The sequence below is a fragment of the Lactococcus formosensis genome, assembly GCF_037892375.1.
Taxonomy (GTDB): domain Bacteria; phylum Bacillota; class Bacilli; order Lactobacillales; family Streptococcaceae; genus Lactococcus; species Lactococcus formosensis.
Window position 1 is genome coordinate 1153430 of record NZ_CP141721.1, and the last position, 115343, is coordinate 1268772.

The following is a 115343-nucleotide window of genomic DNA, read 5'->3' on the forward strand; positions in this document are numbered from 1 at the left end:
GATAAGCTATGGCATTAAAGATGCCTTACTTCAAGAGCATAATAATGGTCAACTTTTCAGATACGGAGGCGATGAATTCTTTGTACTCTTTAGAAACCAGTCGGGTGATTCGGTCAAAGCAATAATGGATGATATCCAAAAAAATATTTCGGATAAGGATTTCATCTATAATGATACCTTATTAAATGTTTCTATATCTGTGGGTGTTTCAGAAATAAGAGATGAAAAAAATATGAAGGATATTATTGACAAAGTCGACAAAAATTTATATGTCGCAAAAGCAAACGGGAAAAATCAAGTCTTCTATATGTAAAGAAGAGTAGAAATGGAGTAGATATGAAAAAAATAATGCTCGTTTTTGGTACACGACCAGAAGCAATTAAAATGGCCCCCTTAGTCAAAGCTATCGAGAAAGATGAACGTTTTGAAGCTGTAACTGTGGTCACAGCGCAACACAGAGAAATGCTGGATCAAGTTCTCGATATTTTTCAAATCCAGCCTGATTACGATTTAGATATCATGGGGAAAAATCAGACCCTTAGTCAAATTACCACACGTGTTATTGACGCCATTGAACAAGTACTAGTAGAAGAAGCACCCGATATAATGCTTGTTCATGGGGATACCTCGACAACTTTTGCAGCATCTATCGCTGCTTTCTATCATAAGGTAACACTGGGGCACGTAGAAGCAGGGTTGAGAACATGGGACAAATATTTACCATTCCCAGAAGAAATGAACCGTCAAGTCACAGATGTGCTCTCTGATATTTACTTTGCGCCAACTGAAGAAAGCAGACAAAATTTATTAAAAGAAAATCATATGGATCAGAATATCTATGTGACAGGTAATACCGCTATTGATGCTTTACGTTACACTGTACCAGCGCATCTTCAAAAGGATCGACGTCAGATTCTGGTGACGATGCACCGTCGTGAGAATCTTGGTACTCCGATGGAAAATGTCTTTCGTGCAATCAAAAAGATTTCTGAAGAATATGTAGATTTTGAGGTGGTTTATCCGCTTCATAAAAATCCAAAAGTGAGAGAAATAGCTTATCGTATCCTAGGCGACTTGCCTAATGTTCGATTGATTGAACCACTAAATGTGGTTGATTTTCATCGTATGGAAAACGAAAGCTATCTTATCCTGACGGATTCAGGTGGTGTGCAAGAAGAAGCGCCGTCTTTTGGTGTGCCTGTCCTTGTCTTACGTGATACAACAGAAAGACCCGAAGGCGTGGAAGCAGGTGCTTTAAAATTAGTCGGTACAGATGAATCTGATGTTTATCAAGCCATCCGGGAACTTCTTGATAACGAAGAAGCCTATAATAAAATGAGCCACTCTAAAAATCCTTATGGTGATGGACATGCCAGTGAAAAGATCCTTGATGCTATTGACCAATATTTTAAATACTGAACGTCATGAAAATTGTAATAAGATACTCTGACCACTCATAAGTCAGAGTATTTTATTACGAGAAATTATTCGTACTATATGTGCTATAAAAAAATCAGATATATAAAAGTTTTTTTCTCGCGTTTTTGAGGGAAACTGATATAATGATTCTAAGAAACTGAGACACTATTATTTTTTCTTCTCGTAAAGTTTCTGGAGAAGTATATACTTCTACCTTTTATAAAAATGAAAGAGGTTTTTGTATGAGTTACGCGAATGAAAAGTCGTTTAACAAAGCTACTTCAGCGGGCTTTATAATCGCGCTTGGAGTGGTATATGGAGACATTGGGACAAGCCCTTTGTATACCATGCAGTCTATTGTCACAGGGCAAGGAGGCTTGCAAAATATTTCAACGGACTTTATTCTTGGTGCGGTTTCCTTAGTTATCTGGACGCTAACCTTGATTACAACAGTTAAATATGTGTTAATTGCTCTTAAGGCCGATAACCACCAAGAAGGTGGGATATTTTCTCTTTTCACTTTGGTAAGACGGATGGCAAAATGGCTGATTATACCAGCAATGATAGGAGGAGCCACCCTACTTGCAGATGGGGCTTTGACTCCAGCAGTTACAGTTACCTCCGCTGTTGAGGGCTTAAAAGGGGTTCCTGGTTTAGGAGAAATCTACGCCAACCAATCATGGGTTATTGTTACCACGCTCATCATTCTGGCTATACTCTTCCTTATTCAGCGTTTTGGGACAGGTCTTGTTGGTAAACTTTTTGGACCTATAATGCTGATCTGGTTTAGCTTTTTAGCTATTACAGGACTTTTAAATTCCTTTGCGAATCTTGAAATTTTTAAAGCAATCAATCCTTACTACGCTGTCCATCTCTTGTTAAGTCCAGAAAATAAGGCAGGACTCTTTATTTTAGGTTCGGTATTCTTGGCGACTACCGGAGCAGAAGCCCTTTATTCTGATCTTGGACATGTGGGCAGGGGCAATATCTATGTCAGCTGGCCTTTTGTAAAACTCGCAATTGTTTTATCTTATTGTGGACAAGGGGCTTGGATTTTAGCGCATAGAGGTGGTGATTTGGGAGGTATGAACCCCTTCTTCGCCGTAATCCCTACAGACATGATGATTTATGCCGTTATTTTAGCGACTTTAGCTTCTATTATCGCTTCACAATCTCTGATTTCGGGATCATTTACTTTAGTTTCCGAAGCGATTCGCTTGAAGTTGTTACCGATGATGCGTATTTACTATCCAGGGAAAACTTTAGGACAACTTTATATTCCAGCAGTCAACTTGATTTTATGGCTTACGACAAGTGCGATTGTGCTGTATTTTAGAAGTGCGGAACATATGGAGGCAGCTTACGGCTTAGCCATTACTGTAACAATGCTTATGACGACGGTCCTTCTGGCATATTATCTCGTTTATCGAGGGTTGAAGAAACCTCTTGCTTACCTGATCGCTGCTTTCTTTGCTAGTATTGAGTTGATTTTCTTTATTGCCTCAGCAGCTAAGTTTGTTCATGGGGGATACGTTGTGGTTATTATGGCTGCCATGATTATCTTTGTGATGTTTGTTTGGTTCCAATCAAGTAAAAGTGTGAATAAACACATTAAGTCACTGGATCTCAATGATTTCAAAGGGCAACTAAAAGAACTCAAAGAAGACAAGGAGATGGATCTTTATCAAACTAATCTCGTTTATCTGAGTAATAAAATGGAAGGTGATTTTATTGACCGTTCTATCCTATACTCTATTCTCGATAAACGCCCTAAAAAGGCTGAAGTTTACTGGTTTGTTAATGTAAAAGTTACTGATGAGCCATGGACTTCCGAGTATGAAGTCGATATGATGGGGACGGATTATATCGTTAAAGTACATTTGTATCTAGGGTTTCGCATGAAACAAGAAGTGCCTCGTTATCTTCGGACGATTGTTAAGGATTTAATAAAATCAGGACGATTACCTAAACAAGAGCAAAAATATACCACAATGCCTGGACGAGATGTTGGGGATTTCCGATTTGTTGTTATTGAAGAACGAGTGACGAATGCACAGAAACTTCCAGCTTTTGACCGATTCGTCTTGAAAGCAAAAGCCCGAATCAAGCGTTATACAGCAACACCAGATCGCTGGTTTGGCTTACAATTTTCGGAAGTGTCACTTGAGCGGGTGCCATTAATATTATCAGATGTATATAATTTGAGCATCAAAGAACGTCCAAAACTAGAAGATGAAGGTGAAGAAGACATAAGCTATTAGTATAGATACAATTAACCAGAACAACTGGATTTTTCCAGTTGTTTTTTTGTCATGTCACTTGTTGAAGAGTTACTACAAAGTATCTAAGGCACCTCGGAGTACCTACTATACAAATAGTAAATCTTGCTATATAATGAGTGCTATAGAAACCTGTAATTCATAAGGAGGAAAATATGAAGGCAATAGAAGTATCTGAATTTGGTAACAGTAACGTTCTTAAGTATAAAGAGCTTAAAGACCCGGTTATGAAAGATGACGAGATTTATGTCAGCCTCAAAGCTGCAGCGGTCAACCCTGTTGAAACCTATGTACGCCAAGGAACATACGCGCAACTGCCTTCGCTCCCTTATATCCCAGGAAAAGATGGAGCTGGGATTGTCAAAGCTGTAGGTGCACAAGTGAAAAACTTTAAGGTAGGTGATCGTGTCTTTGTGACTGTAGAGAGTGATGCTCAGTTTGGAACATATGCGCAAGCAATAACATGCAAGGCCAAAGAAGCGACCTTACTCCCAGAAATTATGACTTATAGTCAAGGAGCAGCACTAGGATCGAGCGGCTTAACCGCCCTTTATGCCCTTAATCAAAAAGCGGGCCTTAAGTCTGGAGAATATATACTTATACATGGTGCAACTGGAGGAGTGGGGACACTTGTCCTTCAATTTGCCAAGCTGTATGGTGCCAAGGTTATTGCAACAGCAGGGTCTGAAAAGGGCCTTGAGATATTGAAAAAGCTTGGTGCAGACTATGTCTTTAACCATCATGCTGAAGGATATATCGAGAGAATACAGGACTTGACAAAGGACCATGGTCTTGATGTGATTATCGAAATGCTTGCAAATGTTAATTTGCAGAAAGACTTAGCTGCTATTGGCAACAACGGGCGAATTGTTATTATTGGTAATCGAGGTGAAGTAACCATTAATCCTCGTGTCTTGATGATGAAAGGGGCACATATCACAGGTCTAATGTTGGCAAATATCACACCAGAAGAAGTGGAGGAAAACACACGCTTGTTACTGCAAGGTTTAAGTGAGGGTGTTAAACCTGTCGTTGATAAAGTATTCCCACTCGAGCAAGCTGCGACAGCGCAAGATTATATCATGGAAAACAAAGGAAGTTTGGGTAAAATCATTCTTGATACGGCAGCTGAATAATCTGAATAGATGAAAAATAAAAAGGCAGGTTTTAATCTGCCTTTTTATTTTAGAAAAGCCTTGACTTTAGTGCGGAATCGTACTATAATAGAATGGTGCGATTTCGCACTAAAAAGGAGCGGTTAAATGAAATATCGGGAAATAATGACACAATTTAGCACAGCGCTTGGCAAACTTGATATGGCTTACGCGCTTGTGGCGCATGAATATAATCTGACTTTTAATGGACTAATGACGCTCTATATTATCGATGAAAGTGATACTGTCACCCAAAAAGAAATAAGTGAAATCTTATTTTTGCCGAAATCAACAGTACATAGCTTACTTTTAAAGTTGCAAAAACAAGATATTCTGCAACTCACTAAAGGAAAAAATGAAAAGGAAAAATTTATCGTTTTCACTCCAAATGGAAGAAAAGTTTTTGAGGAGATTCAGGAGCAAACAGATATCTTTGAAACACAAGTTATAGAAGAATTCGGCTTGAAGAACACACAAGTATTTTTGGAGCATACGAAAACTTTTACCGAAAGCTTGCTCGAAAAAGCACAGGGTATTATGGGGGATAAAAAAGATGAAAATTGAAATAAGAGCATTTGATCCAAAGGATTATCAAAAAGCAATTCAGTTTGCTGTTAAAGGGATGAGTTTTGATAGGTACAGTAATAATAAAACCATCATCAATATGTATGCCAAAAATTTTCTATATTTTGAGCTGTCAAAAGCTACGCAAGCTATTGCTGCCTATGTTGATGGTGAAATGGTGGGCTTATTGCTCGCAGAGATATATGGAGAACCTAAACTGAAACAAACGTTTGGCCAAAAAGCTTACATGAAGACTTTTAACTTTTTGCGGACCTTTTCTAAAAACAAAGGCTTAGACACTTATGAAGCTACGAATAAAGAATTATTACGGTCGTATAAAAGTGAAGCATCACCTGAGGGCGAAATTTTGTATTTGGCTGCTGATCCCGAGAAAAAAATCAAAGGTGTAGGTACCGCTTTAATCAATGAACTCACGGCGCGGGAAGCAGGGAAGGAAATATTTCTCTTCACAGACACAGGTTGTACTTATCAATTTTATGAATATAAAGGTTTTCAAATGACAGGTGCACGAGATATTCAACTTGATTTTGGACAAAATAAAATTGACTTAACCGCAATGCTTTTTAGTAAAAAGTTAGCGCAGCAATAAACAATAAAAAACCGTAGTTTTGAGCTTACGGTTTTTTATTGTTTATTGATGAAGAAGGAAAATACAATTGGTATAATTTTTCTTTTTGGATAATATTAGTAGTATCAATAAAATAATCGCATTGCCATTTTTGGGCAGCCTGCGCAGTTTTGTTGAGTGAAGTTTCCCAGGATGGGTAAAAACGCAAAGCCATTTTTCCAGTAATTCCCTTGTGTTTTAAAATCTTTTTTTCTCGAAGAACGCTCTTGGGAATGATAAACTGGCCACTCAAGGGTCCATCAATGACTGAAATGACAAGTTTATCGGGAAAAGCTTCAAAACTAAAGGGGGTATTTTTGTTGTTGGCGTCCTTTTCCCAAAATGCTACAAAATACCCCTGTTTTTTAGGAGTTTTTTTAGCAAGGCGACTTCGAAAAGATAGACCATCTGCTTGAAAACAAAAACCTTCGTATTCAGAATTATAAGTATCTTTTGTAGGTATACTTGGAGATAAGCCTAAATCATTCAAAAGGGTCGTTATATAGGTCAGCGAATTATACATGGTTTAAGTTTACCACAAGTAAGAGAGAAAAAATCAAAGCTACTTATTTTGACACAGCAGCAATCAAAATAGTTTACAAAAAAATAGGAATGTAGTATCATTGACTAGTCAATGATTGACCGGTCAATTTAAAAAGGGGGACAAATGAACCTTAGACAAATGAGTCAGCTCTTTTACAAGCTAAAACTAGCGAATCAAGAGATGACAACGAAGTTTGAAAAAGAAACTGGCTTTAGTATAACCCGTTATGAGCTTATGATGTTTTTGAAGGAAAACGGTCAATGTTCTCAAGGGCAATTACAGAATGAGTTAAAAATAGACAGTGCAGCTATTACAAGGCATCTAAAATTGCTCGAAGCAAAAGGTTATGTTACCCGTGAGAGAAATAAACAAAACAATCGCGAAGTTTTTGTTAAAATCACGGATAGCTCAAAAGAGGCTTTGGAACGTTGTGAAAGAAACTATAATAACTCTTCTGAGAAAAGTTTAGAGCTAGCACTCACAGCTCAAGAAGAAGACGTACTTCTTGAGCTGCTCACAAAGTTATTGGGACATAAAGGAGAATAAAATGTCAACTCGTATTGTAAATAATGATTTTTCAGAAATCACATTTGGAAGAAAATCCGTGCGTGTTTATGATGAAACTTATAAAATTTCACATGAAGAAATGCTTGAAATGATCCAAGAAGCAACAACAGCACCATCATCTGTAAATATGCAACCTTGGCGTTTTGTTGTTGTTGAAAGTGATGAAGAAAAAGAAAAATTAAAACCTTTAATTCGTTTTAATACCCGTCAAAATGAAACTTCTTCGGCTATGGTTCTTATTTTTGGGGATCTTCTCTGTTATGAATTAGGGGAAGAAATTTATAACCAAGCTGTAGAAGAAGGCAAGATGCCAGCAGAAGTACGTGATCAACAGTTAGAAGCGATTATTCCTTACTACCAAAGCTTTAGTAAAGAAGAAATGAATGATGTTGTCAAAATTGATTCAAGCTTAGCTGCAATGCAATTTATGCTCATCGCACGCGCTCATGGTTACGAAACAAATCCTATCGGCGGATTCGAGGCAGACCAATTGGCAGAAGCTTTTGGTTTGGACGAAAACCGTTACGTGCCAGTAATGATTTTATCTGTCGGCAAAGCCAAAGAAGCAGGATATGAATCTGTAAGATTAGCGGCTGAAAAAATCACAGAATTTAAATAACAAAAAGATGCTAGATTATCTAGCACTTTTTTATTATTATTTATCTTTCTTTCTTACTTATTGTTGATAATTTGAATTTCTCCCTCAACACCAAGAATATCCTTAATTTTAGCCTGTAACTCTTGGATAGCCTCTAGTGCACGTTCTTGTTGAGAAGGGGTTACTGCTTCAATCACCAAGATGGCGTTTGTAGTTTCTTCTGTCAACATGGTACGTTGGGCTTCACGCCAATTCAAAGAGCGACAGATCGCACCATCAAGGTCATAATATATAATTTCTTGCGCAAGAGCTGGCTCACTCTTTTGCGCCCCCAGAGGATAAAAATCTTCACCCCCCTTGGCTAAGCCTAAATGTAAATCGCCGTTGATTTTATCTAAGTCCTCACCGCCACAAGGTACACCATAACGAAGAGAAATACTATTATAGATATCCACAAGTGGGTTGATTGGTTCTAACTCTTTGCCCTGAGCCACTCTTTTTAAAAGAGCTTCAATAGAAGAGCGTGCACCTTTTTTCTTCTTAAACTGTGTAAAAATATCACGCCATTCGGAGATGACAAAGTTTTCTTTAAAATCATCTTCAACTAAAAATTTTTCAGACTCTTTAAATGCCTCCTTTAGAAGCTCTTGGTAGGGGCCTAAATCATGAACATGATTGTCAATATTGTTTACAACTAAGGTATAGAGTTGAGCTTCTGGAAAAAGTTCCCAAAAGTTTTTATCCACAGTAACAGTTTGCATAGTAGTTCTCCTTATTTCTTTTTTCATGATTAAATCTGTTTGCGTTAAAGTCCCTAAATGAAAATGACGTGACCCACATTCCACATAGCCTTGATTTTTATAAAAACCATAAGCAGTAGGATTGTGCTCCCAGACACTGAGCCAGATATATTCCTTGTGTGTGCGCTGTGCTTCTTCGAAAGCAAAATCTAATAAATGTTTTCCTAAGCCTAAGTGCTGGTAAGACTTTCTAACATATAGTCTTTCCACTTCAAGAGCCTCAGCTAAAGTAGAGTGTTCTGGAAGAGTTGCATTTTTCCACTTGATATAACCTGCGAGACAACCATCTTGGAAAATAAAATAGAAACTATTGTTAGAGTCATTGAATTCTTTGGTTAATTGTTGAGGATTAAAAGCCTTTTCTAAATAAAGCTCTAAATCTTCTGGTGGATTTTGTTCTCCAAAAGTTTCAGCGAAGGTTTCTATACTTAAGTCTTGTAAGACCTGTAGATCCTGCATAGTAACGCGGGAAATTCTAATATTCACACCAACTCCTTTTAGTAGATTCGTTTCTTTCCTTTTTTAACATCGATCCAGTTATCCACGATATTTTGACTGATTTTTCCGAGTAAATTCTCTACTTGAGTAATCTCCTGTGCATTAAGACCGGATAAGGCAACTTGAGTAGAATAGTGAAGCTCTCTGTTTAAGATAGGGTAAACTTCTTTGCCATGAGAAGTAACATATAGTAGTTTATTTTTTTTGTTTCCAGTATCTTCAACTTTTTTTATAAGTTTTTTTTCTACCAATTGATTGATAGCACGACTTGCTGTACTCTTATCGACACATAAAAGTTCAGAAATTTGTTGTTGATTAATTCCAGGATTTTCAAAAATACGACTGAGGTAGAGGTATTGTCCTTTTGCAAGTTTCAGCTCCTTGAATTCAATATTACTGATAGAATCTAAGGCGCGTGCTATAGTACCAATATCTCTTAAAATATTATTTTGAATAGTATTTCTCCTTTCATGGAAGAGGATGTATTGATTATAAAATAAAATAGTTGCGTTTGCAACTATTTGGTTATATATAATAAATACCTTAACTTAATAAGCCTAAAATATTATTCAACATATGAAGACAAATAACAAAAATTAAGGAACGATGAGAGCTTAAATAAGCTAAAGCTAAAAGCATTGCTCCAGGTGCATAGAGGACAAAATCCATAGGTTGCTGCATATGCATAACGGTGAATAAACCAGTAGAAACAAGGACTGCAATTAGTGTTCCTGTATAATTTGAGAGTCTATTAAGGAAGATATGGCGAAAGATAATCTCTTCAATGATGGGTCCTAAAACACCAAGAATAAGGATGGTGAAGAATAAAGGGATTTGCTTACTCATTTCAGAGAGAGCAGCTTGATTTTCAGGGTTTAATCCCTTTCCATAAATACCTTGAGCCAGAGATTCCACCAAAAGTATCGCTGCCATCCATAAGGGGAGGCTTAAAATTTTCCATAAGGAATGCTCCTTAAAATAGCCAAAACTTTCTCTTAATTCTTTTCGAAAAAGAATAAGTGCTGTCAGTGCAGAGACTGTTATACCAACTGCGAAGTTTAAAAAATCAGATTCTACCCAATTTGTCTGAGCTAACTCAGATAGAAAGAGTAAGGGGATCATTCCAAGTTGGAAGGGGACAAATAAAATATATATAGTTAATACAATGAATTCTCTTTTATTATCACGTAAAAAATTCAAAAGTATAGACCTCCTTGTTTGAATTGGCGATTCGCCTCAGATATTTTAACATAGCATAAAGTCTATACCAATTAAATTGTTTATATTTTTATAGAGAGAAGTCTTTTTCATTTCTCATTAAGAAACAGCGAAAAGATATTTTCCTTTAGAAAGTGTTGAAACAAGTTTGTAGAGCAAAATTCCCAGGAAATAATTGACAAATGCCGTAGAAAAAATCGTAATTAAAAGAACAGGAAGGCCCATTTTAAAGACGATCATAAGTTCCGAAATGTGAAGGAAAGTTCCCAAAAGATATACAGCAAAAACATACACACAACCGCTTATCAATGTGGCGAGGAAATAGATTACACCTCTTTTAGCTAAAAAGAATTTGGGAGAAATTCTTAGGACTAACTTATATAAGAGCAGGCAGGCCAAGGCAGACAAGGTGCGGTCAAAAGCAGCAGGAAGCTGAAAAATCGGATTACCACCAAGAATTATGGAAGTAAGGATAACAAGACCACTTGCCAAGAAAACTTGTTTGAATGTGGGTTTGATCATTATACAAAGAAATAAAAAGGCCAAAGAGAAGTCTGGGCGAATAATTCCAGCGATACTCGGAGTGATAATGTTCAAAATTTGGCCAAGAATAATGAAAATCGGAGTAAGTGCAATAGTGTTTGATGATTTGTTTTTTTGATTCATAAAGTTCCTCTTTCTAGTTTTTAATGATAAGGCAGAGTACTTTCTATAACACAAAAAAAGCATAGAAACTTCTATGCTTTAATCATCCAATTTGAGCATAGATACAGGTTTTAGAAAGTACACTAAAATTTGTATCTATGGTTTTCTTCAGTTAGAAGCCATACATACACCTGTATCTTTGCCAAAGTTGAGTAGAATAACAGTTGATCATTGGGTGTACAGCTCCTTTCGTTTTTATTAGGAATAATAATATCATTTTCTAAGAAAGCTGTCAATGCTTTGAACTCACAGAGATAAAGTAGGGAGAAAATCGATCGAACCTCGGGTAGCTTACCAATTGGTTCAAGATGAGATACTAGCTGAAGGAAATGCGCGGTTGGACTTAGTCATTTTTGTCAAACATACATGGAATCTGAAGCAGTAAAACTGATGAGTCAAACTCTAGAGAAAAATGTAATAGATAAATCAGAATACCCAAGAACAATCGAAATTGAAAAACGTCGTGTAAATATAATTGCTGACCTTTGGAATGCAAGTGAAAACGAACAGTTTATGGGAACATCAACAATTGGTTCTTCAGAAGCTTGTATGTTGGGTGGAGCGGCAATGAAATTCTCTTGGCGTAAACGAGCAGAAAAGTTAGGCTTGGACATTAAGGCTAAAAAAACAAATCTCGTTAATTCTTCTGGGCATCAAGTTTGTTGGGAAAATTCTGTGTATATTGGGATATTGAAATGCGTGAAGTACCGATGGACAAAAACCATATGTTAATTAATCTAGACAAGGTTATGGATTATGTTGATGGATATACTATTGGTAATGTAGGAGTTATAGGGATCACATATAGAGGCACATCTTAAAGACCATAATAATCCTAAAAATAAAGTATATGGATTTACACATTAAAACTATCTCTTTTTTATAAGCCAAACCTATTTTCGTTGATTAATAACAAGAGTGAATATATAACAAAAAAGACGAGAAAAAGCTCGTCTTTTTTGAGAAGGTTTACATTAAAGCAAAGATAAACTCTGAGTATAGCACAACGATAATAGTAAGTTATTCCGAAAGATATTCTTTCAATCTCTCCATAGCAATCTCAATCACTTCCATTGAAGCTGCATAGGACAAACGGACATAACCTTCACCATATTGACCAAAGGCTGAGCCTGGAATGAATGCTACATGTTTTTTCTTTGCAAAATCATATAAAAATTCAAAAGAATTGCTGTTATATTCTGCTGGAATTTTGGCAAAAATATAGAAAGCCCCGTCTGGCTTGATAATTTCAAAGCCAAGTTCAGTCATTTTCTCAATAATGTAATCCCGCCGTTTGAGGTATTCGACTTTCATTAGCTCAGCATCATTTTTTCCTTTACTCAGAGCTTCAACTGCTGCCCATTGCGATTGTGTTGAGGCAGAAGTAACCAGATATTGGTGTGTTTTTACAAGCTGATCAATCAAGTATTTTTCTGCAAAAATCAGCCCCATTCGCCAACCCGTCATCGCATGTGATTTTGAAAGGCCATTAAGTACAAAAGTTTGATCACGTAAAAAGGTCGAAATAGAAGTATGTACATGTTGGCTATAGTTAATTTCAGAATAAACTTCGTCAGAAAGGACAAAAATTTCATGTTTTTTGATGATTTCAGCAAGTGTTTTAAGTTGGGCATGAGTGTAAGTTATGCCCGTTGGATTTGAAGGATAATTAAGGATGATAGCCTTGATATTCTCGGTTTCGTTCAATACTTGTTCAAGTTTTTCAGGAGTTAAGACAAATTTATCAGTTGTGGTATCAATCTCGACCAATTGACCGCCAGCTAAGCTTACTACAGGCGCATAACCTGGATAAGCAGGTGCTGGGATTAGAACTTTATCGCCAGGTTCAATAATTGAAAGGAGACAAGTAGCAATCGCCTCTGTGACACCAACTGTGGTCAAAATTTCTGTTTCAGCATCGTAATGCAAATTGTATTTTTCAGCTACAAATTGACTGGCTGCATGACGGAGTTCAATCAGGCCACGCATGCCAGTATAATGACTTTCATCGGCATCAATCGCATCAATTGCAGCTTTTTTGATATGTTCAGGTGTCGGAAAATCTGGTTTACCAAGTGTTAATTTCAAAACATTCGGTATTTTGGAGATTTCCTGATCAAATTCACGAATTTTAGAAATTTCAATTTTTCCAAGATTAGTGTTAAATTTATTTGATAAATCCATACATAGCACCTCCGCAGGTCAATAGTTAAAGTTGGCTTCAAGCAAAAACTCCGTATATTCGTCGTTTTAAATTTGTATTATAGCATTTTATTTTAAAAATTCACAAAACAATGTTGCAAAATATTTTGGAGGTTCAGAAGTTCAGAGAAAAAATACACCTTGTAAACCTTGATTTAAAGCAGTTTTAAAGAAAAAAATAAGTCAATACCAAAAATTTGAAAAGTTTTCAATTGACAAACAATACTGAAAATATTATAATTGTGAAAAATAAATTAGAGGTAGCAATGCAAATGAGTACTACACGAGAGGAGGCATCCGACGACCGTGTACGAAAGGTAATCATTGCCGAACGTTAGCAACAGAGGCATCTGGCTAGCGTGGGGGTATAGGAAACACCTATACCACTCGGACTTGAATAAGTCTGGCGCTAAGTGATCGAACCGAATAATATAGAATTCTTTTTTTACTCTATTTTCATGACGACATAAAAGGCGCTTGTACTTACAAGTGCCTTTTGTTTTTATACGATGTGAGTTTGTAGGTTGAAGCGCGACAACGATAGAATAATGTTTTAGCGAGTCAACGAATAAGAAAAACTCTGCTTCTTACATCAAAACTCATTATATCAGTGGTCAAAGGGCACTGGAGACAGAGTTAAAGATTGAGATGGGGAAAAATATCATTTGGTAGACTAAAAGTAAAATCTTCCTTCTTTCAGTTACAATTTTTGACAAGCCTCCATAGCATTGAAACTACCGAAATCTTCAGATAAAGATTTGCATAGCAAGTCCACAGGAGCATGAAATGAAAGTACCATTTATTACTAAAGATCAATTAGATAAAATTACTGCAGAATTTCCGACACCATTTCATTTGTATGACGAGCACGGAATTCGTGAAAAAGCAAGAGCGCTAAACACAGCATTTTCTTGGAATAAAGGTTTCAAAGAATTCTTTGCGGTAAAAGCTACACCAACGCCTGCAATTTTGAAAATTTTGCAAGAAGAAGGTTGTGGAGCTGATTGCGCGAGTTATGTTGAGCTTATACTGGCAAATAAATGTGGTTTTGATAATTCTGAAATAATGTTTTCATCAAATGACACTCCAGCTGAAGAATTTTTATTAGCCAAAAAGCTAGGGGCTACGATTAATATTGATGCATACAACCATATTGAATTTTTATCCACATTGGCAGGATTTGAATTTCCCGAAACAATGAGCTTACGCTATAACCCTGGTGGAGTTTTTACAATGGGTACCAAAATTATGGATAATCCTGAAGAATCAAAATTTGGAATGACAAAAGCCCAACTGATTCAGGGAATTAGAGATTTGCAAAAGTTGGGTGTGAAGAAATTTGGAATGCATAGCTTTTTGGCTTCAAATACTGTGACAAATGAATATTATCCAAAATTAGCACAGCAATTATTTGAATTAGCACTTGAAATTCGTGAAAAAACAGGCGTTTCTCTTGATTTTATAAATCTTTCTGGTGGTATCGGCGTTAATTATCGTCCGGATGAAGCTCCTAACGATATTGCTGTCATTGGCGAAGGAGTACATCGTGTTTATGATGAAGTTCTAACTGCCAATGGCCTAGGAGAAGTCAAAATTTATACGGAACTGGGACGCTTTATGTTGGCGCCTCATGGCTTACTGGTCACACGTGTCTTGCATAGAAAGCAAACCTATCGGACGTATATTGGTGTGGATGCGAGCGCAGTTAATCTGATGAGACCAGCATTTTATGATGCTTATCATCATATTACTGTTATAGGAAAGGAGGAAGATAAAGTGAAAGAAATTGTTGACGTGACTGGTTCATTATGTGAAAACAATGATAAATTTGCCAGGCAGCGCGAACTTCCTGTGATTGATGAGGGAGACCTATTAGTCATTCATGACACAGGTGCGCATGGTTTTTCGATGGGATATCAGTATAATGCAAAATTACGAAGTGCCGAATTATTGCTTCAGCAAGATGGGAGCACGCGTATGATTCGACGGGCAGAGCGACCTGAAGACTATTTTGCAACATTGGATGGCTTTGAGTTTGAAATCTAACCGAAAATTAGCTGGTAAATGCTTGTAACAGCTTTTACTTCTAACCACTGATAAAATCATAAATAATATTTGGATACAAATTAAAGGAGTGGAGTAAGAACAAGGCGAAGAGAAGATGTTTTTCAAGAGAAAGAAAATTATACGATGAGTAGTTTCCTTTTCTTCTATCGCAACACTCGTCAAAGGTTTCTGAAATATATCTACAGGAGAAAATAATGCTTAAAGGTTCAATTGTGGCGCTCATCACGCCCTTTAATGATGATAATTCTATAAATTTTGAAAAATTAGCTGAGCTGATTGAATTTCAGATTAGCCATGGAAGTGCGGCTATTTCTATTTTAGGCACAACAGGAGAAGCACCGACGATTAGCTTTGAGGAGAAAAAAGCAATCGTTGAGTTTGTAGTTAAACAGGTTGCTGGACGTGTTCATATCAATGTTGGAGCAGGAAGTAATAACACAGCACAAGCAGTGGAATTTGCTCAAGCATTTGAAAAGTTAGGTGCGGATAGTTTGCTTGTGATTACCCCTTATTATAATAAAACCAATGAAACAGGGATGTTAAAGCATTTCACTAAGATTGCGGAGTCTGTCGATATTCCGATTATCATGTACAATGCACCAGGTAGAACAGGAGTGAATCTTTCTGTTGAAGCCGTAGAAGTATTGGCGAAACACCCGAATATTACAGGCTTAAAAGAAGCATCAGGCGATATTGCCTATGTGGAAAAAATTAGCCGCTATCTTTCTAATAATTTTGCATTATATAGTGGTAATGACGATATGATAGTTCCATGCCTGAGTTTAGGCGCTTCGGGTGTAATCAGTGTTTGGGCTAACTTCATGCCAGATGTAGTTAAGGAGTTAATCGAAACTTTTGCGACCAACCCAGCTCATTCTTTGAGTCTGCAACAAAAATATTTGAACTTGATTGACAGCTTATTTATAGAAGCAAATCCAATTCCTGTCAAATTTGTGATGAATCAACTCGGTTATAATGTCGGCTCTGTTCGGTTGCCACTTGACGAGCCATCCGAAACGGCAAAAATTCAACTTCTTAAAGAATTGGAGATTTTATAATGAAAGTTTTACAAATTGGAACAGGTACAATGGGCGGGCTGCTTGCGGCAGAGCTAGAAAAAGAGCATGAATTAACAGTCGTATCCTTAACAAAGGATATTCCAGAAGAAAAATTCGATGTGATCATTGATTTTTCACACCCTGAGAATCTCAATAATCTTGCTAAATATCTAGAAAAGCATCCAACAGCCACAGTTATTGCCACAACAGGCTTTGACGACATACAAAAGGTAACAATTGATCACCTTTCTGAAAAAATGCCTGTATTATTTAGTGGCAATTTTAGTATTGGAGTTATCTTGATGAATCGTTTAGTCAAAGAAATGACCTATATTTTATCGGACAGTTTTGATATTGAAATCATTGAAAAACATCATAATAAAAAAATAGATGCACCATCTGGTACGGCAAAGATGTTGCTTGACAGTATCAATGAAACATTGGACTATAAAGTTGTTCATGGACGTTCAGGTATAAAGCCACGTGAGAAGAAAGAGATTGGAGTACATGCTGTTCGAGGGGGGACAATCGTTGGTGAACATGAAGTAATATTTGCAGGAAGGGACGAACTTCTTACGATTAAGCATGAAGCTCTTTCGAAAATGATTTTTGTAAAAGGGGCGATCACAGGGATGAATTGGCTTATTCATCAAGAAAGTGGGATGTATTCAATGGAGGAAGTTCTTTTTGGAAAAGACGGAGTGAATTAAGTCCTATTTTTATAGAAGAGAAACAATAAAATAAATTTTGGATATTCCTTAAAAAACTTAGTTTTTATAGGATTACTCACAAGAAGGAGATTTATGGAAGTACAAAAAATTTCGGCTCAAGAAATTATTCAATATATTGGAAATGCTGAGAAAAAAACAACAGTTAAAGTAACTTTTGAAGGTCAATTGACAGGTCAAATACCAAAAGAAATCATCAAAATCAGCAATACTTTGTTTGGGGATTGGAGTTTGATTCAACCGCTTTTGGCTGACATGACTGAAAATAAAGATTATATTGTGGAGCTTGATAGCCGCAATTCAGCTGTACCCTTGCTTGATATTCGCGATGTCAATGGACGTATCGAGCCAGGCGCAATTATCCGTGAACATGTCGTAATTGGTGATCATGCAGTAATCATGATGGGAGCAATTATTAATATAGGTGCTGAAATTGGGGCTGGTACAATGATTGATATGGGTGCTGTTCTAGGAGGACGTGCAACAGTTGGTAAAAATTCCCATATTGGTGCAGGCGCAGTACTTGCTGGTGTAATTGAACCAGCTTCATCTGTGCCTGTGCGTATTGGGGATAATGTACTTGTGGGTGCAAATGCAGTGGTTATTGAAGGTGTACAAGTCGGTTCAGGTTCAGTTGTTGCGGCCGGTGCTATTGTGACACAAGATGTTCCTGAAAATGTAGTTGTTGCTGGTGTGCCAGCCCGTATTATCAAGAAAATTGATGCCCAAACGCAGCAAAAAACCGCATTAGAAGAAGCATTGAGAAATTTGTAAAATTGCCATAAGGGGAGACTATTTATCAACATATAGGATGCTTCGTACGCTATTAATAAATGGAGTATATCGTCCATGCACTTCAAATAGCGCCAAGTTATTTAACTCTAGAGTGTACGAACTTTTTCTTCGAGTATCTTATATCCAAAGAAGAAAGGATAAAAATGAAAAAATATAATATATGTGTTGTGGGTGCAACTGGACTTGTTGGTCGTACTTTTCTCGATATTTTAGAACAAAGAAATTTTCCAATTAAAAACTTGAAATTATTAGCCTCAAGTCGTTCGGCAGGTTCAGTTTTGCCTTTTGCGGGTCAAGAATACGTAGTTGAAGAATTAACGGCTGATTCATTTAATGGTTATGATCTTGCCCTTTTTAGTGCTGGAGGAGAAACTTCTGAACAATTTGCCCCAATTGCACGAGAAAAAGGGTTGGTTGTCATTGATAACTCATCAGTTTGGCGTGAAAATCCTGAAATTGGCCTGGTTGTTCCAGAAATTAATATCCAAGATACGCAAATGAATAAAATCATTGCCAATCCAAACTGTTCAACGATTCAATCTGTTTTGCCGCTTTATGCTTTGGAAAAAGCCTTTGGCATTTTACAAGTGAACTATACGACTTTCCAAGCAGTAAGCGGAAGCGGACAGAAAGGTCGTGACGATTTACTTCGGACACGTCAAGGCAAGGTACCAGAATTTTATCCATATAATATCTCTGAAACAGCGCTTCCTGAGATTGATGTATTCTTTGAAAATGGATATACCAAAGAAGAGATGAAAATGGTCAATGAAACACGTAAAATCTTACATAAGCCAGAGTTGGCTGTTTCAGCAACTTGTGTACGTGTTCCAGTAATAAACAGTCACGGTGTGAGTATCCAGGTAATATTGGATCAGCCTTTCACGCTTAGCGAAGTTCGTGAGGTTTTTGCAAACCAAGAAGGTATAACTCTTATCGATAACCCTAAAAATCATGAATATCCAGTTTCAACAATCGCAAATGGTAATGATAATGTTTATGTTGGACGTATTCGCGAAGATTTGGCGCAACCAAATAGTTTACTCTTTTACTGCGTAGCTGATAATATCCGTAAAGGCGCAGCATTAAATGCAATTCAAATTGCGGAACATATGATCCAGGAGAATTTAATTTGACATTAACTATTGCAAAATTTGGCGGTTCATCCTTATCTACAGAAAGCCAATTTCAAAAAGTAAAAAATATTGTCAGCCAAGATGAAACGAAAAAAATTGTCGTTGTTTCAGCGATTGGACGTAAAAATCCATCTGATGATAAGGTTACCGACTTGCTCTATCTCATTGCGGCTCATGTGAAACACGGTGTTTCTTACCAAGCACTTTGGGATAATTTAGTCACTCGATTTGTTGCAGTCAAAGAAGAATTGCAGCTTAAATACGACATCTTATCACATTTAGAGAAACTTAAATGTGAGCTGGATTCGGGGCAGTTTACAGAGGATTATCTGGTGAGTCGTGGCGAGTATTTTACAGCTCATCTAATGGCGGAATATCTGGGCTATCAATTTATTGATGCGGCTGAAGTAATTTCCTTTTCAGGTAACGGTCGTATCAATTTGGAAATGTCAAAACGTTTGTTGCAGGAACAATTCTCTGGAATCGAGAGAATTGTTCTCCCAGGATTTTACGGTGCTTTCCAAAATGGAAAAATCAAACTTTTGAGTCGTGGTGGTTCAGATATTTCAGGAGCAATACTGGCAAGCTGTTTAGGTGCTGATAAATATGAAAACTGGACAGATGTATCAGGTGTAATGATGGCAGACCCGCGTATTATTAACGATCCAGCAACGACCAGTGAATTGACTTATGAAGAGTTGAGTGAATTATCTTATATGGGAGCAAGTGTGCTGCATGCTGAGACGATTTATCCGCTTCGTGAACTCAATATTCCTTTGCATATTAAAAATACGAATGCTCCAGATGCCGAAGGCACTTTGATTTTGGCAGAACGTCGTACGCATACGACACAAGTTTCAGGAATTTCAGGCAGGAAAAACTATGTTTCAATTAATATTGTCAAAAATCAAATGGCAACAGAGGTTGGTTTTTTACAACGTACTTTGAAAATTTTTGCTGATTATCATTTGAATATTGAACATCTCCCTACAGGTATCAATCAAATCGGAGTTATCGTCGAAATGGTTGAAGTAGAAGAGATTTTGCTTGATTTACTGGACCGCCTAAAAAAAGCTTTGAAAGCAGATGATGTCACAGTCAAAGAAAATATTTCGCTTTTGACAGTTGTAGGTGAAGAAATTATACGCTCAGCAAAAGTTACGAACAAAATTTTTACGGCACTGGCTAAAGAAGATATTGATATTGAGCTTATTACACAAAGCCCGCGTGGAATCAATATCATTGTTGGTGTTGCCAACAAGCATTATCAAAGGGCTTTAGTCGCCTTATATGAAGAATTGACAAGCTAAAGGACTTAATAAGGAGGTGTAGAGTGCCTTTTACAAATGAAGAATTGCTTCAAATACGCCGGGAATTGCACGAAATTCCTGAGCTTGGTATGGCAGAATTTGAAACTCAGGCTTATCTATTAGATAAAATACAGCAAATGACCCAAACACTTAAGCATGTCAAAATTCGAACTTGGAAGACAGCCGTTCTAGTCAAAATAACAGGATTTGACTCAGACAAAATTATAGGCTGGCGTGCAGATATGGACGGGCTTCCAGTTAATGAAGAAACAAGTTTAGAATTCAGTTCAAAGCATGAAGGAAGAATGCACGCTTGTGGCCATGATATACACATGACTGTAGCACTTGGTTTATTAAAAATTGCTACTGAAACCCCAAGTAAAAATGACCGCCTTTTTCTTTTTCAGCCCGCTGAAGAAAATCTCTCAGGCGCAAAACTTTTATATGAGGCAAACGTTTTTGCGGATTGGTTACCGGATGAGTTTTATGCACTTCATGTTCATCCAGAACTACCTGTCGGACAACTAGCAACAAACAATCACACATTATTTGCAGGAACTTGTGAGGTTAGTATTAAGTTTATTGGAAGGGGAGGTCACGCAGCGTTCCCCCAGAATAGTAATGATATGGTAGTTGCTGTGAGTCATTTTGTAACGCAAGTGCAGACAATCATCTCGCGAAATGTTGGGCCAATGGAAAATGCTGTTGTGACTTTTGGCAAGATGCGTGCTGGAATGACTAATAACGTGATTGCCAAAGAAGCGGAAGTTCACGGAACAATTCGTACCTTGACGAAGGAAATGAACGAACTAACACAAAAACGTATCACACAAATCGCTGAAGGTATTGCGCAATCCTTTGACTGCCAAGCGGAAATTATACTAAAACAAGGAGGTTATCTTCCTGTTATTAATAATAAAAATCTTGCAGACCAACTGATGACTTTTCTGAAAGAAAAGCCAACAGTTAATTTTTCAGAAATTTCCCCCTTGATGACAGGGGAGGATTTTGGATACTTATTAGATAAAGTACCTGGTGTGATGCTCTGGCTCGGTGTTCAATCAGACTATCCCTTACATCACGAAAAGATGTCTCCAAAAGAAGCAGCTATAATGCCTGCAGTGGAAGCGCTCAGTGCCTGGCTAGCTACTCGATAAATTTCTTTACAACTGTTGGTATTAAACTGGCAGTTTTTTGATTGTAGTTTATAGTATCAATGGATTCTTAATACTTTTAGTATTAGGAATGAGTAAAACAGAAATATTGAAGCAGAAGGAGTTTCAAACTTTTATTCGATAAAGGTTTCTACCGCTGGAAACAAAATTTGTGAACTAAAAAATCCAAATACTTCATACAAGGAAATTATTTTAGAATAGCTGGGCCTGTATCGTTACCAGTATTCGATGAATTTATCTGATGAATTTTTAAAAATAAAAGACGAGGAAAAATACAGATAAAAATGATATAATAAGTATGTTTTTTATTCTGCACTTTTCCCAAAAGAAAAGGCAGAAATATAAAAGTTGAAGATATAAAAGTAGGAATTTTATAGTCATAAACTCGATAAATAACTTTCTATCTTTTAAATATTATGGACAAGAAACGGGGCTAGATAAGCAATTCTCTTGCCATTGTATGCGCCACTCTCATATTTCATTATTAGCAGAAATGGGAATAAACCAAAAAGTGGTGATGCAAGAGTTGGTCACGCAACATCCACTATTACCAATAATATATATACCCACGTCATACCTAATATGTCTAAAGAATTAAACCAAAAAATGAATAGAATTAACAAAATTTTTTAAGCAAATTTGGTGGGCAAAAAAGTGGGCAGAAATGAATGAAAAATAGTGATAATTAATGAGATTATTATCGAAAATAATAATATCACTGAAAAATGCTATTAAATAAGGCTTTTAAGCCATTTTTATAAAGGGGAAAGAAAATTGGCACAATTGTACTTCAAATACGGCAGTATGAATTCAGGCAAAAGTATCGAAATCTTGAAAGTTGCCCATAATTATGAAGAACAGGGAAAACCTGTTTTGATTATGACTTCTAGTTTAGATACACGTGCCGGTGTTGGTATAGTCGCCAGTCGTATTGGTATGAGTAGCGAAGCTGTAGCGATCGACGATACCATGAATGTCTATGAATATATCAAAAGCTTGCCGATACGACCTTTTTGTGTGCTGATTGATGAAGCTCAATTTCTCAATAAACAAAATATTTATGACCTGGCACGCGTAGTCGATGATTTAAATGTCCCTGTGATGGCTTTTGGCTTAAAAAATGATTTTAGAAATGAACTTTTTGAAGGCTCAAAATACTTATTGCTTCTGGCTGATAAAATCGAAGAAATTAAAACGATTTGCTGGTATTGCAGTAAAAAAGCAACGATGGTCTTACGTATGGTTGAAGGCGAACCTGTATATGAAGGCGAGCAACTTCAGATTGGTGGTAATGAGAGTTACATTCCAGTGTGCCGTAAGCACTATTTTCACCCTTTGAAAAAGATGGATAGTAATCGTATAAACGAAGAGATATAAAAAAGAAGTAAGGAAAAATAAAAAATGTTTGATCAACTTGAAACGATGGTAGGACGATATGAGGAGCTGGGCGAATTACTCAGTGATCCACAGGTTGTCAATGATACAAAGCGCTTTATGGAACTTTCACGTGAAGAAGCGAATCTGCGAGATACTGTAGCGACTTATAACGAATATAAAAAAGTACTTGAAACTATTTCTGACAGTGAAGAAATGCTTGGTGAAGGTGGCCTTGATGAGGACATGAAAGAAATGCTCAAAGAGGAGCTTTCAGAAGCAAAATCAGCTAAAGAAGAACTGGAAGAAAAGATTAAAATTCTCTTGCTTCCTAAAGACCCAAATGATGATAAAAATATCATCTTAGAAATTCGCGGCGCAGCAGGTGGTGATGAAGCAGCTCTTTTCGCTGGCGATTTGCTAAATATGTACCAACATTATGCAGAGTCACAAGGTTGGAAATTTGAAATCATGGAAGCCAGTGTGACAAGCATTGGGGGTTATAAAGAAGTTTCAGCTCTTGTTTCGGGAACTTCTGTTTACAGCAAACTAAAATATGAATCTGGCGCTTACCGCGTCCAGCGCGTGCCATCAACAGAAACACAAGGTCGTGTACATACTTCAACAGCAACAGTTCTTGTCATGCCTGAAGTTGAAGAATTCGAGATGAAAATTGAGCAAAAAGATCTCCGTGTTGATATCTACCACGCCTCAGGTGCTGGTGGACAAAATGTCAATAAGGTTGCGACAGCTGTACGTATGGTTCACTTGCCTACAGGTATCAAAGTCGAAATGCAAGAAGAACGTACGCAGCAAAAAAACCGTGACAAGGCTATCAAGTTGCTTAACACAAAGGTATTTGATTACTATCAACAAATTGAGTTGGATAAACAAAACGCCGAACGCAAGTCTACTGTCGGAACAGGTGACCGTTCAGAACGTATCCGTACCTATAATTTCCCACAAAACCGTGTGACAGATCACCGTATCGGACTGACTTTACAAAAGTTAGATACGATTCTTTCTGGTAAAATGGATGAAGTCATTGATGCACTCGTGGTTTATGATCAAACCGAAAAATTGGCGGAGCTTAACAAGTAATGACTGTATTTCAATTTGAAGGGTTTACGATTCAGCTACGGTCAGAGGAACAAAGACGTATGGAAACGGCGAAGAGAGCGAAGGACGTTGAGACAAAAGTCCTTGTCTTTGAAGTTAGTAACCAAGAAACGCACTTTGATTTGCTCTATTGCCAAGCAATTAACCAAGATTATTGGATTACCATTGAAAATGTTGAGAGTCCTTCAAAGCATCTTCAGAGGTTGGATAGACGCGTACGGATGAGCATTGACTTTTATAAGGACAATGCTTATTGTCGTCTTTGGCAAGAGCTCAAAGAAGGAGACAATTGGAGCAAACGTAAAAAAGTTCTTTCTCTTACAGAATTTGGCAAATACAGCAGTCAATCAGTGACGGAAATTATGAAAAGCTTTGATGCACTGGCTCTAGGAAGATTGGAAAATATTGTCAATGAGAAAAATAGGACACGGAATGAAAATGGTGTCCTTTTTGAAAAAGATAATCTGAAAATCCCCATCATCATTTATTTATTGGGGCGTGTTTTCCCTCTCCTTTAAAATGAGAGGAAAGTGAGGAAAGAAAAAATGTTATGGATTGAGGCTGTGCGCCAATTATCTCAAGATTTGGAAGAGCCTTTCGCTCTGGAATTCGTCTGGAGAAATTTACACGAGATTACAAAATTACAGTGGTTAAATTTACAAAGAGAAACGATTTCAGATACGGATTTAGCTGTACTTACATCTGTCGCGCAGCGTTTAAAAAATAATGAACCGCCACAATATATTGTGGGATGGGCTGAATTCTGTGATTTAAAACTTGCTGTGGATGAGCGTGTTCTGATTCCACGTCCAGAAACAGAAGAGCTGGTGCAGATGATTCTCGCTGAAAATGAGCAAGATAAACGCGCGGTTTTAGATATTGGTACAGGATCGGGAGCTATTGCTCTAGCGCTCGCTCAGAAAAGAAAACAGTGGGACATTACTGCATCGGATCTTTCAGAAAAAGCACTTGATCTTGCCCAGTTGAATGCAAAAACACATCAACTATATCTTAATTTCATTCTCTCTGATGTCTTTGAAAATATCTCAGGACAATACGACATCATTGTGTCTAATCCTCCCTATATTGCCTTTGATGAAATTTATGAAATGGATCAGTCTGTTATTCGTTTTGAACCAGATAGTGCCCTCTTTGCTGAAAAGCAAGGGCTAGCAATTTATCAGAAAATTGCTGAAGAAGCTCGCCAATTTTTAAAGCCAGAAGGAAAAATATATCTAGAAATTGGGTATAAGCAAGGTTCAGCAGTGAAGGACTTATTTGAGAAAGCTTTTCCTACTAAAAAAGTTCGTGTGCACCGCGATATATTTGAAAAAGACCGTATGATAAGTGTGACATAGATGGAAATAAAACGTATAGAAGTAGAGAAAGATAGATATCTTCCTTTACTTCTTTTAGCAGACGATTATGAGCATATTATGACGTATCTTGCAAAGGGTAAACTTTTTGTATTGATGAATCAGGCCGAAGTTAGGGCAGTGTGTGTGGTCAGCTCAACTCTCGAAATCGAAAATCTAGCTGTAGCTACTGCAGCACAGGGTCAGGGCTATGGCAGAGCACTTTTAGATTACCTTTTTAAAAAGTACAAAGGCCAAGGCGTTATGACCGTTGGAACCGACGAGGAATCTGGAAATGTTCTTTTTTATAAAGCTTGTGGTTTTACATACACCCATAAGATAAAAAATTATTTTATTGACCATTATAGTTTTCCTATTTACGAAAATGGGAAATTACTTAAAGATAAATGCTACTTAAGAAAGGAGCTATAAAATGACAGTTGAAAAAGCAATAGCAGCTTTAAAAGCAGGAGAATTAGCAGTATTACCAACAGAAACAGTATATGGTATTTTTGCGGATGCCACCAACGAGGCAGCAGTCCAAAAACTTTATGCTGTAAAAGGAAGGCCTGTTGAAAAAGCGTTAAATATGAACGTGTCAGACTATGATACAATTTTAAGATTTTCAGTGCATCAGCCTGCTTATCTTGAAAAACTCGTACAAACTTTTCTACCTGGACCATTGACAATTATTTTAGAAGCCAGTCCTGAAGTTCCTGAGTGGATTCATGTTGGGAAAACCACTGTTGGATTCCGTATGCCGTCTATTTCAGCTACGCAAGAAGTAATTAAAGCTTTAGGGGTTTTAGTTGGTCCATCTGCTAATCTTACGGGCTAACCAAGTCCACGTTTCTATGAGGATTTAACATCAGCTATCCTTGATAAAGCAGCTGTTGCACTTCAAGATGATAGCGTTTCTGGCCTAGATACAACGATTCTAGACCTTTCAGGTGAAAAGCCCAAAATTTTACGTCAAGGGGCAATTACAGCTCAACAGCTTCTTGATGCTGTTCCAGAATTATCTGAAATTGTCTAAACAAATAATTTGGTTCGACACTTTGCTTTAGATATAATGGAAGATGTACAAAAGCTACCCACGCAATCAAAAAAAAGCTTGAGGTAAGCATCGTATAAGGCAAAGGAGACACACATGGAAATTTATAATTTTGAAGCGTTTGATCCAGAACTTTGGGCTGCTATACATGCCGAAGAAGTTCGACAACAAGAAACAATTGAGTTAATTGCCTCAGAAAATATCGTATCCCCAGCGGTGCGTGCAGCTCAGGGATCTGTCTTAACAAATAAATACGCAGAAGGTTATCCGGAAAAGCGTTATTACGGCGGGACAGAAGCTGTAGATGTGGTGGAAAACTTGGCCATCGAGCGCGCCAAAGAACTCTTCCATGCAGACTTTGCTAATGTGCAGCCACATTCTGGCTCACAAGCCAATGCAGCAGCTTACATGGCACTGATTGAGCCCGGAGATACTGTACTCGGTATGGACTTGAATTCTGGTGGGCATTTGACTCATGGTTCTCAAGTCAACTTCTCAGGCAAGATGTATAATTTTGTTTCTTACGGTCTTAATCCAGAAACAGAGTTGCTTGATTTTGACGAAATTGCAGAACAAGCTGAAAAGCATCGCCCAGCACTTATTGTTGCTGGAGCATCAGCTTATTCGCGTATTATTGATTTTTCAAAATTCCGTGAGATTGCAGATCGTGTTGGAGCAAAACTAATGGTAGATATGGCTCATATCGCTGGTCTTGTAGCCACAGGCCATCATCCAAGTCCTTTCCCTTATGCAGATGTAGTAACCTCTACAACGCATAAAACATTGCGTGGCCCACGTGGTGGTCTTATTTTGACAAATGATGAAGAGCTAGCTAAAAAAATCAACAGTGCTATTTTCCCAGGGTTACAAGGTGGTCCCTTGGAGCACGTTATTGCTGCTAAAGCAGTTGCTTTTAAAGAAGCTTTGTCACCAGATTTTTCAACTTATATTGACCAAGTAGTGAAAAATACTGCAGCTATGGCTGATGAATTTAGTAGAGCTGGTTTACACGTTATCTCAGATGGCACAGACAATCATTTGTTCCTTGTTAAAGTAACAGAGCTTGGAATCAACGGTAAAGAAGCACAAAATCTACTCGATACAGTTAACATCACACTCAATAAAAACTCTGTTCCTGGTGAGGAGCTTAGTCCTTTTAAAACAAGTGGCGTACGTATCGGTGCAGCAGCAATCACTAGTCGCGGTATGAAAGAAGAAGAAAGCCGTAAGATTGCACAAGCAATTATTAAAGCATTATCGAATAAAGATGACGAATTTGCCCTTCAAGAGGTTCGCCAATTTGCATTAGATTTGACAAAAGGGTTTCCATTAGTCTAGAATATAGGTACGACTTTTTTAACAAAATTTCCACCAACCCGAATAAAAATGATCAGTGATAAGTAAATAAAGGTGGAAATGCTAGAGAAGTTTTTAACATGAGATGGCATAAAATAACAACTGGAATTGAGACACGAGCCGTCGAAAAAATGATTAGGAATAGATAAATGTTGAAAATTTTGAAGCTATTCATCAAGCTTGCGCTACTGGCAGCAGTGGTTGGAGCAGGTTTTTACGTGCACAGAACTTATAAAAACGTAAAAAACGTGATGCAATATGAAAAATCGGTTGATGCAACCCTGAAAGCTCAAGGCTTGGAGGGAGATACAAAACTTGCATTAGCTATTATTTATACAGAGACAAAAGGAAATGCTGCGGATGTTATGCAGTCGAGCGAGAGTTTGAATGGTAATCAAAACAGTATTTCAGATGAAGATAAGAGTATCGAGCAAGGGGTTTCCAATCTTTGTAAAGTTTTAGAGTACGCTGAAGATAAAAATGTTGATATTTGGACAGGGGTTCAAGCATATAACTTTGGTCAAGCATACATAGATTATGTTGCGAAAAATGGTGGAAAAAATAATTTAGAACTGGCTGAAAAATATTCGCGTACAGTTGTAGCACCTAGTTTGGGAAATACGACAAGCGCAACGTACTATCATGTCACTGTTGATTCTTTGATAAATAGCAGAGGAAAACTCTACGTTAATGGTGGAAATATGTACTATGCTGATGAAGTCAAATGGCATCTGATGCTTCTTAATCTTTTTAATTGGTAATAAAAAGACTGTTTCAGACAGTCTTTTTTTATTAATATTTAATATCGAAATTTTTAAAGTCTGGGAATTCGTCCGGATATATTTCGAGATTTGTGACTGAGGCAAAAGGAGTTGGTCCTTTACGAAGTTTATCTTCAAAATCTGATAAAGCTTTCTGGCTATTTGATTGGACATAAAGGCCCACAGTGCCATCGGAATTATTCCAAACGCGACCTTTAAGATTGAGCTGACGTGCGATTTGGACTGTACCATAGCGGAAACCCACACCTTGTACTTGACCATGGGCTACCATTTTAATCTTATACATATATACCTCCTTATAGGAAAATAAAAAATCTTCATATATTCTATGTTATAATTATAGCAAATGGAAATTATTACAGCAAAAGACAATAAAAAAATAAAAGAAGCACGTAAGCTGCTGACAAAGAAAAAATACCGCAAAAATTCTTATCTTATTGAGGGCTTTCATTTGCTAGAAGAAGCTGTCAATTCGGGAGCAAAAATTTTACAAATCTTTGTAGAAGAGAACAAATATCAGCAAGTTGCACATCTGGAAGAAGTTATCGCAGTGAGTTCAGAAGTTCTCAAAAGCCTATCGGATGCTGGAACACCGCAAGGTGTTGTCGCTGAGGTAGCTTTCGAAGAAGTGAAAGTGGAGTTGAAGCACGGTAAGTACTTAGTACTTGAAAATGTCCAAGATCCCGGAAATGTCGGGACGATGATTCGGACAGCTGATGCTGCAGGATTTTCAGCAGTACTTTGTCTGGGAGATACGGCAGATATTTATGCTCCAAAAGTGATGCGAAGTATGCAAGGGAGTAACTTTCACATTCCTATTTTGTCTATGGCAGATTTTACGGAATTGCAAAAAGCCCACATTCCTCTTTATGTTACCACTTTATCTAACCAGTCCATCAGTCATAAAGAACTTGTAGCAGAAAAGGATTTTGCCTTAGTTATGGGGAATGAAGGCGCAGGTGTCTCTGCTCAGGCAGTCGCGATGGCCGATCAACTTGTCCATATAGAGATGCCTGGACGTGCAGAGTCTTTGAATGTCGCCGTTGCGGCGGGAATTTTGATGTTTAGTCTATAAAAAAACTGCTCATGAGCAGTTTTTTCTTTTATTGAACTTTGGCTGCTAAAGTTTCTGCAAAAGCCTCAAGATTTGTAATATCTTCATCCTCAGCATTCAAGTCAACTTTGACAGAGTCTGCCCCTTTTTCAGCTCCAGTAAGTGCAAATTGTTCCTCAAACATGTCGACACAAATACAGAAATCATCATAGAAAGTATCTCCTGAACCACAAACACCGAAAGTTTTTCCAGAAAGATCAACATCTTGCAAGTCTTCATAGAAATCAACGATTTCATCTGGCAATTCCCCATCACCATAAGTATAAGTGGCAACGATACAAAGATCCGCATCTTCAAATTCGTCAGCATCAACTGAAGTACATTCGTCCAAATCTACATCAAGACCTAAATCTTCCAATTTATCAGCGACGATTTCCGCGATTTCTTGCGTATTACCTGTCATACTTGCATAAACTACTTTTGCTAAAGCCATTTTTTGCTCCCTTGTGAAATTTATATAACAGAATTATATCAAGAAATTCCAGAAAAATCAGCTCCCATGCATTTTTCGGGGCTTTCTACCACAGTATTTTTATGATAAAATAGGAGTATCATTACGATTAAAGAAATATTTAGAAGAAGGTAAAAATAGTGATTACATTAAAATCTCAACGTGAAATAGATCAAATGGATCGTGCGGGCTCTTTGTTGGCAAGCATCCATATCGGTTTGCGTGATTTGATAAAACCAGGTATCGACATGTGGGAAATTGAAGAATATGTACGAAAAGTTTGTAAAGAAAATAATACTCTTCCTCTCCAAATCGGTGTGGATGGTTCAATTATGGATTACCCCTATGCAACATGTTGTTCACTGAATGATGAGGTTGCGCACAGTTTCCCTCGTCACATGAAATTAAAAGATGGCGACCTTATCAAAGTAGATATGGTTTTAGGCATGGTTGAAGACGGCTCTATTGACGTTTCAAAACTTGATTTTGATAATGTTCCTGAGATGAAGAAATATACTGAAGGTTTCAGCGGAGCTATTGCAGATAGCTGCTGGGCTTATGCTGTAGGCACACCATCAGAAGAAGTTAAGAACCTTATGGATGTGACACGTGAGTGTCTCTATCTTGGAATTGAGCAAGCTGTCGTTGGTAACCGTATTGGGGATATTGGAGCAGCTATTCAAGAACATGCAGAAAGTCGTGGTTATGGCGTGGTTCGTGACCTTGTCGGTCATGGGATGGGTCCAACTTTCCACGAAGATCCACTTGTACCTCATTACGGAAAAGCTGGACGTGGTTTGCGTTTGCGTGAGGGTATGGTTTTGACCGTTGAACCAATGATTTCGACAGGAACTTGGGAAATTGATACGGATATGGAAACAGGCTGGATGCATAAGACATTGGATGGTGGTTTATCATGTCAATATGAACATCAGTTTGTCATTACCAAAGATGGTCCAGTAATTTTGACAAGCCAAGGAGAAGAAGGCACTTACTAATAAGTTTCTCCTATTTTATTAATACGTAAAAATGAAAGGAGGAGAAGACCAGATGAAAGCTCTTTTTCAACGTGTGTCGTCTTGGCAAACTTTGAAGGACTTTATGAACTTTTATAAAAGTTCAGAGATGTCCTTATCAAGTATTGCTGTGGCTTATTACTTGCTTTTATCAATTTTCCCGCTGCTTTTGATTTTTGCCAACATTCTCCCCTTCTTAAATCTTGATATTGATATGATTTTGGATGTGCTTCATGATCAGATTCCGGATCAGATTTATGATATGAGTGTTGGATTTATCCGAAATGTCTTGGAAAATCCCAATACAGGATTACTTTCTATTTCCGTTTTGGCTGGTTTCTGGACATTTTCCCGTGCACTTGCGACCTTACAGATGGCTATGAATAAAGCTTATGAGGTTTCAGAACATCGAGACTTCATTCTCAGCCGAATTATTGGTTTAGTTGTTGGCTTAGGGCTTATGGTTATGCTCTCTTTAACCATCTTAATTTCAACATTTGGTCAGGTGATTTTGACCTATGTGCATGAGAATCTCTTTGCCTTTGATGATCGACTGTACCGGACTTTGCAAACAGCTACCTTACCCGTTGTCATCATTGTTGTGCTTATTTCTTTGATTTTACTGTACTTTGTCTTACCCAATGTCAAAATACATAAACTCCGCTATATTATGCCGGGGACCATTTTCTCTACCTTGGTCCTTGTGGCACTGCCTCATTTTTTTGGGGCCTATTTAAGTCGAGCTTTAGGGCAAATGCGTGACTTTAAACTGGTTGGTTCCTTGCTTATTTTTGGTTTAATGATTTGGTTTATTTTTATTGCTAAAGTTATTATTATCGGAGCAGTATTCAATGCTACTTATCAGAAAAAGTCCTTTGGTCAAATCGAAACCCGACGTGGTGAGATTGTTGCATTTATTAAAGAAATTAGAAAATAAAAAAACGCTCTGTTTTGGCAGACGTTTTTTTATTATACATTTATACTTTCGCTTTTTTACGGAAAACAATAAATTTAGAATAGAAGTAGTTCAAGACAATATTCAATACTTGGATTGCAAGTGAGAGGGTGAGAACGACTACAGGTTTTTTCAAGTGTAAGAGGTTCATCAAAATTTCCGGATGACTATCGATAAACCACCATTTCAAAACAATGGCTAAAAGCATGAAGAACAAGCGTCCAGCAGCAAAGTTAAGGAAATCACGGAAAATGTGCGTGGACTTATGTTTGAAAACCCAAATCTTATTAGTAAAGAAAGCAAAGATAATACTGATAATTTGTCCAATAGCCTCTGAAATCGCCCCAGCGTTTATTCCAGGGTGATTAAGCAGATAAAAACTCGACTGCATAAAAATGTAATAGACAAGTGTTGTCAAGACACCGAAGACAAGATAAGTAAATGCTTCGGTCTTAGCAAAGTTTTTTATTTTTTCCATAGCACCTCATTTTACCAAAATTGTAGCTTTTTTGCTAGACGATACAGGAGAATAAGATTTGTTTACCTTATATTTTTAACTCCTTAATCTTAGCAACTTTTAGTTTATCTCCGTTTGTGATAAAAGTCCAGCGTTGCTTGAAGGCATCACGTGTCATATTGTTACCCTTAATGATACGCTGTGTATTGAGTTCAACAAGAAAATCAATAGCTACAAACGAAATATCTATTTCAAATTGAGAGCTATTTTTTTGTTTTAACCTGCTTAGACCATCAATCACAATGCTATGTGTATGATTCAGGAGTCCCTTCTGTGCCATTTTAGTTAACATCTTTTGATGTTTAGCATAGAGTGCTTCACTGTAAAGGTGTTCGACAGGTTTTAGATTTTGATGATCCCAAGCATCTTGAATAAGCAAAAAATTTGTTTCGACTTGCTCTGCAAGCGTCTCGTCGACTAGTGTTTTGTCGTGGACATAGCTTTGTCGTCCTATCATTGGTTTCTTTGATTTCAACACTATCCCACCAACTACTAAAACACCAAGGATTAGGCTAAAAGGTGAAAAACCATAAGCAGTCGAGTTGTTATAATAATATCCTGTAGAATGATAATAAGAATTGTTATAAGTATATCTCTGATAACTTGTATGTTCATCAGACCACTGACTGGTGCGACGACCGATAGAGCTACGCGATCCTCTGCTACTGTGAAATCCACCAGCAGTTGCAAAAACATGTGGTGTAAAGGTAAAAAGAGCAAAGGAAGTAAGGATGATGATGAAGGTTTTTTGTTTTGGTTTCATATTTTAAATTTAGTCGGATGTAATGATGATTTAATTAATGAGGCTTATTTTACTGTTTGTAACACGTGTGGCAATTTTTTCACGTAAGATGTCAATCTCATCTTGAGGTTGCGGCACCCAATCGGTCACTTCAGCAATTATTTTTAGTGGTGCAGTAGAACGATAAGAACGAGTTGGATTACCAGGGAATTTTTTATCGGTCACATTGGGATCATTTTCATAAGGGCCTATTGGCTCCACTAGATAGACATGTGGCACTTCATCTTTTCCAGCAGCTATTTGTGCAGCAAAGCCAGCACCATCTTTTAAAGCTGTAAAATAGATGTGATTCATAATAACACGTGAATCATAATTAGAGGCAAAACCTGCCCTTAAATAATCGTCTACTTTGAGTTTGAATTTTGTTCCGTGATAGAAAGGACCTCGATCAATAACTTTTGCCATGGGTAATTTCCTTTCGTAAGTTGGTCTGAAATCTAGTGCGCTGCTATGACAATAATGTATTATACAGTATCTCCAACTTTTTTTCTATCAGGAAGTGAAGGAAAAAAGTAAAGTTATAGAATAAGTTTCGTTTAGCATATTTGACCTCAGTTCTTGTGTATGATATAGTTAATCTATGTTAAAGTCACGATTTTACTCTTTTATACTTGGCACAATCATTGAAGCATGGATTTTTTCTATCGCCTTTTTTCAGGCACAATGGTTTTGGCTTTTTATCGCAAGCTTCCTTTTAGGCCGCAGAATTTACGTCGCTTATAAAGTAGATAAGTTTGTAAAACTCAGCAAGATCAAATAATGGATGTTCTCCATTATTTTTTTATCGCCTATTTATAGGAGTGAGATAAGCCAGCATACTGAGTTATACCTTTAGCTACTGAATTGGAATAAAATATTACGCTCTCTTAGCTAAAGCAAAAAGGATTATTGTTTATATTTTGATATAATAAGTAGAGAAAAAGACGATAGGAGACGGTTATGACAGTCACAGTGCAAGATCTCATCAAAAAAATAAAATTTAATGTTATCTACTCGACAGAAACAGCACTTCAAAAAGAAATTACCACCTCAGATATTTTACGCCCAGGTTTAGAGATGTCTGGTTATTTTGAATACTTTACCCCTGAACGTATACAACTTTTCGGGATGAAGGAATGGTCCTACATGATGAACGAGGTAGGCGATGCGCGTTATGATATTCTTAAAAAAGTAATGACAGAGATAACTCCTGTCGTTATCGTGGCACGCAATCTTGAAATTCCGGAAGAGATGGTAAATGCTGCACGTAAGCATGATATTGTCTTATTGCAATCACGTGAGACAACTAGCCGTCTGAACAGTATTCTGACCTCTTACTTAGATGAAGAGTTGGCAGAGCGTGTCAGTGTACACGGTGTACTGATGGATATTTATGGTGTTGGCGTTTTGATTCAGGGAGCAAGTGGAATCGGGAAATCAGAGACGGCTTTGGACTTGGTAGCGCGTAATCACCGTCTCGTTGCTGATGATCGTGTCGATGTTTTCCAAAGAGATGCTTTTACTTTAGCAGGGGAACCTGCGCCAGTCTTACAAAATTTCTTGGAGCTTCGCGGTGTCGGGATTATTGATGTTATGAGCTTGTACGGTGCGCGTGCAGTCAAGGATCAGACGGATATTGATTTAACAATCTACCTTGAACCTTACGAAGTAGGCGGCGAATTTGACCGGTTGGGTAATGGTGTGAAAAATATTATCCTCGCCGATGTTGAGGTGCCACAAATCAAGATTCCTGTAAAAACAGGGCGGAATGTTTCGACTATCATTGAAGCTGCCGTGATGAACTATCGTGCCAAAGACATGGGCTATGATGCAACTGCGCTTTTTGAAGATCGTTTGACACATTTGATTGAGAACAATAGCTAAGGAGTTAAAGTGAACAATTTTCCATATTTAGCAATGAATAAGATTGCTTTAGAGTTGGGGCCTTTTTCCATTCATTGGTATGCGATTTTCATTGTGACAGGTGCTGCCCTTGGTGTCTGGCTTGCTTGTAAAGAAGCACCTCGGCGAGGATTGACCACAGATGATGTAATTGATTTTATCCTCTGGGCCTTCCCCGTCGGTCTTATCGGTGTGCGGGCATATTACGTTGCTTTCCAATGGGATTATTATAGTCAACATCCAAGTGAAATTATCGCTCTTTGGGACGGCGGTGGTGCCATATATGGGGGACTGATTGCAGGAGCAATTGTCCTGTTTGTCTTTTCTTATTATCGGATGATTAATCCTCTGGATTTACTGGATGTGAGTATTCCGGGTGTACTTATTGGCCAAGCTTTTGGACGTTGGGGAAATTTTGTTAATCAGGAAGCCTATGGCGATGCGGTAAACAACTTAAATTATCTGCCGACCTTTATTCGGGAGCAGATGTTTATTGATGGAGCTTATCGAATACCTACTTTCCTCTATGAAAGTATCGGAACCTTTTCAGGTTTCCTCCTCATTATGATTTTCCGTCATCGTATTCCAGGACTCAAGCGTGGGGAAATCTTTTCTTTCTATCTTATCTGGTATGGGGCAGTACGCTTTATTGTGGAAGGCATGCGGACAGACAGTCTGATGTGGGGAGCATTCCGCGTATCACAGGTCTTCTCAGCTTTAATGATTATTGCCGGGATAGCGTTTGTGCTTATCAGACGTTTGAAAAAAATTGATTAAGAAAAGAATGTAAAAGTGTATCTTTTGTAGCAAGGCAAAAGATACATTTTTTTTATATTACAAAAAAGTAAGTTCAACTTCATACCAGTACGCGTAAAATAGAAGTACTAAGAGGAGAAGAGGAGCGAAAAATGAAACGTACACTTGCACTTGTGACAACTGTTGGGCTCATCACATTTGGTATTTTTAATATACTCCATCAGCAAACGAAGACCGTCCGTACCATTCCCTCGGATACTCTCAGCATCCACAAAACAACTGTCCCACTGAAAAAGACAAATAGAGATACACTTGACATTTATACCCAAAATATAACAAAACGAAGCGTTTCACCATATAAAGATAAAGCGCTTGACGAAAGAGGACAAAAAGAAGCACCTATACAAAAAGGCAAAGATTCCGCAAAATTTTACAGCAAAAGCTACACTTTCATCACTGATCTTGTCAAAGAAGCTGGCAATCTCTCACATAAACTTTTACGATAAAGACGAGTTTTTTCTGAGGAAAAAATAAACAAGGGATAAAGCTAAAAATCCTCCAACACACTGATATGAGTTCCCTAATGACCTAAGGAAAAATTATGTGCCAAATTAGTTTATAAAAAATATTAATTTTGCTATAATAAAGTAAAATTACCGTTTGAATTTAAGCGGTTTCGGAGGTGAAGTATGGGAGAAATTAGTGTACAAAATATAGCCTGGCTGATCATTGCAATTGCTTTTGCAGCTTTAGTTATTTTCTTAATTGTACTTTTAGTTAAAGTTTCAAAAGTTGTTGAGGAGGCCAATCGTACGGTGAAACTCGTTTCTAGTGATGTCGATGTTTTGCTTCACCAAGCGGATGGCTTGATGGCAAAAGCCAATGTTCTTTTAGATGATGTTAATGGAAAAGTTGCAACAATTGACCCTCTCTTCGTTGCAGTAGCAGAGCTTTCAGAGAGCGTTACTGCGGTAAATAAGAGCAGTCGCGACATGGTTGAACGTTTTTCAAGAAAATCGGGAACCGTTGGTCGTTCAGCTTCAACTTTAGTATTGGCTAAAACAGCAAATAAATTTATGAAGAAGAACAAGAAAAAGAAAGTGGAGGATAAATAATATGTCTAAAAAATCAGGATTTTTAGCAGGAGCTTTGATTGGTGCCGCTGCAGCTTTGTTTTTCGCCCCTAAAAAAGGAAGCGAAATGCGTGAAGATGCGAGCAAGATGTACGACGACTTTAAAGATGATCCAGAAGCCGCATTGAACAACTTACGCGATTTTTCGACAGAAAAATTCAATGAAATTAAAGAACGTTTTGATTCAGGTGAAATTTCTGCAGATTCAGCAAAAGATTATTTGACAAGCAAACGTGATTTGATTAAAGAAAAAGTTGACTCAGGTGAACTTTCAAAAGACTCTGTTATTGAATTTTTCAACAGTACGCGCGATGCAATTGTTGATAAAATCAATCAAGCCAAGGAAGACACCGAAGAACTTTTCGATGAAAACGAATCAGAAATTACTGACGAAGTAGTGGAAAAAACTGCTGAGTTTAAAGAAAAGTTGGATGACAGTGCGGATGCAGTCGCGGACAAGGTCGAAGATGTTAAAGAAGATGCTGCAGAAGTAGTGGAAGATAATGTTGACTTTGGTAAAATTTCTGAAGAAGCTGAAGAGCTTGAAAAAAAAGCTAAAGACCTCTCAGGTACAGAGTGGTAAAAGAGATACTGTCTACGGGCAGTTTTTCTTTTTGTAAAAATGTTACAGTGTTTATTTGAGCTTTTGTAAAGAAATTGCGTTATAATAGTTTTATCAAAAATAAAAAATCGGAGGATTTACAATGACTCAAGCTAACTTTGGCGTAGTCGGTATGGCCGTAATGGGTAAAAACTTAGCCCTCAATGTTGAATCACGTGGATATACGGTTGCCTTATTTAATCGTACGACTGCAAAAACAGAAGAAGTTGTAGCTGAACATCCAGATAAAAATTTTGTCTTGACAAAAACAATCGAAGAATTCGTAGCTGCGATTGAAAAACCACGTCGTATCATGCTTATGGTACAAGCTGGTCCAGCAACTGATGCGACAATTCAAGCACTTTTACCACATTTGGATAAAGGGGACATCTTGATTGATGGTGGAAATACACATTTCCCAGATACAATGCGTCGTAATGCAGAGCTTGCAGACTCAGGTATTAACTTTATCGGTACAGGTGTTTCAGGTGGTGAAAAGGGTGCTCTTGAAGGTCCTTCAATCATGCCTGGCGGACAAAAAGAAGCTTATGATTTGATTGCACCAATCTTTGAACAAATCGCAGGTAAAGCACCTCAAGATGGTAAACCATGTGTGGCTTATATGGGTCCTAATGGTGCAGGTCACTATGTGAAAATGGTCCACAATGGTATCGAGTATGGCGATATGCAACTCATTGCGGAATCTTATGATCTTTTGAAACGTGTACTTGGTCTTGATAATGTTGAAATCCAATCGATCTTTGAAGAGTGGAATGAAGGCGAGTTAGACAGCTACCTTATCGAAATCACAAAAGAAGTCCTTAAACGTAAAGATGATCAAGGTACAGACGGTTATATTGTGGATAAAATCCTTGATAAAGCCGGTAATAAAGGTACAGGTAAATGGACGTCACAAAGTTCACTCGACTTGGGTGTTCCATTGCCATTGATTACTGAATCAGTGTTTGCCCGTTTCATCTCAACTTATAAAGACGAACGTGTGAAAGCAAGCTCTATCTTATCAGGTCCAGAAGTGAAATTCTCAGGCGACAAAGCTGAAATTGTCGAAAAAATCCGTCAAGCGCTCTATTTCTCAAAAATTATGAGTTATGCCCAAGGTTTTGCTCAACTTCGTCAAGCTTCTAAGGAATACGATTGGGATCTTCCTTACGGTACAATCGCTCAAATCTGGCGTGCAGGATGTATCATTCGTGCGGAATTCTTGCAAAACATTACAGATGCTTTTGACAAAGATGCTGACCTTGAAAATCTTCTCTTGGATGAATACTTCATCGATATTACAAAACGTTACCAAGCAGCAGTACGTGATGTTGTAAGCCTTGCTGTTCAAGCAGGTATCCCAGTACCAACATTCACAAGTGCAATCAGCTACTATGATAGCTACCGCTCAGCAAACTTGCCAGCGAACCTTATCCAAGCACAACGTGACTACTTCGGTGCGCACACATACGAACGTACAGATATGGATGGAATCTTCCACTATGATTGGTATACAGAAGACTAAGAGGGAAAACCTTGCTGAGCTAAAATTCATGTTTTTACAAGAACGAATCAAAAAACTACCAATGTCTTGGTAGTTTTTTAATATTCTTAAGAAAATGACGATTACTTACCACTCAACCCATCGGTAATATGCTCAATATTCCATTGAAGCATATCGTAGTAGGTATCCCCTTTCTGACCTTCGTCAGCAAGAGAGTCAGTAAAAATTTTTGAGTAGATTTTTACACCAGTTTGTCTAGAGACAGATTCCATCGTTTTTGGTGAAACGCTGGTTTCCACAAAAAGTGCTTTGACATTTTTGTCTTTGACAATCGTGTTAATACGGTTGAGTTGGGCTGGTGTACCTTGGTTATCCGTATTGATTTCCCAGATATATTCAGCTGTCAGGCCATATTGTTTTGAGAAATATTTAAAAGCACCTTCGCTGGTCACTAAGATTCGGTCTTCCTGCGGGATGGTTGCAATCTTAGCTTTTGCTTCTGTGTCAAGCTGTTGCAATTTATCTGTATATGCTTTGAGATTTTTTTGATAAACCTCTTTATGTTGCGGATCTTTCTTTGAAAGCTCTTTTTCGATATTTTGGGCATAGATAATACCATTTTGAATGTCTAGCCAAGCATGCGGGTCTTCTTCACTTTCTTTGCCTTTTTCAGTTAAGTGTATGGGAGTAACACCTTGGCTGACCATAAAGGTCGAATCTTCTTTCCGACTGTTTTTAACGAGTTTATTAAACCAGCCCTTTCCAGTTTCCAGATTGAGCCCATTGTAAAAGACAAGATCGGCTTTTTCGACAGCTTGAGTGTCATTGGGTTTCGGATCGTACTGATGGGGATCAGTACCACGTGGAACCATGCTATAAACATCAACATGGTCTTTCCCGATATTTTCAGCAATATCGGCAATAATGGAATAAGTGGTTACAACCTTAAGGTTATCTGATGCCTTACTTTCTTCTTTTTTTGGCGAGCATGCTGTAAGAAGTAACAAAAGTGAGGCTAAAATGGTAATTAAAGAGAGTTGTTTGCGGTTCATGATTGAGGTCCTTTCTTAGGATAGCGGATAAATCCGTTGCGAGGGCTGAGGAAGAAGGAGAGAGCAAAGGTAAGTGCCCCAACGATTACAATAGTTGCGCTTGTGGGCAAATCATATTGGAAACTGACAATAACGCCCAAAATACCAAAGAGTACACCTAAGATAGAAGACATCGCGATCATATGTGGCAATTTATTCACCCACAGATAAGAAATTGATGCAGGTATAATAAGCATAGCAACTACAAGTACAATCCCGACTTGTGACAAGGCAGAAATTGTGAAAAGCGTCAGTAAAATCATCAATAAATAGTGATAAAAAGTATTGTTTAAACCATAAGCTTTAGACATAGTTGGATCAAAGGAAGTAATAAGCAACTCCTTGAAGAAGAGTTTGACTACCAGAACAACAGCAACTAATAATACGAAAGACTGAATAAGCTCGTGTGGTGTAACGGCAAGGATATTTCCAAAAAGTATATGGTTAAGATCTGCACCACTTTCAGCTTTTGTAATTAATATGATTCCTAGAGCAAAGAAGCTACTTAGGATGATACCAATCGAAGCATCTGTCTTCAAATTACTGTGTTTGATGATAAATTGAATCAGAATTGCGCCTAAAATCCCAGATACTGTTGCGCCAATCAAAACGTTTATCCCTAGCATATAAGAAATAGCAACACCTGGTAAGACAGCATGGGACAAAGCATCACCCATGAGAGAAAGACGTCTTAAAACGATAAAACTCCCTAAAATCCCAGAGATGACCCCGAGTAAAATCGAAGCGATAAAAGCACTCAGCATAGTTACAGTAAGGCCGGTTACATCTGAAAGAAAAAATAAAATATCCACCGTGACTTAGCCCTCGCTTTCCTTGATGATGATCTCGCCTAGGGCTTCACCGTAAGCTTTTTGCAGATTTTCATTTGTGAAACATTGGGCTGTATAGTCAGCGCCAATTAGTTTTTTATTAAGAATAATTAGGTAATCAAAATACGCTTTAACATTATGAAGATTGTGGTAAACGATGATAATCGTTTTACCGTCCCGTCGTAACTCCTCAAGTATATTAATAATGATTTTTTCGCTCATCATATCGATACCAACGAAAGGTTCATCTAAAAAGTAATAGTCAGCTTCTTGCGCCAATGCACGGGCGATGAAAACACGTTGCAACTGCCCACCAGACAAAGCGCTAAGCTGACGATCTTTAAAATCGTCCAACCCAAGTTTATGAAGTGCATGTTCCGCTTTTTGTCTTTCTTTTTTACGGGGCTTTTGAAAGAGTTTTAAGTTGGGATATGTACCTGTCAAAACCGTATCAAAGACCGTGATTGGAAAACTGAGATCAATTTCACTACGTTGTGCAACATAAGCAATCTTTCTCTTAAAATTCTTGAGTGGAGTTTCATTGATGGTGACAGTACCGGATCTAGTCGGGATCATCTCTAAGATGCTTTTCATCAAAGTTGACTTGCCCGCACCATTAGGTCCGATAACTCCTGTACAGGAGCCTTCAGGTATGTGCAGTGATATATTTTCTAAGGCAAGGTTGCCTTTATACTCGACGGATAAATTTGAAATTTTTAACATTATTTCCCTTGTTTTTAAAGTTCACAGTAAGCTACTGTTGGCGCCCAAAATTTAGTTTGGTGTCGATAGCGTTATTTGAGTTTTGAAAATTTGGGTATATAAAAATAAGCTTCATACTGAGAGGAGTGTGAGAGACATATAGGATAACATTTCTTTCTATAAATTTTGTTTTCTTCCTGCTCTGTCTTAGCACTCAACGGAAGGGCATTAATTCTAAAAAGTAAAAAGGAATTTGTTGTATGAAGTGTTAGTTATTATTTTACAGTACAGGCTAAATAAAGTCAAGTTATTTATAGGGTAACCTATAAAAATACAAAATAAAAAACTAAGGCTTGCCTTAGTTCTATTATTTGTATTTAAAGACTTTTGAGCTTACCGCGGAATTCATCAATAGATTTATAGCCTTTTTTATCCATGATTTCTTGAAGTTCTCTAATGATTCTTGGGAAAATCTCTGGACCTTCTTTGTGGAGGGCGGTCCCAATTTGGAGCATGCTTGCACCACAGAGAAGATGTTCAAAAGCATCTTGTCCTGTTTCGATACCACCTGTTCCGATGATTTGTATTTCTGGTTTAAGACGAGTATAGAAGGCACGGACATTCGCCAGGGCAGTTGGTTTGATGTATTGACCTCCAAGACCACCGAACCCTTCTTTGGGTTTAATTACAACAGCCTCCTCTTCCGTATCGATATAGAGGGCATTTCCGACACTATTGACAGAATTGACGTATGTGAGGGGGAACTTATTAAGAATCTCAGCCATTTGATCGAAATGTGCTAAGTCAAAGTATGGAGGAAGCTTTACACCCAAAGGTTTCTTGAAGAAAGCAAATACTTTTTCTAAGAGTTGCTCTGTTGCTTGGAAATCATAGGCTAGTTGAGGTTTACCAGGTACATTTGGACATGAGAGGTTCAGTTCAGTAATACCTGAAAATGCGCTTTTTTGAATGTTACCCAACATTTCAAGATTCTCTTCAGGGCTCATACCAGCAATAGAGAAAAAGATTGGGGTGTCTTGATTTTGTTGCACTTCCAAAACATAATCTAAGTAATAGCGGAAGCCTAGATTAGGAAGACCCATAGAGTTTATACTCCCCAAAGCTAAGTCGACATAACGAGGAGAAGGATTACCTTCTCTTTTTTCCAAGGTACAGCTTTTAGTGATGTAAGCTCCTGCATCAGATTTTTCTAAGTCTTGCAAATCCTTGATAGACATACAATGCACCCCCGATGCATTCATAAAAGGATTGGCAAATTTAGCATTAGCAAAAGTTGTTTCTTGTTTCAAGTCTTTAAAACCTCTTTCATAATTTTTACTATTCTACCACGATTAGAGGAGAAGTCAAATGATTAAGCTTAAATATCTTGAAAAGTATTTTATTTTGTTTTAAATCTAATATGTGTTACTATATAGTCGTACTTAGTAATACATATTAGGAGCTATAATGGAAAACAATACAGAGATGCTCAAGGGCGTTTTAGAAGGCTGTGTCTTACAAATCATCAGCCAAGGTGAAACATATGGCTATGCCATCACACAACAATTAAAAGAGTTGGGATTTACTGATGTCGCAGAAGGCACAGTATATACGATAACTTCTCGACTTGAACGCCAAAACTTACTGGAGACAGAAAAAAAAGCCTCAGAAAAAGGCCCGGCACGTAAGTTTTTTAAGTTGAATACTGCGGGAAAAGAGGAACTGGCAGCTTTTTGGTTACGTTGGGATTTTATCTCAGAAAAGCTTTATGAGATAAGGAATAAGGAGAAATGATGAATTTTTGGGATAGAATAACAGGAAGAGATATGACTATGGCAAGGGCAGAATTTGCAGAAAGAGTGAAACGTCTGCCAGAGAGTTACCAAAGCATATGGGCAGAGCTTGACGAAGAGATCCAGAGATATAGTGATTTGACAGGTAGAAATCTGATTCCTATCATGAGTAGCTTACTTGAATTTTTTGAAGAAACGTCATTCGATTACGAAGATGTATCAGCTGTGATTGGGGACGATAAGGAAGCTTTTGTTGCAGAACTGTTTGATCAGCGACGTCCTATCCCCAATAAATCCTACCGGGACAAGTGCCGCGAGCAACTTAATCGTAATGTAGCGAAAAAATTAGGGAGGCAATAGAATGAAACTCAAGGAGATCATTGAAGAAAAAAAAGAATGGCACGCTCTGCAAAATGCAGTGAAAGAACTACCGAAAGATTATGGGCTTGTTTATAAGGAGATTCAGAGATACTTTTTGAAGATTGGTGTATCTGATCTTCAGATTTTTGGAGAATTACTTGAAATTTTCGAAGACGGGGTAATGCGTAACCAAAAAGTTCTTGACGTTACAGGAAAAGATATTGCTGCTTTTAGTGACAGTTTGCTCGACCAAGAAGAGAATTTTGAGCAATAAAAAATGCGTGCTACTTAAGGGTAGGACGCATTTTTTATTAATGAGCGATACGTTTACGGTTTGCTTTTTTACGACTTTCTTGTGCAAATTCCCATTTGTGTTCAATAGGATCAACAACACGTTTTTTATAGATTGCACCTGCAGTAAACAAAGCAGCCAAAGTTACAATGTTACCAGCAACGAAACCTGTGATGAGATTTTTATTCATAGATACACCTCCAAGAGTAAATTTAGTATGTTTTAACGTGCAAGGCGTTTACGTTTTGCACGTTTTTGGTTTTCTGTAAATGTGTCTTCTTTGAAGTTAGGATGCATTTCAGCATCAATCAATCCTTTATGTTTAGCAACCATGACGGCAGTACCGGCAACAGTAATTTCAATGGCTTTACCTATAAGATAGCCTTTAAGATATTTATTCATGCTTTCCTCCTTATTGTCTACAATAATCCTATGTTACTTTGATAAACTTATAAAATTATTATAACACTTGTAGGGCTTTATACCCAATATTTTAAGTTTCTTTTATTAGAAAGTATACTAAATATTTGAAAGTGTCAAAAATTATTGTTATCTTAACAGTAGAGACAATAAAGGTGAAAATATAGAGAAAAAGAGGCAATCATGAATAAGAAATGGCTGAAGACAGGAAGTGCTTTACTTGCGCTTGGAATAGTTTTCGGAGCAGCCAGCCTACTGGTGAACACAACAGAAAAAGAAAATACGACGACTTCAATGAATACTTATATTCGAAGTACAGCTGCTAAAGAAATAGAGATTGAGACAAAGAAGGAGGAGCAAGGCTATCATATCCTGATGAATTATCCCAAAACAAAAAATGCAGCGATTAATCAAAAGTTGGAAGCATTTTCTAATGAAGAAGTGTCTTCTTTTAAAGAACGTACGCCAGAGAATGATACCGCTGAGAAGGGGGCCTTATTTCAATCCTTTGAAACTTATCGGTTTTCCCCAGATATCGTGAGTTTTAAATTTAATGTGATGCGAAAAACCAATGCGCGTGTCCAAGCAGAAAACCTAGTCGTCACTAAAACTTATGATTTGAAAGAAAATAAAGAGTTACAGCTCTCTGATTTATTTCAAGATAAGGAAGATCTCAGCAGTATCGCACAAAATATATATGAGAAGATGTTGAAGATCCAAGAGAATTCAAGTCAAAGAACCAAGCAAGTATTAAGTGCAGGTTTGAGACCGACAGAGAAAAATTTTGATGCCTTTGTTTTGGATAAAAAATGTCTGGATTTCTTTTTGAGACCTGGTCAAGTCAACAGTAGCAGAGACTTATATACCAAGGTTTCGGTGCCACTGAGTGAGCTCGGAGAGATTATCAAACCACAATTTTTAGTGGGAGATTTAAAAGAAGAAGCTCAAAATTCGAAAGTAAAAATACCTTCCGCTCAGCAAGTGAAAAGCAAGTCACTGGCTCATAAGAAATTAGTTGCTTTAACTTTTGATGATGGACCAGATCCACAAACGACACCACGTTTGCTTTCCATTTTAAAGAATGAAAATGTACCTGCAACATTTTTTGTCCTGGGAAACCGTCTTGAACTGTATCCAGAATTAGTTAAAAAGGAACATGCTTTAGGATATCAAGTAGGTTCTCATACTTATAATCATGAGAATTTACCTCAGTTGCCAGTAAAACAAGCACAAGATGAAATCACAAAGACTTCAGATTTGATGCAAAAGACAGTGGGCATTCGGCCTCAGGGCTTACGTCCCCCTTATGGAGCTACAACTCCTCAAATCAATGAAATGGCACAAACTCCTATTATTCAGTGGAGCGTGGATTCTCTAGATTGGGAAAGTAAAAATGTAGACCAAATTGAGCAAGTTGTTATGAGCGAAGTTTATGACGGTTCCATTATTCTTATGCATGACATTTACGATACATCCGTCGATGGAGCAGCGAGAGTTATTCAAAAATTAAAAAGTCAAGGCTATACATTCGTCACAGTCAATCAACTGCTTCAAGCAAGGGGACATCTTGAAGATTCACACGTTTATTATAATGCAACACGATAAATAAAATCCTCATGTATAAGATGAGGATTTTTATATAGATTTATATAGATAAGAGAGTTCTTAAACGGAAAAATGTTATAATAGGAAAATATACTTTTATACATAGGAAAAGAAAGATATAAAATCAATAGAAAACAATATATGAAAAAAAATAAGGTAATAGTTGTGGTTGGACCAACAGCTGTAGGTAAAACAGCTTTGGGGATTCAGTTGGCTCAAGTTTTTGATGGTGAGATTATTTCAGGCGATTCGCAACAAGTATATCGTGGGCTTGATATTGGTACGGCTAAAGCAAGCCCAGAAGAACAGGCTGCAGCAGTGCATCATTTAATTGATGTACGAGATGTAAACGAGAATTATTCTGCCTTTGACTTTGTTCAAGAAGCTACCGTTTGTATAGAAAAAATTATTTCTCGAGGTAAGCTTCCAATTATTGTTGGTGGAACGGGACTTTATATTCAGAGTCTTGTTGAGGGCTATCACCTGGGAGGGCAAGAAAATCATGAGGCAATGATGGAACTTCGTCGAAGTTTAGAAGAGCTTTCTGATGAAGAGCTGTTTGCGCGTGTGCCACAAAATATTCCAGAAATTAATCGGAGAAGAGCGATGCGCTTTCTTGAGCTAGAAACTTTTGGTACAGGTGAAAATCAAGCATCTGACTATGAGTTTTGTATCCTCGGCCTGAATGCTGAAAGAACAACACTCTATGATCGAATAAATTACCGAGTCGATAATATGTTGAATTATGGACTACTTGAAGAAGCAAAAGGTTTATTTGAAAAATACCCAGAGGTTCAAGCTGCAAAAGGAATTGGCTATAAAGAATTTTTCCCGTATTTCTCAGGGGAAATTTCACTTGAAGAGGCAGTGGAGCTTGTAAAAAGAAATTCACGAAGATATGCTAAACGTCAATTGACTTGGTTCCGCAACCGGATGAATGTCAATTTTTATGATGTCTTTGCTGAAGATTATCCAGAAAATGCTATAATATGTGCAAAAGAATTTTTAAATATGGAGGAAAAAAGTGAAAAATAAGGAATATATTGATTTAGGTTTGAAATACGGAGGTTATATGGCTCAAGACCGTGTCTTTTTAGAAAATCGTTTAGCAAATTTAAACGATGAAAAAGAAAAAATGCTGTTGGTTACTCCACCTTCAAGTGTAATCAATGCTTATTTTGCAGAACTTTATCAAAAACGCTCTCCACAAGATGCTACAGACTATTTCTTTGCTCTGTCACGTGATTTGGATATGTTTCAAACTCAGCCGAATTTTCACCTTGAAGGAAAAGAAGGAACAGAAAACTTCCGATTCATGCGCTTAAATATTTCAGGGAAAGCTTTTGGCTTTTGCTACCGTAATGCAGAGGAAGAAGCAATTGTCTTTAGTGAGTTTCCTTTGAAAATTACAACACAAATTATTTATGAAGTTGCACAGATTTTTCCACATTATGTTTTGAAACAAGAAAACAATTATATCATCATGAAAAAAGCGAATTTTGAAGGTGCATTCACTGATGTACAAGAATTATCCGACTTAACAACTGCTGACGAAAATGATGATTATATTCGTTTGACAGGCTATAATTTTGAAGATTTAGTCCTTCAAGCTGAAAAAATTCGTTATATTCACCCTCTCCTTTATCAAGCAGAACAAAATAAATGCTTTATGTACATTTCTAAAGGACTTTGATTGGAATATTCTAAAGAATAAAGTATAATTAAAGGAAAGGAGAGTTTTATGTTAACAGTTTCACTTATTATTACAGTCCTCGTTATTATCATCATCTTGGCGAGTGCAGGAACGTTGTTTTATGTTATTAAACAACAAACGGTTGCAATCATAGAACGCTTTGGGAAGTACCAAACGACTTCTTCAGCGGGTTTCCATGTAAAATTACCTTGGGGAATTGATCGTGTTGCCGCACGTATTCAACTGCGTCTTTTGCAAAACGAAATGACTGTTGAAACGAAAACAAAAGATAACGTTTTTGTGACCATGAACATTGCAACGCAATATCGTGTCAATGAAGAAAATATTAAAGATGCTTACTATAAACTGATGAACCCTTCTGAGCAAATTCAAGCTTATATTGAGGATGCCCTTCGTTCTGCTGTGCCTAAGTTGACTTTGGATGAAGTTTTCGAGAAGAAAGATGAAATTGCTTTGGAAGTGCAACATCAAGTGGCTGAGGAAATGACAACTTACGGTTATATTATTGTCAAAACCTTGATCACACGTGTAGAGCCTGATGCCGAAGTTAAGCAATCAATGAATGAAATTAATGCAGCTCAACGTAAGCAAGATGCATCACAGATGCTTGCAAATGCTGAAAAAATAAAAATCGTAACTTCTGCAGAAGCCGAAGCAGAAAAAGATCGCTTGCGTGGTGTGGGTATTGCCGAACAACGTAAAGCCATCGTTGACGGGCTTGCCCAACAAATTATCGAAATTAAGAATACTGGGGCAAGCTTAACAGAAGACCAAATTATGTCTATTCTTTTAACTAACCAGTATCTTGATACGCTGAACCAATTTGCTGATGCCGGAAATTCAACGATTTTCCTTCCAGCCAGTGCAGATGGTATAGAAGATATGCGTACACAAATCTTGAGCGCATTGAAAGCAAAATAAAAAGTCGTCTGCGGACGCTTTTTTATTGGGGTTTTTGTTGTTCTATTTTCATTTTGTTATAATTTTTATATAGTTGGATAAGGAAAAGGTGTCTATGAATAATAGAAAAGTCTTCAGTGTATGTGCGGTAGTAGGGATGGTTGTATTTTTAATGACGATGATAAATCAAACAGAAGTAAAAGCGGAAAAAAATTTAACTCAAATACTACCAGAAAAAGGAATTGCTTTAGATATTTCCCGTAAGTTTTATAAAGCAGAAGTTATCAAACAATTCATAGATGATCTAAGCAACTATCCTAATAGTTTTCTCCAGTTACACATGTCTGATAATCAAAATTTAGCTGTGGAGATGGCTACGGTCGGTCAAACAACAGATAAAAATGCGGTTTATCAAGATGGACAATGGTTGAATACACAAACCAAACGACCATTTCTTTCGAAAAATGATGTGATGGATTTGGTCTCCTATGCCCGATCAAAGAACGTTGTTTTAATTCCAGAGATAGAAGCTCCGGCTCATATGCAAGCTATTCTCGAGCTTTTAAAGATCAATGATCCTAAGCGGTATGAGGCTATTAAATTACCCGATGGAGCGCCAGAACAGTTTAATCTGATTGATTACACAAAAGTAGAAGCTAGTGATTTTGTCCAAGAGATGTTAGCAGAATACACACCACTTTTTGCTGGGCAAGCGAAAGCTTATTTTCATATCGGTGTTGATGAAATTGACTGGTTGCCCGTAGAATCAAATAGGAACTTAGTGAACTATGTGAATACTTTGGATAATTTTTTAAAACATCAGGGTTATACTACAAGGATGTGGAATGATCGAGTGGCTAAGGCAGATCTTGCGGACTATAATAAAGATATCCAGATTACTTATTGGTCACAAATTGGTGGTTGGGATATTAATAGCACTGATGAGCGCGCAAGCTCCGGCCGACAATATACGGCAAGTGCTCAAGAACTTTTAGATGCAGGTTTCCAGCTTTTAAATTACAATGCTTATTATACATATTTCTTGCCGGGACAGCGTATGTGGCAGCCAGAAAGTTATGCCTATACGATTAACGATTTGGTTGCAAATTGGGATCTTTCAAAATTTGAGCTGAACAGTGGAAAACAAGTAAGTTCAACAGAAAATGTTATAGGTTCAGCACTTACTTTTTGGGGTGAAGAAGCTGGAAATTATGCAGATAGTCAAATCCAACAAAAAATGCAAAGTTTTGTGCAAGCTTATTTAACAAAATAATGAACAAAGATGCAAAAATAAGTAATTTTGAGGATTAAGTGAAAAAACAAAATTATTGTTGACATAAGAAATATTTGTGGTATAATAGAGAAGTTGAAAAGCAGAAGCACCCGCTTCTCGCCTGAGTGGTAATAGCCCTGGGCAACAAAATGGAATTATTCACAAAACGAATGTTTTCATTAGCGGGGCGCATTATGCGTTCCGCTTTTGTTTTTCTAAAAAATATTTTAGAAGGAGAATAGACATAGCAAAGCAAGACAACAGAAAACCTTTGATGAACGGTCAAATCCGTTCACGCGAAGTGCGTCTTATCGGTGCTGAAGGCGAACAGCTTGGTGTTACACCTACAGCTGTTGCACTTACTCAGGCCGAGGACCTTAACATGGATTTGGTTTTGATTTCAAATCAAGAACCACCAGTTGCCAAAATCATGGATTACACTAAATTCATGTTTGAGCAAAAGAAAAAGCAAAAAGAAGCTAAGAAGAAACAGGCAACTGTTACTTTGAAAGAAGTTCGTTTGAGTCCAGTCATTGATAAAAATGACTTCAATACAAAACTTCGTCAAGCAACTAAGTTCCTTGAAAAAGGAGACAAAGTTAAAGTTTCGATTCGCTTTAAAGGTCGTATGATTACTTACCAAGATGTGGGTCGTCAAGTAATGGATGAATTTGCTGAAGCAGTGAAAGATATCGCTGTGGTAGAGCAAAAAGCCAAAATGGATGGTCGTCAAATGTTCTTACAATTGGCACCAATCAAAAAGAACTAAGTTCTTATTATTAACCAAGGAGAATTAAAATGCCAAAACAAAAAACTCACCGCGCATCAGCTAAACGTTTCAAACGTACTGGTAATGGCGGTCTTAAACGCTTCCGCGCTTACACTTCACACCGTATGCACGGTAAAACTGTAAAACAACGTCGTCAACTCCGTAAAGGCCGTATGGTTTCAGCAGGTGACTTCAAACGTATCCGTCGTATGGTTGCGAACATGCGTTAATAACAGTCCTATGGACTGTTATGTATGAGAGCAATTGACGCGTAGGCGGAAGCCGTACAAGGAAGAACATGCGTTAATAACAGTCCTGTGGACTGTTATGCATGAGAGCAATTGTTATCCCCAATAACTTTCCACGACTGATTAACTCATAAGCACTATATAAGACTTATAGGATTTCACTCGAAATCAATCAACCATTTAAATTAACTGTCGATGACAGGATAAAAATTTTCTAAGAAACAAGGAGAACACACATGGCACGTGTTAAAAATAGCGTTGCAACTCGCAAACGCCGTAAACGTATTTTAAAACTCGCTAAAGGTTACTACGGTTCTAAACACCGTCTTTTCAAGACTGCTAAAGAACAAGTAATGAACTCATACTACTACGCATTCCGTGACCGTCGTCAAAAGAAACGCGACTTCCGTAAATTGTGGATTGCACGTATCAATGCAGCTGCTCGTATGAACGGTCTTTCATACAGCAAAATGATGCACGGTTTGAAATTGGCTGAAATCGAAATCAACCGTAAAATGCTTGCTGACATCGCTATTGCAGATGCAGCTGCTTTCACAGCTCTTGCTGAAGAAGCTAAAAAAGCATTGGCTAAATAATTTAAAAAACTTCCTTTTGGAAGTTTTTTTGTTTATAAAATAGAAGACAATCTGTTATACTATGGCTATGAAGTTAATCGCTTACAATGATACCTATAAACAAGCAGTTATTGATTTGATACTTTCTATTCAGAAGGATGAATTTGGAGTCGGTGTTGACTTGGCAGATCAACCCGACTTGCAAGATATTCATGCACATTACAGCCAATTTTGGCTTGCTGTTGATGAAGAGAAGGGAGTTGTTGGGACACTTGGTATTGTCAAGTTTAATGCACAGCAAGCTGTTCTGAAAAAAATGTTTGTCAATGTTGAATATAGAGGGAAGTCTGTTGCACAGCTTCTTTTGGATAATTTGTTGGCGTACTGCCGCACAGAGCAAATAAAAGAAATTTATCTTGGGACTGTTGAAGAATTCAAAGCGGCACATCGTTTTTATGAAAAAAATGACTTTATATTAATCAATGAAAAAATGCTGCCTGAGGACATGCCAAGAATGGAGGTGGACACGATATTTTATGAAAAAATATCATGAAATTAAAAAAACAAAATGTAACCGCATACCTTGTGTAAAAAGCCTTTTAGCTTGTTTTTCACTTGAAATAAGGGCGGAAAAATAGTAAAATCATAGTGTATTAAAAAGTGCAAAAAGCACTTAAAACAATAAGGAGATAAAAATGTCAATTATTACTGATGTTTATGCTCGCGAAGTCCTTGACTCACGCGGTAACCCAACAATCGAAGTTGAAGTTTACACTGAAGACGGTGCATTCGGACGCGGTATGGTGCCTTCAGGTGCTTCAACTGGTAAACACGAAGCTGTTGAACTCCGTGACGGTGACAAATCTCGTTACCTCGGTCTTGGTACTCAAAAAGCTGTTGACAACGTAAACAACGTAATCGCTGAAGCTATCATCGGCTACGAAGTTACTGAACAACAAGCTATCGACCGTGCAATGATCGCTCTTGACGGTACAGAAAACAAAGGTAAATTGGGCGCTAACGCTATCCTTGGTGTTTCTATCGCTGTTGCTCGTGCAGCTGCTGATGAACTTGGTGTTCCACTTTACAACTACCTTGGCGGATTCAACGCTAAAGTATTGCCAACACCAATGATGAACATCATCAATGGTGGTTCTCACTCAGACGCTCCAATCGCTTTCCAAGAATTCATGATCGTACCAGTTGGTGCACCTACTTTCAAAGAAGCGCTTCGTTGGGGTGCTGAAATCTTCCACGCATTGAAGAAAATCCTTAAAGCTCGTGGTCTTGAAACTTCAGTTGGTGACGAAGGTGGATTTGCTCCACGTTTCGAAGGTACTGAAGATGGTGTAGAAACTATCCTTAAAGCTATCGAAGCTGCTGGCTACGAAGCTGGTGAAAACGGCGTTATGATCGGTTTCGACTGTGCTTCTTCAGAATTCTACGAAGACGGCGTTTACAACTACGCTAAATTCGAAGGTGAAGGTGGTGCTAAACGTACTGCTGCAGAACAAATCGATTACCTTGAAGAATTGGTTAACAAATACCCAATCATCACTATCGAAGATGGTATGGACGAAAACGACTGGGATGGTTGGAAAGCCCTCACAGAACGTTTGGGTAACAAAGTTCAACTCGTTGGTGACGACTTCTTCGTTACAAACACTTCTTACTTGGCACGTGGTATCAAAGAAGAAGCTGCGAACGCTATCTTGATTAAAGTTAACCAAATCGGTACTTTGACTGAAACATTTGAAGCAATTGAAATGGCTAAAGAAGCTGGTTACACAGCTATCGTTTCTCACCGTTCAGGTGAAACTGAAGATTCAACAATCTCAGATATCGCCGTTGCTACAAATGCTGGCCAAATCAAAACTGGTTCACTTTCACGTACAGACCGTATGGCTAAATACAACCAATTGCTTCGTATCGAAGACCAATTGGGTGAAGTTGCCGTTTACAAAGGTCTTAACGCATTCTACAACCTTAAAAAATAAGGTTTAGATGGTTCTATTTAGTAAAATATTACCTTGATAAATGCCACTCTTATGTTTAAACACAAACATAAGAGTGGCATTTTTTGTGCAATAGAACTGATGAAGCAACTGAAAGCATTACAACATAAATGTGATTTTGGTGAAGTAAAAGCTAATGCTATTGATTATGTATTGTGTGTACTATAATATCTTTATTTGTGTCAAGAGGATCTAGTTCGATTTTATTTTTAGTGTTGGAAACATTGAGGAGATGTATAAAAATCTTCTCCATTGAGTTTAACGCTTCCTATTAATCTATTTACAAGTGCAGAAATGGAGAGATTATTCATCAAAAAAGAGCTAAATTATTTTAGCTCTTTTTTATATGTTAATAATTATTTTAATCACGAACTACAATAATTAGTTTGAAGTTGATCAACCAATAACTTTTTTACTATTATCTATAATTCCGCAATACATCGAATCTTAATATTCTACTATTGGTATAGATAATTTTAAAACATTTAATAATTTTTTAGAGAGTTATTTTACCCTAATTTTCTATAAAAAGAGGGGAGAAACTGTCGAATGTTATCAGAATTAAATCCTATAAGTAATTTAGAATCATCTATAATAATAGGGGACTTGAGCAACTCAGGGTTTCCAATAATGTAATTTATATATTCATCAAATGTCATATTATATATTGTGTTATCACTCTCACCAGATATAGTTCCTTTTTTAACTATGTCCATAAACCCTTGATCAGATAATTTTAAGATATGAAGTAATTCTTGTTTGGAGATATATCTTATATTTTTTTAATGAACTTCAATGCCTCTAGATGTAAACCAGCTAGCTGCTTTCTTATTAGTTAAATCAGTTTTATCATAAAAAAGTGTGATCATATTATACCTGTTAATCTGTAACTTATATTTATTTTTCTTTATATGGGTATTCAAAAATATTTTAACATTTATGAAGTATGCTTAGGTATCACAAATACGTTTGTTTTCTACCTAAAAAAAATATTTAGGTTATTATATTTTTTTTATAATGAATAAAGTACAAAAAAGAAAGGAGTTTTAGCATGAAAATTTCTCAAAAATTTGTTTGTATCTTACTTTTGGGATTATTAATATTTGCATCTGCTAATACAGTTTCCTCAGATCAAAATAAAGGAGATATAGGAAAGGATAGCATATTAAATAATGATTCTGAACTCTGTAAATTTCTTTTTTATGATAATAAAGGTACCTCTATAAAGGTAGTTTTTCCAGAAGAATTAATAAATATAATTGATATTGAAAAAATAGTTGAAAGTAATAATGAAGTAAGTTGGAGTGATACAGAGCAGATCTTTATTTTAAACGAAGAACATAATGGAACTTTTAAAATATGGTTTAAAGAAAGAATAACAAAAGACTATATAATACAAGTTATTGATAAAGAGAATAAGGAATCTTTTAAGTTAAAAAAAGACGAAGTTCAAATATGTAAGGATGTATTAGATACGGAAGAGCTTAAAGATAAGAAAACTGATAGTGATACAGCGTTAGAAGAAATAAATAGTGAAACCTCAGATAATTCTAAGTCCACAGACAAGCAAGAAGATGGAGTTTCAGAAGTACAAGAAAATAAAAAAAGAGAACACACTGTTTCTCAAAATAAAGAAATAACATCCACTGATCGAAAAAGTCAGAACTTATCAAGTCTTATTGAGAGTGATGAAAGAAATGGCTGGTCAATAAAGAAAACAGGATTAAATAATTGGAAGCTCAAGTCTGGTAGTACATTAGAATATGGATTTGGTAAATCTTCTAATATATTTACTAATACAGTGCAATTGAAAGATAGTAATGGAAATATAATAAACTATAGGTCAACTAATGATACAGGAAATTATAAGGGAATCAGAATATACACCAATCAAGCAGATTTAATTGGTAGTAGTATTAAGGAACTACCTACAGTAAAAATTAATACAGTATTGGAAAAAAATGGAGAAGTTAGAGCATATGGTGAAATGCCACTAAAAACGAATGCTGTATGGACATACCAATTTTTAGTTACCGTAACACTTACTCCCAACAATGAGAAACAGAATATTAATATTAATTATAATTTTATTCGAGTAGATCAACCAATTTCAGATTTAAAGCCCTTTAAAGAACCATTCTATATATTGACAGATATAGAACTCAATAATCATTCAATAGGGAAGGGTTATTATATTGGTGAAAATAAAGGAATCTTCTTTAGAGATGATAGCTATCAAGTTAATTTAACACCAAGTGGTTCAAATTCATTCCAAAGTTGGGATATTGGGGAGGATAGTCACATTGATTGGAGTATTGGTATTCATTGGCCCTTGAGGCCGTCTGATCCTTCGGACTTTTTTAAAGGTGGTGTAGGAAAAGAAAAAGAGAATGGAAACCCGAGTCAATTAATTGGGAATTATAATGCAACTGTTGCAATGAAATGGGACTCAGAAAAAATTCAGCCAGGTAAAAATAGAGAAATATCATATGATATTATGCTGGATTCTCTTGTTAAACCAGAAATAAAAGTTAATAGTTACAAGAATATCTTAAGAAAAAATGCAAATTTAGATTTATCTGGGATTACAAAGGGAAGTGTTTCTCTTTTTTATAGAATAGACGATGGAAAAAGTCAAAAAATTAATATAAACTCTGATAAAGATTGGTTGCTTAGTTTACCAGTAGGCGACTTAGATCGAGGGAAACATTATATTACGTTAGTATCTCAAAATGAAAGAGATATAAATAGTGACGAAGTAAAATTACCTTTTAGAATAGTAGATGAGGAAGATAAGTGGATTATTGATACAGAGGTTCAAGCTATCAAAGGGGACTTAGATAATCTTCACTTAGGAGATGAGCTTCAATATACAATTACCTTGGAAACTTTAAATCTAGATAACGACATTATTAATCATATCAATTGGGAATATGATATATCAAACTCTTTAGAAGTAGTTAATAACCAAGTGCTATTTTCAGATAGGGTAAGTAAAGATAAGGTACTCTCCTTACAAAACAATAAAATAAATACAGGAGACTTTGTAATTGGTAGGACTGACACTGCAAAGTTAAAGTTTAATGCAGTTCTAGGTAAAAAAGCTTACGGAGTAAGAGTTAGTGATATAAGTAATTACTCTATAGTTAAAAATAGAGAAAATAAAAAAATTACAGAAGATACGTATGCTTTAACTGGTAATCAAATAATAAAAAATCATCCCCAACTCAGTTCCGTAACTGAAATAAGTAGTTCAAATAAAGATAATAGTTTAGAACAAGATAAAGAGTTTTATTTAACTACAAAAATAAAAAATAATGCTATTAATTATAACTTGGAAGATGATGAATCAGGAAATGTTGAAAGCCTCATATATACAATAGATAAATTAGAAGGCCTTCAATATAATGAAGTTCAGATAAGTAAAAATGGAAAAATTGTCGGAGACGATGCCGCTTCTGTTGAAATACAAACATCCGCTACCAAACAAGAAGGAAATGAAGTATATATAAAATTTAATAAACCATTTACTCCTCAAGATGAGTTTGATATTAAGATAACAGGAAAAGTTTCTGATATAGAGTCTCTTTCACCCAAAGATATAATCAATTTAAAATTAAATGGAAGAGTTGGTGCAACAAATAATGAAGAAACGATAAATTACACTGAGAAGATTCATTTACCTAAATTAGTTCCTAAGGGGAAAGTATGGATAGATTCTGTTAAAGATTCTATTAATTTAGGAGAAATAAAAAGGAGGAAAGAAGAACAAAAAGTATACACTAATGAATTAAAGGTAGATATTAAAGATACAAGATCAGATAATCAGAATTGGAAGTTATCTGTGAGTGCCCATCTCACTTCTGTAAGTAATAGTCAGGATGAGCTTCCTATTTATTATGAGAATAATTCATTAAAAAATAGTGTTGAGATTATGGGGAAGGGAGATCAACATTTAGACTTTAGTAAAAAAATATACACAATCATTAGTCCAGGTAGTGCTAATGGTAAGTATGAAGGTGTAATAAACTGGGAATTGAAGGATACACCATAAAAACGATAAATATTGTGTCGGACAGACATAATTTTATATAAAACAAAAAGAAGGATGGTTTGATTATGAAATCAAATAAATTTATGAAAATTAGTAGTTTAGCAGCTTTAGCTTTGGCATTTGGAGGAACATATTACCAAGTTTCTGCTGAAGAAAATGAGGAAACGCCAAATGTATTAACAACTAAACAAACAGTTATTGGTACAGATATAAAGGGAGGTGACATCACGCTTGACGCCTTTGGGTCTGTTTTTACATTTGAGTTTAATCTAAATGATGCAAAAACTGGTGCAAAAAGTGAGAAAGAACTACAAGCCATTGCAGGGAATTCAAGTGACCCAGAGTCAAAAGGAAGAGATAGTTTTTCAGGACAAATTACTGACTTGAGAGGAGTAGACAGTAAATGGAAATTAGTTGCTTCATTAGATAAGTTTAAAGAATTTGGGAATAAAGATAGTATCAACTCAAGCAACGTGTCTTTTAAACTTAACGGAGAAGTGAAGACATTAAAACCAGATGGACAAAGTGTAGAGATGCTTAATAGTGGTGGTGAAGGAGCTCTCGATACGGAGGTAAATGTTACTAACACTACAATGAATATAGTTGTGGAACATGCACACAAAAATTTATACCAATCAAATATTAATTGGGAACTTCAAGATACTCCAGAAGTATAAAAATTTCCTATACCTATATAAGAAGTAAAAATAAAAGTAAATCAGTTTTATTATTGATTTATTTTTATTTATAGAAAGATGTTAATAATGTTAAATAGCCAATCGAATAGCAAATTGAATAGAATATCTATGTTGATTATATTAATAATAATTGGATCTTTTGTTTTTAATAGTCAAGAAGTAAAAGCAGACGGAATGAACTTTACTGTAAACGCGCTTTTGCCTGAAAACCAAATGAGTGAGGCAACGTATTTTGATTTACTGGTTATTCCGAAGCAGGAGCAAGATATTCAGATTGAGTTAGAAAATAGTACAGATCAATTTATTGATATTGAAGTAACTCCTAGAAATGCATATACAAATGATAACGGTGTGATAAGTTATGATAAAGACAATATTAAGTTGTCTAATGATGCTCCACTTAAATTTTCAGACTTAGTATCAGGAAAGCAGACTGTAAAATTAAAGCCTTTCGAAAAAACAATAGCTTCGTTTAATCTAAAAATTCCTGATATAAAATATAAAGGATATGTTTTAGGAGCTTTCTCTATAAAAGAAAAAGAAGAACACACAGGGGAAAATAAGGGTCAATCCGTTTCTATAAGCAATAAGTTTTCTTACACATTAGGTGTAAAGTTAAGTGAAGAGAGGCAAAATGTAGTTCCTCAACTAAGTTTTACAAGCGTAAGTCCCGAAATTTATCTTAATAAACCCAGCATTGTAAATACAATATTAAATAATACTCCTGCAATTGCTAAAAATTTAGATTTTGATATAAATATTTATAAAAATAATAAAATTTTTTACCACACAGAAGAAAAAGGGAAGTCAATGGCTCCCTATTCGTATTATAATATACATACGAGCACTCAAAACAAAGAATTAAAACCAGGAAAATACATGGTTGATATGAAGGTTAAAGGAGAAGGTATTTCTTTTAAAACAGTAAAATATTTTATAGTTGAAAAAGAACAAGCAAAAGTAATCAATAAAAAAGCTATTGGACTAGATAAAAAGCCCTTTAATCTCTTATATATAGTAGTAATTATTATGATTCTCTGTATATTGTTAGTCATACTTTTTGTTTTATTTATTAGAAAAAATAAGATATCAAAGAGTAAAAAATGATATTTTTTCAAATTAGCACTATGATATAATAAATTTATTAGGAGAATAGAGATGCTACCAAAGGATATATTATTATTGTTTGTTAATAAAAATGATGTTCGAAAATTAGTGATATTCGAATTACTAATTAAGAATAAATTTATATCATTTTCTAAAGTGAGAGAAGAATTCGATCTATCAGATAGGAATGTAAAAAAAGCGATCACCATGCTAGTAAGTGATATAGAGCAATACGATTCTCAGATGACAATTAAGTATAGCTCACAAATAATGTATTTAGTACATTCAAGAACATTTAGAGAAAACATATTAATATATGAAAAATTAAAAAAAGATTATTTAAAAGGATCAACATTACTTACTTTATTTTATAAAATATTATCAAAAAAAGAATATAAAGTTTATGACCTTTCTATAGATTTAAACTATAGCATTTCTTATTGTTATAAACTTATAAATCAATGTAATATGATATTTCGTTTGCTTAAATTGGATGTTGAATTTATAGTGCAAGAAAACAGTGTCTATGTTGAAGGTCATACTATTGATATTATTCTGTTTCGATATTATACTTATATATTATCTGGAATCGAAGGAAATTTAGATTCGAAAGATTACAAGTATATTAGCTTAAAAAATAATGATGTTCTTTCAAAAAGTAATAAGTTTAAGATAAACAGCTTTATGTATTTTATTATAGATACGATTAATAAATATCCATTAAGGCAAGCATTAGTAGAAGAACTTTTTTATATAGGGAAGATTGGTAGTAAGTATTCAAATTCTATATGGAAAGTTCAAAGTTTATTTCCTAATTTAGAGATAGAAGGTTTTTGCTTTTTGCTTATATTACATATAGCTCCTGAAGTGATATCTCTTAATGAAAAAATATCTATTGCTAAAAATATAAAAGAGAACTATATAGAGAAGCCACTTATTTATAAAGTAGTTAAAATTATTGATTGTGCAGATCGATTAGAACAATATAGTGAAGAACAATATTATCTTATTTTATTTGAGATGGTTGTTAAATTAGAAGCTGTAAGATTCTTTAAGCTTGGGAGGTTTACAACTATATCCCAAATCTATCTTCCAGATAGAAAATATCCTCAATCTATTGTAAAGTTGATTGATACAGAACTTTTAGAGGGGATTCAAGAAGAAGAAAGAGAATTTGCAAATAGATATGTTCTAAATCTTCTGTTCGATCAATTCCATCAAGAAAATTTAAATTCTGTAAAAATCTATATAGAATTCTATATAGAAACAATGTATGTTGATGTAGTAAAAAAATATATAACAGATATCTATAATCAAAATTTTGTGATGTTTACTACTAATATATATGAGGCTGATATAATTATTTCCGATATGATTCATACTGATTTCATATTAACAACACCAGTAGTTTTATTTGGAGATTTATTTGATAAACATGCTTGGAAACTGTTATCTGAATATATCCAAGATGTGTTATTTACCAATAAAGGTACTTATCTAAAATAATTTTATTACATTATCTTTGTTGAATAAAAAGAACGGTATATAATGACACAAGACAACATAGTAGAAATGCTCTGCAACATATGTTTTTTTAGACAAAAAATATTTACTTGGAGTAAATGTGGACAAGAAGAGTATGAATTACTACTTAGAGGAAAGATTGAAGGGAAGTATATATTTCCAGAGCAACTTTTTGAAGAAGTGATGGTAAATCAAGAACTTCACACGTTATACATTCGAAAAATTAGTAAAATTCTACATGAACTATGTGAAAAAGATAATGCTATATACTCGTTAAATATTGATTATCAAGAGTTGTTTTATCCAGAAACAATTGAATTTCTCAAAGCGTTTAAGTATAAAGAAAAGTTAAAAATAGAACTTACTGAACGTATTCCGTTATATAGAAATAATAATTATTCTGAGCTTGTACCCAGAGAAATAATAAAAAAGATAAAAGAAATGGGATATGATATTGTTTTAGATGATTTTTTATTAGGGATTAATTCTTTAGGGAGTTTAATTATTTTAGTACCTTTTATAACTAGAATTAAATTATCAGTATTAGAAATTAAGGACTTCGTTGAATCGGAAAAACTCTTTGACTACTTATTATCTATCGAAGCTATTGTTAAGCAGTTTGAGAAAGAAATTGTTATTGAAGGGGTAGAAGATAAAGGTTTGTTACAGAGTTTTTCCTAAAGAATGGAAACAACAAAGTTATTATTACAGTCTTCCTCATAAATTTTATTGAAAGACTAGGGTTGATGAGTTATATTAAAAATATAAAATATATATTTAGTGTTAATTATTTTTAGATAGATATCAGTAACAATAATGTTAATGATTTATGTGCAACACAAAAATACAAAGCTTTGTGAAACAAGTAAGTTTATATCCTAAATAAAGAGTCTAATTAGGATTTAGTAATTTATTTTTATATGATAATTGTTTATTTTTCTTTGAGAGAGAATAATAAATATCTAGTATTTATTAAAATAGAAGTCAACAATTTTCTAATATGAGAGATAGATATCGACGAATCCTTTTATTCTAAACAAATACGCTCTCTTTTTTTATAAAAATCTAAAAATCAGATCTTTATAAGGTCTTAACGCATTCCACAACCTTAAACAATAAGGTTTAGAGAGCAACTAATGCTTTAAGAAACATTTTTTCTATGTTTAATTTTTAAACACGGAAGGGGTGTTTTTTTGATTGCAAATTGAGAGGCAAGAAGCAATAGTGTGAAGGCTAGCTTATGCTATAATGAGTACATGAATAAGGTAAACGAAGAACGTGTACACGAAATATTTAATAATATATCCACTGATTATGACAAAATGAACGCAATCATAAGTTTCAAACAACATGATATATGGCGAGATAAAACCATGAAAAAAATGGGAAATTTATCCGGAATGACCGTTTTGGATTTGTGTTGTGGAACAGGAGATTGGACTTTTGATCTTTCAAAAGCTGTGGGCAAGAGTGGTAAGGTTGTGGGCTTAGACTTTTCTGAAAATATGTTGAAAGTTGCCCAAGCTAAACTTGATAAGAAAGATAACAGCAACATTGAATTTATTCAAGGAAATGCTATGGCCATTCCCTTTGAGAAGGAAATGTTTGATGCAGTTACGATTGGGTACGGTCTGAGAAATACTCCGGATTATCTCACAGTGCTACGAGAAATTTTCCGTGTCTTAAAACCCGGAGGAAAAGTAGTGTGTATTGAAACTTCTCATCCGACTTTGCCTATTTACAAGCAAGCATTTGAACTTTACTTTAAAAAAGTGATGCCTTTTCTGGGGAAAATATTTGCCAAGTCTTTGAAAGAATATCAATGGCTTCAAAAATCTGCAGAGAATTTTCCTGATGCGAAAGCTTTGGCTCTGCTCTTTAGTAAGGCTGGATTTTCTGCTGTAAATTATCAAAAACATGGTGGCGGAGCAATTGCTACACATTTTGGGACAAAAGGCTCCGCTGGGGTAAAAGAAGAATCACAATAACTTTTAAAGCGACAAAAGACTTTGTTTACATTTGTAAACAAAGTCTTTTGCTTTCTGAATTTTAAGTGATATACTAACAACATATAAAGAACGAAGTAGAATTCAAAAGAAATGAGAATAAGTATGTACACCCAACCCTTTAAGATTAAAAATATTACTTTGAAAGCATCTAATCGACAAGTTATGCGCTATTTTTATGAAGAATTATTAGGACTTTATCCTACTGAGGAAACAGAAGATATAATTTCTTACGCGTTTAGGAAAGGAGAAGTTCCTTTTTTGCATCTTGAGTTTGGTGGAATGACACGTACAGAGAAATCGACTGGGCTTTTTCATTATGCTATTCTTTTCCCCGACCGTGCCTCAAAAGCTGGACTTATTGAACGACTCATTAAGGCAAAATATCCACTCGGAGCGGGGGATCATCTCGTAAGTGAGTCTTTCTATCTTAGTGATCCTGAAGGAAATGGAATAGAGCTCTATCATGACCGCGATTCGAAAAATTGGAACTGGGATGATGAGGGGCAGGTAGAAATGGGGACCTTTTCTGTAGATGTTGAGGCTGTTTTAGCAACAAAAAAAGTTGGAGATTTTAGTTATCCGGCAAAAATGAGTATTGGTCATCTTCATTTCACGGGAAATTCTCTCGCACTAGCTGATAAACTTTTTATTGATATGCTTCAGACGGATTTAGTTGCACGAGTAGGTAATACGGCTCATTTTTACTCGCAAAATCATTACCACCATCACTTTGCGACAAATCTCTGGGAAGGGACAAGGTTGAAAAAACGTAACTTGCAGGAAAATGGTATTTTAGCCTGGGAGATTGAAGTTGGGAGAGAATATTATGAAGCAGTTTTGGAAAGAGTAGTGGCAACGGGAAGGACCTATGAAGTTAGAAGTAAGAGCATTATCTTGGAGGATCATGTCGGTGCCCAGCTCGTTATAACTGAGATATAAAAAAATCTTGCTGGCTCATAAGAGGGGCAAGATTTTTTGTGTTCGCCTCTTAGGAAGCATTGTTGGTCTGATTCAGTGCAAAAGTATTTTTTTCTTGAATCAATAATTCAAGCAACTGAAGCACTTGGAAAAGACCAGCACGATTTTCAAACTCTTCACGCGTTTGAGGCAAGTCCATCTGACGATAATGAGAATAGGCGCTCTCTATTTTCTTTAAGAGCTCACTGCCGTCATTATGTGCAGCGTAGGTGAGTGACAGAGTTTCAAAAATATTGGAAATTTCAGCGATATGTGTGCTGTCCACATCTATTTCTTCTAGTTTCATAATAATATCTTTGAGAAGAGTAATTTGGATATGGCGCATATCGAAATAGCGTTGATAAAATGTATTATTTCTTAAAAGATTATTCTCTGATTTTTCAGTGGCGATTTTGCTGCTTGCTTCGATGAGGTCAAGCAGGTTGTCACACTGTGCAACGAGATCTTTTAAATCTTGTTTTTGATTTAAACAAATGACGAGGTGTGCTGAAATATTTTTGAATTCTTTTTCTAAAATATTGAGATTGTTTTCTAATAATCTTTCGTTGCTTGGCATATATATGTTTGCCAAAAGTGCTAAACCAACCCCAATAAACATTAATGAAAACTCATTGCCTACGAGAGGAAAAGTTATTTCTTGGGCTAAGAGGTAGTGGGAAAAAAGTACGGAGTTTACGACGATACCTTCGCTAGTATTGGTGGCGACAGAGATAGGAATAAACAAAAGTAAGAAAATACCAAAAGATAAAGGTGTAAAATTAAATAAGTTTAAAACGATGAAGGCGAGTAAAGTAGCGATGATAAGTCCTAAAACACGCATAAAGCCTAAACGTAAGGTGCTTTTCTGCGTGTTCGTAATGGAGAGAATGGCAATGATTCCTGCACTGGTCGCAGATTCTAAGTGGAAAAATTGTGCAATAATAATAGCTAGTGTTGCACAAATTGCTGTTTTGATTGTTCTTTGCCCTATTTTAATATGGCTGTAATTCACATTTTGTCTCCTTGTGATAGTATATAAGCAGTGAAAGACACATCTCAAAGACATAATGTATTTCGAGAGCTTTCTTAACTAGAGTAATTATACCAAAAAATAGGATAGAAACAGACGCAACGCTTTCAAAATTTTAGCTAAGAAGAGATTATCTTGTGTTTCAGAGCAAATGAGACGAGTGGAATTAAAAAACTGTGTATAATAGAATAAAGGAGAAAAAACAGATGAAAAAGTATATTATTGTAGGGATGTTTTCGTTCTTACTTGGAGCAATAGTTGCCTTAGGGATATCTAATATTACTCAATCACCTGCTACACCGATGGCAAAGGAAAGTTCTAGTTCTTCGACGTCCAAAACAGAGAGGAGCACTACAAATAGCTCCTCTGAAGTTAAAACAACTCCATCTTCAACTTCAACAAGCAGTAGTGAACAGTCTATCTCTTCTCTCTATCATCTTGTCCCGCCTCAAAGTACCTATAAGAACTTAATTGTAGCTAAGACAGCGGAAGCAGAAGCTTATATTCAAACCAATGGTTACAACCTCGTCAGCAAAACGAATAATGATTTGAATGAAAAATCGCTCATTAGTGAACCTTCAACAGAGTTGCCGAATCCAGCTGACATCTCTGGGAAAGAAAGCTATCTTTACTTTTGGGCAAATGATGTGCAAGCAAACGAGCTAGGCGCTGTTCGAATGGATAATAAAGTTGTATTCTTTAAAGCTACAGATGATTACTTAAGTCGTTTGAATTAAAAAAGACAGGAATAAAATCCTGTCTTTTTGTAGAAAGAGAATTGATTTACATAGCCATCCAGACGGGCTCTAAGCAGTTCCCATCTGGATCTTGGACTTCCAGGCCATACATGACGTCCTCAGGAATGCCATTTTCCAAATGAAGAGATTGTCCGCCATTTTCATTGGCGAGCTTGCCAAATTCTTTAACGGCATCTGCACTAGGAAGAGTAAATGCAGCAAGGGCACCACTAACTTTATGCGTATCAGCAATTGTTTTATCACCAATAAATGTTTGGTAGCGCTCATGCGAAAGCAGCATGATATAGAAATTTTCATCCCAAACCATACAACTTACCAAATCATCAGAAAAATCGGGATTTTTCTTGAAGCCAATTTTTTCATAAAAGGCTGTAGAGACTTGGATATCAGTAACGGGGAAGTTGACGAAAACCATTGTCGACATATGAAATCCTCCTTAAAATATATTTTATGTCAGAACATTCTTAACTTTAAGCTAATTGTAGCATAAATCATATTTTTCATGGCTTGATTGGTTTGGAAAATGCTTTCAAAAAAGTAAGGTGAAAATCAGAGGGTAAAACAGCGTTTGAGACGTTTATTTAAGAGATTTTCTGTTAAAATATAATTATGATTAAAAACTACGAATTGTCAGCTGAACATCGGCTAGTCTCTACGGCAGAGATGAGGAATTTCACATATGTACTCAATCCGACACGCGAAGAAATTGGTAGTGTCTCGGAGTACTTTCAACTGCCCTTTGACTACCTTAGCGGCATTCTCGATGATTATGAAAATGCCCGTTTTGAAACGGATGATATCGATAATAATCTGATACTTTTACAATATCCAGCCTCATCAAGTTATGGCGAGGTGGGCACATTTCCTTATTCTTTGATTTGGACAAAAAATGAAGCTGTTATTTTGGCTCTGAATCACGACATTAAGGGAGAACATATATTTGGTAGAGAATATAGCTCTACGCGCTATAAGCATGAAATCATTTATCAGGTGATGTACCAAATGACACATGACTTCCATGATTATTTAAGAGAGTTCCGTCTCCGTCGTCGTCGTCTTGAAGTGGGAATCAAGAACTCAACAAAAAATGATCAAATCGTTGATATGATTGGTATTCAAGCCAGCCTGATTTATTTTGAAGATGCTTTGAACAATAATCTCGAAGTGTTGAAGAAATTTATTGATTATCTGCGTGAAGAAGATGAAGATGGCTTTGCTGATAAGATTTATGATATTTATATTGAAACAGATCAGGCCTACACGGAAACACGTATTCAGCTTAAACTTTTACAAAATCTACGTGATTTGTTCTCAAATATTGTGTCCAATAACCTGAATATTGTCATGAAGATCATGACTTCAGCAACCTTTGTTCTGGGGATTCCAGGCGTTGTTGTCGGCTTTTACGGGATGAATGTCCCCATACCTGGGCAGGAAATTAGTTGGGTCATGTGGGCCATATTGGGTTTAACGCTTATATTTTGTGGCATTGTCGTTTGGGCTTTACGCAAAAAGGACATGTTGTGATTATTTAATAATCACAAGTTATCAAAAAGGAACATTTATTCATGTATAGATTACGTATTTTTGCACAAAATTTAGCAATCTTCCTGTCCGTAGTGATTGATATTGGAGCAATTTTAGCTTTTTATTTGCATCGCTCACCTGTTTTGAGAGAGTATTTTCCTTCCTATAGTTTCATGCCGCATTATATTTTAGGCTTTGCTTTAGGACTTTTGGGGCTTTTGGTCTCTCTCAATCTCTACCGACGGGTAAGGTCAGCTTGGATTATTACGATTGTTGTTCAATTTGTTATTTTACGGTTGAACTTTATTTCTACTCAGAGATTTTTTAGTATTGGTTCACTCCTTTCGCTCATCATTCTGGTTATTCTTGGATTGACATATCGTGATTTTAGCCGAACAACAGACCGTAATTACGCAAAAAAAGCAGTGTTTCTCGGTTTTATTCCACTTATTTTGGCATTCTTTAATACCTTATTGAGTTTAAGTTTTTTGAAACGCGATTATTTAGGAAATCCAGATGTTTATTCTATCTTTAAACAATCCTTACATTTTCTTTTTACGATGGATATTCGACAAGCACACTTCAATTCTCATGTGCATGGCTTTTATATGGTGGGGCTTATTATCATCACTTGGATTTGTGTGATGTTGGCGCTATATTATATCTTAAAGCCATTGGTTTATTACCCGATATTAAGTGGTCGTGAAAAAGAAAAAGCAATCGCCCTTGTTGAAAAATATGGTCAAAATCCAATGGCCTATATGACTATTGATGGTCAGAAATCTTATTTCTTCAGTGTTACGGTTGAGGGGATGTTGGCGTACACTGTTGTAAACAATGTGCTCGTTGGTTGTGGAGATATCGTTTGTGCCCCTAAAGATGCTGCACGTTTTATGGGAGAACTGGTGCACTTTTCTCGCCGTAATGGGTGGAAGATTTTGTTTATGGATATTACAGAAACGATGCGCTCTGCCTATGAGTCTTATGGTTTTTCAATGATTAAGATTGGTGAGGATGCTTGTTTGCATCTAGAAGACTTTAGTCTTAAAGGGAAGAAAACAGCAAAGGTTCGTGCCAATATCAATCACGCGCATCGTTTAGGCATTACTGTTGAAGAATACAAACCAACTGAAAAGCGAGATATAAAAATTGAAAATGAACTTCAAAAAATCTCAGACGAATGGTTTGGCTCTAAAGGCCCTGAACTTGGCTTCATGTTGGGAGGGTTAGCTTTAGAAAATCCACTCGGACGCCGTTACTTTTACAGTCGTGATGCAGCAGGGAAAATGTTGGCTTTCGTAATTTTCGTTCCTTATGCTGAAGGCAAGGAAAGAGGTTATATGGCTGATGTTACGCGCCGCCGTGCGCAAGTGCCTAATGGCTCTATGGAAGTGTGCCTTCTTCAAGCCTTTGAAACAATGCGCGAGGAGGGAGTGACTTGGGGTAATCTCGGTCTCTGCCCTTTGGCAAATATTCAAGACGACGAGGACAGTAGCAAAGTTACAACACAGCTCTTCCAGTTTATTTATGAAAATATGAATGGCGTATATGGCTTCAAAGGGCTTTATCAAGCCAAGAAAAAATGGAATCCAAGTGATTGGCAAGCGCGTTATATTGCTTATGCGCCCAAACCTTTCAGTTTCAGCTATGCATACGCTATGTTGAAGGCTCAAAATCCTAAAGGGATAAACAAACTAATCCTTGAGAAACTCCGGACAAAGATTGAAAAATAAAAGCACCGCAAAAGCTGCGGTGCTTTTTCTTAATAAAAAACCTCTCAACGAGAGGACGAACGATAACAATTATTTACGGACCACAAGAGTATCACATGGTGCATTTTTAATGATATAGTCAGCAACAGAACCGATAAATATACGTTCAATGTAGCTCAAACCAGTTGCACCAAGAACGATAAGGTCAATATTTTCTTCTTTTGGAAGTGTTTGTCCCAACATAACTTTTGGTAAGCCGAATTCGACACGAGTAGTTACTGTTTTTACACCAGCGTTTTTTGCTTCATTTGCAAAGTCATTAATGAGGTTTTCAGCACCTTTATGTGTGTCATCAGCTACAACAGAATCATAAGCAGAGATGGACTGAAATGCACGTAAATCAATGACGTTAGCGATGACTAATTCGGCATCGTTACGAAGGGCAGTGGCAACAGCTTTATCAAAGGCCTTTGTTGATTCTACAGAACCGTCAAGACCAACGAGGATTTTTTTGTAATTATCGAGCATAGTGGGACTCCTTTTCTTTTTTTTACTATACTCTAATTTTACTCTAATTTGAAGCATTTGTAAAAGAAAAACTATTTTTAAGGTCTAAATACACTGTCAGATGCTCATGACCGGATAGACGATGATGATGACGAGGGAGAGGGAGATATAAATAGTAGTTTTAATGAAAAATTATCTTTTGATGTAGCAGACAGTCTTGAAAAGCTAATGGATGACGAGAAGAACAACTATGTGCTGTCCTCATTGCGTCTAATTTGATATAATTATAAAGATCTATTTTTAAACGGCCGAGTAAAGCAAAGCCTTATAAAAATAAATAGAAGTTGAAAGGTAAAAAAATGACTCGATATGCTGTGGTAGATTTAGAAGCCACCGATGCGCACAGCTCGCAGAATAAAATTATCCAAATTGGTATTGCGCTAGTCGAGGGTGGAGAAGTGGTAGACACTTATACGACAGATGTCAATCCACATGAGTCACTTTTGCCGAGGATTGCTAACCTTACGGGCTTGTCAGACCGCCGCTTGTCAAAGGCACCAGACTTTTCAGAAGTTGCAGAAGAAGTGCGTCAAAAATTGGAAGGTACAGTTTTTGTGGCTCACAATGCGCGTTTTGATTATTCTTTATTAATGAAAAGTCTCTTTCCTTTAGGATTGGACTTGGAGTTACCACGTGTAGATACAGTTGAACTTGCGCGTGTTATTTTTCCTACTTTTGAAAAATACGGAATGGAAGCTCTGAGTGAGCGATTGCACTTGCAACACGACCAACCTCATGCAGCTTTATCAGATGCTTTAGCTACAGCGGAGTTACTGCTTAAGATGCAAGAGAGGATCCGTAAACTCCCTCGTGCCGTTTTGGAGGAACTCATTCGCCATTCGGACAGTCTGCTCTATGAAACAAAAGAGTTCTTAAAAGAGCAGCTGCCCTACACCTCCCTCAAGGTTAATCAGCTTTATGTGGTTCACAATATTGCAACACGTAGAGAAAAAGTTAAAGAAAACAGACAGCCTCTTGCCAATTCTTTTGCTAAAAATATCTCTCGTTTAGGTCTTAAAGTCCGGAAAAATCAAGAAAAGATTGCTGAGAAAATCAAAGAAGAACTGGCACAAAGTCGTCCTTCTTTCATTGAAGCACCCACTGGCATCGGTAAGACATATGCTTATCTCCTCCCCTTACTTGCAGAAGGACGGGAAATTGTTGTGTCAACGCCGACAAAAGTTCTACAAAATCAGATGATTCATGGTGTGGCACCAATTCTTAAAGAAAAATTTGGTGTGAATTTCTCCAAGATTTTAGGTACGAAGAATTATATTTCATTGGAAAAATTTTCGCGGCTTTTACTTGCAAATACGGAGGGCAAAAATTTCGAAATTTTTAAGATGAAAATTTTGGTTTGGTTGACGGAGACACTTACAGGGGAGCTAGATGAGCTCTCAAAAGTGATGACCAACGAGGAGTATTTTGCTCAGATTGCACATGATGGATATGTTAACACTAAACAGTTGCATTATGAACAGGACTTCTGGCTGAAAGCACAACGCAGGTCTGAAATTTCGCAAGTCAAAGTTGTCAATCATGCTTACCTGATTGAACGTCTTGCAGATTATCCTGAGACTTTCTTGCAGAATCGGGTATTAGTTGTGGATGAAGCACAGCAACTTTTCACTACACTGGAAAGAGCCAATCAGAAATCAGTCAAAATCTCGGAACAATTGGAAACCGTAGATACAGAAAATTCGCATTTAAATAAACGTCTTGTAGAAAGTTTGACTTTCCAGCTCAAAAATAAAAAGCTGGACAGTGAGAAAATTGCTCTTGATGCGAGAGAACTCGGCTTAAAAGAATTGGCTGATATTTTTGAACATCCTGAGCAGAACTTTATTTGGCGTGATGGGGATATTGTTCACGCTTCAAGTACAGACTTTTATAACTTTGAAAAGCTAGTGCCTTCAGAAACTAAAATATATATGTTGGGGGCAACCTTATCTCTGACGGAAGATAAGCCCATTTTCCCAGAGCTTTTGGGCTTTAAGGATTATCGTTTCTTCAAATTTGACAGTCATCCCGCTGAAAACCAAGAAATATTTATCGTGTCTGATGGGCCGCATATCAAAAATACAGGTGTTATGGCTTACGCGCATTATGTTGCGGATAGAGTTTCTGAGGTCGCTGAGCTGGGTGCTCAAGTTGTCGTTCTCTTTACGGCAAAAGTGTCCTTAACTTTTGTAGCAGAACAACTGTCCGCTGAAGGTTGGGATGTATTGGCTCAAGATATTAATGGGACCGCTGCACAAATCAAGAAAAAATTTGATAAAGGAGAAGGGCAGATCCTTCTAGGATTAGCTTCCTTCTGGGAAGGTGTGGATTTTGAGAAGCAAGATCATCTTGTTTTGATGATTCCCCGTCTGCCCTTTGCTACGCCGGATGATATTTTAACGAAAAAGTATGCAAAACGTTTTAATAATCCTTTTTACGATTTCAATGTTCCTATGGCAACTTTGAAATTGCAACAAGCTCTTGGGCGCGTCAACCGCCGTCATAATCAGTATTCTAAAGTTGTGATTCTTGATAATCGATTGGCAGGGAAGTCATACGCAAAAAGAATGCGTAAAAATCTCGCACAATCTGCGCCGCTTAAAACACTTGAAAATAGTGAATTAGTGGAAAAAATTCTTGAATTCTTGATGTAAAGTGATACCTGATACAGAGAAGGCCAAGAAGAAGTTAAGAAAAGGCACCGAAATTCTTCAGTGACAAGACTTGGAAATTATGGATTTAACTTTTTCCGGCAGAAGACCTTTGTAGAGAAGCAATTTCGTTGCTTTTTTGCTATAATTAAATAGATTATCTAAAGGACAGAAAGGTAGGCTATGAGAAGAAGACGAATGACTCTGCATACACAGATTATTATCGGTATTTTAACGGTAATTCTGGCAGGTTTTATTGCGATAAGCCTCTTTATCTGGAGAGCAATCAGCCCTTATAATACAGCAAGAAGCGCTGCAATTGCTATAGCAAAGGATAAAACTGAGCTGAAAACTCCAACAGCTTTTGACATTGCAACTACAGATAGCACAGATTATTCTTTACTTGGCAAAACTGAGAAAGGCAAAGAGATAGGTGTTTTAATCCCTGAAAAAGGGGGAAATTTAACAGTTATTGACATGGCAACAGGTGTTAAGCCCGAAACGCTTCAGGCGGATACTACGACATCGATTGTCTTGGCCCTTTATAAAAATCAGCCAGTATGGCAAGTAAATAGTCGTGAAGGTTTTAAACTTTATGATTTCAAGACGGGTAAGGAGCTGTTGTAATTTATGAAAAAACTATCTGATTTTGTTTTAAATATTGAAGAGTCTGTGACTCTAGCTGCTGCTAAGCGTGCTAAAGATCTTGCAAGCCAAGGAAAAAACATTATTGACTTAACTTTAGGGCAGCCAGATTTTTCCACCCCAGAATTAATCGGTGAAGCAGCTATTGATTCTATTCATTCAGGCAAGGCAAGTTTCTATACACAAGCTTCTGGCTTACCTGAGTTGAAAAGCGCTGTGCGTAATTATTGGGATAAATATTATGGTTATGCCATTGAAGATAAGGAGATTTTAGTTACCACGGGTGCTAAATTTGCGCTTTATGCCTTCTTCCAAAGTGTTTTAGATAAAGGTGATGAAGTCATCATCCCAGCTCCGTATTGGGTGAGTTATGTGGATCAAGTCAAAATGTCAGGAGGCCAACCTGTTGTCGTCTCGACTTTGCAAGAAAATGATTTTAAAATCACAGTTGAGCAACTCGAGGCAGTAAAAACCGAAAAGACGAAGGTGCTTTTATTAAATAGTCCATCCAATCCAACAGGAATGATTTATTCAAAAGAAGAATTACTGGCTCTGGGAAATTGGGCTGTAGCTAACGATCTTTTAATCTTAGCAGACGATATTTATCACCGATTAGTTTATAATCAAAGCGAATTTACAGCTATTTCATCCTTATCAGAAGCGATTCGTCAACGCACAATTGTCATTAATGGTGTCTCGAAGACCTTTGCAATGACCGGGTGGCGTATTGGACTTGCAGTAGGGGACAGTGAAATTATTGCAGCAATGACAAAGATTGCAGGTCAAACAACCTCAAACCCAAGTACAGTTGCTCAATATGCAGCCATCGAAGCTTTTAATTCTGATGAAACGGCAGTTGAAAAAATGCGTATAGCTTTTGAAGCACGGCTAAACTTGATACACCCTATGATTAATCAAATTCCTGGCTTTGAGGCGATTAAGCCTAATGGTGCTTTCTATCTCTTCCCTAAAGTTGAGAAAGCCATGGCACTGAAAGGGTATGACAACGTTACGGATTTTGCGACAGCGATTCTTGAAGAAACTGGTGTGGCTCTTGTGACAGGTGAAGGATTTGGATCACCTGTGCATGTAAGATTGAGTTATGCTACTGACCTTGAAAGTTTAACAGAAGCTGTGCAACGGCTTAAAGACTGGATGGAACAGACAAATGATAGATAAAAAAGAAGCGAAATCAGCTTACAAGCTTCAAGAAAAGCTTGGGGCTGTTGTAGCTTATAAAAATATTTCAAAAAACAAGTTTTATCTTGATATAGCGCCAGATTTACCTGGCTTAAAAAATCGCTTTGAGTTTTCCAAAAAAACAGGTATTGGTGTTCCACTAGCTATTGACAAAGATTGGAAATCGGATGACTTTGAACTTCTAGTGCTTGAGGAGCTCAAGAAAGATGAATTACAGACACCGCAAGCTTTTAAAGAAGATTTGAAAACTTTGAGGGAAATCTGGTTAGAGAAATTTGCAGACAAAGATTTATATTAAAAAAAGAGAAGGAATTATTTATGAAAGACTTAGTATCAATCATCGATGTGAAAGATCACGTTGGAGAAGAAATCAAAATTGGCGCTTGGGTTGCAGACAAATCAGGAAAAGGAAAATTGCAATTTCTCCAACTCCGTGATGGTACAGCTTATTTCCAAGCTGTCGTTTTCAAACCAAACATGATTGAAAAATTTGGTGAAGAAGCGGGAGTAGAAAAATTCACTGAAATCAAACACTTGGCTCAGGAAACATCAGTAATCGTAACAGGTGTTGTAAAAGAAGATTCACGTTCAAAATTTGGTTACGAGCTTGATGTCACAGATCTTGAAGTTATCGGTGCATCTGTGGATTATCCTATCACACCAAAAGAGCACGGTACAGACTTCTTGATGGATAACCGTCACTTGTGGTTACGTAGCCGCAAGCAACATGCGGTTATGCTTGTGCGTAACGAAATTATCCGCGCGACGTATGAGTTTTACAATGCCAACGGTTTTGTAAAAATTGATAGCCCAATCTTGACAGGTTCAGCACCAGAAGGAACAACAGAACTTTTCGAAACAGACTACTTCGGTCAACCTGCTTTCCTGTCACAAACAGGTCAACTCTATGCTGAAGCGGGTGCGATGGCATTTGGTAAAGTCTTTACCTTTGGGCCAACTTTCCGTGCTGAAAAATCAAAAACACGTCGTCATTTGACAGAATTCTGGATGATTGAGCCAGAAATGGCCTTCACAACGCATGAAGAGTCTTTGGATATTCAAGAAGCATATGTCAAACACTTAATCAAATCAGTCTTGGAAAACCAACGTTACGCTTTAGAAACTTTGGAACGTGACATTGATTTGTTGGAAAAATATGTTAATGAACCCTTCAAACGTGTCACTTACGATGACGCGATTGAGCTCCTTCAAAAAGAAGAAGCGAACAATGATTACGATCATATCGAGTGGGGCGATGACTTTGGTTTACCACATGAAACATTTGTTTCTAACTATTATGGTATGCCAACGTTTATCATCAACTACCCTAAAGCGATTAAAGCTTTCTACATGAAACCACATCCAACACGTGAAGATGTTGTGATTTGTGCTGACCTCATCGCGCCAGAAGGTTATGGAGAAATCATCGGTGGTTCTGAACGTGCGACAGATTACGATTACTTGGTAGAAAAAGTTAAAGAGTTTGGTCTCTCAGAAGAAGAATATAGCTGGTACCTTGATTTACGTAAATTCGGTTCTGTGCCACATTCTGGATTTGGACTTGGATTGGAACGTGCGGTAACCTTTATTACAGGTAACCAACACATCCGCGAAGCCATTCCATTCCCACGTATGCTTGGACGTATCCGCCCTTAAGACTTAAATAAAAGTTCTCAACTTGCTTGAGGGCTTTTTTGCATAAAATCACGGGATGAAACATCCTTTTTCAGGTGAGTTTTTGATATAATAAGAGGGAGAAATAAAGGAGGAACCTTATCTATGGAACTTAAGGATTATCAAAAGGAGATAATAAAATTTGATGTCAATGGCTCTTTAGCGGACATTGAGCAGGTAAATTTTGCTTTTTTAGATAAGGTACTCGGTTTAGCGGGTAAATCAGGAGAAGTAGCGGATAAGATTAAAAAAATCATCCGGGACCAAGATGGCATAATTCGAGAGAATGACAAAAGCGCTTTGGAAAAAGAGTTAGGCGATGTCTTATGGCATGTGGCAACATGCGCGCGCTATCTGGGACTTGATTTGGAACAGGTCGCTCAAGCCAACTTAAATAAACTGGAAAGTCGTCAGCTCCGAGGTAAAATAGCGGGCAGCGGGGACGAGCGATGAGAGTACTTATTCATGCGGGCCGGCCTGCAAGCTTACCTGATGAAAGTTATGATTATTATGTCGGAATTGATCGTGGATCCTTATTTTTAATTGAAGAACAGCAAGATTTAGACTTAGCGGTTGGCGATTTTGACTCTGTAAGTCAGGAAGAATTCGACAAAATATCAGAAGCTGCTTGTGAACTTGTTAAGCTGCCGGCAGAGAAGGATCAGACGGATTTGGAAGCTGGTTTAGATCAGGTGCTTTCTCGTTTTCCAGATGCGGAAATCATGATCGTTGGAGCCCTTGGTGGAAGGCTCGATCATCATTTGACCAATGTATATCTACCTCTAAATTTTGCTTTTCCCGAAAACATTACTTTAAGGGATGAGCAAAATTTTGTAAAATACCTCACTCAAGGTCAGCATAAAATCCGAAGAATTGAGAATTATCCGTACTTGGGAATTGTTCAGGTTGGTACAAAAAGAAGTTTAGAAATAAAAAATGCAAAATATCCACTTAAAGCTGAGGATAACTTTGCTGACATTTACGCAAGTAATGCTTTTATCAGTGAGACGATGGAGTTAAAAATTGATCAAGGGAAACTTATCGTCATTTATTCAAAAGACAGTTAGAGAGATTATATGATTATTGGAATAATTGGTGCAACATCAAATATCGCAGGTAAGGCCTACCTGCCCGTTTATGCAAAAATGCAAGCCGAACATCGTTTTATTTTGCATTCGCGAACTTGGGAAAAAGCGGAGGAGATTCGAAAAAAATACAAGTTTGAATATGCGACAACGGATTTAGGCGCTTTGGAAACTTGTGATATGGTCGTCATCCATGCAGCAACTGCTCAACATTTTGACCTTGCAAAACGCTATTTGAGTGCAGGCACACATGTCATGATGGATAAGCCGATTTCTGAAAACTATGAGGAGGTCCAAGAACTTCATCGCTTAGCTGAGGAAAATAATGTCCTCTTTGTTATCGGCTTTAATCGCCGTTTTGCCCCAATGACAGACAAACTTAAAGAGGTCAACCAAAAAAACTTTATTAAGGTAAGTAAAAATTTAGCAAATAATGCCGACGAAGTACAATTTAGTTTGTATGACATCTTTATTCATCCCTTGGATACCTTGATTTACTTGCTTGATGATGAAATTGAACGTTACAGTTATCAATTAGCCATGACACCTGACAAAAAGCTTTCACGTGTGCTTGTTACACTTAGAACACAATCTTGTATGGGAATTGCCAGCATGAACTTGACTTCAGGTGCTTTTTCTGAGGAATTTACGGTTGAAGCAGGCAGTGGAACCTATCGTTTATCAGAACTTACGGAGTTAGAAATCCTTACTGGACTAGACAAGCAAAAAGTCGGAATTAATGGTTGGCAAAGTGCTACATATAATCGTGGTTTTGAGAGTTTAGTTTTTGGCATGGTTGGAGCAGTAGCTGAGTTTGATGGTCACAATAGAGACGAACTTATGAAGCAGATGAAACAAACAAATGTTTTGGATTCGCATGAAATCATCCATGAAATTTTAGATAAAATGTAAGCTATAAAGGATTGTGATGCTAAAAAAAATATTACCTTTTGCGCTGATATTTATTATTATCGTTGCAATTGCTGGCTTTGCCATTTATAATGGTTTGTCTTTGAGACATGAAAATGAAGAACGTATTGCGCTACATGAGGCTAAACAAGCTGGCTTAACACTAGATATTTCTAGAAAGTACTATTCGACAGATACAATTAAAGACTTTATTGATGATATGTCTGGCATCCCACACGCTTTTGTGCAACTTCACATGAGTGATGATCACGCTCTTGGAGTGGAGTTGGAGACGGTTGGACAGACAGAAGAGCAAGCAGAAATACGTGATGGCATTGCTTACAATCCTGATACAAATCTCCCATTTTTGACGAAAAATGAATTACGGGATTTGGTTGATTATGCAATAGAACATCGAGTTTTGCTTATTCCAGAGCTAGGGACGCCATTTCGTATGGGAGCTGTTCTTGAACGCCTTGAAGCGCATAGTCCTCAAAAGCGTGAAGTGGTGCGACTAGATGAGTCTGACCCAAGAAGTTTATATATGATGGACCCTGCTAAACCAGCCAGCTTGGAGTTAGCCAAAGCTATGATTGGGGAGTATTTACCAATTTTTGCTCAACAGGCAGAGAAATATTTTCATATTGGAGGTGGCGAAGCTCAGACAACGCCCCAATCTAGTCATCCCGACTTGGTAAATTATGTGAATCAACTCAATGATTTTTTAAAGAAGCGTGGTTTTACGATGAGAATGTGGAATGATAGTATCGGAAATGGAGATGTTACACATCTCGATAAGGATATTCAGATTGCTTATTGGACGCCGAATAGTCGCGTGAACTTTTTTAGCCAGGTTCCTGCGGCGAGTTTAGGTTTTGAACATATCGCACCAGCTCAGCAACTTTTGAACAAGGGGTTTAAGTTGCTTAATTATAATGCGTACTATCTTTATCTTTTACCTTCAGAGGAGACGTTGAAAGAGGATAATTTGGCTTACTCTATTGATAGTTTGAAAAATCACTGGACCTTAGCACATTTGACCCTGAACTCCGGCATCAAAGTAAGTTCAATAGATAGTGTGATAGGCTCTTCGATTTCGATTTGGAGTGAAAACGTTGGTCAACTTACAGATAAAGAAGTTCAGCAAGGTATTCAGCCGTTTGTTGGGGCTTATCTAGAAAGTGCCAAAGGCCGTGTAAGGCCTAAAGAATAACTATTTTGTTAATAAATAAAAAGGAGCAAAGAAATGAAAGATATTTTAATTTTAACTACAAATGATGCCCCAGGCTATCGTGTTGTTGAAGTCTATGGTGAAGTTTTTGGCTTAACTACTCGTTCCCGTAACGTGTTTTCAAGTACAGGTCAACAATTAAAAACGATTGTTGGAGGTGAAATAGCGGGGTATACAAAGCTTCAACATGAAACGCGTGAGAGTGCTATTGAACGTCTCGCAGAAGAAGCAAGAGATAAAGGTGCCAATGCAATTTTGGCAATGCGTTTTGACTCTTCAACATTTGGCAATGTGGACTCAGTAGCTGCATATGGTACAGCTGTTAAATTAGAAAAATTATAAAAAAGCAAACTATAGTTTGCTTTTTTATAATTAAACTGCAAAAAGGGATATTTTATCCTTTTTCTTTTGCTGCAAGTTCTTTTTCAAAGGTTTCTTTGATTGTTTTTTCTTTAATTAATTTTAATTTTTGTGAGCGGTTGAGTTTATGCTTAAACCACCATTCGCATTTTAAGGCGCTCTTCTTATCTGAAAATTCAACAGAAGTTAGAAGTCGAAGAGGACGACGTGCTTTAGTATATTTAGCCCCTTTACCAGAGTTATGTGTTTCAAGTCGTTTCGAAACATCGTCAGTGTAGCCACAATAAAGTGTATCGTCAGCACAACGCAAAACATAGACAAAATAAGATTTCATGATAAGGCTATTGTACCTTAAAATGTAGTATAATTGAAGTATCTTTATCGAAAATAAGAAATTCGGTCCCAGTTCTATGGGAGAGAAGTAAGAAGGGAAAAACAAATGCCCCAAGATAAAATTGTGATACATGGTGCGCGTGAGCACAACTTAAAAAATATAGATGTTACTATTCCACGTGATAAGTTGGTTGTTGTTACAGGTGTTTCAGGTTCAGGGAAATCTTCTCTGGCTTTTGAGACTTTATATGCTGAAGGACAACGTCGTTATGTCGAATCATTATCTGCTTATGCTCGTCAGTTTTTAGGTAATATGGATAAACCAGATGTGGACAGTATTGACGGATTGTCGCCAGCCATCTCTATCGACCAGAAAACAACCAGTAAAAATCCACGCTCTACTGTCGGAACAGTAACGGAGATTAACGATTATCTCCGTCTACTTTTTGCGCGTGTCGGAAAACCTTTCTGTATCAATGGACACGGAGAAATTTCAGCACAATCGGTTGAAGAAATTGTGGATCAAATCCTTGAATTGCCAGAAAAAACACGCCTACAGATTTTAGCACCAATTGTGCGTGGTAAAAAAGGGCAACACGTTAAAGTTTTTGAGCGGGTGCAAAAAGAAGGCTATGTCCGTGTCCGCGCAGATGGTGAAGTTTACGATGTGACAGAAGCACCAGAGCTTGATAAAAATAAAAAGCACAATATCGAAGTCGTTATTGACCGTATCGTCGTAAAAGAAGGCATTCGTTCACGTTTGTTTGACTCTGTCGAAGCAGCACTTCGTATTGCTGAAGGCTATGTTATTGTGGATAAGATGGATGGGGAGGAACTCCTTTTCAGCGAGTTCTATGCCTGTCCTGTTTGTGGCTTTACAGTTCCTGAGTTAGAACCACGTCTTTTTTCATTTAATGCACCTTTTGGTTCTTGTCCGGACTGTGATGGTCTCGGAATGAAAAACGAAGTCGATCCTGACTTGGTTATTCCTGACGACAGCAAGACCTTACGTGAAGGTGCTATAGTTGCATGGAATCCCATATCCTCAAATTACTACCCAACCATGCTAGAGTGTGCTTGCCGAGATTTTGGCATTGACATGGATACGCCATGGGCAGACTTACCTGAGGAACACAAAGACCTTATCCTTAACGGTTCAGGTAAACGAGAGTTTCATTTTCATTATGTCGGTGATTTTGGTAATGTGTCTGATAAAGACATGGTTTTCCCTGGTATTATTAATAATATCAACCGTCGTTTCCGCGAAACTTCAAGTGACTATACACGTGAGTACTTGCGCGGCTACATGACTGAGCTGACTTGTACGACCTGTCATGGCTATCGTTTGAACGATCAAGCCCTTTCCGTTAAGGTTGATGGAAAACATATTGGCGAACTTTCTAATTTAGCTATCGGTGACGAGTTAGAGTTCGTAGCTGCACTTACTTTATCTGCAAACGACGAAATGATTGCCCAACCCATTGTGAAAGAAATCAAGGATCGCTTATCTTTCTTAAAAAATGTAGGGCTAGACTATCTGACGCTTTCACGGGCTTCAGGGACCCTATCAGGTGGAGAATCGCAACGTATCCGTTTAGCGACACAGATTGGTTCTAACCTTTCAGGTGTCCTTTATATCCTTGATGAGCCATCAATTGGTCTACATCAAAGAGACAATGACCGCTTGATTGAATCCCTCCAAAAAATGCGTGATTTAGGCAATACACTTATCGTGGTTGAGCATGATGAAGATACGATGAAAGCAGCAGATTGGCTGATTGATGTCGGACCAGGCGCTGGAGATTTAGGTGGCGAAATCATCGCTGCTGGAACGCCAAAACAAGTAGCGAAAAATAAAAAATCTTTGACAGGACAATATCTATCTGGGAAACGCTCCATCCCTGTACCGGAAAAACGCCGTAAAATCGATAAAAAACGTATGGTGAAGGTTACTGGGGCTTCAGAAAACAATTTACAAAATATCGATGCTCAATTTCCTTTAGGGATTATGACAGCTGTAACTGGTGTTTCAGGGTCGGGTAAATCAACCTTGGTTAATTCGATTTTGAAGAAAACCTTGGCGCAAAAACTCAACCATAATTCAGAAAAACCAGGCAAACATAAAAAAGTTACCGGTTATGAAGAGATTGAACGTTTGATTGATATTGACCAATCGCCGATCGGACGTACACCACGGTCAAATCCAGCAACCTATACCTCTGTATTTGATGATATCCGTGGACTCTTTGCGGAAACAAACGAAGCCAAAATTCGCGGCTACAAAAAAGGACGTTTTTCATTTAACGTGAAAGGCGGACGTTGTGAAGCTTGTTCGGGTGACGGTATTATCAAGATTGAAATGCACTTTCTTCCAGATGTGTATGTCCCATGTGAAATCTGTCATGGCAAACGCTATAACTCAGAGACCTTGGAAGTACATTATAAAGGGAAAAATATTTCAGAAATTCTTGATATGCGCGTGTCGGATGCTTTGGAATTCTTCCGTCATATTCCCAAAATTGAGAGAAAATTGCAAACCATCGTTGATGTCGGCTTAGGCTATGTCACTTTGGGTCAACCAGCCACAACCTTATCTGGTGGTGAAGCGCAACGGATGAAACTGGCTTCTGAGCTACAAAAACGCAGTACAGGCAAGAGCTTTTATATCCTGGATGAGCCTACAACAGGCTTACACAGCGAAGATATCGCCACATTGATTAAAGTTTTAGATCGTCTTGTGGATCAGGGAAATACCATTGTTGTTATTGAACATAATCTTGACGTGATTAAGACGGCTGACTACATTATTGACCTAGGACCAGAAGGTGGTGCTGGCGGTGGAACTGTCTTAGCTACTGGTACACCAGAAGAAGTTGCTGAGGTTGAACAATCTTATACTGGACAATATTTAAAACAAAAATTATAACGTTTGATTTGAAAAAGAGCAAAGTCTAATCTTTGCTCTTTTTTATGTGAGAAAAGCATATTTTTAAGAAAGCGCTTTACTATAAATGTTAAAAATAATATAATGTAGGCATGTTGCTTTTATCAAGAAGCAAGAATTAGAGGAGAAAAACAGATCATGGATGAAAAGTACTATAAACTGCTAAAAGAACAGTTTGTATCCAAAGAAGCAGTTTTAACCGAGATCATAAATCTTAGTGCCATTTGTGAACTTCCTAAAGGGACAGAGCATTTTGTGAGTGACATACATGGGGAATATGATGCTTTTAATCACGTTTTGCGTAACGGCTCAGGTTCGATTAAAGAAAAACTCCGTGAATGTTTTCCTGACTTAGATCCCACAGAGGTTTCAGAGCTTGCAGCTTTGATTTATTACCCAGAAGAAAAGTTGGCTTCCAAAGAGAGCCAACTTTCACAAAATGCTTTTGCTTATTATTGTCGCGAGAACTTGATTTCCTTGTTGAAGCTCGCGCGATTTGCAGGAAAAAAATACACACGCTCGAAAGTACGTAAAGCTTTTCCAGAAAAATTCCGCTATATTCTTGAGGAATTAAAACATGAAGTTGAGTCAAGTTCAGAAAAGCGTGCTTATTTTGATTCTATCATTGAAAAACTACAATATTTGGGTGAACTTCCAAGCTTAATCATTGCACTTGCGGATAGTGTGAGACGCTTGACCGTCGATCATTTACATGTCGTGGGTGATATTTATGACCGAGGCCCTTACCCTGATAAAATCATTGATCGTCTGATGAGTATGCCATCGGTGGATGTTCAATGGGGCAACCATGATATTATCTGGATGGCAGCCATCGCAGGTTTACCGCTTGCGATGATGAATGTTATTCGTATTAGCTCCCGTTATGGTAACTTGGATATTCTTGAAGATTCATATGGGATTAATTTACGTCCGCTAATCGAGTATGCGGAGCGGTATTATGAGCCCAGTACAGCCTTTGCCCCTCGTTTGACGGAAGGAGAATATCTGTCACAGGAGGAGTGTGATTTACTCAATAAACTTCAACAAGCAACAGCAATCCTACAGTTCAAGTTAGAAAGCCAATTAATTGCAAGGCGCCCAGATTTTCATCTGGAAGAGCGCGATGTGTTGCATTTTATTAATTACGAGGAAAAACGTATCTCGCTCAAAGGCAACGAGTATGATTTGCAAGAGTTTCAAGCGCCCACGGTTGATCCAGCTCAGCCAGAGCAGTTAACAGCCGAGGAAGAACTCTTACTGAAAAAACTGCTGAAAAATTTTCAGGCTTCCCAAAAACTCAAAAAACATATTGATTTTCTTTTAGAAAAAGGCTCGATGTATCTTTCTTACAATGGCAATTTATTGATTCATGGTTGCCTACCCCTTCATGAAAACGGCGACTTCAAATGTTTCAGGCTTGAAGGAGAAGCTTACTCTGGGCGTGAGCTGCTGGATCTTTTCGAAGACCATGTGAGAAAGAGTTTGGCGCATCCTGATGTGAAAGAAGACTTATCCACAGACTTACTCTGGTATTTGTGGGTGGGGGAATCTTCATCGCTTTTTGGTAAAGAGGCGATGACGACTTTTGAACGTTATTATATCTCAGACAAGGCAACACATGTGGAAAAGAAAAATCCTTATTATCGCCTCAGAGAAGAGCCTGAGACGATTAGCCGTATCTTGAAAAATTTTGGCATGGATGAAAAAGGACATATCATCAATGGACATACGCCGGTCAAAGAAAAGAAAGGTGAAGAACCAATCAAAGCTGGTGGTAAACTGATTGTAATTGATGGCGGTTTTTCTAAGCCTTACCAAAAAGAGACTGGGATTGCGGGGTACACTTTGCTTTATAACAGCTATGGTATGCAGTTAGCAGCCCACGAGCCTTTTAAAACGATAAAAGCAGCTGTCGAAGACGGCAGTGACATTGTAAGCGTCAAGCGACTGGTTGATCAAGTAGAGGAAAGAACCTGTGTTAAGGATACTAACATCGGTCAGGAGCTTTTGAAAACCATTGATGATTTAGAGTATCTTTTTGAAAACTATGAAAAATATTGACTTGGAACATTTTAAGATACAAAGTTTGAAGAGAAAGGATTAATGATTGAAAACATTAAGTGAAGCAGAGTCATATTGCTGGAATCATATCCAAGATAATTTAAATCGGATTCCTAATCTATCTATCTCGATATTAGCAGCAGAATCACATGTCAGTGTTTCCACAGTTAATAGAACACTAAAAAAAATGGGCTACGATGGTTATTCTGACTTTAAACAAACTATTCGTAATACCAAAAATGAGCGTCGCAAAAATGGTTTTTCAAAAGAGGTTAATCAGGCGATCCGTAAGAACGAAATAGAAATTACACGGACCATTAATCAACTTTCCGCCGATGATATTGAAGCTGCCATTAAGTTGATTGATCATCATAGCAAAATTATGATTTTTTGTGCAGGGCTGAGTGCTAATGTTGCACGGGAAATGATGGATAAGCTGCAACTTTTTGGAAAACTTTGTGTGATTCATGATGATTTTGACTATATGCAGTATTTTGCAAGTAAAGCCAACCGTGATTATCTAATCGTTGCTTTTTCTTTGAGTGGCGAAACACCCGAGATTGTACAAGCGCTACATAAAGCGAAAAATCGGGGAGCGAAGATTATTGCACTTGTGGGAGCAATGCCGAGTGCCATCGGAAGTCAAGCCGATGTTTGCATCCATGCTTACAAATCAACTCAAAAAACGATCAATTTTGGTTTAGACGTGGGGAGTCGCCTATGTTTACAAGTTGTGAATCGTATCTTGTTGGATGCTTTTGCTCTTTACAAAAATTTAGCACCGATTCGCGAAGATTAAATAAGACAAGCAGAGAAGATAAAATCTCTGCTTTTTTTGGGAAAATTTTCCACTTACATAAGGGACTTTTTGGAAAATTTTCCCCTTATTTCTGATTTATACTAAGAAAAAAGATAAATGGAGGCAAGGTATGACTTACTATATTAAAGCAGATAAATTTTTTTATCCTTATCATACGCTCAGTGGTGGTTATTTAGAAATTAAAGCGGGCAAATTTGGGAAACACATGCAAGAAGCTCCTGAAGATGCTGAGGTCAAAGATTATACAGGGTACTGGATTGCGCCAGGATTGGTGGATACACATATACATGGTTTCGATGGCGCAGATGTGATGGATGGGCAGACAGAGCTTCTTGATAAGATGAGTCAGGGTTTGCTTAGAGGAGGTGTAACTTCTTGGATAGCTACACCATTAACAGGGGAACATGAGCGCCTCAGAGAAGTCTGCGAAGTAGTTGGAAATTATAAGCCAGCAATTAAAGGGGCCAAAATACAAGGTCTTTTCTTTGAAGGACCATACTTTACTACTCAACATAAAGGTGCCCAAAATCCCGCTTATATGACAGATCCAAATGTGCAAGAATTTGAAAATTGGAACCAAGCAGCGCATGGTATGATTCGAAAAATAGCCGTTGCACCTGAGAGAGAGGGAAGTATCGAATTTATCGGAGCTTTGACAAATCGAGGAATCACGGTTGCTTTGGGACACTCTAACGCTACTTTAGCTCAAGCAACAGCAGCAGTAGAAGCAGGTGCTACTGTCTTTGTCCATACATTTAATGGAATGAGTCCCTTTAACCATCGGGAACCCGGGATGGTTGGTGCGGCACTGAGCCTTCCGAATACATATGCCGAGTTGATCTGTGACGGACATCATGTTCATCCGACAGCGGCTAAAATATTAATTCAAAGTAAGGGTACAGCGCACACGGTCCTGATTACCGATGCAATGCGTGCTGCAGGAATGCCCGATGGAGATTACATGTTGGGAGAATTTCCTGTACGTGTTGAAGGAGGCGCTGCTCATCTTAAAGAAGGAAATAGTTTGGCTGGATCTGTCCTCATGTTAAAGGATGCGGTTAAAAACGTAGTAGATTGGGGAATTGCAACACCGGAGGAAGCTCTTATGATGGCGACCTTAACTGCTGCCAAGTCTGTTAATATCGATGATCGTTGCGGTCAAATTAAAGAAGAGTACAGTGCAGATTTTATCGTTTTAAGCCCTGATATGCAACTTTCGGAAGTGTATGTAGACGGTAAACGGGCGATATAATCCTAAAAATTTAATTTACGCATTAACTAAACGAAAATCTTGTAAGCGGTTAATTCAGGAAAATTTACCAAAATTATAGGTCTTATTTGGAAAAATTTCCTATAATTCATAGCTTATAATAAAACTAAATTTAGAAGACAAGGAGAACTGATGAAAGCTTTAATTTCTGGGCATGCGCATTTTGCAGAAGGTATGAAGAGCGCGGTTGAATTAATTACCGGACCACAAGCAGACTTACACACACTTACTTTTGATGAAACAACTAATCTTGAAGAATATCAAAATGCTTTAAATGATTTTTGTAAAAATGATGAAGAAGTAGCCATTTTTACGGATCTACTTGGAGGGACACCTTTTAATAAAGCAATGATAGCTAAAGGAGATAGTGAGAACGTGCATATTTTTACGGGAACGAATCTTCCGATGCTGATTGAGTTTGTTTCTCAAGGAATGATGGGAACAGAGGCTGATTTAATACTTGATTTGTCTGTTTCTACAGCTAAAGATGGTGTCACTTTTGACTTAGCGCTCGGCAAAAAGGAGCAACAAGTTGAAGAAAGTGATGGCATTTAAATGACGGCACAATTTATTATCAACAGTTCACTTGTCTTTGTTGGTTTTATTCTTCTAGGCGCTGCTTTTTATAGCGTAGTTAGTGGATTGCAGTTTAGCAAGCGTAAAAAAGTTATCGCCGAGTTGCATCAGAATCTTGCTGTAGGGAGTGAGGTCATGTTTAGTGGCGGCTTGACAGGAGTTATTACTGATTTAGACGAAGAATTCTGTCGCATAAAGCTTGCGGATAAGTTGGTGATTAGAGTTTCACGTTATGCCATCACGCAGATATTGTAAAACGTTCATTTTCCTAGTTTCTAGGGTATTAAATAAAATTTGAATACGAACAAACAGGTTCCTATTCTCTATTAAGAAAGGTCATTATTATGCCAAATATTTTACTTACTCGTATTGATAATCGCTTGATTCACGGTCAAGTTGCCACACAGTGGAACAGCTTTGTCGGCTCCAACCTTTTGCTTGTCGCAAATGATGATGTGGCAAGTAATCCACAGCGTCAAGCATTGATGGATATGGCCGCACCAACTGGAGTTGCGACTCGCTACTTTAGTCTCCAAAAAACGATTGACATTATTAGTAAAGCTGCTGATCGCCAATTGATTTTTATTATCTGTGAAAATCCTCAAGATGTGTTACGTCTTGTTGAAGGTGGCGTGCCCATTAAAAAAGTGAATATCGGTAATATGCACATGTCAGAAGGAAAACGACAAGTCGCAACTGTTATTGCTGTGGATGATGATGATGTGGCAGCATTTAAGAAACTGAAAGAACTTGGTGTTGAGCTTGAGATACAGCGCGTGCCGACGACAGCAGTAGAGCCATTGGATAAGCTCTTCAAATGATACTCGTGGTACATTTCTAATTTAGGTAACAAGAGGATTTTGCTAGAAAATAGAGTATTTATTGTCAAGTGAATTTATTTTTCTCGTTTTGATATTATAGGCTCCCAATTTTTTAGTTAAAATCCAACAAAAAATATAAGGAGAAAAATTTATGGATGCTTCCATTTTTCAGATTATTTTGATCTTTGCAGTGACTTTTGTCGTTGCTATTGACCAATTTAGTTTACTTCAATCTTTGTACCAACCGATCGTTACCGGTTTGGTCATCGGTCTTATTCTCGGTGATGTTCAAACCGGTTTGATTGTTGGTGGTACTTATCAACTGATGACTATTGGTAATATGCCGGTCGGTGGGGCTCAACCACCAAATGCGGTTATCGGCGGTATTATGGCAACAGTCTTGGCTATCACGCTTGGTCTGCAACCCGCTGCCGCCGTTGCTACAGCTATCCCATTCTCATTGCTGGGTCAATATGGTGTAACCTTAATCTTCACAATTATGGCACCGGTGATGGGTGTCGCGGATAAATATGCAGAAGAAGCAAACCCAGCCGGAATCGCGAAAATTAACTGGTTAGCGATGTGTGCACTTGGAACAATCTTTGGTATTGTTGTAACTCTCTTCTTTATTGGAGGGAAAGCCTTTGGCGATACAGTAGTAAATGCTATTCCAGCCTGGCTTATGAGTGGACTCGGTGCATCTGGGAATATGATGCGTTATGTCGGTTTTGCAATCTTGATTAAAGTTATGGTTTCAAAAGAACTTTGGGGATTCTACTTCCTAGGCTTCGTGCTTGCTGTTATTGTTACCGGTATTGAAGCGCTCAAAGGTCCAGCATTACTTTTACTCGCCGTCATTGGTTTTGCATTCGCCTACTGGGATTTCCAAATGAATACAAAACTCAAAGCAGCAGCAGCTGCAGCACCAGCTAGTGAAGGAGATTATGAAGATGGTATTTAATATTCCTGATAATTATTCTAACCAAACGCCAGCACCACAACTTGATAAAAAAACACTCAACAAAATGGTTTGGCGCTCCGTTTACCTCCAAGCATCTTTTAACTATGAACGGATGCAAGCCGGTGGATGGCTCTACTCGATCTTGCCCGGATTAGAAAAAATCCACACGGACAAAAAAGACCTTTCAGCTTCCATGGCGCACAATTTAGAGTTTTTCAACACACACCCATTTTTGGTTAACTTTGTAATGGGGATCGTGCTTTCACTTGAGCAAAATAAAACAGATATTCAAACGATACGTGCCGTTCGTGTTGCAGCGATGGGACCACTTGGAGGGATTGGTGATGCACTCTTCTGGTTCACGCTTGTACCAATTACGGCAGGGATAACAGCCAATATGGCGATTGCGGGAAATATCGCAGCACCGTTCATCTTCCTCTTTATTTTCAATGCTGTGCAGTTCGGCTTGCGTTACTTCCTGATGCATTGGTCTTACCGAAAAGGAACAGATGCTATCAGCATCATGACTGCTAATGCAAAAGAATTTACACGAGCAGCTTCTATCCTTGGTATTTTCGTAGTGGGAGCATTGACTTCAGCTATGGGAGCTACTTCAGTAAACATTGTCATTCCAAATGGTGAAGCTGAAATTAATATTCAATCCATCTTAGATGGTATCTTGCCATCAATGTTGCCGCTGGGATTAACTTTACTTTTGTTCTATCTCATGCAGAAGCACAAATGGACACCTATCCGTTGTATCCTTTTACTCCTCTGCCTTGGCATCCTTGGCTCAGGAATAGGTATCTGGCCTTCAATCTGGCCGTAAATATAAAAAAAGTAAGTGTGGGACAAAGACACTTACTTTTTTTATATTTCTTTTTTTCTTAGAGCATAAGAGTCAAGCAAAATCCGTGAAAGGATGGTCAGACTTAGGCAGCGTGCTACAGATTTCGGTTTTCCATGATATGACCTAAGTGATTCTTCCCTTGAAATCAGGAAAAATTTCCGTTTTGGTAAAGTGCCATTTGGAAAATTTTCCTATGGTTATCACCTTATAATAGATACCATAAGCTTAAAGAAAAAATAGAAATCGAGGGAATAATATGCTTCAATTACCAGAAGAACGACTCAAAGAACTAGGTGCGGCTATTACCGTTAAAGAAACTTTAGGGCAGCCAGACTTATGGCGCAAGGTTTTCTCAGAATACGCAGAAAGAAAAACAGAAATTGATGCTTTCTTAGCAAAACTTATCGAAAAACATGGCTTTATCCGAGTAATTTTCACTGGGGCAGGTAGCTCGCAGTATGTGGGGGACACCGTACTTAAAAGTTTAATTGAGCTGGGAGATACGGAACATTTCCGTTTTGAATCAATTGGTACAACAGATATCGTAGCAGCTCCACAAGCTACTTTGGAGCAGAATACACCGACCTTGTTGGTTTCATTTGCACGCAGCGGAAACTCGCCTGAATCTGTCGCAGCAGTCAATATTGTCGAAGAGCTAGTCCAAGACAGTTATCAGTTGGTCATCACTTGTGCCAAAGAAGGCAAGCTCGCTCAGCAAGCTCTCACCATGGAAAATGCTTTGACTTGTATCTTGCCAGATGAGTCTAACGATAAAGGTTTTGCAATGACGGGCTCATGCAGTTCAATGACGCTTTTATCAACACTTATTTTCTCAACAGAAGAACTTTCGGATAAAGAAAAACAGGTCAGCATTGCCGCGGATTTGGCTACAGATGTTTTTCAGCGAGAAACGGAAATTGTAAGTTTTCTAAATGACGATACCGATCGTATGGTTTACGTGGGCTCAAGTACACTTTCAGGTTTTGTACGTGAAGCTCAACTCAAGGTTTTGGAATTAACAGCAGGAAAAATAGCAACCATGTTTGACAGCTCGATGGGCTTCCGTCATGGACCTAAATCTTTCATAAATGAAAATACTGTCGTTTTCGTCTTTGCTGCCAATAACGCTTATACACGTCAATATGACTTGGATCTCTACAAGGAGGTTTCCGGTGATGCAATTGCTCATCGAACAGTCGTCATCGGGCAAAATCTTACTGAAGGTTTTACGTATAAAGAAGCGCCAGAGCTCAAAGAAGCCTATCTTGTCTTCCCAGCATTTGCATTTGCTCATGTCATTGCCTTGAATGCTTCAATTTTGGTGAAAAACACGCCTGATACACCTTCAGCATCAGGCACAGTGAACCGTGTCGTAAAAGGTGTGATTATCCATCCTCTGGAAAAATAGGAGAGCAGTAAACCATGAGTATTTTAACAGTCACACTCAATCCTGCTATCGATATTTCTTATCCATTGGAAGCCTTTCACTTAAATACGGTCAATCGTGTGGCACAGGTTGGTAAAACGGCTGGTGGTAAAGGGCTTAATGTATCACGTGTGCTAAAAGATCTAGGTGCAGATGTCTTGGCAACAGGATTTGCTGACGATATCTTAGGTGCCGAGATTGTCGAGAACTTAAAAAGTGAAGGCATTGATAGTCGATTTACTAAGATTTCTGGAAAGACACGTAACTGTATTGCGATTTTACACGAAGGACAACAGACCGAGATTTTAGAAAAAGGGCCACGGATTTTAAGGGAAGAAGCCGAAGAGTTTATTGACAATTTTAAAGCAATGTTAGCTGAAGTTGAAGCAATTGCCATTTCAGGTTCTCTGCCTGATGGCTTACAGGAAACTTTCTATTCTGAGCTTATCGCAATTGCCAACAAGCAGGAGAAAACAGTAGTTTTGGATTGTTCGGGAAGCGCACTTGAAGCAGTGCTTAAAAACCCACATAAGCCAAGTGTAATCAAACCCAACTTGGAAGAGTTGACGGATTTGTTAGGGAAAGAAGTCACCTTAGAAAATATCAAAGAAAGTTTACAGGATAGGCTTTTTGACGGTATTGAGTGGATTGTGGTTTCTCTTGGAAAAGAAGGCGCATTTGCTAAAGTTTCAGATGAATTTTATCGTGTAAAAATCCCTAAAATAGATGTAGTAAATCCTGTCGGATCCGGCGATGCGACTGTTGCAGGACTTGTTTATGGGATAAGCCAGAATGAAACGGTTGAGAATACCTTGAAAGGTGCTAATGTATGCGGCATGCTCAATGCGCAGGAGGCGAAGACAGGACATATTAATCGGACAAATTATCAAGCTTTGTTTGACCAACTCAAAGTAGAGAAAATATAAAACAAAGACGTGAAGAGGAGAAAAAATGGTACTTGTAAAAAGTAAAGAAATGATAGAAAAGGCATTTAAAAATGGCTATGCCATTGGTGCCTTTAACGCAGAAAATATGGAAATGGCAGAAGCGATTGTAGAAGCAGCGCAAGAGATGAATGCCCCCGTCATTGTCCAAACAACTTCGGGCACGCTCAATACGACACCACCAGAAATGTTCTACCACATGGTTAAAGCAGCAGCAGACAAGGTCTCAGTACCTGTAGTGATGCACCTTGATCATGGGGATGATTTTGAACGTGTGGCGCGTTGCTTGCGTACAGGTTATACTTCGGTGATGATTGATGCTTCGAAAAAACCATTTGAAGAAAATGTCGCAATAACCGAAGAAGTGGTCAAGATGGCACACTCGATGGGTATTCCAGTAGAAGCTGAACTTGGTATCGTTGGTGGCAAAGAAGATGGTAATAATGCAGAGACAGTAGCTTTTACCGATCCAGAAGAAGCTGAAAAATTTGTCAAAGCTACAAATGTTGACTTTTTAGCTATCGGTATCGGCAACTCACACGGCTTTTACAAAGCAGAGCCAAAGTTACAATATGACGTCTTAGAGGCTGTCAAAGCGAAAACCGGTGATGTGCCATCGGTGCTTCACGGCACATCAGGTATCCCTGACGAAGATGTTGCAAGAGCTGTTGCTATGGGCATTGCTAAGGTTAACTATGCCACTGAACTTCGCGCTGTTTTCACAAATGCTATCAAATCCTACATCTCCGAAGATGAAAAAGTCGTAGATCCGAAAAAATACAACTCCGCAGCTAAACAAGCAGTCAAAGAACTTGTGAAACAAAAAATTCAAGTGCTTGGTTCTGATGGGAAGGCTGAGGAGTGATGGTGCGCAGTAATCTAAGTGATTTCAGTATATCTAAATAAAAAACAAGATAAGCAATACCTCATATATTACATCTCAATATAAAAAAATAACCGCTTACTTATGCTATAATAAAGCTATGAAATTTAAAGCAATTGTATTTGATATGGACGGTGTTTTGGTAGATTCAGAACGTTTTCACTCTAAGGTTTTGGATAACTTTTTCGTTGAAAGTGGTATTGATGCCAGCCATTTAACACCAAAAGATTTTGTCGGCAGTGTTTTGAAAGACATGTGGCCCAAAGTATTACGTGATGAGTTTACAGAGGCGCGTGCAGCGCAAGTGCACCAAGATTTCTTAGATTACGATGCACAATTTCCGATTCCTTATAAGGAGCTACTTTTACCTGGTGTTACGGACGCCTTGAAGACCTTTTCAGAAAAGGGGTATAAAATGGCCGTAGCTTCAAGTTCTCGTCGTCATGAGATTGCTGAAGTCTTGGATACGCATGATTTACGACAGTATTTTGAGTTTTTCTTGTCAGGACAGGACGAGTTTGAGCAGTCTAAACCTAATCCAGCTATTTATCTGGCTGCTATGGAAAAGCTTGGTGTAGAACCTTCAGAAACCCTGATTATTGAAGATTCGCATTATGGTATTATGGCTGGTAAGGCGGCTGGAGCCACTGTTTGGGCGGTTAAGGATAACTATTTCGGTATTAATCAAGAGCAAGCAGACCGTTTTATTGAGACGCTTACGGATGCCAAAAATTTGTTGGCAGAATCAGAATAAAGGAAAGAACTTCTGCTTTTAGGAGTTCTTTTTTCTCTAGATAAAGATTCAATATTATAGTTCAGACTTTGTTATAATAGAAGAAAACATCCCAATTAAAAGGAGAAATCAATGAGAATCAGTAACTTAAAAGAAAAAATAGCGCGAGAAAATTTAGATGGCTTAATCCTTACTGATATGAAAAATATCTACTATCTGACAGGTTTTTCGGGTACAGCTGGCACGATTTTCATGACAGCAGAGCATTCCTACTTTATGACGGATGACCGTTATATTGGAATTGCACGTCAAGTGATTACCGGTTTTGAAATCATCCAGACACGTGATGCCTTATCTGAAATTGCTGCCCTTGCTGAAGACCTTCAAACTATTGCTTTTGAAGATACAGTTGATTTTGCATTTTATCGTGTATTAGCGGAAAAATTAAAGAAGGCAAAGCTTGTTCCTACGACAAACTTTGTAGCTGAGTTGCGCCAAATCAAAGATGCGGATGAAATCGCCACAATTAAGAAAGCTTGTCAAATTGCGGATAAGGCATTTGAAGCTGTATTGAGATATATCGAGCCAGGCAGAACAGAAATAGAAGTCGCTAATTTTCTTGACTTCAAAATGCGAGAAATGGGTGCAAGTGGCATCTCTTTTGACACAATCGTTGCTTCAGGAAAACGCAGCAGTTTACCACATGGAGTAGCAACCCATAAAATGATTGAGTTTGGAGATCCTGTAACGATAGACTTCGGATGTTACTACAATCATTATGCGAGTGACATGACAAGAACAGTCTTTGTTGGTGAAGCAAGTCCGAAGATGCGTGAAATCTATCATACAGTACGCCAAGCAAATGAAACTCTAATTACAAAAGCAAAAGCGGGCATGTCTCTTGCTGACTTTGACAAAGTGCCACGTGATATCATTGAAGCGGCCTCATATGGGGAATACTTCACACATGGGATTGGTCATGGTTTAGGTTTAGATGTGCATGAAATTCCTTATTTTGGTGCTAAAGCAAAAGGCGAACTCAAGTCTAATATGGTTGTTACCGACGAACCAGGTATCTATATTCCTGACTTTGGTGGTGTACGGATAGAAGACGATTTACTTATTACTGAGGAGGGCTGTCAGGTACTGACCCAATCGCCGAAAGAACTTCTCATTCTTTAATTTAAACTCTTACATTAAGAGCTTCATATGCTTTAAAGTTTCTCTGAAAGAAATAAACAGACATTTGAAAAAAGGGTAAATTTGTGCTAAAATGAATTGTTAAAAGCTGCCTCTTTGGGCGGTAAATAGAATATTCACTAGGAGATATATATAATTATGGTAGCAGCAAAAGACCTCAAAGCCGGAATGACATTTTTGAACGGAGACAAACTCCTCCGTGTTATGGAAGCAAGTCACCACAAACCAGGTAAAGGTAACACAATCATGCGTATGAAATTGCGTGATGTGCGTTCAGGCTCTACATTTGACGACACATACCGTCCAGAAGACAAATTTGAACAAGCTGTGATTGATACAGTAGCTGCACAATATCTTTACCAAATGGATGATACAGCTTTCTTCATGAACAACGAAACATATGATCAATATGAAATTCCTGTTGAACAAGTTAAAGAAGAATTGCTTTATGTCCTTGAAAATACAGATGTAAAAATCCAATTTTACGGTACAGAAGTAATCGGACTTCAATTGCCAACTACTGTTGTCCTTGAAGTCGCTGAAACTCAACCTTCTATCAAAGGTGCAACAGTAACAGGGTCAGGTAAACCAGCAACAATGGAAACTGGCTTGGTTGTCAATGTCCCTGACTTTGTCGAAGCAGGAACAAAACTTGAAATCAATACACAAACAGGTGAATACCTTAAACGTGCATAAGCCGTTTTGGCTAGCGCTCACACAAGTTGAGGTGTTATAAAAGCCCTGCTCCACGGAGAAACAAAAGAAAAGATAGAGGAGAGAAATATGGCAGATACAACTGTTCATACTGAAGAACTTGGTGAAATTGTTATTGCACCAGAAGTTCTTGAAGTAATTATCGGTATCACAACTGCAAAAATCGATGGTGTTTATGCATTGCGTAACAAGCACTTTTCAGATAGCCTCGGCAAAAAATCAGAAGGCCGTGGCGTTTATATCGAAAGTAAAAACGACAAAGTTGTTGTCAATATCTATGTTTACTTGGCTTTCGGTATCAACGTACCACAAGTAGCCATGAACATTCAAAAAGAAGTGAAAGAAGCAGTTGAACAAGCAACAGAAATCGTAATTGATGATGTGAACATCCACGTGGTGGGTATCGTTCCTGAAAAATTACCAAAACCAAGCTTTGACGATTTGTTTGATGAGGGTTTCTTTGATGCCTAACAAGCTAACGCAACATAGCATTCGTCAGCGCACTGTGCAAACACTTTTTGAATACGAAATCAGAAAAGCAATGTCAGAAACAGTTTTGACAGAGTTTAAAAATAATGTTGAAAAGATTAATCGTGAGTTGGCAAAACCTATTCGTTTTGATGTTGCCTATAAAGATGAACGTATCACAGTACGTGATTTTCCACGCTTTTTCACAAAACCATTAAAAGAAATTGATAAGATTTATGAAATTTTAGATATTCCAAACCGTGAAAAAACTGCTGTCTACAAAGCTTTGAGTTTTATTCGTGATTTTGGTGGTTATACAAAACGTATGACGGATCAAGAAGCTATTGATTTGTACAAAGATGTCTTTATGAATCTGAACTTGGTACGTCTTTTCAATATTGAGCTTGAAGAAGAAAATATTGCGGTTCGTGTTCGTGATTTCTTACGTGCAAGTTTCCGGTCAGAGACACCAGAGCAAAAATTAGAAGTTTTTAACCGCATTTTCTCTGACGTTCACGTAAGTGTTCGTGAGAAAATTACGGTTGAGCTCTTCAAACCTTTGACTGTTCAAAATGAAGTTGCCGAAATTTTGGCGATGACTGAGCCAAAATTTACTACGGCTTCTAAAGATATCTTAGTTCAAGCCAAAACTTTTGCCTTAAATTATGATAACGACACAGATGAACCCGTAGAAGCACCGGCTTATTTTACAGAATTGGTCGATGGCATCTTAGAGAAACAAAATGTTCTTGATGCTGCCTTATCTGAGCATTTGGCAAAAGGCTGGACTTTCTCGCGCTTAACAACAGTGGAGCAAGCCTTGCTTCGTTTAGGTGCTTATGAGATTCTCTTTACTGAAACGCCAGATTTGGTTGCAATCAATGAATCTATCGAACTTGCTAAAGATTTCAGTGATGAAAAATCAAGTAAATTTATTAATGGTATGTTGACTAATCTAATCAAAAAATAAAAATAAAAGACACAGAAAATTTACGTTTCTGTGTCTTTTATTGATATTTAAAATTAATATTAGCAAATTTTATAGTAAAATACTATAATGAAGGTATATGAGAGTACAATAAAGTAAAAACAGTTTTAATAGAGTAGAGAGGTTAAATTTTTTTATTGTGAATTTTCAGAATTTTATAATTTATAACGTTGTGAAATTTTTGTAAAAAAGCCATGTAGAGTATCGAGGTTAAATGAGAAAAATTTTATTTTTAATTCTTTTAAATAAAAATTTTAGTAAAGGTTTTTGCATGGAAAGTTTTAAAGAAACTATGATAAATCAGGGGTTAATGTGTTTTTTAATGTAAGAATAGCAGTAAAATGAGTTTTACATTAAAAACATTTGACTTTTATATTTTAATCATATAAAATTACATTAAGTTAATTAAAAATTTCTAATGATGCATATAAAGTGGAGGTCTATTATGGGAATAGAAATGCTTGGTCTAATACTTGCCGGTGGGCAAGGCACGCGTCTTGGTAAGCTGACGAAGGATGTCGCAAAGCCAGCTGTACCGTTTGGCGGACGTTACCGAATTATCGATTTTGCCTTATCTAACTGTGTCAATTCAAATGTTAAAAATGTAGGAGTAATTACCCAATACGAACCTTTGGTACTTAATGAGCATATCGGAAACGGGGCACCTTGGGGGTTAAATGGTGTAAATAGTGATGTAACAATTCTACAACCTTATTCCTCAACAGAAGGAAGCAAGTACTTTGAAGGGACCGCACATGCTATTTATCAAAATATGGCTTACATTGACAAAAAAGACCCAGAATACATCTTAGTACTATCAGGAGATCACATTTATAAGATGGATTATGAAGCAATGCTAACGAGCCACAAGGAAAATGAAGCAAGCTTGACGGTTTCAGTCATGGAAGTACCTATGGAAGAGGCCAGTCGTTTCGGTATTATGAATACAGACGATAATGACCGTATTATTGAATTTGAAGAAAAGCCAGCAGAACCAAAATCCAATCTTGCATCGATGGGGATTTATATCTTCAACTGGAAGCGACTCCGTGATGTTTTGGTGACAGGTTATGCTAAAGGCGTGGATATGGAAGATTTTGGTAGCAATGTCATCCCTGCCTATATTGACTCTGGTGAAAATGTCTTTGCTTACCGTTTTAAAGGCTATTGGAAAGATGTGGGAACGATTGATAGTCTGCATGAATCCAGTATGGAATTCCTCAATCTTGGAAATGAACTAGATATAAAGGATAAGGAATGGCGAATTTATTCTCGCAATGACAACTCAGCACCACAATATCTAACGAGAAATGCCAATGTAAAAGCTGCCTTGATTGGAGATGGTTGTTACGTGGACGGAGAAGTGACCGATACGATCTTATCCCAGAATGTCCATGTTCAAGAGGGAAGTAAAATCGAAAAAAGTTTTGTCATGTCTGGCGCATATATCGGAAAAAATGTCACCATCCAATATGCCATTCTTGGAGAAAAAGCTAAAATTGGGGACAATGTAGAAATAATCGGAAAACCAGGTGATATTGCTGTTATTGGCCACGGAGAAGTAAGAGGGGAAGAAAATGAAGACTGAAAATAAAATTTGTGCAATCTTGTCGAATGTCACACGTAATGAAGAACTCTCTCCTCTTACTGATCAACGTCCGATTGCGACATTACCCTTTGAATGTAAATATCGCCTGATTGATTTTCCTTTATCTTCTTTAGCCAATGCTCAGGTCAGCTCCATCTTTATGACGGCAAACCAAGGAGAGACACAGTCTATCTTCGATCATATGGGCGCAGGAAGCGAGTGGGGGCTTGATAGTTTTAAAAATCGCTATTTTATCTATATCCAGCAAGATTTTCAGCGCCTTAAAGAGCAAGGACAGCCTTATTTTAATCAGCAGATTAATTTTTTGCGGAAAGCGAAAGCAGCTTATACGGTTTTGCTGGACAGTAAATTTATCTGTAATGTTGACTTAGCAGCAGTTTTAAAAATTCACAAAGCTTCTGAAAAGCCAATTACTGCGGTCTATAAAAAAGTTTCACCAGATGTAGCAGAAGCTTCGGATACCATTATTCGCTTTGACAAAGATAATAAAGCCTCAAGCAGCTTCCTCTCTCAGCTTACGGATGTTCAAGAGAAAGAAGCGCTCAGTTTAAATATGTTTATTGTTGATACAGAATGGCTGATTGCTTTTTTGCAAAGAATGCAAGAAGAGGGGGAGTATGCTTCTAGTTCACGCCTATTACGTAAATATTTAGTGGAATTTGATATTAATACTTACGAATACACAGGTTGCATGAGCAATATCAAGAGCATCAAGTCTTACTACGATGCCAATATGCTGATGCTTGAACCAAGTAATTTTACTGCTTTGCTCTATGGGAATCATCCTGTACGGACGAAAATGAACAATGAAGTTCCAACTTACTTTTCACGGGAGAGTAATGTCACAAACAGTCAACTGAGTTCAGGATGTGTTATCGAAGGCAAGGTATCAGATTCTTTAATCTCACGTCGTTCAAAAATTGAAAAAAATGCCTCAGTCGAAAAGGCGATGATCTTTACCGATAGTGAAATTAGAAGTGGGGCAAAAGTGGCCTATGCGATTGTTGACAAGCATGTAATTATTGAAAGTGGTGTGAAAGTTGAAGGTACATCAGAGCATCCTGTGGTTATTCCGAAATATACAGTGGTGAGGGAAGACGTTATTCAAAAATAGTCTTCTTTAGGGGCAAGAGAAGTCAAAAATCATAGGATGAATAAGGAGAAAGCATGAAAGTATTATTTGCATCAAGTGAGTGTGCGCCATTTTTTAAGACAGGTGGTTTAGGAGATGTCACAGGTGCTCTTCCTAAAGAACTTGCCAAGAATCCCGATATGCAGGTCGCGGTCATCTTGCCTTACTACAAATACGGTATCGCTGAGCACTATAAAGCTCACATGAAAGATGAATTTTGGGACTATGTTAATGTCGGATGGCGTCACGAATATGTCGGCGTAAAGCGTTTAGTTCAGGATAATGTCACTTATTATTTCCTAGATAATGAAAATTATTTTGGTCGTGATGAAATTTATGGTTATGGTGATGATGGAGAGCGATGGGCCTTTTTCTGTCTTGCTATTGCGCAGCTGATGGAACGGTTAGCTTTTGTTCCCGATATTCTTCATGTCAATGATTGTCATACAGCTATGCTGCCTTTCCTCCTGAAGGAAAAATATCAGTGGATCAATGCTTATCGCGATATAAAAACGGTATTGACTATCCACAATATTGAGTTCCAGGGGATTATGCAAGGTTCAGCTTTGTCAGAACTTTTTGGTATGGGAATGGAGCGTTATCATGAAGGCGTTGTACGTCATAATGATATGCTTAATAGCCTCAAAACAGGGATCCTCTATGCGGATCGTGTCAATACAGTTTCACCAACCTATGCTCAGGAAATTCAAACACCTGAGTTTGGCTGTGGTTTAGACCCGATTTTAAGATATGTCTCTGATAAACTTGTGGGTATTGTCAACGGAATTGACTATGACGTTTATAATCCAGCCACAGATAAATGGATTGAACATCATTTTTCAAGCTCTGACTTGGAGGGCAAAGCGAAAATGAAACAGGCCTTACAAGAACGTGTAGGTCTTCCTGTAGCTGCAGATAAGCCTTTGATAGGTATTGTCAGTCGCTTAACTACTCAAAAAGGTTTTAACCTCGTTTTAGAACGCATGGATGACATTTTGAGTCAAGATGTACAAGTTGTTCTATTAGGGACAGGCTATACGGATATTGAGCAAGGTTTCCGCCACTTTTCAGAAAAATATCCTGAAAAATGTGCGGCAATCATTAGCTTTGACTTGAAGCTCGCTCAGGAAATCTATGCAGCGAGTGATTTCTTCCTGATGCCCTCAGCGTTTGAACCTTGTGGCCTTTCGCAAATGATTGCCATGCGTTACGGTACTCTGCCCATAGTCCATGAAATTGGTGGGCTCAAAGATACAGTTCAACCTTATAATCCTTATACAACCGAAGGAACAGGGTTTGGCTTTGTGGATTTTACAGGTCAAGTTTTAGTGAATACCATTAATCAAGCTTTAAATCTATATGCGAGTGAACCAGATATTATTCATAAATTGAGAATTCGTGCGATGAAGCAAGACTTTTCATGGAAGACAAAAGCTGAGCAGTACATTCACCTTTATCAAGAGCTAATTTAAAGAAAGCTTGTTTGTCTCTCAGAAATCCTTTCCTCAAAGTAGGAATAGAAAACAAAAGCGGAGTAAGATATATTGAAGCTTTCAAAAACGCAATTTAAAAAAGACTTTGAAAAAAGGCTGACGTCCAAGTTTGCTACTGATGTAAGTAAGGCGGGGGTCACAGAAACCTTTGCAACCTTATCCTCTGTTGTGAAGCACTATTATACACAAATTTGGCAAGCTGATAATCAGTATAAAGATAAAGTGCAACAGAAGCAGACCTATTATTTTTCCATAGAATTTTTGCCTGGAAAAATGCTGAAAAGCAATCTTCTTAATCTTGGTATTTTAGCGACAGTTCGCGACGGTTTAGCAGATCTGGGCATTGATTTGGAAAAGGTCGCCCAAATAGAACCAGATATGGCTATTGGTAATGGTGGTTTGGGCCGTTTGGCAAGCTGTTTTATGGATTCGGCAGCTTCTACAGGTTTTCCAGTGAATGGTAATGGGATACGCTACCGTTATGGCCTCTTCAAACAAAAAATAATTGATGGTTACCAAGTTGAACTACCAGATTCATGGCTTAATAATGTGAATCCTTGGGAGGTAAGACGTGCAGATAAGGCCATCGAAGTTACTTTTGGTGGTCAAGCTTGGTTAGAAGAAGACGAGGCAGGCCATCTCACCCCACGTTATCGTAATCAAGAGCGTGTGTTAGCGGTACCTTATGATACGCCCATGGTTGGTTTTGAAAATACACGCGTAAATAATATGTGTCTGTGGCATTCTGAAGTGCCTCAAGATCTGGATGTGAAGTTCCAAAACATGGAATACATGAACCAAACTTCAATGCTTTCAGCTGAGCTATATCCTGATGATTCTAACTATGATGGCCGCCTGCTTCGCCTTAAACAGGAATATTTTTTTGTATCAGCTGGACTTCAAAGAATCATCCGACACTACAAGGCTAATAATGATGCCCCACTGATACAGATTGCAAACTATATTGCAGTGCACATCAATGATACGCACCCCGCACTTTGTGTGCCGGAGTTCATGCGTCTTCTCCTCGATGAGAATGGTCTGTCATGGACACAAGCTTGGGACATTACCGTTAAAGTGATGAGTTATACCAATCATACTATATTATCGGAAGCCTTAGAAAAGTGGCCTGAAGAGATGGTACAAATGCTCTTGCCGAGGATTTATCAGATTATCAAGGAAATTGACAACCGTCGTACAGAGGAATTGACGCCTCTTGTAGGTGCAGAAGTGGTACAAAAAACAAGTATTGTGAAAGATGGTCAGATTCATATGGCGAGCTTAGCAATCATTGGTTCGCACTCGACAAATGGGGTAGCCCAACTTCATTCGGATATTCTTAAAGATGTGGAGTTACATGACTTTTACCAATTATACCCAGAGCGTTTCAATAATAAAACCAATGGTATAGCAGATCGAAGATGGCTTCAAATCGCCAATGAAGGCTTGTCAAACCTGATTGATGAAAAGATTGGCAAAGCGTGGCGTCATGATTTGAAGGAACTCGAGGCGTTAAAGGCTTTTTATGAAGATGAAGCAACGCTGAAAGAACTTTTAGCGGTCAAGTTTCAAAACAAAAAAGCCTTAGCTCTCTTGATTAAGGAAAAAAATGGTATTGAAGTAAATCCTGATGCAATTTTTGATGTACAGGTCAAGCGGCTGCATGCTTATAAACGTCAACTTTTAAATTTACTTCACATCTTGAAACTCTATTTTGATATCAAAGATCAGCCGCACATAGAAATGGTTCCACGTGTCTTTATTTTTGGTGCTAAAGCTGCGCCTGGTTATCATTATGCTAAAAGCATTATCAAAGCCATCAATGAAATTGCTGATATGATTAATTCAGACCCAGTGGTTAAGGACCGAATCAAAGTGATCTTTATGGAAAACTATAATGTAAGTCTTGCTGAAAGTATCATTCCAGCAGCAGATGTAGGAGAACAAATCTCACTGGCTTCAAAAGAAGCCTCGGGCACTTCAAATATGAAATTTATGCTCAACGGTGCACTTACAATGGCGACCTTAGACGGGGCAAATATTGAGATTAAGGAAGCTTGTGGTGATGAAAATATCTTCATCTTTGGGCTAACCAAGGATAAAGTTTATGAGTACTACAAAAATGGCAATTACAATGCGCGTGATATTTACGAACAAAACCCTATTGTGCATCGTATCCTCAATGCCTTCGTTGATGGAACCATTCCTAATATTACAAATGAAGGCCCTGAAATATTTGACTCACTTACAGCCTTCAATGATGAATATTTCCTACTGCGCGATTTTAATGACTATGTCCGTGCCCAGAAAGATCTTGAAACACTCTATCGTAATCCCAAAGCTTGGGCACAAGCAAGTTTGATGAATATTGCAACTTCTGGAATTTTCTCGTCTGACCGTACGATACGACAATATGCCGAAGAGATTTGGTTTGTCAAAGAAAAAAATGAGTAAAAACATAAAATTGTGCCAGTAAAAAGGAAAGAAGTTACTCTTTCCTTTTTTACACATAGAGCATATGCAATTGAGAGGAGACTGACAATGTACTACTATAACTCTTGGGATGCAGACTTCAAACAACCTTTCGGGGCAATTCAAGTGGGACAAATCATGAAGGTCAATCTGAAAACCGACAAGGAAAATGTTACTATCAAGTTTATCATTCGACGTGACTTCGGTGCCCGCTCGGAGTTTGATATGCAAAAGTTAGAGGGAGGAATTTTTAGTGCTTCCGTCAAGTTCGATGTTGGACAAGGGCTTTACTACTATTATTTTGAAATCAGTGAACCAACGGATTGGGGCATTAAAAAGTTTTATTATGGCTGTAGCGGCCTTGGTGGTGAAGGTGTACTTTATATGAATGAAAATGATGTACGCCCCTATCAAGCAACGATTTTTTCCATGAGGGATGTCGCTCCAGCATGGTATCGGGAAGCCGTCTTTTATCAAATATTTCCAGATCGTTTTCATAATGGCAATCCAGATGGTAAAATCAATCATCCCAAACCTAATTCCTTCATTTATGCGACAAAAGAAGATACGCCGCTTTATGTCAAGGATGAAGCAGGTGACGTTGTACGGTGGGATTTCTTTGGTGGGAATATTCGTGGTATTATCGAAAAGATACCTTACCTGAAAGAACTGGGCATTACCGCACTTTATCTCAATCCTATTTTTTCAGCAACCAGTAATCATCGCTACGATACCAATGATTATCTGCAAATAGACAGCATGCTAGGCACAGAAGAAGATTTTCAAGAATTAGTGAACGTTCTTCACACAGAAAATATGCGTATCGTTTTGGATGGTGTTTTTTCCCATGTGGGTAAGGATTCGCGCTATTTTAATCTCTCGGGTCAATATGGAAGCGATGTAGGTGCAGCTAAAAATCCGGACAGTCGTTACATGGATTGGTTTAAATTTACAGAATATCCGATGAATTATAAATCATGGTGGGGGATTAAAGATCTTCCAGAAGTGGATAAAGACAATCCTTCATTTCGGGATTTTATCTATGGGGATACACATTCGGTCTTAGCCAAGTGGAATCAGTTTGGCATAGATGGCTGGCGTTTGGATGTGGCGGATGAACTTCCGGACAGTTTTATTCGTGGCATCCGCAAAAATTTATCCCGCTATCCAGAGACGATTCTTATCGGCGAAGTGTGGGAAGATGCCTCTAATAAGATTTCCTATGGTCAGCGGCGTAACTATATTTTGGGTAAGAGTTTACAAGCCGTGATGAATTATCCGTTTCGTGATTTGATCATTGCTTACCTTACAATGACGAAAACAGCTCAGGACCTTGCTTATCAAATGCTGGTTTTGAGTGAAAACTATCCTCATGATATTTTTTACAATAATTTTAACAACCTTGGCACACACGACACTGAACGTATCTTGACGATGGTTGGTGACGAAGCAAATGATCTTGCTGTGGGAATGCTCTTTAGCCTCCCAGGAGTACCTTGTATCTATTATGGTGATGAAGCAGGACTAACAGGTCGTAAAGACCCAAAAAATAGGAAATATTTCCCGTGGAATAATATCCATGAGCCGACTTATGGTTTGTATCGTCAGTGGATTGTCAAACGGCATTCAGAAAAGACGCTCACTCAGGGGAAATTTACTACATTTTTCCAAGGAAATATCCTGGGAATTCTGCGATACACGGACTACGAAGCTTTTATCTATGTTATTAATCCTACAGATGAAGCAGTCAAACTAACATTTGAAGACATTCATTTTCTACAAAAACTTTCTTTTGTTGAGCTATTGAGAGAGTGTCTTGATGAATTTATCCTTCCAGCAAAATCAGGACAGGATTTCAAGATTATTAGGATAAAAAATATGGTTTAAAAAGAAACACTGTCCTTAAAAAACAGTGTTTTTTTGTGTCAAGTTGAACACCAAAGAAGAAGCTGTATAATAAATGTATCAAAATTTAAAATTTATAAACAAATTTCTTTTCGATACGCTTTCATAGTGTTACAATGAATTGTAATTAATTTTTTGTTAGTCTCGAAAATTGTGTACTTTTACCTTTATTCGAGCAATAGGAGGCTTTATGTTGACAATTGAAACTCTCGCGCGTTTCCAGTTTGGCATGACCACAATCTTCCACTTTTTCTTTGTTCCCCTTTCGATAGGGTTAACATTGATGACCTTTATTATGGAAGCATTGTATGTTAAAACGGGCGATGAGAAATGGAAAACACGTACCAAATTCTTTGGTGCAATCATGCTATTATCTTTTGCCGTCGGAGTCGTGACTGGTATTATTCAGGAATTCCAATTTGGGATGAACTGGTCAGACTATTCACGATTTGTCGGTGATATCTTTGGAGCACCACTTGCTGTAGAAGCACTGCTTGCATTCTTTATGGAATCAACGTTCTTGGGTGTTTGGATGTTTGGTTGGGACCGTATAGGCAAAAAGTTGCACTTGGCGGCACTTGGCTTAGTTATGGTCGGCACTTGGCTTTCTTCACTTTGGATTTTGGCAGCGAACAGCTTCATGCAAAATCCAGTGGGCTATGAAGTTATTGATGGTCGTGCAACATTGACCAGTTTCTCAGCTTTATTGACAAACCCACAAACAACCTTAGAATTTACCCATGTTATTACAGGTTCGTTCTTGACAGGTGGATTTGCAGTTGCTGGTATTTCTGCATTCCAAATCCTCAAAAAACGTGAAGTTGATTTCTTCAAACCTGCATTGCGTTTAGGACTCTTGGTGGCCTTGATTGGTGCGATGGGGAACTTTGTAGCTGGTGACCAACAAATGTTGGAAGTTAAAAACACGCAACCGATGAAATTCTCAGCGACAGAGGGTGTTTATGAAACAACAGAGGACCCAGCAGCTTGGGACATGATTGCATTCTTTAACGAAGCTGATCACAAGTCCGTTTTCGGTGTGCGCATACCGTACGTGCTGTCAATCTTGACATACCACCGTCCTTCAGGTTCAGTTGAAGGGATGAATCAAATCAACAAGGAACTGGAAGCTAAATATGGAGATCATCTGAATTACTATCCACCAGTTACAGTCCTCTTCTATACATTCCGTATTATGGCTGGATTGAGCATGTACTTTATGCTGATTTCAGCTCTCGGCCTCTTCTGGACACGCCGTAAGAAACCTTGGATGTATGAAAAACCTGGAATGATGCGTCTTTACGGCTGGTCAATGTTCTTGCCATTCCTTGCTATCACTTCAGGTTGGTTGGTCACTGAGTTGGGCCGTTATCCATGGACTGTATATGGACTCTTTACAATCAAAGATTCTGTCTTACCAAACGTTTCAGTGGGAAGCTTGCTCTTCTCAAATATCGTTTATTTCCTTCTTTTCTGTGTTTTAGGTACTATCATGATTATCTTGACACGCCGTATTATGCGTGACAGTGCACATAAGGCAGAAACAGCTTATGTTGATTTAGATCCGTTCAGCAGCCATAATCTTGGTAAGGACAAGCATTCTAAATCAGAAGAAAAAGAAGAGGAGGCTTTGAAATGAGCGGATTACAATTATTTTGGTTTATCTTAATTGCAGTGCTCTTTGGGGGATTCTTCTTCCTCGAAGGCTTCGACTTTGGTGTAGGAATGAGCGTTTTGGCCTTGGCACGTAATAAACGTGAGGTCAACCAAGCAATTGCTACAATCGGTCCTTTCTGGGATATGAACGAAGTATGGCTCTTGACAGCCGGCGGTGCTATGTTTGCCAGCTTCCCTTATTGGTATGCTTCCCTTTTCTCTGGTTATTACAACATCTTGTTGTTAATTCTCGCCTGCTTGATTTTACGTGGGGTAACCTTTGAGTTCCGTTACCGTAGCGAATCAGAAAAAGTAGAGCGTGGCTGGGAAATTATTTTAGGAGTGACAAGCTTCTTTATTCCTTTCTTGTTCGGTCTGATGTTTACCAGCATGATTCAAGGTGTTCCAATGGATGCACGCGGTAATATCTATGCCAGCTTCACAACATACGTAAACCCACTTTCACTTGTTGGTGGTGTTGCAGTAGCTTTGATGAGCTTCTTGCACGGCTTGAACTACATTGCTTTGAAGACAGAAGGAAATATGCGCAAACGGGCGAATGACCTTGCAAACAAACTTTACTTTGTGCTTTATGCAGGGGAAGTTGTCTTTGCTCTCTTGATTGCTATGAAAACAGACTTTATTGAAAAACATGCAGCTTTAACAATTGGGTTGTTAGCTGTTATCGTTCTCTTGACTGTGTTTGCACATGTTTCGGTTGCTAAGAAACGTGAAATGTCAGCCTTCTTATCTTCTGGTTTGACTTTCCTTGCATTGGTTGCTTTACTTTTCCAAGGGTTGTTCCCACGTGTAATGATTGCTGAAAATCCAGCTTATAGCATCTTGATTAAGGATGCAAGCTCAACACACTATACCTTGACGACTATGTCCTACATCACAATAGCAATCTTGCCATTTGTGCTTGCTTATATGGCGTGGACTTACTACATTTTCAGAAAACGTATCAGTGAATAATTGATTCTAAAATTCCTTTTTTAAAGGAATTTTTTATTAGACAAAAGCGAATAAAAGCGTGAAATTATAAGCAGTTTCAAAGGCTTGATACTCATATTTTGTTATAATAAAAGTTATCATATGAATAAGAATAGGTAATAAAAAAATGATTGACAGAACTCTATTTACTCTTCCAGGAGTACGTAAGATTCTTCCCGCTCTTGGAGGGCTCGCCCTACTTCAAGCGCTTTGTATTTTAGGACAGGCTTTATTTCTGTCGCAAGCAATAACAGGCCTATGGCAAGGTCAAGAGATCATGCAGGTTTTGATCTACATTGTTGGCTTTTTTCTAAGCTTTTTTGGACGAGAAGTCGTAAACTTTTTACGTCAATATATGCTTGATAAGGTGTCTTACCATTTGGCAGCAGATATGCGTGGGCAGATTCTTGAAAAAGCTTTTAAACTTGGGCCGTCTGTCACACGTGAAATGGGAACAGGTAATCTGACATCGACAGTTATTTCCGGCATTGATGAGGTCGAAACTTATATCAAGTTGGTACTTTCTAAAGTCTTGAACATGATGATAATTCCAATTCTTTTGCTGATTGCGATTGCCTTTTTGGATCTACAGACAGCGATTGTGTTGGCGATTGCCTTTCCCTTTGCCATAATCTTCATGATTTTACTGGGTTATGCTGCACAAGGGCAGGCAGAAAGACAGTATAAGAGCTTCCAACTTTTATCCAATCACTTCTTAGATTCGCTCCGCGGGATTTCGACCTTAAAATATTTTGGCCTATCAAAAACATATGCCAATTCTATTTATCAAACGTCAGAACGTTTCCGTAAAGCAACAATGGCTACGTTACGTGTTGCGATTCTCTCAACTTTTGCACTGGATTTCTTTGCAACCTTGTCTGTTGCTACAGTAGCTTTGTTTTTAGGTCTTCGCTTGATGAACGGTGCAATTCTCTTGTTCCCAGCCTTGGCTGCTTTGATTTTGGCTCCAGAGTATTTCTTGCCTTTGCGTGACTTTGCCTCGGACTATCACGCAACGCTAAATGGTAAAAATGCTTATACCAGTGTTAACGAAGTGCTGAAAACAGAAGATCATTTGACAAATGTTCTTCCTGAGCCTATCCGTTGGACAGAAGAGTCACAGCTGAAACTTCATAATTTGAGCAAAGTTTTTGATACTGGACGTGGTGTTTCGGACATTAATCTAGAGTTGCAAGGCTTTACCAAGGTAGCCATCGTCGGTGAATCGGGTTCAGGTAAATCGACATTGCTAAGTATGCTGTCAGGGTTTCTTATGCCAAGTGCTGGAGAGATTCAGCTCAATGAATATCAGTTGACATCACTTAACGATGAAAACTTCCGCCAGTCTTTGCAATTTATCCCTCAAAATACTTATATCTTTGCAGGAACATTACGCGCTAACTTAGCCTTTTATCAGCCAGATGCTACAGATGAAGCAATCGCTCATGCAGCTGAACTTGCCGGTTTGAAAAACTTGCTAGAAGAAATCGGGCTGGATGCAAATATTGGTGCAGGAGGCCGTACCTTATCTGGTGGGCAAATGCAACGTGTGGCACTCACACGAGCATTCCTCTCGCAAGAAAGAAATATCCTTTTCCTTGACGAGCCAACGGCGCACCTAGATGTAGAAACGGAACTGGAGATAAAGGAAAACATTATGCCACTCTTTGAGGACAAGCTCGTCTTTTTGGCGACTTACCGCTTGCACTGGTTGCCTCAGATGGACTTAATTCTCGTCCTCAATGAAGGTAAGCTCGAAGCTGCAGGTTCACATAAAGAACTCTTAACGACTAATACATACTATCAAGAGCTCTTGCGTGAGATGAGAGGTTAAACAGCATGATTGTAAAAACAATGGAGAAAAAATGAAGAAGATTCTTTTCAATAATGATTGGATCACACCTTTCCTGCGTAAATATCGTTTCGGAATGATTCTTGCAATTATTTTAGGGACAATAACGATGTTTTGCGCTGGCCTGCTTATGTTTTCAGCGGGCTATGTGATTTCAAAATCAGCAACTAAACCCGAAAACATTTTGATTATCTATGTGCCTGTTCTGATGGTTCGTGTCTTTGGTATTTCACGGCCTGTGGTGCGTTATATTGAACGCTTAACATCCCACAACTGGATTTTACGTATTACCAGTAACCTTCGGCGCAAGCTTTACCTCAGATTGGAAAAATCAGCGATTGGTCTGTCTGAACGCTACAAGTTAGGTGACCTTCTCGGCTTGCTTAATGAAGATATTGCAAATATTCAGGACTTGTTCTTGAGGACTCTTTTCCCTTTGATGATTGTTGGCTCTTTATCTGTAGCTCTCATCATCGCTTCAGGCGTCTTCTCGATAACCTTAGCTCTTGTAGTTGCCTTTTTCTTAGGCCTGATGGTTATCGTGCTTCCTTACGTGTCACTCAAAGTATCGGCGAAATATGACCGTGATTTGAAAAACTATCGCAACCAACTCTTTTCTAACTTGACAGATGATGTTTTAGGCTTGCAAGACTGGGTTTTATCAGGGAGAAAGGAAGATTTCTTGCTTGATTATCAAACCTCAGAAAAAGCAGCACGTCAAATTCAGGAAAAACTGTTGAGCTATGTACGGAAACGTAACCTTGTGTTGCAGCTCATCTTTGCTTTACTTGTGGTCTATCTGATTGTTTGGTCAGGTTCAACCTTAAATGCGGGAGATGCACCGAACTACATTGCCGCTGTTTCTTTAGCTGCCTTTCCTTTGTTTGATGCCTTTGCACCTTTGTCTGACGCTGTTGTTGAGACACAACGGTATGGTGACTCTGTTCAGCGTCTCAATGATTTACCTGATGTTAAGGAAGAGGTGCGACAAGAAACGATTACGGAGACAGACTTACAAATTTCTAACTTAAGTTTTGCTTTTGATGACAAGCTTATCTTTGATGACTTAAATCTCCATATCAAAAAAGGAGAGCATGTCGCGATTTTAGGTCGCTCAGGAGTAGGTAAATCAACCTTAGCAAGCCTTATCCGTGGGGATCTTATTGCACAGCAAGGGACTTTGGATTTGTCTGGAATTGCACCAGCTTATGCCAATAATGTTGAAGAAAAGATTGGTGTCATTAACCAAAGCCCATATATTTTCAATGCCAGCATCCGTTCCAATCTTAGCTTGGCTCGGCTTGATGCCAGTGACGAAGAAATTTGGAATGCTTTAGAGCTTGTAGGCTTGAAAAAAATGGTAGCTTCCCTGCCTAATCAACTCAACGAGGTCGTGGATGAAGCAGGACTACGTTTCTCAGGGGGGGAACGTCAGCGTTTAGCCTTAGCACGTATTTTGCTGTCCGATGTTGATATGGTTATCTTGGATGAACCGACGGTTTCGCTAGATCCGATTACCGAAAACCAACTGTTGCGTCTCTTCTTTGAGCGCTTAAAAGACAAAACGATTATCTTTATCACTTACCATCTGTTGGGTGTACAACACATGGATCGTGTTATCTTTTTAGAAAAAGGTAAAATCAAGCTTGATGATCAACCGGGATACCTTCTTGAACACAATGAAGACTTCCGTAAGCTTTATCAAATGGACTTAGGAACTAACGACTATTAAGAGTCGTTAGTTTTTATATTGACAAAACGAAATAAAAGTATTAAAATGTATTTTGTTAGCTTATATATCAGCTAAACTAAATATCAAGGAGAATAACTGTGTCAGCAGAAACAAATAAATTATTACACCTCTTTTCAAAACTACTCCATAATCCTCAACTTCTCATGGCTTTGCATATGGAAAGAATGACAAGTCGACTCGGAGAAAAAAAATCACGTACAGGTGCACAAGGGCTTCTGGTTGAACTCTGGAAGGCTGATGGACTGACCAACGCTGAAATTGCCGAAATCTTGGATATCCGACCTTCAAGCGTAACAGCTCAAGTGAAGAGTTTAGAGCAACGTGGCCTAGTTAAACGTGTCACAGACGAAAATGATAAGCGAGTGAGCCGTGTTTTCCTGACGGAAGAAGGCAAGCAAGCTCAAGTTGAACGTAAAGAAAGTCAAGATGACTTATCAGAAGGCATTTTTGGTAATCTTACAGAAGAAGAACAAGTTCAACTGATTCACATTTTGGAAAAACTTGAAGAAGTTAATCCAGCTGATGAGGAATGTGATTTCCGCTTTGGTGGTGGCATGCGTCATGGAGGCTTTGATCCACGAATGATGCATCATATGGGCAGAGAAATGGAAGCAAAAATGAGGAAAGAAATGCGACGTCAGATGCGAGATGCGCATAATCCATGGAATTTTGGGCATAATCCACGCAGCAGAAACGATGACAATTGGGACGATTTTTAAAATAAGCTTAAATCAGTCTAAGGTCCTAAGTTCTTTGGTACAATTTAAGGTATAATAGAAACATCTTTATTATTAGAAAGAAGAAATTATGCCCGTATTAGAATTAAAAAACATTAGGAAATCATACTTTTTAGGTAAAGATGAATTTCCGGTGCTCAAGGGGATTGACCTTGAGTTTGAGCGTGGAGACTTTGTCAGCTTACTCGGTAAGTCCGGTGGTGGTAAATCAACCCTGATGAATATCATCGGTGGTTTGGACCGTGAATATGATGGTGATGTTATCATCGATGGTGTCGCGCAAAAGGCGAAGAAAGAAAAAGATATGGATGCCTATCGCCGTGATACGATCGGCTTTATCTTCCAATCTTTCAACTTAATCAACTACTTAAGTGTGCTTGACAATATCTTGATTAGCTTGAAAATGACAAGCCTATCAGAAAAAGAACGTGTCGAACGTGCAGTTGAGTTAACCAAACAAGTTGGCCTTTACGAGCACCGTAAGAAAAAACCCGCACAGTTGTCAGGCGGGCAAAAACAACGTGTAGCCATTGCGCGTGCTTTGGCCAGCGATCCTGAGATTATCCTTGCTGATGAGCCTACAGGAGCGCTTGATTCGCAAAATACGAAAGAAGTATTGGCCCTTCTCCGCCAAATCGCACAGTCTGGTAAGACAGTGATTGTCGTCACTCACTCTCAAGAAGTTGCGGACTATGGCACACGTACCATTCGTCTGGCAGACGGGCAGATTATCGGAGACGAGCGTGATAAGCCAGCTTATCCTGTGCCTGATGAAGCAAAGTCTTTCAAGACAAAGGCTCTTTCTTATGGTGATGTGGTTAAAACAGCCTTTAAGCATTTTACAAATACTTGGAAAATCAATCTTCTCATTGCTATTGGTACAGCTATTGGCTTGTTCTCTGTTATTTTCTTCCTTGGTCTAGGGACTGGGGCAACAAAATATATGAATGATCAGGTGACAAGTTTGGCAAACCCTAATATTATTTCCGTGGTTCAACGCGACCCCGCAAATAATCAGGGTAAAGATAATGATGAAGCCTTCTCAATTGCGCAGCAAACAATGCTTGGTATCTCTGATAAAAACATTAACAAGTTGAAGGACTTGGATAATGTTAAAACAGTGGATGCAGGGATTACAAAAGCAGGTGCTGTAACTCTTGATTATAAGGGACAAACAACAAGTAGCCAAGCGATTATGTCTTGGACACCGATGATTCAGTCTTCAACGTTACATGCTGGTTCAGAACCTAAAGGTAAACAAATCGTTATCTCTGAAGCAGACATGAAGAAGTTTGATCAAAAAGCATATGAAGCAAAAGACTGGAAAGCTGTGATTGGTAAAACAGTCAAAGTAAGCTTCCAAACTGTGGATAAAAACAATACTCCTGTGACTATCACAGAAGATATGGAAATCTCAGGCGTCTTGCAAGATATGCCAATGGTTGGTACTTTGACTTCAACAGAGGCATTGAAAGAAATGCTTACTGCAAATAATATCGATGCGATGCCAAACACAGCTTACGTTACTGTGACAGATACAGACAAAGTTAAAGATGTAACCAAAGCTATCAATGATATCAAAGACAATGACAAACTCGTATTTGCCTCAACAAATATCGGTAGTATGTTAGATACAATCACAGATATTACAGGGATTGTCTCAACTGTCTTGGCTGCCATTGCTGGTATTAGCTTGATTGTTTCAATCTTTATGATTGTGGTAACAACTTATATGTCCGTTGCCGAACGGACTAAAGAAATTGGTGTCCTTCGTGCCTTAGGTGGACGTCGTAAAGATGTTTCTCGTATGTTTACAGCCGAGAGCGTTATCCTTGGCTTGTCATCTGCAGTTATTGCGATTGCTCTTGCTTTTGCGGGACAAAGTATCATCAACAAAGCTTTGCATAGCTTAGTCGGTGGAAATATCGTTCAGATTACTTCTGGCCATATTATCTTTGCTGTAATTATCGCGCTGATCATCGCTTTACTTTCAAGTCTTGCACCTGCAGCACGTGCAGCACGCTTGAACACTATCGAAGCCTTGGCTGCTGATTAATATATAAGAAGAAGTTCTACGAAGAGGTAGGGCTTTTTTTGTTGCTCAATTATCCTCTGCGCATATCTTAGAAACAGAGGAGTTGTTGTCACAAGTGCTTACCCCTAATATTATTTTGAAAATCATAATAAAAACATTACAATAATATTATATAAATGTTATTGTTGTTACTTAAAGATAACGAAATACTTGA

The 115343-nt window shown here is 37.6% G+C and carries 116 protein-coding genes, 3 pseudogenes, 1 riboswitch and 1 other annotated feature (2 of these 121 running past the window's edge); of the genes and pseudogenes, 96 read left to right on the top strand and 23 right to left on the bottom strand.

Annotated elements, in window-relative coordinates; all coding sequences use genetic code 11:
* From VNN39_RS05655 to VNN39_RS05680, 6 genes are all read left to right on the top strand, one after another.
* Positions 1-313 carry the end of a GGDEF domain-containing protein gene (locus VNN39_RS05655; RefSeq protein ID WP_213497152.1) on the top strand. Its footprint begins 827 nt before the window's first position, so the window shows 313 of its 1140 coding nt (coding positions 828-1140); the start codon falls outside the window, past its left edge; its stop codon occupies positions 311-313.
* Positions 314-336: 23 nt separating this feature from the next.
* Positions 337-1419: a non-hydrolyzing UDP-N-acetylglucosamine 2-epimerase gene (wecB, locus tag VNN39_RS05660; RefSeq protein WP_338996965.1), complete on the top strand. Its 1083-nt coding sequence runs from the start codon at positions 337-339 to the stop codon at positions 1417-1419.
* Positions 1420-1661: 242 nt separating this feature from the next.
* Complete coding sequence (locus tag VNN39_RS05665; RefSeq protein WP_338996967.1) at positions 1662-3680, top strand: KUP/HAK/KT family potassium transporter; 2019 nt, start codon at positions 1662-1664, stop codon at positions 3678-3680.
* A 173-nt stretch (positions 3681-3853) separates the two neighbouring features.
* Positions 3854-4834 carry an NADPH:quinone reductase gene (locus VNN39_RS05670; RefSeq protein ID WP_338996969.1) on the top strand — a complete coding sequence of 327 codons (981 nt, stop codon included), beginning with the start codon at positions 3854-3856 and terminating at the stop codon, positions 4832-4834.
* Positions 4835-4960: 126 nt separating this feature from the next.
* Positions 4961-5416 carry a MarR family transcriptional regulator gene (locus tag VNN39_RS05675; RefSeq protein ID WP_165712470.1) on the top strand — a complete coding sequence of 152 codons (456 nt, stop codon included), beginning with the start codon at positions 4961-4963 and terminating at the stop codon, positions 5414-5416.
* Positions 5406-6026, top strand: coding sequence for a GNAT family N-acetyltransferase (locus tag VNN39_RS05680; protein ID WP_165712468.1), 621 nt, complete (start codon positions 5406-5408; stop codon positions 6024-6026). Before VNN39_RS05675 ends, VNN39_RS05680 begins: the two co-directional genes overlap by 11 nt.
* Positions 6027-6051: 25 nt before the next feature.
* On the opposite strand, the gene VNN39_RS05685 is transcribed toward VNN39_RS05680, so the two are convergent.
* Positions 6052-6567 carry a MepB family protein gene (locus VNN39_RS05685; RefSeq protein WP_338996974.1) on the bottom strand — a complete coding sequence of 172 codons (516 nt, stop codon included), beginning with the start codon at positions 6565-6567 and terminating at the stop codon, positions 6052-6054.
* 144 nt (positions 6568-6711) lie between these two features.
* Between VNN39_RS05685 and VNN39_RS05690 the strand changes: the two genes are divergently transcribed.
* Positions 6712-7134, top strand: a complete 423-nt coding sequence (locus VNN39_RS05690) for a MarR family winged helix-turn-helix transcriptional regulator (RefSeq protein ID WP_017370986.1) — start codon at positions 6712-6714, stop codon at positions 7132-7134.
* A 1-nt stretch (position 7135) separates the two neighbouring features.
* Positions 7136-7774: a nitroreductase family protein gene (locus VNN39_RS05695; protein WP_019294334.1), complete on the top strand. Its 639-nt coding sequence runs from the start codon at positions 7136-7138 to the stop codon at positions 7772-7774.
* A gap of 53 nt (positions 7775-7827) precedes the next feature.
* On the opposite strand, the gene VNN39_RS05700 is transcribed toward VNN39_RS05695, so the two are convergent.
* From VNN39_RS05700 to VNN39_RS05720, 5 genes and pseudogenes are all read right to left on the bottom strand, one after another.
* Complete coding sequence (locus VNN39_RS05700; RefSeq protein WP_046401215.1) at positions 7828-8514, bottom strand: B3/B4 domain-containing protein; 687 nt, start codon at positions 8512-8514, stop codon at positions 7828-7830.
* A gap of 75 nt (positions 8515-8589) precedes the next feature.
* Positions 8590-9012 (bottom strand): annotated as a pseudogene (locus VNN39_RS05705) (GNAT family N-acetyltransferase); the annotation flags it as partial.
* A 38-nt stretch (positions 9013-9050) separates the two neighbouring features.
* A complete protein-coding gene (locus tag VNN39_RS05710) occupies positions 9051-9506 on the bottom strand; it encodes a MarR family winged helix-turn-helix transcriptional regulator (RefSeq protein WP_034999696.1) in 456 nt (151 codons plus the stop codon).
* An 88-nt stretch (positions 9507-9594) separates the two neighbouring features.
* Complete coding sequence (locus VNN39_RS05715) at positions 9595-10251, bottom strand: CPBP family intramembrane glutamic endopeptidase (RefSeq protein ID WP_017370982.1); 657 nt, start codon at positions 10249-10251, stop codon at positions 9595-9597.
* 117 nt (positions 10252-10368) lie between these two features.
* Positions 10369-10935 carry a tryptophan transporter gene (locus VNN39_RS05720; RefSeq protein ID WP_338996976.1) on the bottom strand — a complete coding sequence of 189 codons (567 nt, stop codon included), beginning with the start codon at positions 10933-10935 and terminating at the stop codon, positions 10369-10371.
* Between the two features lie 313 nt (positions 10936-11248).
* On the opposite strand from VNN39_RS05720, the pseudogene VNN39_RS05725 reads away from it, so the two are divergent.
* Positions 11249-11786, top strand: a pseudogene (locus VNN39_RS05725) (pyridoxal-dependent decarboxylase); the annotation flags it as partial.
* Positions 11787-11994: 208 nt separating this feature from the next.
* On the opposite strand, the gene VNN39_RS05730 reads toward VNN39_RS05725, so the two are convergent.
* The gene (locus VNN39_RS05730) at positions 11995-13158 is read right to left on the bottom strand and encodes a pyridoxal phosphate-dependent aminotransferase (RefSeq protein WP_338996978.1); all 1164 of its coding nucleotides are present in this window, start codon (positions 13156-13158) and stop codon (positions 11995-11997) included.
* A 265-nt stretch (positions 13159-13423) separates the two neighbouring features.
* Positions 13424-13596: riboswitch (Lysine riboswitch) on the top strand.
* Between the two features lie 366 nt (positions 13597-13962).
* Here VNN39_RS05730 and VNN39_RS05735 point away from each other — a divergent pair.
* The 15 genes and pseudogenes from VNN39_RS05735 (at position 13963) to VNN39_RS05805 (ending at position 28464) form a co-directional block, all read left to right on the top strand.
* A complete protein-coding gene (locus tag VNN39_RS05735) occupies positions 13963-15222 on the top strand; it encodes a diaminopimelate decarboxylase (protein WP_338996979.1) in 1260 nt (419 codons plus the stop codon).
* 215 nt (positions 15223-15437) lie between these two features.
* Positions 15438-16301 (top strand): 4-hydroxy-tetrahydrodipicolinate synthase, encoded by an 864-nt coding sequence (gene dapA, locus VNN39_RS05740; protein ID WP_206916242.1) that lies wholly within the window; start codon positions 15438-15440, stop codon positions 16299-16301.
* Positions 16301-17011, top strand: a complete 711-nt coding sequence (gene dapB, locus VNN39_RS05745) for a 4-hydroxy-tetrahydrodipicolinate reductase (protein WP_003134265.1) — start codon at positions 16301-16303, stop codon at positions 17009-17011. The genes dapA and dapB overlap by 1 nt, the downstream gene beginning before the upstream one ends.
* Positions 17012-17104: 93 nt before the next feature.
* Positions 17105-17803, top strand: coding sequence for a 2,3,4,5-tetrahydropyridine-2,6-dicarboxylate N-acetyltransferase (gene dapD, locus VNN39_RS05750; protein WP_270318328.1), 699 nt, complete (start codon positions 17105-17107; stop codon positions 17801-17803).
* 164 nt (positions 17804-17967) lie between these two features.
* Complete coding sequence (locus VNN39_RS05755) at positions 17968-18960, top strand: aspartate-semialdehyde dehydrogenase (RefSeq protein ID WP_338996983.1); 993 nt, start codon at positions 17968-17970, stop codon at positions 18958-18960.
* Complete coding sequence (locus VNN39_RS05760) at positions 18957-20270, top strand: aspartate kinase (RefSeq protein WP_338996984.1); 1314 nt, start codon at positions 18957-18959, stop codon at positions 20268-20270. Before VNN39_RS05755 ends, VNN39_RS05760 begins: the two co-directional genes overlap by 4 nt.
* Positions 20271-20293: 23 nt before the next feature.
* Positions 20294-21427, top strand: a complete 1134-nt coding sequence (locus VNN39_RS05765) for an N-acetyldiaminopimelate deacetylase (RefSeq protein WP_338996986.1) — start codon at positions 20294-20296, stop codon at positions 21425-21427.
* A gap of 792 nt (positions 21428-22219) precedes the next feature.
* Complete coding sequence (locus VNN39_RS05770) at positions 22220-22822, top strand: thymidine kinase (RefSeq protein ID WP_096369186.1); 603 nt, start codon at positions 22220-22222, stop codon at positions 22820-22822.
* 24 nt (positions 22823-22846) lie between these two features.
* Positions 22847-23920: a peptide chain release factor 1 gene (prfA, locus tag VNN39_RS05775; RefSeq protein ID WP_339006955.1), complete on the top strand. Its 1074-nt coding sequence runs from the start codon at positions 22847-22849 to the stop codon at positions 23918-23920.
* The gene (locus VNN39_RS05780) at positions 23920-24456 is read left to right on the top strand and encodes a hypothetical protein (RefSeq protein ID WP_338996988.1); all 537 of its coding nucleotides are present in this window, start codon (positions 23920-23922) and stop codon (positions 24454-24456) included. Before prfA ends, VNN39_RS05780 begins: the two co-directional genes overlap by 1 nt.
* 27 nt (positions 24457-24483) lie before the next feature.
* The gene (gene prmC / locus VNN39_RS05785) at positions 24484-25296 is read left to right on the top strand and encodes a peptide chain release factor N(5)-glutamine methyltransferase (RefSeq protein ID WP_338996990.1); all 813 of its coding nucleotides are present in this window, start codon (positions 24484-24486) and stop codon (positions 25294-25296) included.
* Positions 25297-25725, top strand: a complete 429-nt coding sequence (locus VNN39_RS05790) for a GNAT family N-acetyltransferase (RefSeq protein WP_338996992.1) — start codon at positions 25297-25299, stop codon at positions 25723-25725. It begins immediately after the preceding gene.
* 1 nt (position 25726) lies between these two features.
* Positions 25727-26329: pseudogene (locus VNN39_RS05795) on the top strand (L-threonylcarbamoyladenylate synthase).
* 114 nt (positions 26330-26443) lie between these two features.
* The gene (gene glyA / locus VNN39_RS05800; protein ID WP_270265288.1) at positions 26444-27685 is read left to right on the top strand and encodes a serine hydroxymethyltransferase; all 1242 of its coding nucleotides are present in this window, start codon (positions 26444-26446) and stop codon (positions 27683-27685) included.
* Between the two features lie 167 nt (positions 27686-27852).
* Complete coding sequence (locus tag VNN39_RS05805) at positions 27853-28464, top strand: lysozyme family protein (protein WP_338996999.1); 612 nt, start codon at positions 27853-27855, stop codon at positions 28462-28464.
* A 31-nt stretch (positions 28465-28495) separates the two neighbouring features.
* On the opposite strand, the gene VNN39_RS05810 is transcribed toward VNN39_RS05805, so the two are convergent.
* Positions 28496-28771, bottom strand: coding sequence for an acylphosphatase (locus VNN39_RS05810; RefSeq protein ID WP_096369193.1), 276 nt, complete (start codon positions 28769-28771; stop codon positions 28496-28498).
* 60 nt (positions 28772-28831) lie between these two features.
* Here VNN39_RS05810 and VNN39_RS05815 point away from each other — a divergent pair, with 60 nt between their 5' ends.
* Positions 28832-29560, top strand: a complete 729-nt coding sequence (locus VNN39_RS05815) for a TrmH family RNA methyltransferase (protein ID WP_270265286.1) — start codon at positions 28832-28834, stop codon at positions 29558-29560.
* Between the two features lie 28 nt (positions 29561-29588).
* Here VNN39_RS05815 and VNN39_RS05820 read toward each other — a convergent pair whose 3' ends face one another.
* Entirely contained in the window at positions 29589-30032 is a 444-nt protein-coding gene (locus VNN39_RS05820; protein ID WP_096369195.1) for a flavodoxin, read from the bottom strand.
* Between the two features lie 158 nt (positions 30033-30190).
* Here VNN39_RS05820 and VNN39_RS05825 point away from each other — a divergent pair, with 158 nt between their 5' ends.
* Together VNN39_RS05825 and VNN39_RS05830 are read left to right on the top strand one after the other, a co-directional pair.
* Positions 30191-31048, top strand: coding sequence for a methionyl aminopeptidase (locus VNN39_RS05825; RefSeq protein ID WP_017368520.1), 858 nt, complete (start codon positions 30191-30193; stop codon positions 31046-31048).
* A 52-nt stretch (positions 31049-31100) separates the two neighbouring features.
* Entirely contained in the window at positions 31101-32003 is a 903-nt protein-coding gene (locus VNN39_RS05830) for a YihY/virulence factor BrkB family protein (RefSeq protein ID WP_003134316.1), read from the top strand.
* A gap of 40 nt (positions 32004-32043) precedes the next feature.
* Here VNN39_RS05830 and VNN39_RS05835 read toward each other — a convergent pair whose 3' ends face one another.
* From VNN39_RS05835 to arr, 3 genes are all read right to left on the bottom strand, one after another.
* On the bottom strand, positions 32044-32499 hold the full coding sequence (locus VNN39_RS05835) for a GtrA family protein (protein WP_165712586.1): 456 nt from the start codon (positions 32497-32499) through the stop codon (positions 32044-32046).
* A 67-nt stretch (positions 32500-32566) separates the two neighbouring features.
* Complete coding sequence (locus VNN39_RS05840) at positions 32567-33301, bottom strand: hypothetical protein (protein ID WP_338997004.1); 735 nt, start codon at positions 33299-33301, stop codon at positions 32567-32569.
* A gap of 30 nt (positions 33302-33331) precedes the next feature.
* Entirely contained in the window at positions 33332-33745 is a 414-nt protein-coding gene (gene arr, locus VNN39_RS05845; protein ID WP_165712580.1) for an NAD(+)--rifampin ADP-ribosyltransferase, read from the bottom strand.
* Positions 33746-33920: 175 nt separating this feature from the next.
* Between arr and VNN39_RS05850 the strand changes: the two genes are divergently transcribed.
* From VNN39_RS05850 to gndA, 7 genes are all read left to right on the top strand, one after another.
* Positions 33921-34100 (top strand): hypothetical protein, encoded by a 180-nt coding sequence (locus VNN39_RS05850; RefSeq protein WP_017368524.1) that lies wholly within the window; start codon positions 33921-33923, stop codon positions 34098-34100.
* Positions 34101-34279: 179 nt separating this feature from the next.
* A complete protein-coding gene (hprK, locus tag VNN39_RS05855; protein ID WP_019293392.1) occupies positions 34280-35203 on the top strand; it encodes an HPr(Ser) kinase/phosphatase in 924 nt (307 codons plus the stop codon).
* Positions 35204-35236: 33 nt separating this feature from the next.
* The gene (gene lgt, locus VNN39_RS05860) at positions 35237-35998 is read left to right on the top strand and encodes a prolipoprotein diacylglyceryl transferase (RefSeq protein ID WP_422393573.1); all 762 of its coding nucleotides are present in this window, start codon (positions 35237-35239) and stop codon (positions 35996-35998) included.
* Positions 35999-36129: 131 nt separating this feature from the next.
* On the top strand, positions 36130-36483 hold the full coding sequence (locus tag VNN39_RS05865; RefSeq protein ID WP_165712578.1) for a hypothetical protein: 354 nt from the start codon (positions 36130-36132) through the stop codon (positions 36481-36483).
* A gap of 183 nt (positions 36484-36666) precedes the next feature.
* Positions 36667-37092 (top strand): DUF948 domain-containing protein, encoded by a 426-nt coding sequence (locus VNN39_RS05870; protein ID WP_003134326.1) that lies wholly within the window; start codon positions 36667-36669, stop codon positions 37090-37092.
* A gap of 1 nt (position 37093) precedes the next feature.
* Positions 37094-37693, top strand: a complete 600-nt coding sequence (locus tag VNN39_RS05875; RefSeq protein ID WP_213495935.1) for a YtxH domain-containing protein — start codon at positions 37094-37096, stop codon at positions 37691-37693.
* Positions 37694-37814: 121 nt separating this feature from the next.
* A complete protein-coding gene (gene gndA, locus VNN39_RS05880; RefSeq protein ID WP_165712574.1) occupies positions 37815-39236 on the top strand; it encodes an NADP-dependent phosphogluconate dehydrogenase in 1422 nt (473 codons plus the stop codon).
* Between the two features lie 101 nt (positions 39237-39337).
* On the opposite strand, the gene VNN39_RS05885 is transcribed toward gndA, so the two are convergent.
* The 4 genes from VNN39_RS05885 to VNN39_RS05900 all read right to left on the bottom strand — a co-directional run bounded on the left by VNN39_RS05885 (position 39338) and on the right by VNN39_RS05900 (position 43148).
* A complete protein-coding gene (locus VNN39_RS05885) occupies positions 39338-40267 on the bottom strand; it encodes a metal ABC transporter substrate-binding protein (RefSeq protein ID WP_338997012.1) in 930 nt (309 codons plus the stop codon).
* A complete protein-coding gene (locus VNN39_RS05890) occupies positions 40264-41118 on the bottom strand; it encodes a metal ABC transporter permease (protein WP_338997014.1) in 855 nt (284 codons plus the stop codon). Before VNN39_RS05890 ends, VNN39_RS05885 begins: the two co-directional genes overlap by 4 nt.
* A gap of 6 nt (positions 41119-41124) precedes the next feature.
* Positions 41125-41859, bottom strand: a complete 735-nt coding sequence (locus tag VNN39_RS05895; RefSeq protein ID WP_339006957.1) for a metal ABC transporter ATP-binding protein — start codon at positions 41857-41859, stop codon at positions 41125-41127.
* A 356-nt stretch (positions 41860-42215) separates the two neighbouring features.
* Entirely contained in the window at positions 42216-43148 is a 933-nt protein-coding gene (locus VNN39_RS05900; RefSeq protein ID WP_213495939.1) for a dihydroorotate oxidase, read from the bottom strand.
* Between the two features lie 157 nt (positions 43149-43305).
* Between VNN39_RS05900 and VNN39_RS05905 the strand changes: the two genes are divergently transcribed.
* From VNN39_RS05905 to VNN39_RS05915, 3 genes are read left to right on the top strand one after another with little or no spacing between them, the layout of a single operon-like run.
* On the top strand, positions 43306-43632 hold the full coding sequence (locus tag VNN39_RS05905) for a PadR family transcriptional regulator (protein ID WP_096369206.1): 327 nt from the start codon (positions 43306-43308) through the stop codon (positions 43630-43632).
* Entirely contained in the window at positions 43632-43991 is a 360-nt protein-coding gene (locus VNN39_RS05910) for a DUF1048 domain-containing protein (protein ID WP_338997017.1), read from the top strand. The genes VNN39_RS05905 and VNN39_RS05910 overlap by 1 nt, the downstream gene beginning before the upstream one ends.
* 1 nt (position 43992) lies before the next feature.
* Complete coding sequence (locus tag VNN39_RS05915) at positions 43993-44265, top strand: DUF1048 domain-containing protein (protein ID WP_338997018.1); 273 nt, start codon at positions 43993-43995, stop codon at positions 44263-44265.
* A gap of 37 nt (positions 44266-44302) precedes the next feature.
* On the opposite strand, the gene VNN39_RS05920 is transcribed toward VNN39_RS05915, so the two are convergent.
* Complete coding sequence (locus VNN39_RS05920) at positions 44303-44473, bottom strand: DUF3042 family protein (protein ID WP_014025228.1); 171 nt, start codon at positions 44471-44473, stop codon at positions 44303-44305.
* A 32-nt stretch (positions 44474-44505) separates the two neighbouring features.
* Complete coding sequence (locus tag VNN39_RS05925) at positions 44506-44685, bottom strand: DUF3042 family protein (RefSeq protein WP_096369209.1); 180 nt, start codon at positions 44683-44685, stop codon at positions 44506-44508.
* Between the two features lie 201 nt (positions 44686-44886).
* On the opposite strand from VNN39_RS05925, the gene VNN39_RS05930 reads away from it, so the two are divergent.
* The 10 genes from VNN39_RS05930 to eno all read left to right on the top strand — a co-directional run bounded on the left by VNN39_RS05930 (position 44887) and on the right by eno (position 53784).
* Positions 44887-46308 (top strand): polysaccharide deacetylase family protein, encoded by a 1422-nt coding sequence (locus tag VNN39_RS05930; RefSeq protein ID WP_213495941.1) that lies wholly within the window; start codon positions 44887-44889, stop codon positions 46306-46308.
* Between the two features lie 141 nt (positions 46309-46449).
* Positions 46450-47343, top strand: coding sequence for a tRNA (adenosine(37)-N6)-dimethylallyltransferase MiaA (miaA, locus tag VNN39_RS05935; RefSeq protein ID WP_096369211.1), 894 nt, complete (start codon positions 46450-46452; stop codon positions 47341-47343).
* The gene (locus tag VNN39_RS05940) at positions 47333-48001 is read left to right on the top strand and encodes a hypothetical protein (protein WP_338997020.1); all 669 of its coding nucleotides are present in this window, start codon (positions 47333-47335) and stop codon (positions 47999-48001) included. The genes miaA and VNN39_RS05940 overlap by 11 nt, the downstream gene beginning before the upstream one ends.
* 48 nt (positions 48002-48049) lie before the next feature.
* Positions 48050-48943: an SPFH domain-containing protein gene (locus VNN39_RS05945; protein ID WP_017368540.1), complete on the top strand. Its 894-nt coding sequence runs from the start codon at positions 48050-48052 to the stop codon at positions 48941-48943.
* A 94-nt stretch (positions 48944-49037) separates the two neighbouring features.
* Positions 49038-50195, top strand: coding sequence for a family 20 glycosylhydrolase (locus VNN39_RS05950; protein WP_338997021.1), 1158 nt, complete (start codon positions 49038-49040; stop codon positions 50193-50195).
* Positions 50196-50287: 92 nt separating this feature from the next.
* Positions 50288-50414: a sequence feature (ribosomal protein L20 leader region), on the top strand.
* A 52-nt stretch (positions 50415-50466) separates the two neighbouring features.
* The gene (infC, locus tag VNN39_RS05955) at positions 50467-50964 is read left to right on the top strand and encodes a translation initiation factor IF-3 (protein WP_338997022.1); all 498 of its coding nucleotides are present in this window, start codon (positions 50467-50469) and stop codon (positions 50962-50964) included.
* A 29-nt stretch (positions 50965-50993) separates the two neighbouring features.
* Positions 50994-51194, top strand: a complete 201-nt coding sequence (rpmI, locus tag VNN39_RS05960; RefSeq protein WP_003133063.1) for a 50S ribosomal protein L35 — start codon at positions 50994-50996, stop codon at positions 51192-51194.
* Between the two features lie 254 nt (positions 51195-51448).
* Entirely contained in the window at positions 51449-51808 is a 360-nt protein-coding gene (rplT, locus tag VNN39_RS05965) for a 50S ribosomal protein L20 (protein WP_003133061.1), read from the top strand.
* A 67-nt stretch (positions 51809-51875) separates the two neighbouring features.
* The gene (locus VNN39_RS05970; protein WP_338997023.1) at positions 51876-52340 is read left to right on the top strand and encodes a GNAT family N-acetyltransferase; all 465 of its coding nucleotides are present in this window, start codon (positions 51876-51878) and stop codon (positions 52338-52340) included.
* Between the two features lie 142 nt (positions 52341-52482).
* Entirely contained in the window at positions 52483-53784 is a 1302-nt protein-coding gene (gene eno / locus VNN39_RS05975) for a surface-displayed alpha-enolase (protein WP_339006960.1), read from the top strand.
* Positions 53785-54311: 527 nt separating this feature from the next.
* Here the strand turns inward: eno and VNN39_RS10110 are convergent.
* Entirely contained in the window at positions 54312-54518 is a 207-nt protein-coding gene (locus tag VNN39_RS10110; RefSeq protein ID WP_422393569.1) for an ArsC/Spx/MgsR family protein, read from the bottom strand.
* A gap of 335 nt (positions 54519-54853) precedes the next feature.
* Here VNN39_RS10110 and VNN39_RS05980 point away from each other — a divergent pair, with 335 nt between their 5' ends.
* The 7 genes from VNN39_RS05980 (at position 54854) to VNN39_RS06010 (ending at position 64133) form a co-directional block, all read left to right on the top strand.
* The gene (locus VNN39_RS05980; RefSeq protein WP_338997024.1) at positions 54854-57856 is read left to right on the top strand and encodes a hypothetical protein; all 3003 of its coding nucleotides are present in this window, start codon (positions 54854-54856) and stop codon (positions 57854-57856) included.
* Between the two features lie 65 nt (positions 57857-57921).
* The gene (locus VNN39_RS05985) at positions 57922-58533 is read left to right on the top strand and encodes a WxL domain-containing protein (protein ID WP_338997025.1); all 612 of its coding nucleotides are present in this window, start codon (positions 57922-57924) and stop codon (positions 58531-58533) included.
* Positions 58534-58620: 87 nt separating this feature from the next.
* Positions 58621-59661 (top strand): DUF916 and DUF3324 domain-containing protein, encoded by a 1041-nt coding sequence (locus VNN39_RS05990; RefSeq protein WP_338997027.1) that lies wholly within the window; start codon positions 58621-58623, stop codon positions 59659-59661.
* Between the two features lie 51 nt (positions 59662-59712).
* Entirely contained in the window at positions 59713-61167 is a 1455-nt protein-coding gene (locus tag VNN39_RS05995; protein ID WP_270231501.1) for a hypothetical protein, read from the top strand.
* A 42-nt stretch (positions 61168-61209) separates the two neighbouring features.
* Positions 61210-61866, top strand: a complete 657-nt coding sequence (locus tag VNN39_RS06000) for an EAL domain-containing protein (RefSeq protein ID WP_338997033.1) — start codon at positions 61210-61212, stop codon at positions 61864-61866.
* 575 nt (positions 61867-62441) lie between these two features.
* Positions 62442-63173 (top strand): demethylmenaquinone methyltransferase, encoded by a 732-nt coding sequence (locus tag VNN39_RS06005; protein WP_270741183.1) that lies wholly within the window; start codon positions 62442-62444, stop codon positions 63171-63173.
* 123 nt (positions 63174-63296) lie between these two features.
* A complete protein-coding gene (locus VNN39_RS06010; RefSeq protein WP_338997035.1) occupies positions 63297-64133 on the top strand; it encodes a VOC family protein in 837 nt (278 codons plus the stop codon).
* Between the two features lie 49 nt (positions 64134-64182).
* On the opposite strand, the gene VNN39_RS06015 is transcribed toward VNN39_RS06010, so the two are convergent.
* Entirely contained in the window at positions 64183-65163 is a 981-nt protein-coding gene (locus VNN39_RS06015) for an aromatic acid exporter family protein (protein ID WP_096369219.1), read from the bottom strand.
* Positions 65164-65387: 224 nt separating this feature from the next.
* Between VNN39_RS06015 and VNN39_RS06020 the strand changes: the two genes are divergently transcribed.
* Positions 65388-65918 carry a hypothetical protein gene (locus VNN39_RS06020; protein ID WP_213433255.1) on the top strand — a complete coding sequence of 177 codons (531 nt, stop codon included), beginning with the start codon at positions 65388-65390 and terminating at the stop codon, positions 65916-65918.
* A gap of 46 nt (positions 65919-65964) precedes the next feature.
* Here the strand turns inward: VNN39_RS06020 and VNN39_RS06025 are convergent, their stop codons facing one another.
* Positions 65965-66363: a VOC family protein gene (locus VNN39_RS06025; RefSeq protein ID WP_017368553.1), complete on the bottom strand. Its 399-nt coding sequence runs from the start codon at positions 66361-66363 to the stop codon at positions 65965-65967.
* 185 nt (positions 66364-66548) lie between these two features.
* Here VNN39_RS06025 and VNN39_RS06030 point away from each other — a divergent pair, with 185 nt between their 5' ends.
* Both VNN39_RS06030 and VNN39_RS06035 read left to right on the top strand, forming a co-directional pair.
* The gene (locus tag VNN39_RS06030; protein ID WP_003133025.1) at positions 66549-67466 is read left to right on the top strand and encodes a magnesium transporter CorA family protein; all 918 of its coding nucleotides are present in this window, start codon (positions 66549-66551) and stop codon (positions 67464-67466) included.
* A 41-nt stretch (positions 67467-67507) separates the two neighbouring features.
* Positions 67508-69199, top strand: a complete 1692-nt coding sequence (locus VNN39_RS06035; RefSeq protein ID WP_338997039.1) for a DUF2156 domain-containing protein — start codon at positions 67508-67510, stop codon at positions 69197-69199.
* A 69-nt stretch (positions 69200-69268) separates the two neighbouring features.
* Here VNN39_RS06035 and VNN39_RS06040 read toward each other — a convergent pair whose 3' ends face one another.
* Positions 69269-69706: a universal stress protein gene (locus VNN39_RS06040; protein WP_338997041.1), complete on the bottom strand. Its 438-nt coding sequence runs from the start codon at positions 69704-69706 to the stop codon at positions 69269-69271.
* A 338-nt stretch (positions 69707-70044) separates the two neighbouring features.
* Here VNN39_RS06040 and VNN39_RS06045 point away from each other — a divergent pair, with 338 nt between their 5' ends.
* The 10 genes from VNN39_RS06045 (at position 70045) to VNN39_RS06090 (ending at position 79482) form a co-directional block, all read left to right on the top strand.
* Positions 70045-72399: a helicase C-terminal domain-containing protein gene (locus VNN39_RS06045; protein WP_338997043.1), complete on the top strand. Its 2355-nt coding sequence runs from the start codon at positions 70045-70047 to the stop codon at positions 72397-72399.
* Positions 72400-72579: 180 nt separating this feature from the next.
* Positions 72580-73023 carry a DUF5590 domain-containing protein gene (locus tag VNN39_RS06050; RefSeq protein WP_096369223.1) on the top strand — a complete coding sequence of 148 codons (444 nt, stop codon included), beginning with the start codon at positions 72580-72582 and terminating at the stop codon, positions 73021-73023.
* A 3-nt stretch (positions 73024-73026) separates the two neighbouring features.
* Complete coding sequence (locus tag VNN39_RS06055; RefSeq protein ID WP_213495955.1) at positions 73027-74220, top strand: pyridoxal phosphate-dependent aminotransferase; 1194 nt, start codon at positions 73027-73029, stop codon at positions 74218-74220.
* Positions 74210-74539, top strand: coding sequence for a GIY-YIG nuclease family protein (locus VNN39_RS06060; RefSeq protein WP_165712384.1), 330 nt, complete (start codon positions 74210-74212; stop codon positions 74537-74539). The genes VNN39_RS06055 and VNN39_RS06060 overlap by 11 nt, the downstream gene beginning before the upstream one ends.
* Positions 74540-74559: 20 nt before the next feature.
* Positions 74560-75897, top strand: a complete 1338-nt coding sequence (gene asnS / locus VNN39_RS06065) for an asparagine--tRNA ligase (protein ID WP_338997047.1) — start codon at positions 74560-74562, stop codon at positions 75895-75897.
* Positions 75898-76020: 123 nt separating this feature from the next.
* Positions 76021-76368 carry a nucleoside triphosphate pyrophosphohydrolase family protein gene (locus VNN39_RS06070; RefSeq protein ID WP_338997049.1) on the top strand — a complete coding sequence of 116 codons (348 nt, stop codon included), beginning with the start codon at positions 76021-76023 and terminating at the stop codon, positions 76366-76368.
* The gene (locus tag VNN39_RS06075) at positions 76365-76982 is read left to right on the top strand and encodes a thiamine diphosphokinase (RefSeq protein WP_165712388.1); all 618 of its coding nucleotides are present in this window, start codon (positions 76365-76367) and stop codon (positions 76980-76982) included. Before VNN39_RS06070 ends, VNN39_RS06075 begins: the two co-directional genes overlap by 4 nt.
* Positions 76983-76991: 9 nt before the next feature.
* Positions 76992-77912: a Gfo/Idh/MocA family oxidoreductase gene (locus VNN39_RS06080; protein ID WP_338997051.1), complete on the top strand. Its 921-nt coding sequence runs from the start codon at positions 76992-76994 to the stop codon at positions 77910-77912.
* Positions 77913-77928: 16 nt separating this feature from the next.
* Positions 77929-79122 (top strand): family 20 glycosylhydrolase, encoded by a 1194-nt coding sequence (locus VNN39_RS06085; protein WP_338997053.1) that lies wholly within the window; start codon positions 77929-77931, stop codon positions 79120-79122.
* Between the two features lie 33 nt (positions 79123-79155).
* A complete protein-coding gene (locus tag VNN39_RS06090; protein ID WP_003133007.1) occupies positions 79156-79482 on the top strand; it encodes a heavy metal-binding domain-containing protein in 327 nt (108 codons plus the stop codon).
* Between the two features lie 52 nt (positions 79483-79534).
* Here VNN39_RS06090 and VNN39_RS06095 read toward each other — a convergent pair whose 3' ends face one another.
* A complete protein-coding gene (locus VNN39_RS06095; protein ID WP_338997055.1) occupies positions 79535-79834 on the bottom strand; it encodes a GIY-YIG nuclease family protein in 300 nt (99 codons plus the stop codon).
* Positions 79835-79939: 105 nt separating this feature from the next.
* Between VNN39_RS06095 and uvrA the strand changes: the two genes are divergently transcribed.
* The 29 genes from uvrA to VNN39_RS06240 form a co-directional block, all read left to right on the top strand.
* Entirely contained in the window at positions 79940-82759 is a 2820-nt protein-coding gene (gene uvrA / locus VNN39_RS06100; RefSeq protein WP_338997057.1) for an excinuclease ABC subunit UvrA, read from the top strand.
* 156 nt (positions 82760-82915) lie between these two features.
* Entirely contained in the window at positions 82916-84838 is a 1923-nt protein-coding gene (locus VNN39_RS06105; RefSeq protein WP_338997058.1) for a fructose-1,6-bisphosphatase, read from the top strand.
* A 46-nt stretch (positions 84839-84884) separates the two neighbouring features.
* A complete protein-coding gene (locus VNN39_RS06110) occupies positions 84885-85637 on the top strand; it encodes a MurR/RpiR family transcriptional regulator (RefSeq protein ID WP_017368567.1) in 753 nt (250 codons plus the stop codon).
* A 130-nt stretch (positions 85638-85767) separates the two neighbouring features.
* A complete protein-coding gene (nagA, locus tag VNN39_RS06115) occupies positions 85768-86910 on the top strand; it encodes an N-acetylglucosamine-6-phosphate deacetylase (RefSeq protein ID WP_338997061.1) in 1143 nt (380 codons plus the stop codon).
* 150 nt (positions 86911-87060) lie between these two features.
* Entirely contained in the window at positions 87061-87483 is a 423-nt protein-coding gene (locus tag VNN39_RS06120; RefSeq protein ID WP_213495964.1) for a PTS sugar transporter subunit IIA, read from the top strand.
* The gene (yajC, locus tag VNN39_RS06125) at positions 87484-87759 is read left to right on the top strand and encodes a preprotein translocase subunit YajC (RefSeq protein ID WP_014025201.1); all 276 of its coding nucleotides are present in this window, start codon (positions 87484-87486) and stop codon (positions 87757-87759) included.
* Between the two features lie 89 nt (positions 87760-87848).
* The gene (gene agaV, locus VNN39_RS06130) at positions 87849-88325 is read left to right on the top strand and encodes a PTS N-acetylgalactosamine transporter subunit IIB (RefSeq protein WP_165714856.1); all 477 of its coding nucleotides are present in this window, start codon (positions 87849-87851) and stop codon (positions 88323-88325) included.
* Between the two features lie 151 nt (positions 88326-88476).
* The gene (locus VNN39_RS06135; RefSeq protein ID WP_017368572.1) at positions 88477-89286 is read left to right on the top strand and encodes a PTS mannose/fructose/sorbose/N-acetylgalactosamine transporter subunit IIC; all 810 of its coding nucleotides are present in this window, start codon (positions 88477-88479) and stop codon (positions 89284-89286) included.
* The gene (locus tag VNN39_RS06140) at positions 89276-90115 is read left to right on the top strand and encodes a PTS system mannose/fructose/sorbose family transporter subunit IID (RefSeq protein WP_014025198.1); all 840 of its coding nucleotides are present in this window, start codon (positions 89276-89278) and stop codon (positions 90113-90115) included. Before VNN39_RS06135 ends, VNN39_RS06140 begins: the two co-directional genes overlap by 11 nt.
* Before the next feature lie 277 nt (positions 90116-90392).
* Complete coding sequence (locus tag VNN39_RS06145) at positions 90393-91544, top strand: SIS domain-containing protein (RefSeq protein WP_338997064.1); 1152 nt, start codon at positions 90393-90395, stop codon at positions 91542-91544.
* 14 nt (positions 91545-91558) lie between these two features.
* Positions 91559-92488 carry a tagatose-6-phosphate kinase gene (gene lacC, locus VNN39_RS06150; protein ID WP_338997066.1) on the top strand — a complete coding sequence of 310 codons (930 nt, stop codon included), beginning with the start codon at positions 91559-91561 and terminating at the stop codon, positions 92486-92488.
* A gap of 25 nt (positions 92489-92513) precedes the next feature.
* Complete coding sequence (locus VNN39_RS06155) at positions 92514-93371, top strand: class II fructose-bisphosphate aldolase (protein WP_338997068.1); 858 nt, start codon at positions 92514-92516, stop codon at positions 93369-93371.
* A gap of 118 nt (positions 93372-93489) precedes the next feature.
* A complete protein-coding gene (locus VNN39_RS06160) occupies positions 93490-94143 on the top strand; it encodes an HAD family hydrolase (protein WP_086583169.1) in 654 nt (217 codons plus the stop codon).
* A 111-nt stretch (positions 94144-94254) separates the two neighbouring features.
* Entirely contained in the window at positions 94255-95304 is a 1050-nt protein-coding gene (locus VNN39_RS06165; protein WP_165714100.1) for a M24 family metallopeptidase, read from the top strand.
* Positions 95305-95460: 156 nt separating this feature from the next.
* Positions 95461-96018 (top strand): elongation factor P, encoded by a 558-nt coding sequence (gene efp, locus VNN39_RS06170; RefSeq protein ID WP_003132984.1) that lies wholly within the window; start codon positions 95461-95463, stop codon positions 96016-96018.
* 87 nt (positions 96019-96105) lie between these two features.
* Complete coding sequence (locus tag VNN39_RS06175) at positions 96106-96507, top strand: Asp23/Gls24 family envelope stress response protein (RefSeq protein WP_165712410.1); 402 nt, start codon at positions 96106-96108, stop codon at positions 96505-96507.
* Complete coding sequence (gene nusB / locus VNN39_RS06180; RefSeq protein ID WP_017368582.1) at positions 96500-97474, top strand: transcription antitermination factor NusB; 975 nt, start codon at positions 96500-96502, stop codon at positions 97472-97474. The genes VNN39_RS06175 and nusB overlap by 8 nt, the downstream gene beginning before the upstream one ends.
* Positions 97475-97937: 463 nt before the next feature.
* On the top strand, positions 97938-99080 hold the full coding sequence (locus tag VNN39_RS06185; RefSeq protein WP_014025188.1) for a glucose-1-phosphate adenylyltransferase: 1143 nt from the start codon (positions 97938-97940) through the stop codon (positions 99078-99080).
* Entirely contained in the window at positions 99070-100215 is a 1146-nt protein-coding gene (gene glgD, locus VNN39_RS06190; RefSeq protein WP_338997071.1) for a glucose-1-phosphate adenylyltransferase subunit GlgD, read from the top strand. The genes VNN39_RS06185 and glgD overlap by 11 nt, the downstream gene beginning before the upstream one ends.
* Before the next feature lie 53 nt (positions 100216-100268).
* On the top strand, positions 100269-101705 hold the full coding sequence (gene glgA, locus VNN39_RS06195) for a glycogen synthase GlgA (protein ID WP_339006962.1): 1437 nt from the start codon (positions 100269-100271) through the stop codon (positions 101703-101705).
* Between the two features lie 72 nt (positions 101706-101777).
* Positions 101778-104180, top strand: coding sequence for a glycogen/starch/alpha-glucan phosphorylase (locus tag VNN39_RS06200; protein WP_338997074.1), 2403 nt, complete (start codon positions 101778-101780; stop codon positions 104178-104180).
* An 87-nt stretch (positions 104181-104267) separates the two neighbouring features.
* Entirely contained in the window at positions 104268-106085 is a 1818-nt protein-coding gene (locus VNN39_RS06205; protein WP_338997076.1) for a glycoside hydrolase family 13 protein, read from the top strand.
* A 208-nt stretch (positions 106086-106293) separates the two neighbouring features.
* Positions 106294-107742: a cytochrome ubiquinol oxidase subunit I gene (locus VNN39_RS06210; RefSeq protein WP_338997077.1), complete on the top strand. Its 1449-nt coding sequence runs from the start codon at positions 106294-106296 to the stop codon at positions 107740-107742.
* Positions 107739-108734, top strand: coding sequence for a cytochrome d ubiquinol oxidase subunit II (gene cydB, locus VNN39_RS06215; protein ID WP_339006964.1), 996 nt, complete (start codon positions 107739-107741; stop codon positions 108732-108734). The genes VNN39_RS06210 and cydB overlap by 4 nt, the downstream gene beginning before the upstream one ends.
* A gap of 145 nt (positions 108735-108879) precedes the next feature.
* The gene (gene cydD / locus VNN39_RS06220; RefSeq protein WP_338997079.1) at positions 108880-110586 is read left to right on the top strand and encodes a thiol reductant ABC exporter subunit CydD; all 1707 of its coding nucleotides are present in this window, start codon (positions 108880-108882) and stop codon (positions 110584-110586) included.
* Between the two features lie 31 nt (positions 110587-110617).
* Complete coding sequence (gene cydC / locus VNN39_RS06225; RefSeq protein ID WP_339006966.1) at positions 110618-112336, top strand: thiol reductant ABC exporter subunit CydC; 1719 nt, start codon at positions 110618-110620, stop codon at positions 112334-112336.
* Between the two features lie 98 nt (positions 112337-112434).
* Positions 112435-113076, top strand: a complete 642-nt coding sequence (locus VNN39_RS06230; protein WP_165714106.1) for a MarR family winged helix-turn-helix transcriptional regulator — start codon at positions 112435-112437, stop codon at positions 113074-113076.
* An 88-nt stretch (positions 113077-113164) separates the two neighbouring features.
* Entirely contained in the window at positions 113165-115150 is a 1986-nt protein-coding gene (locus VNN39_RS06235) for an ATP-binding cassette domain-containing protein (protein WP_338997080.1), read from the top strand.
* 155 nt (positions 115151-115305) lie between these two features.
* Positions 115306-115343, top strand: partial view of a hypothetical protein gene (locus VNN39_RS06240; protein ID WP_339006968.1) — the start only. The gene runs 199 nt beyond the window's last position; only the first 38 of its 237 coding nucleotides appear in the window; it begins with the start codon at positions 115306-115308; the stop codon falls past the right edge of the window.

Excerpts from the sequence above, each read along its gene's own strand:
- wecB (WP_338996965.1), top strand. The coding sequence starts at position 337 with ATGAAAAAAATAATGCTCGTTTTTGGTACACGACCAGAAGCAATTAAA.
- VNN39_RS05665 (WP_338996967.1), top strand. The coding sequence starts at position 1,662 with ATGAGTTACGCGAATGAAAAGTCGTTTAACAAAGCTACTTCAGCGGGC.
- VNN39_RS05670 (WP_338996969.1), top strand. The coding sequence starts at position 3,854 with ATGAAGGCAATAGAAGTATCTGAATTTGGTAACAGTAACGTTCTTAAG.
- VNN39_RS05675 (WP_165712470.1), top strand. The coding sequence starts at position 4,961 with ATGAAATATCGGGAAATAATGACACAATTTAGCACAGCGCTTGGCAAA.
- VNN39_RS05680 (WP_165712468.1), top strand. The coding sequence starts at position 5,406 with ATGAAAATTGAAATAAGAGCATTTGATCCAAAGGATTATCAAAAAGCA.
- VNN39_RS05685 (WP_338996974.1), bottom strand. The coding sequence starts at position 6,567 with ATGTATAATTCGCTGACCTATATAACGACCCTTTTGAATGATTTAGGC.
- VNN39_RS05690 (WP_017370986.1), top strand. The coding sequence starts at position 6,712 with ATGAACCTTAGACAAATGAGTCAGCTCTTTTACAAGCTAAAACTAGCG.
- VNN39_RS05695 (WP_019294334.1), top strand. The coding sequence starts at position 7,136 with ATGTCAACTCGTATTGTAAATAATGATTTTTCAGAAATCACATTTGGA.
- VNN39_RS05700 (WP_046401215.1), bottom strand. The coding sequence starts at position 8,514 with ATGCAAACTGTTACTGTGGATAAAAACTTTTGGGAACTTTTTCCAGAA.
- VNN39_RS05720 (WP_338996976.1), bottom strand. The coding sequence starts at position 10,935 with ATGAATCAAAAAAACAAATCATCAAACACTATTGCACTTACTCCGATT.
- VNN39_RS05730 (WP_338996978.1), bottom strand. The coding sequence starts at position 13,158 with ATGGATTTATCAAATAAATTTAACACTAATCTTGGAAAAATTGAAATT.
- VNN39_RS05735 (WP_338996979.1), top strand. The coding sequence starts at position 13,963 with ATGAAAGTACCATTTATTACTAAAGATCAATTAGATAAAATTACTGCA.
- dapA (WP_206916242.1), top strand. The coding sequence starts at position 15,438 with ATGCTTAAAGGTTCAATTGTGGCGCTCATCACGCCCTTTAATGATGAT.
- dapB (WP_003134265.1), top strand. The coding sequence starts at position 16,301 with ATGAAAGTTTTACAAATTGGAACAGGTACAATGGGCGGGCTGCTTGCG.
- dapD (WP_270318328.1), top strand. The coding sequence starts at position 17,105 with ATGGAAGTACAAAAAATTTCGGCTCAAGAAATTATTCAATATATTGGA.
- VNN39_RS05755 (WP_338996983.1), top strand. The coding sequence starts at position 17,968 with ATGAAAAAATATAATATATGTGTTGTGGGTGCAACTGGACTTGTTGGT.
- prfA (WP_339006955.1), top strand. The coding sequence starts at position 22,847 with ATGTTTGATCAACTTGAAACGATGGTAGGACGATATGAGGAGCTGGGC.
- VNN39_RS05780 (WP_338996988.1), top strand. The coding sequence starts at position 23,920 with ATGACTGTATTTCAATTTGAAGGGTTTACGATTCAGCTACGGTCAGAG.
- prmC (WP_338996990.1), top strand. The coding sequence starts at position 24,484 with ATGTTATGGATTGAGGCTGTGCGCCAATTATCTCAAGATTTGGAAGAG.
- VNN39_RS05790 (WP_338996992.1), top strand. The coding sequence starts at position 25,297 with ATGGAAATAAAACGTATAGAAGTAGAGAAAGATAGATATCTTCCTTTA.
- glyA (WP_270265288.1), top strand. The coding sequence starts at position 26,444 with ATGGAAATTTATAATTTTGAAGCGTTTGATCCAGAACTTTGGGCTGCT.
- VNN39_RS05805 (WP_338996999.1), top strand. The coding sequence starts at position 27,853 with ATGTTGAAAATTTTGAAGCTATTCATCAAGCTTGCGCTACTGGCAGCA.
- VNN39_RS05810 (WP_096369193.1), bottom strand. The coding sequence starts at position 28,771 with ATGTATAAGATTAAAATGGTAGCCCATGGTCAAGTACAAGGTGTGGGT.
- VNN39_RS05815 (WP_270265286.1), top strand. The coding sequence starts at position 28,832 with ATGGAAATTATTACAGCAAAAGACAATAAAAAAATAAAAGAAGCACGT.
- VNN39_RS05820 (WP_096369195.1), bottom strand. The coding sequence starts at position 30,032 with ATGGCTTTAGCAAAAGTAGTTTATGCAAGTATGACAGGTAATACGCAA.
- VNN39_RS05830 (WP_003134316.1), top strand. The coding sequence starts at position 31,101 with ATGAAAGCTCTTTTTCAACGTGTGTCGTCTTGGCAAACTTTGAAGGAC.
- VNN39_RS05835 (WP_165712586.1), bottom strand. The coding sequence starts at position 32,499 with ATGGAAAAAATAAAAAACTTTGCTAAGACCGAAGCATTTACTTATCTT.
- VNN39_RS05840 (WP_338997004.1), bottom strand. The coding sequence starts at position 33,301 with ATGAAACCAAAACAAAAAACCTTCATCATCATCCTTACTTCCTTTGCT.
- arr (WP_165712580.1), bottom strand. The coding sequence starts at position 33,745 with ATGGCAAAAGTTATTGATCGAGGTCCTTTCTATCACGGAACAAAATTC.
- VNN39_RS05850 (WP_017368524.1), top strand. The coding sequence starts at position 33,921 with ATGTTAAAGTCACGATTTTACTCTTTTATACTTGGCACAATCATTGAA.
- hprK (WP_019293392.1), top strand. The coding sequence starts at position 34,280 with ATGACAGTCACAGTGCAAGATCTCATCAAAAAAATAAAATTTAATGTT.
- lgt (WP_422393573.1), top strand. The coding sequence starts at position 35,237 with ATGAATAAGATTGCTTTAGAGTTGGGGCCTTTTTCCATTCATTGGTAT.
- VNN39_RS05865 (WP_165712578.1), top strand. The coding sequence starts at position 36,130 with ATGAAACGTACACTTGCACTTGTGACAACTGTTGGGCTCATCACATTT.
- VNN39_RS05870 (WP_003134326.1), top strand. The coding sequence starts at position 36,667 with ATGGGAGAAATTAGTGTACAAAATATAGCCTGGCTGATCATTGCAATT.
- VNN39_RS05875 (WP_213495935.1), top strand. The coding sequence starts at position 37,094 with ATGTCTAAAAAATCAGGATTTTTAGCAGGAGCTTTGATTGGTGCCGCT.
- gndA (WP_165712574.1), top strand. The coding sequence starts at position 37,815 with ATGACTCAAGCTAACTTTGGCGTAGTCGGTATGGCCGTAATGGGTAAA.
- VNN39_RS05885 (WP_338997012.1), bottom strand. The coding sequence starts at position 40,267 with ATGAACCGCAAACAACTCTCTTTAATTACCATTTTAGCCTCACTTTTG.
- VNN39_RS05895 (WP_339006957.1), bottom strand. The coding sequence starts at position 41,859 with ATGTTAAAAATTTCAAATTTATCCGTCGAGTATAAAGGCAACCTTGCC.
- VNN39_RS05905 (WP_096369206.1), top strand. The coding sequence starts at position 43,306 with ATGGAAAACAATACAGAGATGCTCAAGGGCGTTTTAGAAGGCTGTGTC.
- VNN39_RS05910 (WP_338997017.1), top strand. The coding sequence starts at position 43,632 with ATGAATTTTTGGGATAGAATAACAGGAAGAGATATGACTATGGCAAGG.
- VNN39_RS05915 (WP_338997018.1), top strand. The coding sequence starts at position 43,993 with ATGAAACTCAAGGAGATCATTGAAGAAAAAAAAGAATGGCACGCTCTG.
- VNN39_RS05920 (WP_014025228.1), bottom strand. The coding sequence starts at position 44,473 with ATGAATAAAAATCTCATCACAGGTTTCGTTGCTGGTAACATTGTAACT.
- VNN39_RS05925 (WP_096369209.1), bottom strand. The coding sequence starts at position 44,685 with ATGAATAAATATCTTAAAGGCTATCTTATAGGTAAAGCCATTGAAATT.
- VNN39_RS05930 (WP_213495941.1), top strand. The coding sequence starts at position 44,887 with ATGAATAAGAAATGGCTGAAGACAGGAAGTGCTTTACTTGCGCTTGGA.
- miaA (WP_096369211.1), top strand. The coding sequence starts at position 46,450 with ATGAAAAAAAATAAGGTAATAGTTGTGGTTGGACCAACAGCTGTAGGT.
- VNN39_RS05945 (WP_017368540.1), top strand. The coding sequence starts at position 48,050 with ATGTTAACAGTTTCACTTATTATTACAGTCCTCGTTATTATCATCATC.
- VNN39_RS05950 (WP_338997021.1), top strand. The coding sequence starts at position 49,038 with ATGAATAATAGAAAAGTCTTCAGTGTATGTGCGGTAGTAGGGATGGTT.
- rpmI (WP_003133063.1), top strand. The coding sequence starts at position 50,994 with ATGCCAAAACAAAAAACTCACCGCGCATCAGCTAAACGTTTCAAACGT.
- rplT (WP_003133061.1), top strand. The coding sequence starts at position 51,449 with ATGGCACGTGTTAAAAATAGCGTTGCAACTCGCAAACGCCGTAAACGT.
- VNN39_RS05970 (WP_338997023.1), top strand. The coding sequence starts at position 51,876 with ATGAAGTTAATCGCTTACAATGATACCTATAAACAAGCAGTTATTGAT.
- eno (WP_339006960.1), top strand. The coding sequence starts at position 52,483 with ATGTCAATTATTACTGATGTTTATGCTCGCGAAGTCCTTGACTCACGC.
- VNN39_RS10110 (WP_422393569.1), bottom strand. The coding sequence starts at position 54,518 with ATGGACATAGTTAAAAAAGGAACTATATCTGGTGAGAGTGATAACACA.
- VNN39_RS05980 (WP_338997024.1), top strand. The coding sequence starts at position 54,854 with ATGAAAATTTCTCAAAAATTTGTTTGTATCTTACTTTTGGGATTATTA.
- VNN39_RS05985 (WP_338997025.1), top strand. The coding sequence starts at position 57,922 with ATGAAATCAAATAAATTTATGAAAATTAGTAGTTTAGCAGCTTTAGCT.
- VNN39_RS05990 (WP_338997027.1), top strand. The coding sequence starts at position 58,621 with ATGTTAAATAGCCAATCGAATAGCAAATTGAATAGAATATCTATGTTG.
- VNN39_RS05995 (WP_270231501.1), top strand. The coding sequence starts at position 59,713 with ATGCTACCAAAGGATATATTATTATTGTTTGTTAATAAAAATGATGTT.
- VNN39_RS06000 (WP_338997033.1), top strand. The coding sequence starts at position 61,210 with ATGACACAAGACAACATAGTAGAAATGCTCTGCAACATATGTTTTTTT.
- VNN39_RS06005 (WP_270741183.1), top strand. The coding sequence starts at position 62,442 with ATGAATAAGGTAAACGAAGAACGTGTACACGAAATATTTAATAATATA.
- VNN39_RS06010 (WP_338997035.1), top strand. The coding sequence starts at position 63,297 with ATGTACACCCAACCCTTTAAGATTAAAAATATTACTTTGAAAGCATCT.
- VNN39_RS06020 (WP_213433255.1), top strand. The coding sequence starts at position 65,388 with ATGAAAAAGTATATTATTGTAGGGATGTTTTCGTTCTTACTTGGAGCA.
- VNN39_RS06025 (WP_017368553.1), bottom strand. The coding sequence starts at position 66,363 with ATGTCGACAATGGTTTTCGTCAACTTCCCCGTTACTGATATCCAAGTC.
- VNN39_RS06030 (WP_003133025.1), top strand. The coding sequence starts at position 66,549 with ATGATTAAAAACTACGAATTGTCAGCTGAACATCGGCTAGTCTCTACG.
- VNN39_RS06035 (WP_338997039.1), top strand. The coding sequence starts at position 67,508 with ATGTATAGATTACGTATTTTTGCACAAAATTTAGCAATCTTCCTGTCC.
- VNN39_RS06040 (WP_338997041.1), bottom strand. The coding sequence starts at position 69,706 with ATGCTCGATAATTACAAAAAAATCCTCGTTGGTCTTGACGGTTCTGTA.
- VNN39_RS06045 (WP_338997043.1), top strand. The coding sequence starts at position 70,045 with ATGACTCGATATGCTGTGGTAGATTTAGAAGCCACCGATGCGCACAGC.
- VNN39_RS06050 (WP_096369223.1), top strand. The coding sequence starts at position 72,580 with ATGAGAAGAAGACGAATGACTCTGCATACACAGATTATTATCGGTATT.
- VNN39_RS06055 (WP_213495955.1), top strand. The coding sequence starts at position 73,027 with ATGAAAAAACTATCTGATTTTGTTTTAAATATTGAAGAGTCTGTGACT.
- VNN39_RS06060 (WP_165712384.1), top strand. The coding sequence starts at position 74,210 with ATGATAGATAAAAAAGAAGCGAAATCAGCTTACAAGCTTCAAGAAAAG.
- asnS (WP_338997047.1), top strand. The coding sequence starts at position 74,560 with ATGAAAGACTTAGTATCAATCATCGATGTGAAAGATCACGTTGGAGAA.
- VNN39_RS06070 (WP_338997049.1), top strand. The coding sequence starts at position 76,021 with ATGGAACTTAAGGATTATCAAAAGGAGATAATAAAATTTGATGTCAAT.
- VNN39_RS06075 (WP_165712388.1), top strand. The coding sequence starts at position 76,365 with ATGAGAGTACTTATTCATGCGGGCCGGCCTGCAAGCTTACCTGATGAA.
- VNN39_RS06080 (WP_338997051.1), top strand. The coding sequence starts at position 76,992 with ATGATTATTGGAATAATTGGTGCAACATCAAATATCGCAGGTAAGGCC.
- VNN39_RS06085 (WP_338997053.1), top strand. The coding sequence starts at position 77,929 with ATGCTAAAAAAAATATTACCTTTTGCGCTGATATTTATTATTATCGTT.
- VNN39_RS06090 (WP_003133007.1), top strand. The coding sequence starts at position 79,156 with ATGAAAGATATTTTAATTTTAACTACAAATGATGCCCCAGGCTATCGT.
- VNN39_RS06095 (WP_338997055.1), bottom strand. The coding sequence starts at position 79,834 with ATGAAATCTTATTTTGTCTATGTTTTGCGTTGTGCTGACGATACACTT.
- uvrA (WP_338997057.1), top strand. The coding sequence starts at position 79,940 with ATGCCCCAAGATAAAATTGTGATACATGGTGCGCGTGAGCACAACTTA.
- VNN39_RS06105 (WP_338997058.1), top strand. The coding sequence starts at position 82,916 with ATGGATGAAAAGTACTATAAACTGCTAAAAGAACAGTTTGTATCCAAA.
- nagA (WP_338997061.1), top strand. The coding sequence starts at position 85,768 with ATGACTTACTATATTAAAGCAGATAAATTTTTTTATCCTTATCATACG.
- VNN39_RS06120 (WP_213495964.1), top strand. The coding sequence starts at position 87,061 with ATGAAAGCTTTAATTTCTGGGCATGCGCATTTTGCAGAAGGTATGAAG.
- yajC (WP_014025201.1), top strand. The coding sequence starts at position 87,484 with ATGACGGCACAATTTATTATCAACAGTTCACTTGTCTTTGTTGGTTTT.
- agaV (WP_165714856.1), top strand. The coding sequence starts at position 87,849 with ATGCCAAATATTTTACTTACTCGTATTGATAATCGCTTGATTCACGGT.
- VNN39_RS06135 (WP_017368572.1), top strand. The coding sequence starts at position 88,477 with ATGGATGCTTCCATTTTTCAGATTATTTTGATCTTTGCAGTGACTTTT.
- VNN39_RS06140 (WP_014025198.1), top strand. The coding sequence starts at position 89,276 with ATGGTATTTAATATTCCTGATAATTATTCTAACCAAACGCCAGCACCA.
- VNN39_RS06145 (WP_338997064.1), top strand. The coding sequence starts at position 90,393 with ATGCTTCAATTACCAGAAGAACGACTCAAAGAACTAGGTGCGGCTATT.
- lacC (WP_338997066.1), top strand. The coding sequence starts at position 91,559 with ATGAGTATTTTAACAGTCACACTCAATCCTGCTATCGATATTTCTTAT.
- VNN39_RS06155 (WP_338997068.1), top strand. The coding sequence starts at position 92,514 with ATGGTACTTGTAAAAAGTAAAGAAATGATAGAAAAGGCATTTAAAAAT.
- VNN39_RS06160 (WP_086583169.1), top strand. The coding sequence starts at position 93,490 with ATGAAATTTAAAGCAATTGTATTTGATATGGACGGTGTTTTGGTAGAT.
- VNN39_RS06165 (WP_165714100.1), top strand. The coding sequence starts at position 94,255 with ATGAGAATCAGTAACTTAAAAGAAAAAATAGCGCGAGAAAATTTAGAT.
- efp (WP_003132984.1), top strand. The coding sequence starts at position 95,461 with ATGGTAGCAGCAAAAGACCTCAAAGCCGGAATGACATTTTTGAACGGA.
- VNN39_RS06175 (WP_165712410.1), top strand. The coding sequence starts at position 96,106 with ATGGCAGATACAACTGTTCATACTGAAGAACTTGGTGAAATTGTTATT.
- nusB (WP_017368582.1), top strand. The coding sequence starts at position 96,500 with ATGCCTAACAAGCTAACGCAACATAGCATTCGTCAGCGCACTGTGCAA.
- VNN39_RS06185 (WP_014025188.1), top strand. The coding sequence starts at position 97,938 with ATGGGAATAGAAATGCTTGGTCTAATACTTGCCGGTGGGCAAGGCACG.
- glgD (WP_338997071.1), top strand. The coding sequence starts at position 99,070 with ATGAAGACTGAAAATAAAATTTGTGCAATCTTGTCGAATGTCACACGT.
- glgA (WP_339006962.1), top strand. The coding sequence starts at position 100,269 with ATGAAAGTATTATTTGCATCAAGTGAGTGTGCGCCATTTTTTAAGACA.
- VNN39_RS06205 (WP_338997076.1), top strand. The coding sequence starts at position 104,268 with ATGTACTACTATAACTCTTGGGATGCAGACTTCAAACAACCTTTCGGG.
- VNN39_RS06210 (WP_338997077.1), top strand. The coding sequence starts at position 106,294 with ATGTTGACAATTGAAACTCTCGCGCGTTTCCAGTTTGGCATGACCACA.
- cydB (WP_339006964.1), top strand. The coding sequence starts at position 107,739 with ATGAGCGGATTACAATTATTTTGGTTTATCTTAATTGCAGTGCTCTTT.
- cydD (WP_338997079.1), top strand. The coding sequence starts at position 108,880 with ATGATTGACAGAACTCTATTTACTCTTCCAGGAGTACGTAAGATTCTT.
- cydC (WP_339006966.1), top strand. The coding sequence starts at position 110,618 with ATGAAGAAGATTCTTTTCAATAATGATTGGATCACACCTTTCCTGCGT.
- VNN39_RS06235 (WP_338997080.1), top strand. The coding sequence starts at position 113,165 with ATGCCCGTATTAGAATTAAAAAACATTAGGAAATCATACTTTTTAGGT.